The sequence below is a fragment of the Streptomyces sp. NBC_01803 genome, assembly GCF_035917415.1.
Taxonomy (GTDB): domain Bacteria; phylum Actinomycetota; class Actinomycetes; order Streptomycetales; family Streptomycetaceae; genus Streptomyces.
In genome coordinates this window covers 1,595,001-1,709,113 of sequence record NZ_CP109073.1, presented here as the reverse complement: position 1 = coordinate 1,709,113, position 114,113 = coordinate 1,595,001, and the positions used below count along the sequence as shown (strand labels likewise).

The 114,113-nt window shown below is 73.3% G+C and carries 102 protein-coding genes and 3 pseudogenes (1 of these 105 only partly in view); 81 read left to right on the top strand and 24 right to left on the bottom strand.

The genetic code is table 11. The features are described 5' to 3' along the window. The 8 genes from OIE51_RS07160 to mutM form a co-directional block, all read left to right on the top strand. On the top strand, positions 1–256 hold the 3' portion of the coding sequence (locus OIE51_RS07160; protein WP_326596337.1) for a DUF6227 family protein. The gene continues 170 nt to the left of window position 1, outside the view; only the last 256 of its 426 coding nucleotides appear in the window; the start codon falls outside the window, past its left edge; it ends in the stop codon at positions 254–256. Positions 257–367: 111 nt separating this feature from the next. Continuing rightward, positions 368–955 carry a 16S rRNA (guanine(966)-N(2))-methyltransferase RsmD gene (gene rsmD / locus OIE51_RS07155; RefSeq protein WP_326596336.1) on the top strand — a complete coding sequence of 196 codons (588 nt, stop codon included), beginning with the start codon at positions 368–370 and terminating at the stop codon, positions 953–955. A gap of 26 nt (positions 956–981) precedes the next feature. Then, positions 982–1,461: a pantetheine-phosphate adenylyltransferase gene (gene coaD, locus OIE51_RS07150; protein WP_326596334.1), complete on the top strand. Its 480-nt coding sequence runs from the start codon at positions 982–984 to the stop codon at positions 1,459–1,461. 59 nt (positions 1,462–1,520) lie between these two features. Then, positions 1,521–2,591 (top strand): ATP synthase F0 subunit B, encoded by a 1,071-nt coding sequence (locus OIE51_RS07145; protein WP_326596332.1) that lies wholly within the window; start codon positions 1,521–1,523, stop codon positions 2,589–2,591. Between the two features lie 143 nt (positions 2,592–2,734). Next, on the top strand, positions 2,735–3,403 hold the full coding sequence (locus OIE51_RS07140) for a YceD family protein (RefSeq protein ID WP_326596330.1): 669 nt from the start codon (positions 2,735–2,737) through the stop codon (positions 3,401–3,403). 2 nt (positions 3,404–3,405) lie between these two features. Beyond that, complete coding sequence (gene rpmF, locus OIE51_RS07135; protein ID WP_326596328.1) at positions 3,406–3,579, top strand: 50S ribosomal protein L32; 174 nt, start codon at positions 3,406–3,408, stop codon at positions 3,577–3,579. 19 nt (positions 3,580–3,598) lie between these two features. Continuing rightward, entirely contained in the window at positions 3,599–4,372 is a 774-nt protein-coding gene (gene rnc / locus OIE51_RS07130; RefSeq protein ID WP_326596326.1) for a ribonuclease III, read from the top strand. Then, the gene (mutM, locus tag OIE51_RS07125; protein ID WP_326596324.1) at positions 4,365–5,216 is read left to right on the top strand and encodes a bifunctional DNA-formamidopyrimidine glycosylase/DNA-(apurinic or apyrimidinic site) lyase; all 852 of its coding nucleotides are present in this window, start codon (positions 4,365–4,367) and stop codon (positions 5,214–5,216) included. The genes rnc and mutM overlap by 8 nt, the downstream gene beginning before the upstream one ends. 40 nt (positions 5,217–5,256) lie before the next feature. On the opposite strand, the gene OIE51_RS07120 is transcribed toward mutM, so the two are convergent. Next, positions 5,257–6,078 (bottom strand): CAP domain-containing protein, encoded by an 822-nt coding sequence (locus tag OIE51_RS07120; protein ID WP_326596322.1) that lies wholly within the window; start codon positions 6,076–6,078, stop codon positions 5,257–5,259. 131 nt (positions 6,079–6,209) lie between these two features. Here OIE51_RS07120 and OIE51_RS07115 point away from each other — a divergent pair, with 131 nt between their 5' ends. The 5 genes from OIE51_RS07115 to ftsY all read left to right on the top strand — a co-directional run bounded on the left by OIE51_RS07115 (position 6,210) and on the right by ftsY (position 13,799). Beyond that, on the top strand, positions 6,210–6,521 hold the full coding sequence (locus OIE51_RS07115; RefSeq protein ID WP_326596320.1) for an acylphosphatase: 312 nt from the start codon (positions 6,210–6,212) through the stop codon (positions 6,519–6,521). Positions 6,522–6,854: 333 nt separating this feature from the next. Next, positions 6,855–7,061 (top strand): hypothetical protein, encoded by a 207-nt coding sequence (locus tag OIE51_RS07110; RefSeq protein ID WP_326596319.1) that lies wholly within the window; start codon positions 6,855–6,857, stop codon positions 7,059–7,061. A gap of 187 nt (positions 7,062–7,248) precedes the next feature. Then, entirely contained in the window at positions 7,249–10,839 is a 3,591-nt protein-coding gene (gene smc / locus OIE51_RS07105; RefSeq protein WP_326596317.1) for a chromosome segregation protein SMC, read from the top strand. Positions 10,840–11,029: 190 nt separating this feature from the next. Continuing rightward, positions 11,030–12,454, top strand: coding sequence for a sugar porter family MFS transporter (locus OIE51_RS07100; RefSeq protein WP_326596316.1), 1,425 nt, complete (start codon positions 11,030–11,032; stop codon positions 12,452–12,454). 133 nt (positions 12,455–12,587) lie between these two features. Continuing rightward, positions 12,588–13,799 carry a signal recognition particle-docking protein FtsY gene (ftsY, locus tag OIE51_RS07095; RefSeq protein WP_326596314.1) on the top strand — a complete coding sequence of 404 codons (1,212 nt, stop codon included), beginning with the start codon at positions 12,588–12,590 and terminating at the stop codon, positions 13,797–13,799. Here ftsY and OIE51_RS07090 read toward each other — a convergent pair. Further along, positions 13,792–14,439: a bifunctional DNA primase/polymerase gene (locus tag OIE51_RS07090; RefSeq protein ID WP_326596312.1), complete on the bottom strand. Its 648-nt coding sequence runs from the start codon at positions 14,437–14,439 to the stop codon at positions 13,792–13,794. The two genes, ftsY and OIE51_RS07090, sit on opposite strands and share 8 nt — an antisense overlap. Before the next feature lie 313 nt (positions 14,440–14,752). Between OIE51_RS07090 and nsdA the strand changes: the two genes are divergently transcribed. The 18 genes from nsdA (at position 14,753) to OIE51_RS07000 (ending at position 32,046) form a co-directional block, all read left to right on the top strand. Further along, a complete protein-coding gene (gene nsdA / locus OIE51_RS07085; protein WP_326596311.1) occupies positions 14,753–16,264 on the top strand; it encodes a transcriptional repressor NsdA in 1,512 nt (503 codons plus the stop codon). 391 nt (positions 16,265–16,655) lie between these two features. After that, positions 16,656–17,915, top strand: coding sequence for an ammonium transporter (locus OIE51_RS07080; protein WP_442811875.1), 1,260 nt, complete (start codon positions 16,656–16,658; stop codon positions 17,913–17,915). Then, positions 17,912–18,250, top strand: a complete 339-nt coding sequence (locus tag OIE51_RS07075) for a P-II family nitrogen regulator (protein ID WP_059011713.1) — start codon at positions 17,912–17,914, stop codon at positions 18,248–18,250. Before OIE51_RS07080 ends, OIE51_RS07075 begins: the two co-directional genes overlap by 4 nt. A gap of 25 nt (positions 18,251–18,275) precedes the next feature. Continuing rightward, the gene (locus OIE51_RS07070; protein WP_326596309.1) at positions 18,276–20,756 is read left to right on the top strand and encodes a [protein-PII] uridylyltransferase; all 2,481 of its coding nucleotides are present in this window, start codon (positions 18,276–18,278) and stop codon (positions 20,754–20,756) included. Between the two features lie 95 nt (positions 20,757–20,851). Then, positions 20,852–22,369, top strand: a complete 1,518-nt coding sequence (ffh, locus tag OIE51_RS07065) for a signal recognition particle protein (RefSeq protein WP_326596308.1) — start codon at positions 20,852–20,854, stop codon at positions 22,367–22,369. 42 nt (positions 22,370–22,411) lie between these two features. Further along, a complete protein-coding gene (gene proS / locus OIE51_RS07060) occupies positions 22,412–23,827 on the top strand; it encodes a proline--tRNA ligase (RefSeq protein ID WP_326596306.1) in 1,416 nt (471 codons plus the stop codon). Positions 23,828–23,959: 132 nt separating this feature from the next. After that, on the top strand, positions 23,960–24,559 hold the full coding sequence (locus OIE51_RS07055) for a hypothetical protein (protein WP_326596304.1): 600 nt from the start codon (positions 23,960–23,962) through the stop codon (positions 24,557–24,559). 149 nt (positions 24,560–24,708) lie between these two features. Next, positions 24,709–25,149 (top strand): 30S ribosomal protein S16, encoded by a 441-nt coding sequence (gene rpsP / locus OIE51_RS07050; protein ID WP_326596303.1) that lies wholly within the window; start codon positions 24,709–24,711, stop codon positions 25,147–25,149. Between the two features lie 2 nt (positions 25,150–25,151). After that, a complete protein-coding gene (locus OIE51_RS07045) occupies positions 25,152–25,391 on the top strand; it encodes an RNA-binding protein (protein ID WP_326596301.1) in 240 nt (79 codons plus the stop codon). 97 nt (positions 25,392–25,488) lie between these two features. After that, positions 25,489–26,049 carry a ribosome maturation factor RimM gene (rimM, locus tag OIE51_RS07040; RefSeq protein ID WP_326596299.1) on the top strand — a complete coding sequence of 187 codons (561 nt, stop codon included), beginning with the start codon at positions 25,489–25,491 and terminating at the stop codon, positions 26,047–26,049. Then, complete coding sequence (trmD, locus tag OIE51_RS07035; protein WP_326596297.1) at positions 26,046–26,864, top strand: tRNA (guanosine(37)-N1)-methyltransferase TrmD; 819 nt, start codon at positions 26,046–26,048, stop codon at positions 26,862–26,864. The genes rimM and trmD overlap by 4 nt, the downstream gene beginning before the upstream one ends. A gap of 136 nt (positions 26,865–27,000) precedes the next feature. Beyond that, positions 27,001–27,348, top strand: a complete 348-nt coding sequence (gene rplS / locus OIE51_RS07030) for a 50S ribosomal protein L19 (protein ID WP_059011696.1) — start codon at positions 27,001–27,003, stop codon at positions 27,346–27,348. Positions 27,349–27,377: 29 nt separating this feature from the next. Continuing rightward, on the top strand, positions 27,378–28,079 hold the full coding sequence (gene lepB, locus OIE51_RS07025) for a signal peptidase I (RefSeq protein ID WP_326596295.1): 702 nt from the start codon (positions 27,378–27,380) through the stop codon (positions 28,077–28,079). 34 nt (positions 28,080–28,113) lie between these two features. Beyond that, positions 28,114–29,238: a signal peptidase I gene (lepB, locus tag OIE51_RS07020; protein ID WP_326596294.1), complete on the top strand. Its 1,125-nt coding sequence runs from the start codon at positions 28,114–28,116 to the stop codon at positions 29,236–29,238. Continuing rightward, a complete protein-coding gene (gene lepB / locus OIE51_RS07015; RefSeq protein WP_326596293.1) occupies positions 29,147–30,181 on the top strand; it encodes a signal peptidase I in 1,035 nt (344 codons plus the stop codon). Before lepB (OIE51_RS07020) ends, lepB (OIE51_RS07015) begins: the two co-directional genes overlap by 92 nt. A gap of 58 nt (positions 30,182–30,239) precedes the next feature. Next, positions 30,240–31,004, top strand: coding sequence for a signal peptidase I (gene lepB / locus OIE51_RS07010; RefSeq protein WP_326596292.1), 765 nt, complete (start codon positions 30,240–30,242; stop codon positions 31,002–31,004). 13 nt (positions 31,005–31,017) lie between these two features. Further along, the gene (locus tag OIE51_RS07005; RefSeq protein ID WP_326596291.1) at positions 31,018–31,353 is read left to right on the top strand and encodes a DUF2469 domain-containing protein; all 336 of its coding nucleotides are present in this window, start codon (positions 31,018–31,020) and stop codon (positions 31,351–31,353) included. Between the two features lie 108 nt (positions 31,354–31,461). Beyond that, complete coding sequence (locus OIE51_RS07000) at positions 31,462–32,046, top strand: M23 family metallopeptidase (protein ID WP_326596290.1); 585 nt, start codon at positions 31,462–31,464, stop codon at positions 32,044–32,046. Here OIE51_RS07000 and whiG read toward each other — a convergent pair. The 4 genes from whiG to OIE51_RS06980 all read right to left on the bottom strand — a co-directional run bounded on the left by whiG (position 32,036) and on the right by OIE51_RS06980 (position 36,202). Beyond that, positions 32,036–32,881 (bottom strand): RNA polymerase sigma factor WhiG, encoded by an 846-nt coding sequence (gene whiG / locus OIE51_RS06995; protein WP_326596289.1) that lies wholly within the window; start codon positions 32,879–32,881, stop codon positions 32,036–32,038. The genes OIE51_RS07000 and whiG overlap by 11 nt on opposite strands. A gap of 152 nt (positions 32,882–33,033) precedes the next feature. Continuing rightward, a complete protein-coding gene (gene dprA / locus OIE51_RS06990; RefSeq protein WP_326596288.1) occupies positions 33,034–34,209 on the bottom strand; it encodes a DNA-processing protein DprA in 1,176 nt (391 codons plus the stop codon). Continuing rightward, positions 34,206–35,816 carry a YifB family Mg chelatase-like AAA ATPase gene (locus tag OIE51_RS06985; RefSeq protein WP_326596286.1) on the bottom strand — a complete coding sequence of 537 codons (1,611 nt, stop codon included), beginning with the start codon at positions 35,814–35,816 and terminating at the stop codon, positions 34,206–34,208. Before OIE51_RS06985 ends, dprA begins: the two co-directional genes overlap by 4 nt. Further along, the gene (locus tag OIE51_RS06980) at positions 35,816–36,202 is read right to left on the bottom strand and encodes a YraN family protein (protein ID WP_326596284.1); all 387 of its coding nucleotides are present in this window, start codon (positions 36,200–36,202) and stop codon (positions 35,816–35,818) included. The genes OIE51_RS06985 and OIE51_RS06980 overlap by 1 nt, the downstream gene beginning before the upstream one ends. A 394-nt stretch (positions 36,203–36,596) precedes the next feature. Here OIE51_RS06980 and rpsB point away from each other — a divergent pair, with 394 nt between their 5' ends. From rpsB to OIE51_RS06930, 10 genes are all read left to right on the top strand, one after another. Further along, positions 36,597–37,463 (top strand): 30S ribosomal protein S2, encoded by an 867-nt coding sequence (gene rpsB, locus OIE51_RS06975; RefSeq protein ID WP_326596282.1) that lies wholly within the window; start codon positions 36,597–36,599, stop codon positions 37,461–37,463. A 122-nt stretch (positions 37,464–37,585) separates the two neighbouring features. Next, entirely contained in the window at positions 37,586–38,422 is an 837-nt protein-coding gene (gene tsf / locus OIE51_RS06970; protein WP_326596281.1) for a translation elongation factor Ts, read from the top strand. Positions 38,423–38,591: 169 nt separating this feature from the next. After that, on the top strand, positions 38,592–39,329 hold the full coding sequence (pyrH, locus tag OIE51_RS06965) for a UMP kinase (protein WP_326596280.1): 738 nt from the start codon (positions 38,592–38,594) through the stop codon (positions 39,327–39,329). Positions 39,330–39,378: 49 nt separating this feature from the next. Beyond that, the gene (gene frr, locus OIE51_RS06960) at positions 39,379–39,936 is read left to right on the top strand and encodes a ribosome recycling factor (protein ID WP_326596278.1); all 558 of its coding nucleotides are present in this window, start codon (positions 39,379–39,381) and stop codon (positions 39,934–39,936) included. Positions 39,937–40,024: 88 nt separating this feature from the next. Further along, complete coding sequence (locus OIE51_RS06955; RefSeq protein ID WP_326596276.1) at positions 40,025–41,035, top strand: phosphatidate cytidylyltransferase; 1,011 nt, start codon at positions 40,025–40,027, stop codon at positions 41,033–41,035. 78 nt (positions 41,036–41,113) lie between these two features. Beyond that, entirely contained in the window at positions 41,114–42,220 is a 1,107-nt protein-coding gene (gene rlmN / locus OIE51_RS06950) for a 23S rRNA (adenine(2503)-C(2))-methyltransferase RlmN (protein ID WP_326596275.1), read from the top strand. Positions 42,221–42,398: 178 nt separating this feature from the next. Continuing rightward, positions 42,399–43,475 (top strand): thiamine ABC transporter substrate-binding protein, encoded by a 1,077-nt coding sequence (locus OIE51_RS06945; protein WP_326596274.1) that lies wholly within the window; start codon positions 42,399–42,401, stop codon positions 43,473–43,475. After that, the gene (locus OIE51_RS06940; RefSeq protein WP_326596273.1) at positions 43,472–45,115 is read left to right on the top strand and encodes an ABC transporter permease; all 1,644 of its coding nucleotides are present in this window, start codon (positions 43,472–43,474) and stop codon (positions 45,113–45,115) included. Before OIE51_RS06945 ends, OIE51_RS06940 begins: the two co-directional genes overlap by 4 nt. A 2-nt stretch (positions 45,116–45,117) precedes the next feature. Beyond that, entirely contained in the window at positions 45,118–46,185 is a 1,068-nt protein-coding gene (locus OIE51_RS06935; protein WP_326596272.1) for an ABC transporter ATP-binding protein, read from the top strand. Between the two features lie 290 nt (positions 46,186–46,475). After that, positions 46,476–46,751, top strand: a complete 276-nt coding sequence (locus OIE51_RS06930) for a hypothetical protein (RefSeq protein ID WP_326600821.1) — start codon at positions 46,476–46,478, stop codon at positions 46,749–46,751. Between the two features lie 155 nt (positions 46,752–46,906). Here the strand turns inward: OIE51_RS06930 and OIE51_RS06925 are convergent. Next, positions 46,907–47,264, bottom strand: a pseudogene (locus tag OIE51_RS06925) (aminotransferase class III-fold pyridoxal phosphate-dependent enzyme); the annotation flags it as partial. A 10-nt stretch (positions 47,265–47,274) separates the two neighbouring features. Between OIE51_RS06925 and OIE51_RS06920 the strand changes: the two are divergent. Together OIE51_RS06920 and OIE51_RS06915 are read left to right on the top strand one after the other, a co-directional pair. Next, entirely contained in the window at positions 47,275–47,559 is a 285-nt protein-coding gene (locus tag OIE51_RS06920) for a hypothetical protein (RefSeq protein WP_326596271.1), read from the top strand. Next, positions 47,520–47,642 (top strand): annotated as a pseudogene (locus OIE51_RS06915) (ABC transporter permease); the annotation flags it as partial. The gene OIE51_RS06920 and the pseudogene OIE51_RS06915, both read left to right, overlap by 40 nt. A gap of 31 nt (positions 47,643–47,673) precedes the next feature. On the opposite strand, the gene OIE51_RS06910 reads toward OIE51_RS06915, so the two are convergent. Both OIE51_RS06910 and OIE51_RS06905 read right to left on the bottom strand, forming a co-directional pair. Then, complete coding sequence (locus tag OIE51_RS06910) at positions 47,674–48,879, bottom strand: hypothetical protein (protein WP_326596270.1); 1,206 nt, start codon at positions 48,877–48,879, stop codon at positions 47,674–47,676. Next, positions 48,861–49,487: pseudogene (locus OIE51_RS06905) on the bottom strand (ABC transporter ATP-binding protein); the annotation flags it as partial. The gene OIE51_RS06910 and the pseudogene OIE51_RS06905, both read right to left, overlap by 19 nt. A 415-nt stretch (positions 49,488–49,902) precedes the next feature. Here OIE51_RS06905 and OIE51_RS06900 point away from each other — a divergent pair. Next, complete coding sequence (locus OIE51_RS06900; protein WP_326596268.1) at positions 49,903–51,336, top strand: gamma-aminobutyraldehyde dehydrogenase; 1,434 nt, start codon at positions 49,903–49,905, stop codon at positions 51,334–51,336. A 64-nt stretch (positions 51,337–51,400) separates the two neighbouring features. Here the strand turns inward: OIE51_RS06900 and OIE51_RS06895 are convergent, their stop codons facing one another. Continuing rightward, complete coding sequence (locus OIE51_RS06895; protein WP_326596267.1) at positions 51,401–52,090, bottom strand: glycerophosphodiester phosphodiesterase; 690 nt, start codon at positions 52,088–52,090, stop codon at positions 51,401–51,403. Then, on the bottom strand, positions 52,078–53,100 hold the full coding sequence (locus OIE51_RS06890; RefSeq protein ID WP_326596266.1) for an adenosine deaminase: 1,023 nt from the start codon (positions 53,098–53,100) through the stop codon (positions 52,078–52,080). Before OIE51_RS06890 ends, OIE51_RS06895 begins: the two co-directional genes overlap by 13 nt. A gap of 97 nt (positions 53,101–53,197) precedes the next feature. Here OIE51_RS06890 and OIE51_RS06885 point away from each other — a divergent pair, with 97 nt between their 5' ends. Next, complete coding sequence (locus tag OIE51_RS06885; RefSeq protein WP_326596265.1) at positions 53,198–54,082, top strand: DUF4190 domain-containing protein; 885 nt, start codon at positions 53,198–53,200, stop codon at positions 54,080–54,082. A gap of 117 nt (positions 54,083–54,199) precedes the next feature. Next, the gene (locus OIE51_RS06880) at positions 54,200–54,661 is read left to right on the top strand and encodes a hypothetical protein (protein ID WP_326596264.1); all 462 of its coding nucleotides are present in this window, start codon (positions 54,200–54,202) and stop codon (positions 54,659–54,661) included. A 242-nt stretch (positions 54,662–54,903) separates the two neighbouring features. Here the strand turns inward: OIE51_RS06880 and gabT are convergent, their stop codons facing one another. Further along, complete coding sequence (gene gabT, locus OIE51_RS06875; protein ID WP_326596263.1) at positions 54,904–56,262, bottom strand: 4-aminobutyrate--2-oxoglutarate transaminase; 1,359 nt, start codon at positions 56,260–56,262, stop codon at positions 54,904–54,906. A 244-nt stretch (positions 56,263–56,506) separates the two neighbouring features. Here gabT and OIE51_RS06870 point away from each other — a divergent pair, with 244 nt between their 5' ends. The 3 genes from OIE51_RS06870 to OIE51_RS06860 all read left to right on the top strand — a co-directional run bounded on the left by OIE51_RS06870 (position 56,507) and on the right by OIE51_RS06860 (position 62,330). Continuing rightward, complete coding sequence (locus tag OIE51_RS06870) at positions 56,507–57,424, top strand: S1 family peptidase (protein WP_326596262.1); 918 nt, start codon at positions 56,507–56,509, stop codon at positions 57,422–57,424. Between the two features lie 870 nt (positions 57,425–58,294). Further along, entirely contained in the window at positions 58,295–60,652 is a 2,358-nt protein-coding gene (locus OIE51_RS06865; protein WP_326596261.1) for an ATP-binding protein, read from the top strand. A 118-nt stretch (positions 60,653–60,770) separates the two neighbouring features. Then, complete coding sequence (locus OIE51_RS06860) at positions 60,771–62,330, top strand: PucR family transcriptional regulator ligand-binding domain-containing protein (RefSeq protein ID WP_326596260.1); 1,560 nt, start codon at positions 60,771–60,773, stop codon at positions 62,328–62,330. 157 nt (positions 62,331–62,487) lie between these two features. Here the strand turns inward: OIE51_RS06860 and OIE51_RS06855 are convergent, their stop codons facing one another. After that, the gene (locus tag OIE51_RS06855; RefSeq protein ID WP_326596259.1) at positions 62,488–63,780 is read right to left on the bottom strand and encodes a M14 family metallopeptidase; all 1,293 of its coding nucleotides are present in this window, start codon (positions 63,778–63,780) and stop codon (positions 62,488–62,490) included. 223 nt (positions 63,781–64,003) lie between these two features. Here OIE51_RS06855 and OIE51_RS06850 point away from each other — a divergent pair, with 223 nt between their 5' ends. The 7 genes from OIE51_RS06850 (at position 64,004) to OIE51_RS06820 (ending at position 72,923) form a co-directional block, all read left to right on the top strand. Then, the gene (locus OIE51_RS06850; RefSeq protein ID WP_326596258.1) at positions 64,004–65,455 is read left to right on the top strand and encodes an aldehyde dehydrogenase family protein; all 1,452 of its coding nucleotides are present in this window, start codon (positions 64,004–64,006) and stop codon (positions 65,453–65,455) included. Between the two features lie 180 nt (positions 65,456–65,635). Continuing rightward, the gene (locus OIE51_RS06845) at positions 65,636–67,537 is read left to right on the top strand and encodes an acyl-CoA dehydrogenase family protein (RefSeq protein ID WP_326596257.1); all 1,902 of its coding nucleotides are present in this window, start codon (positions 65,636–65,638) and stop codon (positions 67,535–67,537) included. 41 nt (positions 67,538–67,578) lie between these two features. Next, the gene (gene dxr, locus OIE51_RS06840) at positions 67,579–68,850 is read left to right on the top strand and encodes a 1-deoxy-D-xylulose-5-phosphate reductoisomerase (RefSeq protein WP_326596256.1); all 1,272 of its coding nucleotides are present in this window, start codon (positions 67,579–67,581) and stop codon (positions 68,848–68,850) included. Continuing rightward, a complete protein-coding gene (locus OIE51_RS06835; protein WP_326596255.1) occupies positions 68,847–70,151 on the top strand; it encodes a M50 family metallopeptidase in 1,305 nt (434 codons plus the stop codon). The genes dxr and OIE51_RS06835 overlap by 4 nt, the downstream gene beginning before the upstream one ends. A gap of 73 nt (positions 70,152–70,224) precedes the next feature. After that, positions 70,225–71,379 carry a flavodoxin-dependent (E)-4-hydroxy-3-methylbut-2-enyl-diphosphate synthase gene (gene ispG / locus OIE51_RS06830; protein WP_326600529.1) on the top strand — a complete coding sequence of 385 codons (1,155 nt, stop codon included), beginning with the start codon at positions 70,225–70,227 and terminating at the stop codon, positions 71,377–71,379. A gap of 64 nt (positions 71,380–71,443) precedes the next feature. Next, positions 71,444–72,292 carry a GNAT family N-acetyltransferase gene (locus OIE51_RS06825; protein ID WP_326596254.1) on the top strand — a complete coding sequence of 283 codons (849 nt, stop codon included), beginning with the start codon at positions 71,444–71,446 and terminating at the stop codon, positions 72,290–72,292. 64 nt (positions 72,293–72,356) lie between these two features. Further along, positions 72,357–72,923, top strand: a complete 567-nt coding sequence (locus OIE51_RS06820) for a GNAT family N-acetyltransferase (protein WP_326596253.1) — start codon at positions 72,357–72,359, stop codon at positions 72,921–72,923. A 113-nt stretch (positions 72,924–73,036) separates the two neighbouring features. Here OIE51_RS06820 and OIE51_RS06815 read toward each other — a convergent pair whose 3' ends face one another. The 3 genes from OIE51_RS06815 to OIE51_RS06805 are packed head-to-tail and all read right to left on the bottom strand — an operon-like array spanning position 73,037 to position 74,888. After that, positions 73,037–73,939, bottom strand: a complete 903-nt coding sequence (locus tag OIE51_RS06815) for an aminoglycoside phosphotransferase family protein (protein WP_326596252.1) — start codon at positions 73,937–73,939, stop codon at positions 73,037–73,039. Next, entirely contained in the window at positions 73,936–74,409 is a 474-nt protein-coding gene (locus tag OIE51_RS06810; protein ID WP_326596251.1) for a ferritin-like domain-containing protein, read from the bottom strand. The genes OIE51_RS06815 and OIE51_RS06810 overlap by 4 nt, the downstream gene beginning before the upstream one ends. After that, positions 74,406–74,888, bottom strand: a complete 483-nt coding sequence (locus tag OIE51_RS06805; RefSeq protein WP_326596250.1) for a hypothetical protein — start codon at positions 74,886–74,888, stop codon at positions 74,406–74,408. Before OIE51_RS06805 ends, OIE51_RS06810 begins: the two co-directional genes overlap by 4 nt. A gap of 259 nt (positions 74,889–75,147) precedes the next feature. Here OIE51_RS06805 and rimP point away from each other — a divergent pair, with 259 nt between their 5' ends. From rimP to OIE51_RS06760, 9 genes are all read left to right on the top strand, one after another. Next, a complete protein-coding gene (gene rimP, locus OIE51_RS06800) occupies positions 75,148–75,654 on the top strand; it encodes a ribosome maturation factor RimP (protein ID WP_326596249.1) in 507 nt (168 codons plus the stop codon). A gap of 2 nt (positions 75,655–75,656) precedes the next feature. Further along, entirely contained in the window at positions 75,657–76,679 is a 1,023-nt protein-coding gene (gene nusA / locus OIE51_RS06795; RefSeq protein WP_326596248.1) for a transcription termination factor NusA, read from the top strand. Between the two features lie 113 nt (positions 76,680–76,792). After that, the gene (locus OIE51_RS06790; protein WP_326596247.1) at positions 76,793–77,080 is read left to right on the top strand and encodes a YlxR family protein; all 288 of its coding nucleotides are present in this window, start codon (positions 76,793–76,795) and stop codon (positions 77,078–77,080) included. Between the two features lie 165 nt (positions 77,081–77,245). Continuing rightward, entirely contained in the window at positions 77,246–80,317 is a 3,072-nt protein-coding gene (gene infB / locus OIE51_RS06785; RefSeq protein ID WP_326596246.1) for a translation initiation factor IF-2, read from the top strand. Between the two features lie 75 nt (positions 80,318–80,392). Continuing rightward, positions 80,393–80,689 (top strand): DUF503 domain-containing protein, encoded by a 297-nt coding sequence (locus OIE51_RS06780; RefSeq protein WP_326596245.1) that lies wholly within the window; start codon positions 80,393–80,395, stop codon positions 80,687–80,689. A gap of 48 nt (positions 80,690–80,737) precedes the next feature. Continuing rightward, a complete protein-coding gene (gene rbfA, locus OIE51_RS06775; protein ID WP_326596244.1) occupies positions 80,738–81,277 on the top strand; it encodes a 30S ribosome-binding factor RbfA in 540 nt (179 codons plus the stop codon). Positions 81,278–81,284: 7 nt separating this feature from the next. Beyond that, positions 81,285–82,199, top strand: coding sequence for a tRNA pseudouridine(55) synthase TruB (gene truB, locus OIE51_RS06770; protein ID WP_326596243.1), 915 nt, complete (start codon positions 81,285–81,287; stop codon positions 82,197–82,199). Positions 82,200–82,290: 91 nt separating this feature from the next. Further along, entirely contained in the window at positions 82,291–84,393 is a 2,103-nt protein-coding gene (locus OIE51_RS06765; protein WP_326596242.1) for a hypothetical protein, read from the top strand. Positions 84,394–84,432: 39 nt separating this feature from the next. Then, the gene (locus tag OIE51_RS06760; RefSeq protein WP_326596241.1) at positions 84,433–85,380 is read left to right on the top strand and encodes a bifunctional riboflavin kinase/FAD synthetase; all 948 of its coding nucleotides are present in this window, start codon (positions 84,433–84,435) and stop codon (positions 85,378–85,380) included. Between the two features lie 31 nt (positions 85,381–85,411). Here the strand turns inward: OIE51_RS06760 and OIE51_RS06755 are convergent, their stop codons facing one another. From OIE51_RS06755 to eccE, 3 genes are all read right to left on the bottom strand, one after another. Then, positions 85,412–87,994: an SCO5717 family growth-regulating ATPase gene (locus OIE51_RS06755; RefSeq protein ID WP_326596240.1), complete on the bottom strand. Its 2,583-nt coding sequence runs from the start codon at positions 87,992–87,994 to the stop codon at positions 85,412–85,414. A gap of 252 nt (positions 87,995–88,246) precedes the next feature. Then, positions 88,247–88,927, bottom strand: coding sequence for a hypothetical protein (locus OIE51_RS06750; protein ID WP_326596239.1), 681 nt, complete (start codon positions 88,925–88,927; stop codon positions 88,247–88,249). Continuing rightward, positions 88,927–90,216 (bottom strand): type VII secretion protein EccE, encoded by a 1,290-nt coding sequence (gene eccE / locus OIE51_RS06745; RefSeq protein WP_326596238.1) that lies wholly within the window; start codon positions 90,214–90,216, stop codon positions 88,927–88,929. The genes OIE51_RS06750 and eccE overlap by 1 nt, the downstream gene beginning before the upstream one ends. Before the next feature lie 97 nt (positions 90,217–90,313). Between eccE and eccB the strand changes: the two genes are divergently transcribed. Both eccB and mycP read left to right on the top strand, forming a co-directional pair. Beyond that, on the top strand, positions 90,314–91,783 hold the full coding sequence (eccB, locus tag OIE51_RS06740; RefSeq protein WP_326596237.1) for a type VII secretion protein EccB: 1,470 nt from the start codon (positions 90,314–90,316) through the stop codon (positions 91,781–91,783). Between the two features lie 5 nt (positions 91,784–91,788). Further along, positions 91,789–92,970 carry a type VII secretion-associated serine protease mycosin gene (gene mycP / locus OIE51_RS06735; protein WP_326596235.1) on the top strand — a complete coding sequence of 394 codons (1,182 nt, stop codon included), beginning with the start codon at positions 91,789–91,791 and terminating at the stop codon, positions 92,968–92,970. Between the two features lie 250 nt (positions 92,971–93,220). Here mycP and OIE51_RS06730 read toward each other — a convergent pair whose 3' ends face one another. Together OIE51_RS06730 and OIE51_RS06725 are read right to left on the bottom strand one after the other, a co-directional pair. Then, the gene (locus OIE51_RS06730; RefSeq protein WP_326596233.1) at positions 93,221–93,490 is read right to left on the bottom strand and encodes a DUF397 domain-containing protein; all 270 of its coding nucleotides are present in this window, start codon (positions 93,488–93,490) and stop codon (positions 93,221–93,223) included. Positions 93,491–93,583: 93 nt separating this feature from the next. Next, positions 93,584–93,859 (bottom strand): hypothetical protein, encoded by a 276-nt coding sequence (locus OIE51_RS06725; protein ID WP_326596231.1) that lies wholly within the window; start codon positions 93,857–93,859, stop codon positions 93,584–93,586. A gap of 194 nt (positions 93,860–94,053) precedes the next feature. Between OIE51_RS06725 and OIE51_RS06720 the strand changes: the two genes are divergently transcribed. From OIE51_RS06720 to OIE51_RS06700, 5 genes are read left to right on the top strand one after another with little or no spacing between them, the layout of a single operon-like run. Then, positions 94,054–94,497 carry a hypothetical protein gene (locus OIE51_RS06720; protein ID WP_326596230.1) on the top strand — a complete coding sequence of 148 codons (444 nt, stop codon included), beginning with the start codon at positions 94,054–94,056 and terminating at the stop codon, positions 94,495–94,497. Between the two features lie 33 nt (positions 94,498–94,530). Then, positions 94,531–95,883, top strand: coding sequence for a hypothetical protein (locus OIE51_RS06715; protein WP_326596229.1), 1,353 nt, complete (start codon positions 94,531–94,533; stop codon positions 95,881–95,883). A gap of 4 nt (positions 95,884–95,887) precedes the next feature. Beyond that, complete coding sequence (locus OIE51_RS06710) at positions 95,888–97,141, top strand: S8 family serine peptidase (protein WP_326596228.1); 1,254 nt, start codon at positions 95,888–95,890, stop codon at positions 97,139–97,141. Between the two features lie 43 nt (positions 97,142–97,184). Further along, the gene (locus OIE51_RS06705) at positions 97,185–97,544 is read left to right on the top strand and encodes a WXG100 family type VII secretion target (protein ID WP_326596227.1); all 360 of its coding nucleotides are present in this window, start codon (positions 97,185–97,187) and stop codon (positions 97,542–97,544) included. Positions 97,545–97,557: 13 nt separating this feature from the next. Next, entirely contained in the window at positions 97,558–97,854 is a 297-nt protein-coding gene (locus OIE51_RS06700; protein WP_326596226.1) for a WXG100 family type VII secretion target, read from the top strand. Between the two features lie 311 nt (positions 97,855–98,165). Here the strand turns inward: OIE51_RS06700 and eccCa are convergent, their stop codons facing one another. Then, positions 98,166–102,152 carry a type VII secretion protein EccCa gene (gene eccCa, locus OIE51_RS06695; protein ID WP_326596225.1) on the bottom strand — a complete coding sequence of 1,329 codons (3,987 nt, stop codon included), beginning with the start codon at positions 102,150–102,152 and terminating at the stop codon, positions 98,166–98,168. A gap of 116 nt (positions 102,153–102,268) precedes the next feature. On the opposite strand from eccCa, the gene eccD reads away from it, so the two are divergent. The 6 genes from eccD (at position 102,269) to OIE51_RS06665 (ending at position 109,383) form a co-directional block, all read left to right on the top strand. Beyond that, on the top strand, positions 102,269–103,708 hold the full coding sequence (gene eccD, locus OIE51_RS06690) for a type VII secretion integral membrane protein EccD (protein ID WP_326596224.1): 1,440 nt from the start codon (positions 102,269–102,271) through the stop codon (positions 103,706–103,708). 183 nt (positions 103,709–103,891) lie between these two features. After that, positions 103,892–104,182 (top strand): 30S ribosomal protein S15, encoded by a 291-nt coding sequence (gene rpsO / locus OIE51_RS06685; RefSeq protein ID WP_326596223.1) that lies wholly within the window; start codon positions 103,892–103,894, stop codon positions 104,180–104,182. A 296-nt stretch (positions 104,183–104,478) separates the two neighbouring features. Continuing rightward, positions 104,479–106,716, top strand: a complete 2,238-nt coding sequence (locus tag OIE51_RS06680; protein ID WP_326596222.1) for a polyribonucleotide nucleotidyltransferase — start codon at positions 104,479–104,481, stop codon at positions 106,714–106,716. Further along, positions 106,716–108,095, top strand: coding sequence for a M16 family metallopeptidase (locus tag OIE51_RS06675; protein WP_442812041.1), 1,380 nt, complete (start codon positions 106,716–106,718; stop codon positions 108,093–108,095). Before OIE51_RS06680 ends, OIE51_RS06675 begins: the two co-directional genes overlap by 1 nt. A 71-nt stretch (positions 108,096–108,166) precedes the next feature. Next, complete coding sequence (gene dapB / locus OIE51_RS06670; RefSeq protein ID WP_326596220.1) at positions 108,167–108,922, top strand: 4-hydroxy-tetrahydrodipicolinate reductase; 756 nt, start codon at positions 108,167–108,169, stop codon at positions 108,920–108,922. 2 nt (positions 108,923–108,924) lie between these two features. Then, positions 108,925–109,383: a hypothetical protein gene (locus OIE51_RS06665; protein WP_326596219.1), complete on the top strand. Its 459-nt coding sequence runs from the start codon at positions 108,925–108,927 to the stop codon at positions 109,381–109,383. Positions 109,384–109,420: 37 nt separating this feature from the next. On the opposite strand, the gene OIE51_RS06660 is transcribed toward OIE51_RS06665, so the two are convergent. Together OIE51_RS06660 and OIE51_RS06655 are read right to left on the bottom strand one after the other, a co-directional pair. Next, entirely contained in the window at positions 109,421–109,966 is a 546-nt protein-coding gene (locus OIE51_RS06660) for a hypothetical protein (RefSeq protein ID WP_326596218.1), read from the bottom strand. Between the two features lie 71 nt (positions 109,967–110,037). After that, a complete protein-coding gene (locus OIE51_RS06655; protein WP_326596217.1) occupies positions 110,038–110,235 on the bottom strand; it encodes a hypothetical protein in 198 nt (65 codons plus the stop codon). A gap of 154 nt (positions 110,236–110,389) precedes the next feature. Between OIE51_RS06655 and thyX the strand changes: the two genes are divergently transcribed. The 3 genes from thyX to OIE51_RS06640 all read left to right on the top strand — a co-directional run bounded on the left by thyX (position 110,390) and on the right by OIE51_RS06640 (position 114,006). After that, positions 110,390–111,112, top strand: coding sequence for an FAD-dependent thymidylate synthase (thyX, locus tag OIE51_RS06650; RefSeq protein ID WP_326596216.1), 723 nt, complete (start codon positions 110,390–110,392; stop codon positions 111,110–111,112). Between the two features lie 182 nt (positions 111,113–111,294). Beyond that, positions 111,295–112,194, top strand: coding sequence for a 4-hydroxy-tetrahydrodipicolinate synthase (gene dapA, locus OIE51_RS06645; protein ID WP_326596215.1), 900 nt, complete (start codon positions 111,295–111,297; stop codon positions 112,192–112,194). A gap of 126 nt (positions 112,195–112,320) precedes the next feature. Continuing rightward, complete coding sequence (locus OIE51_RS06640; protein WP_326596214.1) at positions 112,321–114,006, top strand: ribonuclease J; 1,686 nt, start codon at positions 112,321–112,323, stop codon at positions 114,004–114,006. Positions 114,007–114,113 lie beyond the last annotated feature (107 nt).

The following is a 114,113-nucleotide window of genomic DNA, read 5'->3' as shown; positions in this document are numbered from 1 at the left end:
ACTCCGCCTGCTGTCGGCCGCCCGCGGGTATGGCATCGAGCGGCTGCCCGAGCCCCGCGGCCACGCCGGCGGCGGGCACTGGTGCTCCCTCTACGAGCACGCCTTCCTGCTCGATGACGACAGCGAGCTGTGTCTGTACGAGCTGGAACACGACCGCACGGTGGACGGCGGGCTTGTCTGCGAGGTCTACCCGGATGTGCTGAGCGCGGGACGCGCCGCCCAGCGGCACGTTCGCGTCCGGGGAGGTGACGCCTGACGCTCCTCTCCGGAGCGTCCTCCGGGCCCCTCGCCGTGCTCCTGGGCGAGGGGCCCGTATAGCGTGGTGTCCGACGGCTGACGGACGAGAGCTGTGAGGACGAGGACGCCCATGACCCGCGTGATCGCCGGTATCGCCGGCGGGCGGCGGCTGGCCGTGCCGCCGGGCGGCGGCACCCGCCCGACGTCCGACCGGGCGCGCGAGGGTCTGTTCTCCACCTGGACCGCGCTGCGGGGCTCGCTGGACGGAGCCCGGGTGCTCGACCTCTACGGCGGCTCGGGTGCCGTCGGCCTGGAGGCGCTCTCCCGGGGCGCCGCCCACACCCTGCTCGCCGAGACCGACGCGCGAGCCGCCAGGACCATCAGGGACAACATCCGCTCCCTCGGACTGCCCGGCGCCGAGCTGCGCTCCGCGCGGGCCGAGCAGCTCGCGGCGGCGCCGCCCGACGGCGCCTCCTATGACCTGGTTTTCCTGGATCCGCCCTACGCCGTGGGCGATGACGATCTTCGCGAGATTCTGCTCACACTCGTGACAAATGGCTGGCTAGCGGCCGATGCCGTCGTCACGGTGGAGCGCAGCACCCGGGGCGGTGCCTTCGACTGGCCGGACGGATTCCAGGGGCTGCGTTCACGCCGCTACGGCGAGGGAACTCTCTGGTATGGCCGGCCCGCCGCCCACCACGTAAGCGACCGGCCATGAGGGGCCGGGAGAGCGAGGAGGAACCGTTGCGCCGCGCAGTCTGTCCGGGGTCCTTCGATCCCATCACCAATGGCCACCTCGACATCGTCGCCCGCGCCTCGAAGCTCTACGACGTCGTCCACGTTGCCGTCATGATCAACAAGTCCAAGCAGGGGCTGTTCAGCATCGAGGAGCGCATAGCCCTGATCGAGGAGTGCGCCGGCGGCTATGGCAACGTCGTGGTCGAGGCGTTCCACGGCCTCCTCGTCGACTACTGCAAGCAGCGCGACATCCCCGCCATCGTCAAGGGCCTGCGGGCGGTCAGCGACTTCGACTACGAGCTCCAGATGGCCCAGATGAACAACGGCCTCTCCGGCGTCGAGACCATGTTCATTCCCACCAATCCGGTCTACAGCTTCCTCTCCTCCAGCCTGGTCAAGGAGGTCGCCACCTGGGGCGGCGACGTCTCCCACCTGGTCCCCGAGCCCGTGCTGCGCGTGCTCGGTGAGAGACTCGCCCGTCGCTAGCCCGCACCCGCCTCGCCAACCGGTGCCCGCCCGTCGCCGGTTGGCCGTACAGTCGTTTCGTGGACGTACAGCAGAAACTCGACGAGATCGTCAGGGCGGTCCGGAGCGCCAAGGGCATGCCCATGTCGGCATCCTGCGTCATCAACCGCTCCGAGCTGCTCTCGCGGCTCGACGAGGTCCGCCAGGCGCTGCCCGGCTCGCTGGCCGAGGCCAGGGAAGTGCTCGGCGACCGTGAGCAGGTCGTCGCCGAGGCCCAGCAGGAGGCCCGCCGTATCGTCGAGGCGGCGCACGCGGAGCGCGGTTCCCTCGTCGGGACCACCGAGATCGTGCGGCAGGCTCAGGACGAGGCGGCCCGCATCCTCGCCGAGGCCCGCCGGGAGGCCGACGAGGTGCGCGCGGAGGCCGACGACTATGTGGACAGCAAGCTGGCCAACTTCGAGGTGGTCCTGGGCAAGACCATCGGCTCGGTCGACCGGGGCCGGGCCAAGCTCCTCGGCCCGGACCGCGGCGACCCGCAGGAGCTGCTCGCGCGGGCCGACGCCTATGTGGACGCCCAGTTCGGCGCCATCGAGGCGGTGCTGCGCAAGACTCTGGAGGCGGTCGGCCGCGGTCGGCAGAAGCTGACCGGCCACCGCCCGAGCGACGAGCTGGCCGAGCACGTGGCCGCGCAGGAGGCGAGGGAGGCCGGCGAGGGCGGGCAGCCCGGCGACGCCTACTTCGACCGGAGCGGCGACCAGGACACCTACGACTACCTCGGCATGCCGCAGCCCGAGCCGGCCGCCCCGGCGCCCGCGCCCGTCCCGGCGCCCGCCGCCCCCGTCGGCGGCGGTTACGAGGCGCCGGATCCGTACGCGCTCCAGCCCGTCGCGCGGGCCGACGGCTACGGCACCGCCCAGGACGGCTACGGCGGCGGGTCCTACGCCCAGGACGGGACCTACGTGCCCGAGCCCTACGGAGACGACGGCTATGCCGCCGGCGGGTATGCCCAGGAGGATCCCTATGCCCAGCAGCCGGCTCAGCCGCCTTCGTACGGCTACCAGGCCCCGGCGGTGCTGGACGAGACCAGCCTCTTCGACACCGGCATGATCGACGCGGAGCAGCTCCGCCGCTACCAGCAGGGGCACCCCTGACCGCCGCCGATTGGGTGCCCGGCGGCCCGTGAAGTATGCTGGCCCTTCGGCCGTGGCACCTGTCTCCAGACGTGTGATCCCGGCCGCCCGCCCGGCCCCTCTCCGAGGGGCCGACGTGCGCGGCTTCCACCACAGGCAGCACCGTGAGAAAGCAGAACGCCCTGAACGCCCCGCTGGACCACCGAGCCCCTCTCGTGTTCGACACACGCGAGCTTGGGCGGCGTCCCGGTGCGCTCAAGCGGATCTCCCGCACGGTCGAAGCCCCGGCCGACCTCGGCACCGAGGTCATCGGGGTGCCGGCGGGAGCGCCGCTGGAGGTGGAGCTCCGTATGGAGTCGGTGATGGAGGGTGTGCTGGTCACCGGCATCGTCCGGGCGCCGTTGGCGGGGGAGTGCGTAAGGTGTCTGGAGCCGCTGGCCCGGGAGGGCGAGGCGGAGTTCCAGGAGATGTTCTCGTATCCCGAGACCGATGGGCACGGCCGCCGTCAGGCGGACGCCGTCGAGGACGAGGGGGACGAGGAGACGTTGTTCCTCCAGGGCGACCTGTTCGACCTGGAGCCCGTGCTGCGGGACGCGGTGGTGCTGTCACTGCCGCTGCAGCCGGTGTGCCGGGAGGACTGCCCGGGCCTGTGCCCCGAATGCGGGGCGCTGCTCGCGGAGGACCCCGACCACCGTCATGACGACGCCGTCGACATCCGTTGGGCCGCATTGCGGGAGTTCGCCGGGACCTCGGGTCCCGGGGAGTCCTCCGGCAGGCAGGACATGCAAGACAAGGCACCCCGCGGTCGCGGGGACGATCCACAGGAGAAGTAGCCGTGGCTGTTCCGAAGCGGAAGATGTCGCGCAGCAACACGCGCCACCGCCGGTCGCAGTGGAAGGCTGTGGCCCCGAGCCTGGTGCGTTGCGAGCGCTGCCAGGAGCCGAGGCTGCAGCACACCGCGTGCGGCAACTGCGGCACGTACAACCGCCGTCAGGTCCTCGAGGTCTGATCGGCAGGTGACAGGCTCCATGCCACACGCCAGGAGGTCGCAACCCCAGGCGTCGGAGGACACAGCCTCGTCCCTCGCGATTCTGGAAGGGCGGCTCGGCTACCGGCTCGAGCCCGCCCTTCTGGTGCGTGCGCTGACCCACCGCAGCTTCGCATACGAAAACGGCGGACTGCCCACCAACGAGCGGCTGGAGTTCCTCGGGGACTCCGTGCTCGGCCTGGTGGTCACCGACACCTTGTATCGCAGGCATCCGGACCTGGCCGAGGGCCAGCTCGCCAAGTTGCGGGCGGCGGTCGTCCAGGCCAGGGCGCTGGCCGAGGTGGCCCGCGAGCTCGATCTGGGCGCCTTCGTCCGGCTCGGGCGGGGCGAGGAGGGCACCGGCGGCCGGAACAAGGCATCCATTCTCGCGGACACCCTGGAAGCCGTGATCGGCGCCGTCTACCTCGATCAGGGGCTGGACGCGGCGGACGAGCTCGTGCACCGGCTCTTCGACCCGGTGATCGAGCGTTCCTCGAATCTGGGCGCCGGTCTCGACTGGAAGACCAGCCTTCAGGAGCTGAGCGCGGCCGAGGGCCTCGGCGTGCCCGAGTACGTGATCGCGGAGAGCGGTCCGGACCACGAGAAGACCTTCACCGCTGCCGCCCGTGTCGGTGGTGAGACCTACGGCACCGGCACCGGCCGCAGCAAGAAGGAAGCCGAGCAGCAGGCGGCGGAGACGGCCTGGCGGGCCATCCGGGCCGCCATCGACGGCCGGAACGGCACCACGACGGCCGGCGGAGCGCCCGTTGCCTGAGCTGCCGGAGGTGGAGGTCGTCCGGCGCGGCCTCGACCGCTGGATCAGCGGCCGGACGATCACCACGGCCGAAGTGCTGCACCCGCGCGCCATCCGCCGCCACCTGGCGGGCGCCGAGGACTTCGCCGACCGGCTCCGGGGCGTCGGCGTGACCGACGTCCGCCGCCGGGGCAAGTATCTGTGGCTGCCGCTGGGGAACGAGCACGCCCTGCTCGCGCACCTGGGCATGAGCGGACAGCTCCGCGTCCAGCCGGACCGCGCCCCCGACGAGAAGCACCTGCGTGTCCGCGTCACGTTCACCGACCCGGCGGGCGGCGAGCTGCGTTTCGTGGACCAGCGGACCTTCGGCGGGCTCTCCCTCCACCCGGTCACGGCGGACGGGGTGCCGGACGTGATAGGGCACATCGCCCGGGACCCGATGGATCCGGAGTTCGACGAGGACGCCTTCCACGCGGCGCTGCGCCGCCGCCGGACGACCATCAAACGGGCCCTGCTCGACCAGTCGCTCATCAGCGGTGTCGGGAACATCTACGCCGACGAGGCGCTGTGGCGCACCGGGCTGCACTACGACCGCCCGACCGCCGGCCTCACCCGGCCGAGGACCGCCGAGCTGGTGACCCACATCCGCGAGGTGATGGCGGCGGCCCTGGCAGTCGGCGGCACGAGCTTCGACAGTCTGTACGTCAACGTCAACGGCCAGTCCGGCTACTTCGACCGCTCGCTCGACGTGTACGGCCGCGAGGGACACCCCTGCCGCCGCTGCGCGACGCCGGTCCGCAGACGTCCCTGGATGAACCGCTCCAGCTACTTCTGCCCCCGCTGCCAGCGCCTGCCCCGGGCCTGACGCGGCGGGCGGCGGCGGGCGGCGCCGTCCCGGGTCGGGGTCAGAAGCCGAACTCCTGCGTCCACCAGGGGCCGCCCTCGTCGATGTGCACGCCGATGCCCAGGGTGGTGAACGAGCAGTTCAGGATGTTGGCCCGGTGGCCCTCGCTGGTCATCCAGGCGTCCATCACCGCCTCGGGGTTCGGCTGGCCCCAGGCTATGTTCTCGCCGCCCAGGTTGGTCACGTCCGAGGCCGCCGCGCGGTCCCACGGGTCGCGTCCGTCGGGGTCGACGTGGGAGAAGAAGTCGCGTTCGGCCATGTCCAGGCTGAAGCCGGCGGCCAGCCCGGACAGCGCCGGGTCCAGCGTGAGTGCCTGGCAGCCAGCCGCCGTCCGCTCCTCGTTGACCAGGGCCAGCACCGCTTCGGCCGCGGCCTGCTCCGGGTCCGTGCTCGGGGCCGGGGCGTCGTCGGGCGACGGGCTCGCCGGCTCCGGTGCCGCTTCCCGCTCCGGCTCGGGGGCCTCGCTGGTCGGCTCCGGGGCGGGGGCGGGCGCGGTCTCGTCGGGCTCGGGTTCCTCGGGTGAGGGCTTCTCCCGGGTGGGCGTGGGGGTGGGCGTCGGCGTCGCGGCGGGCGACGTCTCCCTCTCGCCCGGCTCCGTCGTCCCGCCGGCCGGCGCCGGAGCGCTCTCGCGCTCCGGCGTGGACGAGGACGTGGCGGCACTCCGCTCGGCGGCCCGGTGCCCGGCGGAGTCGCTGGGCGTGAGGCCGTCCCCGAGGCCGGGCAGCAGGCCCGAGGTCACGGCCACCGCACCCACGGCAAGCGCCGCGGAGGCACTGATCAGCCCGGTCCGCGCATGCCCCTTGCGGCGGCGATGGCGTCCCATCCGAAGCACCTTCCTCGTCAACTTGAAGATCACAAATCACCCAAACGGGGGATTCTTTACCGCGTGACTGTACGCGATGTCGACAAAGACGCCAGTGCCTCACTGCGGATCGAGGGGATAGCGTGCGTCACATGGACCGACCGACTCCGCCGCCCGGCGAGGCATCCGAATCCGTCCGGCTGACCGCCTGGGTCCGTGGCCGGGTGCAGGGCGTGGGCTTCCGCTGGCACACGCGGGCCCGCGCGCTGACCATCGGTGAGCTGCGGGGATTCGCCCTCAATCTGGCGGACGGCCGGGTCCAGGTCGTCGTGGAGGGCGACCGGGAGCGCTGCCGGCTGCTGCTGGAGTGGCTGCGGGGCGAGGACACGCCCGGGCGGGTGACCGGCGTCACCGAGATATGGGACACACCGCGCGGGGGCTACGACGGCTTCGCGGTCCGCTGAGGGCCGGTCCGCCGACCCGGGGAAAATCCGGAATCTGCTTGCCAACCCCACTCCCACGTGCAAGGCTGCCGCCACCACCGCCGCCCGGCGGAGCTGCCCGACCCGCTGGCGAGTGATTCTTTATCTCCTCGCGCGGGCCTTCCGAGGCCGTGGCACACGGGCGATACGCGGTGTGATCGTGTTGACCGTCCCACTTTTTGGTGAGACGCTGAAAGTCCCGCGCACCTCAGCTTTGTGACCCTGGAACACAACGCGGAGCCCTGGCGCGGATTCATTCACCCCACGACCCACCAACGGCTTCGGTCGGTCACTCAGTGTGGAGGACCATCCATCATGGCAAAGGCGCTTCTTGGACACGTCGGCGGCTTCGACCCCCGAGTGCTCGCCGAGATGCGACGGCTTCAGCAGCGCGTACAGGACCTGGAGACTCAGCTCCTCCGGGTCCAGGCGGAAAACGACGCGCTCGCCGCCGCCGCTCGGCACGGCAGCTCGGTGCTCGACAGCATCGACGTGCACAAGGCGGAGCCCGCCCTGACCTGACCTCAATGACGAGGCGAGTCGCTAGGGCTTTCGCTTGCGGAAGTAGTTAATGCGAGGGACGCTTCGGCGTCCCTTCGTCATGTGCGGGTCCCCTGGCACCGCTTGCTTCGTTCATTGACTGATGTGCCCTGCATTCTCCGCGTCGAAACGGCGAATGCCAGAAGAGCGACAGGTAAAGTCGCACGGCGTGCACCTCAAGAGCCTGACCCTGCGCGGGTTCAAGTCCTTCGCCTCGGCCACCACGCTCCGCTTCGAGCCCGGTATCACGTGTGTGGTCGGCCCCAACGGGTCCGGCAAGTCCAATGTGGTGGACGCCCTTTCGTGGGTCATGGGGGAGCAGGGCGCCAAGTCGCTGCGCGGCGGCAAGATGGAGGACGTCATCTTCGCGGGCACCACCGGCCGCCCGCCGCTCGGACGGGCCGAGGTGTCCCTCACCATCGACAACTCCGACGGTGCCCTCCCGATCGACTACACCGAGGTCACTGTCACGCGGACCATGTTCCGCAACGGCGGCAGCGAGTACCAGATCAACGGCGACACCTGCCGCCTCCTCGACGTCCAGGACCTGCTGTCGGACTCCGGCATCGGCCGCGAGATGCACGTCATCGTCGGGCAGGGCCAGCTCGACTCGGTGCTGCACGCCGACCCCACCGGCCGCCGCGCCTTCATCGAGGAGGCCGCCGGGGTGCTCAAGCACCGCAAGCGCAAGGAGAAGGCGCTGCGGAAGCTCGACGCCATGCAGGTCAACCTGGCCCGGGTCCAGGATCTCACCGACGAGCTGCGCCGCCAACTCAAGCCGCTGGGGCGGCAGGCGGCGGTCGCCCGGCGGGCCGCCGTCATCCAGGCCGACCTGCGCGACGCCAGGCTCCGGCTGCTCGCCGACGACCTGGTCACGTTGCGGGCCGCGCTGCGCGCCGAGATCGCGGACGAGGCCGCGCTGAAGGAGCGCAAGGACGCGGCCGAGTGCCGCCTGCGGGAGGCCCTGCGCCGGGAGTCGGAGCTCGAACACGAGGCGCGGACGCTCACGCCCCGCGTGCGGCGGGCGCAGACGACCTGGTATGAGCTGTCGCAGTTGGCCGAGCGGGTGCGCGGCACCGTCAGCCTCGCCGATGCCCGGGTCACCAGCGCCCGTGCCCAGGTCCCCGAGGAGCGGCGCGGGCGCGACCCGGAGGACCTGGAACGGGAGGCCGCCCGGGTCCGCGAGCAGGAGGCGGAGCTGACCGCCGCCCTGGAGGCGGCCGGCCGGGCGCTGGAGGACACGGTCGAGCACCGGGCCGCGCTCGAACGCGGGCTGGCCGACGAGGAACGGCGGCTGAAGGACGTGGCCCGGGCCATCGCGGACCGCCGCGAGGGCCTGGCGCGGCTGTCCGGCCAGGCCAACGCGGCCCGCAGCCGCGCGGCGGCGGGCCAGTCCCAGATCGACCGGCTGGCCACCACCCGCGACGAGGCGCGCGAGCGGGCCGCCGCCGCGCGGCGGGAGTACGAGACGCTGCGCGCGGAGGTCGACGGGCTCGACGCGGGCGACACCGAGCTGGCCGGGGAACACGAGGCGGCCAGGGCCGCCCTCGCCGCCGCCGAGACCGCGCTGACCTCGGCCCGGGAGGCCGCCACCGCCGCCGAACGGGAGCGGGCCGCCGTCTCCGCCCGGCACGACGCGCTCGCTCTCGGCCTGCGTCGCAAGGACGGCACCGGCGCGCTGCTCGCCGCCGCCGACCGGCTCGCCGGAGTGCTCGGCCCGGCCGCCGAGCTGCTGACCGTCACTCCCGGTTTCGAGGTCCCGGTGGCCGCCGCCCTGGGGGCCGCCGCCGACGCGGTCGCGGTCGACGGGCCCGCCGCCGCGGCGGCGGCGCTGCGCCTGCTGCGCAAGAACGACGCGGGCCGCGCCGCCCTGCTGCTCGGCGGCCCCGCCCCGGAGTCCGGGGACGGCGTGCCCGCCGACCCGGCCGCCGCCGCGTCCGGTCCCGGCGCCGGGCCGGTCCCGGCGGTCGGCCTCGTGCGCGGGCCGGAGACCCTGCTGCCGGCCGTGCTCCGCCTGCTGCGCGACGTCGTGGTGGTCGGCACGCTCGACGACGCCCAAGAGCTGCTGGCCCACCGGCCGGAGCTGACCGCCGTCACGGCCGAGGGCGACCTGCTCTCCCGGCATCTGGCCCAGGGCGGCTCGGCCGGCGCGCCCAGCCTGCTGGAGGTCCAGGCGTCCGTGGATGAGGCGGCGGCGGCGCTGCGCCGCCTGACCGGGTGCTGCGCGGAGCTGGCCGCCGCGCAGGAGGAGGCGGCCGAGCGGCGGCGGGTGTGCGCGGCCGAGGTGGAGGAGCTGGCCCGGCGGCGCAGCGCGGCCGAGCGCGAGAAGTCGAAGGTGGCGCAGGACCTGGGCCGGCTGGCCGGTCAGGCGCGCGGCGCGGGTGGCGAGGCGGAGCGGGCGGAAGCCGCGGTGGCGCGGGCCAGGGAGGAGCTGGCCCGGGCCGTCGAGCAGGCCGAGGAACTGGCCGAGCGGCTGGCGGTCGCGGAGGAGGCGGCGGACGGCGAGGAGGAGCCGGACACCACGGTGCGCGACCGGCTCGCCGCCGACGGCGCCAACGCCCGGCAGACGGAGATGGAGGCCAGGCTCCAGGTCCGCACCCATGAGGAGCGGGTCAGGGGGCTGGCCGGCCGGGCGGACTCCCTGGACCGCGCGGCGCGTGCGGAGCGGGAGGCGCGGGCGCGCGCCGAGCAGCGGCGCGCCCGGATGCGGCACGAGGCCGGGGTCGCCGCCGCCGTCGCCGCGGGCGCCCGGCAGCTCCTGGCACATGTCGAGGTCTCGCTGGCCCGCGCCCTCCAGGAGCGGGAGGCCGCCGAGCGGGCCAAGGCGGAACGGGAGCAGGCGCTCGTCGTCGAGCGGAACGCGGGCCGCGAGCTGAAGGAGGAGCTGGACAAGCTCACCGACTCGGTGCACCGGGGTGAGGTGCTCGGCGCGGAGAAGCGGCTGCGCATCGAACAGCTGGAGGGCCGGGCGCTGGAGGAGCTGGGCGTCGAGCCGGAGGTCCTGGTGCGCGAGTACGGCCCGGACCAGCCGGTGCCGCCCGCGTCGCCGGACGAGGGCGAGGAGCTCCCGGCGGACCCGGACGATCCGCGTCATCAGCCGCGCCCGTATGTCCGGACCGAGCAGGAGAAGCGGCTGCGGGCCGCCGAGCGGGCGTACAAGCAGCTCGGGAAGGTCAACCCGCTGGCGCTGGAGGAGTTCGCGGCCCTGGAGGAACGCCACAAGTTCCTCAGCGAGCAGCTCGAAGACCTCAAGAAGACGCGCGCCGACCTGCTTCAGGTCGTGAAGGACGTCGACGAGCGGGTGGAGCAGGTCTTCACGGCCGCCTACCACGACACGGCCCGGGAGTTCGAGGGCGTCTTCTCCCGGCTCTTCCCGGGCGGCGAGGGCCGGCTGCTGCTGACGGACCCCTCGAACATGCTCACCACGGGCGTCGACGTGGAGGCGAGACCGCCGGGCAAGAAGGTCAAGCGGCTGTCGCTGCTCTCCGGCGGCGAGCGCTCGCTGACCGCGGTGGCGCTGCTGGTGTCGATCTTCAAGGCGCGGCCCAGCCCGTTCTACGTCATGGACGAGGTCGAGGCGGCGCTCGACGACACCAACCTCCAGCGGCTGATCCGGATCATGGAGGAGCTCAAGGGCAGCTCCCAGCTCATCGTGATCACGCACCAGAAGCGGACCATGGAGGTCGCGGACGCCCTCTATGGCGTTTCCATGCAGGGGGACGGGGTATCCAAGGTGATCAGTCAGCGTCTCTCTTCATAACCTGAAATTCCCTCAGCGTGATGCGCGCCGAATCACGCCCTTCGCTTCGGGGCTTGACTTAGAAGCTTGAAGTCATAGCCTTTGCGAGGCCGCCTTTCCGTTCAACTTATAGCCCTCGCGCGGAAGTGCTCCACTGGACCGTGCGAGCTCAGTACGGCCGGCAGTGCCGCCGGACACCCAGGAGTGCACCGTGACCTCAACCGCGAAAGCCGAGCCGGTGGCGCACGACAGACGCCCGCCGCATCTCACCTATGTGATCTTCATCGCCGCCACCGCGGCGCTCGGCGGCTTCCTCTTCGGCTACGACAGCGCCGTGATCAACGGGGCCGTGGAGGGCATCCGGGGGAGGTTCGACATCTCCTCGGGCCGACTCGGCACCGTGGTGGCCATCGCGCTGCTCGGCGCCGCGCTCGGCGCCATCGTGGCCGGCCGGCTCGCCGACCGCCTCGGGCGCATCCGCGTCATGCAGATCGCCGCGGCGATCTTCGTCATCGGCAGCGTCGGCTCGGCGCTGCCGTTCTCGGTGTGGGACCTCGCGTTCTGGCGCACCCTGAGCGGCGTCGCCATCGGCATGGCCTCGGTCATCGCGCCCGCCTACATCGCGGAGGTCTCCCCGCCCGCGTACCGGGGCCGACTCGCCTCGTTCCAGCAGGCCGCCATCGTGCTCGGCATCGCCGTCTCCCAACTCGTCAACTACGGCCTGGTCAACCTCGCCGACGACGACCAGCGCGGCTCGCTCCTCGGCCTGGAGGCGTGGCAGGTCATGCTCGGCGTCGCGGCGCTCCCAGCCCTGTTCTACGGCCTGATGACGCTGCGTATCCCCGAGTCGCCGCGCTTCCTGATCAGCACCGGCCGGCTCGACGACGCCCGGCGCGTGCTCGCCGACGTGGAGGCCGAGGGCACCGACCTGGATGCCAGGGTCGCCGAGATCGAGCACAACATCCGCACCGAGCACAGGTCCACCTGGCGCGACCTGATCGGCGGGCGGGCCGGGCTGCTCCCCATCGTCTGGATCGGCATCGGCCTCTCGGTCTTCCAGCAGCTCGTCGGCATCAATGTGATCTTCTACTACTCCAACTCGCTGTGGCAGTCGGTCGGCGTCGACCCCGAGGGCTCGTTCTTCTACTCGTTCACCACGTCGATCATCAACATCATCGGCACGATCATCGCGATGCTCCTCGTGGACCGCATCGGCCGCAAGCCGCTGGCCCTCATCGGCTCGGTCGGCATGGCCCTCTCGCTGGGCCTGACCGCCTGGGCGTTCTCCTTCAAGGAGGGGACCGGCGACGACATCCGGCTGCCCGACACCCAGGGCATGGTGGCCCTGACCGGCGCGCACGGCTTCGTGCTGTTCTTCGGGCTTTCCTGGGGCGTGGTGGTCTGGGTGCTGCTCGGGGAGATGTTCCCCAACCGGATCCGCGCCGCCGCGCTCGGTGTCGCCGCCTCCGCCCAGTGGATCGCCAACTGGGCCATCAGCCAGAGCTTCCCGACCCTCTCGGACTGGAACCTCTCCGGCGCCTATGTGATGTACACCTGCTTCGCCCTGCTCTCGATTCCGTTCATCCTCCTGTGGGTGCCGGAGACGAAGGGCAAGGCGTTGGAGGAGATGGGCTAGCCCCCCCGCCGCCCGTCTCCTCGCCCACCATCGCTGCCCTCGCCCGCCGCTCGCGGGCGGGGGCAGCGGTCATCGGGGCCGGCTTCGGTACGTTAGGACCGTTGCCCCACCGCCAGGCCGCTCAAGGGAACCGATGGACATCCTCATCCTCGTCATCATCATCGCCGTGGTCGCCGTCGCCGCGATCAGCGGGCTCGTCGTCAGCCGTCGCCGGGGGAGGCAGGCGCCACCGCCGCGCGACCAGCGGGCCGCGCCCACGGCGCCCACGGCGCCGCCCGAGCCCCGGGTCGGCGACGAGGCCGCCACGCCTGTCGACGAGGAACGCCGCACCATCGAGGACGTCACGCTGCCCGGCGGCGCGGCGGCCCCGGCGCCCGAGGCGCCCCCGGCCCCCGGCATCGAGGTGCCCGAGCCCGCCGCGGGCCGGATGGTCCGGCTGCGCGCCCGGCTCGCCCGGTCGCAGAACACGCTGGGCCGTGGGCTGCTCACCCTGCTCGCCCGCGAGCACCTCGACGAGGAGACCTGGCAGGAGATCGAGGACACCCTGCTGACCGCCGACATCGGCGTCGGCCCCACCCAGGAGCTGGTGGAGCGGTTGCGCGAGCGGGTCCTGGTGCTGGGCACCCGCACCCCCGACGACCTGCGCACCCTGCTGCGCGAGGAGTTGCTGGCCCAGATCGGTACGGACCTGGACCGCGTCGTGCACACCGAGGGCGGGGTGTCGACCGAGGGCGAGGAGCGCCCGGCCGTGATCCTGGTGGTCGGTGTCAACGGCACGGGCAAGACCACCACCACCGGAAAGCTCGCGCGCGTGCTGGTCGCGGACGGCAGGTCCGTGGTCCTCGGCGCCGCCGACACCTTCCGTGCCGCCGCCGCCGATCAGCTCCAGACCTGGGGCGAGCGGGTGGGCGCCCGTACGGTGCGGGGACCCGAGGGCGGCGATCCGGCCTCGGTGGCGTTCGACGCGGTCAAGGAGGGCATCGCGGAGGGCGCCGACGTGGTGCTGGTCGACACCGCCGGGCGGCTGCACACCAAGACCGGCCTCATGGACGAGCTGGGCAAGGTCAAGCGGGTCATCGAGAAGCACGGCCCGGTCAACGAGGTGCTGCTCGTGCTGGACGCGACCACCGGGCAGAACGGGCTCGTTCAGGCGCGGGTCTTCGCGGAGGTCGTGGACGTCACCGGAATCGCCCTGACCAAGCTCGACGGCACCGCCAAGGGCGGGATCGTGGTCGCCGTCCAGCGCGAGCTCGGCGTGCCCGTGAAGCTGGTGGGTCTCGGCGAGGGGCCGGACGACCTGGCCCCGTTCGAGCCCGAGGCGTTCGTGGACGCGCTGCTCAGCTAGGCCCGGCCCGGCGGCAGGCGTATGCCAGGACGCCCAGCAGCAGCCGGGCGCGCGGCGGCCTCGCGGCCGTCTCCAGGCCGGGCGGGCGCAGCCAGCGGACCGGGCCGAGGCCGCCGTGGTCCGAGGGTGGCGCGGTGACATGCCGACCGGGGCCCAGGCCCCGCAGGTCCAGTGGGGCGTCGTCCCAGCCGACCCGGTAGAGCAGCCTGGGCAGATCCGCCGCCGCGCCCGGCGCGACGAAGAACCAGGCCCGGCCGTGCGGCGCCAGGGCGACCGGGCCCAGCGGCAGGCCCATGCGCTCCAGCGGCGGCAGGGCGCGCAGCCCGGCGGGCGCGGGCACGTCGATCACGTCGAAGTCCCGGCCGGTGGGCAGCAGCACGGACGCGCCCGGTGTGCGCGCCCAGGCGCGCGTCGCCTCGTCCAGCGTCGTGCCGGCGGGAATGAGGAGCGTGGGATCGAGCGGATGCGCCCCCGGGGCCGGGCAGTCCGCCCCGCCGCACGAGCAGCCCGGGCGGCCGTCGGGGCCGAGCCCCGCACGCGCCCCCGGCAGCACGTCCCACCCCCACAGACCCGTGTACTCCGCGACCGCCGTGGTGAGGGAGACCGGGTCGGCTCGCCGCCCGCCGATCGTGAAGCCCATGCCCCCTCCAACGGGTCCGTCCGGCCGATGGTTACGGACCGGCACCCCGCAGCTGACGCGGGAGTGCGCGACGGATCGCGCGCCCCCGGTGTGCTTCGCGTCGACCCCTGCGGGAACGCCGCCCGGACAAGTCAAGCGCGCCGCGCGGGCATTAGGTTCTGGCAATGGGGTGGCGAATGGTGGCGATTGCGAGCCGCCCCTCGTCGCGCCGGAGACCTCGGGATTGCTTTCGACGCATCTCCGGGCGTGACGTCCGCACGTCATCCGTCATTTCGCGCATCGCACACACACTCCCCGGATTGGGGGCGACACCGTGTCCGGCAACGGCAGCGGCATCTCCGCGAAGCGGCCGAACGAACGGCTGGGCTCGTGGTTCCAGCGCAGCGGCTGGTCGAAGGGCGAGCTGGCCCGGCAGGTCAACCGGCGCGCCCGCCAGCTCGGCGCGCACCACATCAGCACGGACACCTCCCGGGTGCGCCGCTGGCTCGACGGCGAGCAGCCGCGCGAGCCGATCCCGCGCATCCTCTCCGAGCTGTTCTCCGAGCGCTTCGGCAGCGTCGTCGGCATCGAGGACCTCGGGCTGCGCTCGGCGCCGCAGTCCGCCGCGGTGTCCGGCATCGACCTGCCCTGGGCGGGGCCGCAGACGGTCGCGCTGATCAACGAGTTCTCCCGCAGCGACCTGATGCTCGGCCGCCGTGGCTTCCTCGGCACCTCCCTCGTCATGTCGGCCGGGCCCGGCCTGATAGAGCCCATGCAGCGCTGGCTGGTGCCCTCGTCCGGCGCCGAGGCGCAGGCCGACGCCCGGCTGACCGTGCCGTCCCAGGCCCGGGGCGAGTCGCGCCGCCTGACCGGCCTGTCGGGCCCGGAGCTGGCGCAGCTGGAGGAGTCGACGGCCCAGTTCCGGCGCTGGGACGCGGTCAGCGGCGGCGGCCTGCGGCGCAAGGCGGTCGTCGGCCAGCTTCACGAGGTCACCGACCTGCTCCAGGAGTCGCACCCGGAGGAGGTGCGCGGGCGGCTGTTCCGGATCACGGCGGAGTTGTCGGAGCTGGCGGGCTGGATGAGCTACGACATCGGGCTCCAGCCGACCGCCCAGAAGTACTTCGTGTTGGCCCTGCACGCCGCCAAGGAGGCCGGGGACCGGCCGCTCGGCGCCTATGTCCTGTCCAAGATGAGCCGGCAGATGATCCATCTCGGGCGGGCCGAGGACGCGCTGGAGCTCATCCACCTCGCGCAGTACGGCAGCCGGGGGCGGGCCACCGCCCGTACCCAGTCCATGCTGTACGCGCTGGAGGGCCGGGCCTACGCCACGCTGGGCCAGGTGCCTCGGTGCCACCGCGCGGTGCGGATGGCCCAGGAGGCGTTCGCCGACATCGCGCCGGGCGAGGAGGAGCCGGACTGGATCCGGTTCTTCTCGGAGGCCGAGCTCAACGCCGAGAACGCCCACTCCTACCGCGATCTGGCCTATGTGGCGGGCCGCAGCCCGGCCTATCTCTCCCGCGCCAGGCCCCTGATGGAACGGGCGGTCGAACTCTTCGCGCGCGAGTGCGCGGAGAACGCGAGCGGCGGGCATCAGCGTTCGTATGCACTCAACCTCATCGGCATGGCCACCGTGCACCTGCTGGAGCGGGAGCCGGAGGCGTGCGCGGCGCAGACGACCGAGGCGATCAACCTGGCCCGGCGGCTCCGCTCCGAGCGGGTGAACAACAGGTTGCGGAAGACCTGGGCCACCGCGCGGCGGGACTACGGCGAGGTCCCCGAGATCGTCGCGCTCACCGAGCGTCTCACCACGGAACTCCCGGAAAGCGAGGTCGGCCGGTCGGTCTGAGGCGCCGCCCCGCCCCCGGCGCCGTCCGCTCCGGACCCCGGGACCGGGCTCCCCCAGGCCGGGGCACGCCCGGCGGGCCGCCGCGGCCGGGTCCGTGTCCGGCACGGGTCGCGGCGGGTCGCGGCGGGGCGCGGCGGGTCGCGGGCGACGGTGCGGCACACAGTAACCTCGCCCCGCCGAGCGTCTAACCCACTTCATCGGGGTGTAACGCGCGCGGCGCCATCGTCACATCCAGGAAACATAGGGGGCCATCGGCGGAAACGGCCCTCAGAGAGCCTGTGGCGAATCCTGACCCGACCAAGATCCTGCCCGCACGGGTCGTAATTCCGAGGAGACGTCCACTTTGAGCCCTGAAGACACCGGTTTTGTACTGATCTGTTCTGCTTTGGTGATGCTCATGACTCCGGGGCTCGCCTTCTTCTACGGCGGCATGGTCCGGGTCAAGAGCGCCCTCAACATGCTGATGATGTCCTTCATCTCCCTGGGTATCGTCAGCGTGTTGTGGGTGCTGTACGGCTTCAGCCTCACCTTCGGTTCCAACTACTCCGCGAGCACCGACGACGGCGGCATCATCGGCAACCTGGACTTCATCGGATTCCAGGACACGATCGCGCTGTCGCCGGACGGCATCACGCCGGACAGCACCGGCCTGCTGACCTTCGCCCTCTTCCAGCTCATGTTCGCCATCATCACCCCCGCGCTGATGAGCGGTGCGCTGGCCGACCGCGTGAAGTTCAGCAGCTGGGCCGTGTTCGTGGCGCTGTGGGTCACCGTCGTCTACTTCCCGGTCGCCCACTGGGTCTGGGCCGCCGACGGCTGGCTCTTCGGCGAGGAGGTCATCGACTTCGCCGGCGGCACCGCCGTCCACATCAACGCGGGTGCCGGCGCGCTGGCCGCCGCGCTGGTGATCGGCAAGCGTAAGGGCTTCAAGAAGGAGCCGATGCGTCCGCACAACCTGCCGATGGTGCTGCTCGGCGCGGCCCTGCTGTGGTTCGGCTGGTTCGGCTTCAACGCCGGCTCCGCCCTGTCGCCGACGGGCACCGCCGCCGTGATGGCCCTCAACACCCAGCTCGCCACCGCCGCCGCCATGATCGGCTGGCTCATCTACGAGCGCATCCGCCACGGCGCGTTCACCACCCTGGGTGCCGCGTCCGGCGCGATCGCGGGTCTGGTCGCCATCACCCCGTCCGGCGCACACGTCAGCCCGATGTCCGCGCTGCTCATCGGCGTGATCGCCGGCGCCGTCTGCGCCTGGGCCGTCAGCCTGAAGTACAAGCTGGGTTACGACGACTCGCTGGACGTCGTGGGCGTCCACCTGGTCGGTGGCCTCATCGGCACCCTGCTGGTGGGCTTCCTGGCCTCCGACAAGGTCAACACCGTCGCCGGCGGATTCGAGCAGTTCGGCAAGCAGGCCCTGGGTGCCTTCGCCGTGCTGGGGTATTCCTTCGTCGTCACCTTCATCCTCGCGACGCTCATCCAGCGCACCATCGGCTTCCGTTCCTCCGAGGACGAGGAAGTCGCGGGCCTGGATCTGGCATACCACGCCGAGACCGGGTACGACTTCACTCAGACCGGCACCGGCTCCGTGCCCGTCAGCAGCGTTCCGGCCACCGCCGATCTGGCGGCCGGTGAGAAGAAGGTGGACGCATGAAGCTCATCACCGCGGTGATCAAGCCGCACCGGCTGGACGAGGTCAAGGACGCCCTCACGGCGTTCGGGGTGCACGGCCTGACCGTGACCGAGGCCAGCGGCTACGGCCGTCAGCGCGGTCACACCGAGGTTTACCGTGGCGCCGAGTACACCGTCGACCTGGTGCCGAAGGTCCGCATCGAGATCCTGGCCGAGGACTCGGACGCGGAAGCGCTCATCGATGTCGTCGTCAAGGCGGCGCGCACCGGCAAGATCGGTGACGGGAAGGTCTGGAGCCTGCCCGTCGACACGGCCATCAGGGTCCGCACCGGCGAGCGTGGTCCGGACGCCCTTTAGCAGAACACCGAGAGTTGGGGACCGCATGACGGCGGAGACGACATCAACGACCGGCGGAGAGACGGGCCCCAGCGGTGGCTACGCGGCGGCCCGGCTGCACCTCCTGACCAAGGAGGAGCAGACCGGGCCGCCGCGCCGCGCGCGGCTGGCGCGGCTCACGGACGACTGGCTCACCGGACTGCTCGGGGACGGACCCCGTCCCGCCCGCGCCGCGCTGGTGGCCGTCGGCGGCTACGGCCGCGGCGAGCTCTCCCCGCGCAGCGATCTCGACCTGCTCCTCCTCCACGACGGCAGCGCCACCCGCGCCGAGCTCGCCGCGCTCGCCGACCGCCTGTGGTATCCCGTCTGGGACCTCGGCATCTCCCTGGACCACTCCGTGCGCACCCTGACCGAGGCGCACGAGACCGCGGCGGACGACCTCAAGGTCCATCTCGGCCTGCTGGACGCCCGCCACGTGGCGGGCGACGCCGCCCTCACCGCCGAGCTGCGCACCGCCCTGCTCGCCCAGTGGCGCGCCCAGGCCCCCGCCCGCCTCCCCGAGCTGCACGAGCTCGGCCGGGAACGCGCCCGCCGCCACGGCGAGCTGCCGTTCCTCCTCGAACCCGACCTCAAGGAGGCCCACGGCGGCCTGCGGGACGCCACCGCCCTGCGCGCGGTCGCCGCCTCCTGGGTGGCCGACGCCCCGCGCCAGGGTCTCGACGCCGCCCGCAACACCCTCCTCGACGTGCGCGACGCCCTGCACCTGACCACCGGCCGCGCCACCGACCGGCTGGCCCTGGAGGACCAGGACCAGGTGGCCGAGGCACTCGGAATGCTCGACGCCGACACCCTGCTGCGGCGTGTGTACGAGGCGGGCCGCACCATCTCGTACGCCTCCGACGTCACCTGGCGCGAGGTCAGCCGTGTGCTGCGGGCCCGCTCCGCCCGGCGCCGGCTGCGCGGCCTGCTGGGCGGCCGTCCCGCCCGCCGTACCCCGGGCGAGGAGCGCACACCGCTGGCCGAGGGCGTCGTCGAACAGGAGGGCGAAGTCGTGCTCGCCCGTGGCGCCCGGCCCGATCGCGACCCGGTGCTGCCGTTGCGGGCCGCAGCGGCGGCGGCCCAGGCCGGCCTGCCCCTCGCGCTGCCCGCCGCGCACGCGCTGGCCGCCGCCGACACCACGCTTCCGGTGCCCTGGCCGGCCGAGGCGCGCGAGCAGTTCATCACCCTGCTCGGCGCCGGCCCGGACACCGTTCCCGTCTGGGAGGCCATGGAGGCCGCCGGGCTGATCACGCGCCTGCTGCCCGACTGGGAGCGCGTCCGCTGCCGCCCGCAGCGCAACGCCGTGCACCGCTGGACCGTCGACCGGCACCTGGTCGAGACCGCCGTGCGCGCCTCCGCGCTCACCCGCCGGGTCGAGCGCCCCGACCTGCTGCTCGTCGCCGCCCTCCTGCACGACATCGGCAAGGGCTGGCCCGGCGACCACAGCGTCGCCGGCGAGACCATCGCCCGCGACATGGCCGCCAGCATCGGCTTCGGCGCGGCCGACACGGAGGTGCTCGCCACCCTCGTGCGCAACCATCTGCTGCTGATCGAGACCGCCACCCGGCGCGACCTGGAGGATCCCGCCACCCTGGCCCACGTCGCCAAGGCCGTCGGTACCCGGTCCACCCTGGAGCTGCTGCACGCCCTCACCGAGGCGGACGCGCTCGCCACCGGCCCCGCCGCCTGGTCCGCCTGGCGGGCCTCGCTCCTGGCCGACCTGGTCAAGCGGGTCTCGGCCGTGCTGGAGGAGGGCGGCGATCCGCCCCGCCCGGCCCCCTCGCAGCCGAGCATCGCGGCGGAGCGGCTGGCCATCGAGGCGTTCCGCACCGGCGCCCCCGTGCTCGCCCTGCACACCCGCCCCGACCGGGCCCCCGCCGCCGAACCGGACCGCGCCGGGGAGGACGCCGAGCCGGAGCCGGTCGGCGTCGAGCTGGTGGTGGCCCTGCCCGAGCAGCCGGGCGTGCTCCCGGCGGTCGCCGGGGTCCTGGCGCTGCACCGGCTGACCGTGCGCTCCGCCGAGCTGCGCGGCGTCGACCCGGCCGGCCAGGGCCAAGTCCTGCTGCTGGACTGGCGGGTGGCCGCCGAGTACGGCTCGCTGCCGCAGGCCGAGCGGCTGCGCGCGGACCTGGTGCGGGCGCTGGAGGGCTCCCTGGACATCGCCACCCGGCTCGCCGAGCGGGAGGCCGCCTACCGGCGCCCGCGCCGCAGGCTCCCGCTGACCCCGCCGCCGAGGGTCACCGTCGCGCCCCTGGGCTCGAAGGTGGCCACGGTGATCGAGGTGCGCGCCCAGGACGCCCCGGGGTTGCTCTACCGGATCGGCCACGCCCTGGACGGCGCGGGCGTCACGGTGCGCAGCGCCCACATCAGCACGCTCGGGGCAAACGCCGTGGACGCCTTCTACGTCACCGGGCCGGACGGCAAGCCGCTCGCCGGGGAAGAGGCGTCGGGGCTCGCCCGCGATCTCGAACGGGCGCTGGCCGGCTGACCCCCGAGCACCGCGGGCTGACCGTACCCGCGCCGGGCGGATACGCTGGAGGACACCGCCGACCGACCGCCGAACCGTAAGGACCCGCCAGCGCCGTGTTCGACACACTCTCCGACCGCCTTGCGGCCACGTTCAAGAACCTCAGGGGCAAGGGCCGCCTGAGCGAGGCGGACATCGACGCCACGGCGCGTGAGATCCGTGTCGCCCTGCTGGAGGCGGACGTCGCCCTGCCGGTCGTCCGCTCGTTCATCCAGCGGGTCAAGGAACGGGCGCTCGGCTCCGAGGTGTCCAAGGCCCTGAACCCCTCGCAGCAGATCGTCAAGATCGTCAACGAGGAGCTCGTCGGCATCCTGGGCGGCGAGACCCGGCGGCTGCGTTTCGCCAAGACCCCGCCGACCGTGGTGATGCTGGCCGGTCTCCAGGGCGCGGGCAAGACCACCCTGGCGGGCAAGCTGGGCCGGTGGCTGAAGAGCCAGGGCCACACCCCGCTGCTGGTCGCCTGCGACCTGCAGCGGCCCAACGCGGTCAACCAGCTGAGCGTCGTCGCCGAGCGGGCCGGCGTCGCGGTGTTCGCGCCCGCGCCGGGGAACGGCGTGGGCGACCCGGTGAAGGTGGCCGAGGACTCCCTCGTCCACGCCAGGGACAAGCAGTACGACGTCGTCATCGTCGACACCGCGGGCCGGCTGGGCATCGACGAGGAGATGATGCGGCAGGCCGCGGACATCCGCGACGCCGTCCGCCCCGACGAGATCCTGTTCGTCGTGGACGCCATGATCGGCCAGGACGCCGTCACCACGGCCGAGGCGTTCCGCGACGGGGTCGGCTTCGACGGGGTCGTCCTCTCCAAGCTCGACGGCGACGCGCGCGGCGGCGCGGCGCTGTCCGTGGCGCAGGTCACCGGCCGCCAGATCATGTTCGCGTCCAATGGCGAGAAGCTGGACGACTTCGACGCCTTCCACCCGGACCGCATGGCGTCCCGCATCCTCGGCATGGGCGACGTGCTCAGCCTCATCGAGCAGGCCGAGCGGACGTTCAGCCAGCAGGAGGCCGAGAAGCTGGCCAGCAAGCTGGCCAAGGGCCCCAAGGAGTTCACCCTCGACGACTTCCTTCAGCAGATGGAGCAGGTCCGCAAGATGGGCTCGATCTCCAAGCTGCTCGGGATGATGCCGGGCATGGGCCAGATGCGCGAGCAGATCAACAACCTGGACGAGCGCGACGTGGACCGCACCGCCGCCATCATCAAGTCCATGACCCCGGCCGAGCGCGCCGACCCGAAGATCATCAACGGCTCGCGCCGCGTCCGCATCGCGCGCGGCTCAGGCGTGGACGTCAGCGCGGTCAAGGGCCTGGTGGAGCGTTTCTTCGAAGCCCGCAAGATGATGTCCCGGATGGCCCAGGGCGGTGGCCTGCCCGGTATGCCCGGCATCCCCGGGATGGGCGGCGCCGGCAAGCGCAAGCCCAAGCAGCAGAAGAAGGCCAAGGGCGCGCGTCGCTCGGGCAATCCGATGAAGCGCCAGGCCGACGAGCAGCGGCAGGGCGAGGGCGGCGGGGCGTTCGAGCCTGAATCCTTCGAACTACCCAAGGAATTCCGGGATATGCTCCCGCCGAAGTAACCGATTCACGCTTCCGGGCGCTTCCCCCGTACCATTCCCGCCATGGCAAAGGCTCCCGTACTCACCCCCCAGGCGGAGGACTTCCCGCGCTGGTACCAGGACGTGATCAACAAGGCCGAGCTCGCCGACAACGGCCCGGTCCGCGGCACCATGGTCATCCGACCGTACGGGTACGGGCTCTGGGAGCGGATGCAGCAGGAGATGGACGCCCGTATCAAGATGACGGGCACCCGCAACGCCTACTTCCCGCTGTTCATCCCCCAGAGCTACCTGGCCAAGGAGGCCGAGCACGTCGAGGGCTTCGCCCCCGAGCTCGCGGTGGTCACGCACGGCGGCGGCAAGCAGCTGGAGGAGCCGGCCGTCGTGCGGCCCACCTCCGAGATGATCATCAACGCCTCCTTCGCGAAGTGGGTGCAGAGCTACCGCGACCTGCCGCTGCTGATCAACCAGTGGGCCAACGTGGTCCGCTGGGAGATGCGCCCCCGGGTATTCCTGCGCACCACCGAGTTCCTCTGGCAGGAGGGCCACACCGCGCACGCCACCTACGAGGAGGCGCGGGACTTCGCCGCCCGCATCCACCGCGACGTCTACGCCGACTTCATGGCGAACGTGCTGGCCATCGACGTCGTCCTGGGCCGCAAGTCTCCCTCCGAGCGCTTCGCCGGCGCCATCAACACCCTCACCCTGGAGGGCATGATGGGCGACGGCAAGGCGCTCCAGATGGGCACCAGCCACGAGCTCGGGCAGAACTTCGCGACGGCGTTCGACACCCGGTTCCTGTCGAAGGACGGCAGCCGCGAGCTGGTCTGGCAGACCTCCTGGGGCACCTCGACCCGCATGGTCGGCGGCCTGATCATGTCCCACGGCGACGACAACGGCCTGCGCATCCCGCCGCGCCTGGCGGCCACGCAGGTCGTGGTGCTGGCCATCAAGGACGACGAGGCGGTGCTGGCCAAGGTCCGCGAGATCGGCGCGGCGCTGACCGCGGCCGGGATCAGGACCGAGGTGGACGACCGCACCGACACCCCCTTCGGCCGGCGCGCGGTGGACTGGGAGCTCAAGGGGGTCCCGGCGCGGATCGAGGTCGGCCCGCGTGATCTGGAGGCCGGTACCGCGATGCTCGCCCGCCGTATCCCCGGCGGCAAGGAGCCGGTCGCCATCGACGCGCTGGCCGCCCGGCTGCCAGGGATCCTGGAGGAGGACCAGGCGCTGCTGCTGCGCCAGTCCCGCGAGCGCCGCGAATCCCGGACGACGGACGTGCGGACGATCGAGGACGCGATCGCGGCGGCCGTCGCGGGCGGCTGGGCGCGCATCCCGTGGGCCGACCTCGGCCCGGAGGGCGAGGCGCGGCTGGCCCAGGACGCGGTCACCGTGCGCTGTCTGGTCGGCGAGGACGGCTCGGTCCCCGAGTCCGACGACGCGCCGGGCGCGCTCGCCATCGTGGGCCGGGCGTACTGATCCGGCCAATTTCCCTTCATCGCGTCGATCCGGGTTTCGCATCCCCATAGACGGCGAACTGACTGGTAAGTGCAAATTCGTGGACTTGGCCCGGAATCGGAACACCCCGGGGGACTCGCTCGTTAGGTAGACGTGAGCACGACACCACCAGTTCTCGCCGCCGAGTTGGCGCACGCGTGGGCCGATATTCAACGGCACCACCCGGAGCTGCCTGACCTGGCCGCGCCCGAATCCTTGATCGGAGAGTCCTCGTCCGCCTGCGGCTCCGAGCTCTCCTTCGAACGGCTGCTGCACGAGGCCGTGCACGGTATCGCCGCCGCCCGGGGGGTCAGGGACACCTCCCGCGCGGGGCGCTATCACAACCGCCGCTTCCTCGCGATCGCGGAGGAGCTCGGCCTCGACCACGCCGACGACCCTCATCCGAGCAGTGGTTTCTCGCTCGTCACCATGAACGCGGAGGCCCGGCGCCGGTATCGGCCGACCGCCGAGCGGCTGGCGCGCGCGCTGAAGGCGCATGTGGCGGCCACCGCGACCGACACCAAGCGCAGCTTCCGCGGGCCGGCCGCCCGGCACGGCTCGTCGGGCGGTGGCGTGCGCGTGAAGGCGGTCTGCGAGTGCGGACGGAACGTGCGGGTCGTTCCGTCAGTGCTGGCGCAGGCGCCGATCATGTGCGGCGCGTGCAAGAAGCCGTTCCAGATCGCCGAGGCCATGACCGTGGCGGCTTCCTCCTGACGGGCTGTGGCAGAATAGGCGGTTGAACTCGGCAGTCGCACAGGACCCTCTCTCCTCCGGCTGGCGCGTCCATCGGACCTCCGGCGCCGCAGCCCCACGCGGTCAGCCGCGGCGGTCCACCACGTCAAGACGCAGGAGACACCACACCCGTGGCAGTCAAGATCAAGCTGAAGCGACTGGGCAAGATCCGGTCGCCGCACTACCGCATCGTCGTCGCCGACTCCCGCACCCGCCGGGACGGCCGCGCCATCGAGGAGCTCGGTCTGTACCACCCGGTGCAGAACCCCTCCCGCATCGAGGTCGACTCGGAGCGCGTGCAGTACTGGCTGGGTGTCGGCGCACAGCCGACCGAGCCCGTCATGGCGATCCTCAAGGTGACCGGCGACTGGCAGAAGTTCAAGGGCCAGCCCGCCCCGCCGCCCATGAAGTTCCCCGAGCCGAAGCCGGACAAGCGCATCCTCTTCGAGGCCGCGGCCAAGGAGACGGGTGGCGAGCCGAGGGGCGAGGCCATCACTCCGAAGGCGAAGAAGGCCGAGAAGAAGGCTGACGCCGAGGCCGCCGAGGCCCCGGCCGAGTCGACCGAGGGCTGAGGATGCTCGAAGAGGCCCTGGAACACTTGGTGAAGGGCATCGTCGATCACCCCGATGAGGTCCAGGTCGCCTCGCGCACGCTGCGCCGCGGGCGGATTCTCGAAGTCCGGGTGCACCCCGATGACCTCGGCAAGGTGATCGGTCGCAACGGCCGCACCGCGCGTTCGCTGCGCACGGTCGTCGGTGCGCTCGGGGGCAAAGGCATCCGCGTCGATCTGGTCGACGTGGACGAGGTCCGCTGAGGGCGCCGTCGATACAGCAATTCGAGGGCCGTGGACGGCGATCGCCGCCCACGGCCCTCGTCGTCCGTCATGGATGCAACGGAAAGCGGAAAGCACAGTGCAACTCGTCGTCGCGCGCATCGGCCGTGCCCATGGCATCAAGGGTGAGGTCTCCGTCGAGGTCCGCACCGACGAACCGGAGGTGCGGCTGGCGCCCGGCGCCATCCTGGCCACGGACCCACCGGAGACCGGCCCGCTCACCGTGGCCGACGGCCGGGTGCACAGCGGTCGGCTGCTGCTGCGCTTCGTCGGCGTGGCCGACCGCACCGCCGCCGAGGCGCTGCGCAACACCCTGCTGATCGCCGAGGTCGATCCGGAGGAACTGCCGGACGACCCCGAGGAGTTCTACGACCACCAACTCGTCGGCCTCGACGTGGTGACCGGGGACGGCGCCCGCGTCGGTTCCGTCGCCGAGATCGCGCACCTGCCCGGCCAGGACCTGCTGATCGTCGAGCGGGAGACCGGGGGCGAGGCGCTGATCCCGTTCGTCACGGAGATCGTTCCCGACATCGACCTCGCCGCGCGCCGGGTGGTCGTCACCCCGCCCCCCGGCCTGCTCGACGGCGATCAGGACGATCGGGACGATCGGGACGATCAAGAGGGGGACGCCGGGGCATGAGGCTGGACGTCGTCACGATCTTCCCCGAGTACCTGGAGCCGCTCAACGTCTCGCTGGTCGGGAAGGCGCGCGCCCGCGGTCGGCTGGACGTGCGGGTGCACGACCTGCGCGGGTGGGCGCGCGACCGGCACCACACCGTCGACGACACCCCCTACGGCGGTGGGCCCGGCATGGTGATGAAGCCCGAGCCGTGGGGCGAGGCGCTGGACGCCGTGCTGGCGTCGGGGGAGCCGGGGGCGGGGGCGCCGGTCGTCATCGTGCCGACGCCCAGCGGGCGGCCGTTCACCCAGGAGCTGGCGGGGGAGCTGTCGGGCGTGCCGTGGCTGATCTTCACCCCCGCCCGGTACGAGGGGATCGACCGCCGGGTCATCGAGGAATACGGCGCCCGGCTCGACGTGCGCGAGGTCTCCATCGGCGACTACGTGCTGGCGGGCGGCGAGGCGCCCGTGCTGGTCATGGTCGAGGCGATCGCCCGGCTGCTGCCCGGCGTGCTGGGCAACGCCGACAGCCACCGCGACGACTCGTTCGCGCCTGGCCCGATGGCAGACCTGCTGGAGGGGCCCGTCTACACCAAACCGCCCGAGTGGCGGGGCCGGGGCGTGCCCGAGGTGCTGATCAGCGGCCACCACGGGCGGATCGCGCGCTGGCGCCGGGACGAGGCGCTGCGCCGCACCAGCGACCACCGGCCGGACCTGATCGAGCGCTGCGACCCCGCGGCGTTCGACCGGCACGACCGGGCGACGCTCGCGGAGCTGGGCTGGCGGCCGGATGCCGGGGGCCGATTTGGGCGCGTGCCGGACGGCGTGGAAGAATAGGCCGCTGGCTCTCGCCAGGCGCGCGACCCCGCCACAGGGGGACCGACGCCCGCCGGGGCGACCGGGCCGCATCCATTCTCATCACCACGATCATTCCGCTGATGACCTGTGGCATCAGCGAGGAGAGCAGCAGGTCATGAACCTTCTGGACAGTGTCGACTCCGCCTCCCTGCGCGACGACATCCCGGCCTTCCGTCCCGGGGACACGGTCAACGTCCACGTTCGCGTCATCGAGGGCAACCGGTCCCGCGTGCAGCAGTTCAAGGGCGTGGTCATCCGCCGCCAGGGCTCCGGTGTGCGCGAGACCTTCACGGTGCGCAAGGTGAGCTTCGGCGTCGGCGTGGAGCGCACTTTCCCGGTGCACACCCCGGTGGTGGAGCGGATCGAGCTCGTGACCCGCGGCGCCGTCCGCCGCGCCAAGCTCTACTACCTGCGGAACCTGCGGGGCAAGGCGGCGAAGATCAAGGAAAAGCGCGACAACTGAGCGGCGCGCCCGCCGGTTACCATCGCGGCGTGACCGATGCCGACGCACCACTCCCGGAGCGCGACCACACCCCCAGCCCCGTCAGGGGCGGGTGGTGGAGGTCGCGCTCGGTGCGTCTGTGGACCACGGCACTGGTGTGCACGGCGCTCCTCACCTCGTGCACCAGTTCGTTCGTGATGCAGCCGTTCCTCATCCCCAGCGGGTCGATGGAGGGCACCCTCCAGGTGGGCGACCGCGTGCTGGTCAACAAGCTGGCGTACCGTTTCGACGGTGAGGTGCGGCGCGGGGACGTCATCGTCTTCGACGGCTCGGGCTCGTTCGTCGCGGAGGGCTCGCAGCCGGGACTGTTCGGCGGGCTGCTGCGGAGTGCGGGCGCGGCGGTCGGTCTCGTCCAGCCGACCGGCACGGACTACGTGAAGCGCGTGATCGGTGTCGGCGGCGACCGCGTGCGCTGCTGCGACGGCCAGGGCAGGATCGAGGTCAACGGCGAGCCGCTGGAGGAGCCCTATCTCTATCCGGGGGACGCTCCTTCGAATGTCAGGTTTGATGTCATAGTCCCGGAGGGACGGTTGTGGGTGATGGGCGATCACCGTTCTGACTCGGCGGATTCCCGGGAGTATCTGGGCTCCCCGGGGGGCGGCACCGTTCCCGAGGACAAGGTGATCGGCCGGGTCGAGCTGATCGGCTGGCCGGCGGATCGCTGGAGCTGGGTGCGGTCGGATCATGGGTGAGCGGGGACGGTCCAGGTTCACGAGCAGCCACGGGGTGCCGGGGGATCAGCGGCAGGGTCGGGCGGACGAGACCGAGGAGCCGCGGGAGCCGCAGGAGCCGCAGGCGTCCGAGCCGCGGCCGACGCTGCGCGGTCCGGGCGAGGGCCGGGCGGCGCGACGGCGCGCGGCCAAGCGGATCAAGCGCCGTAGGCGGCTGCGGGCCACCCGCGAGGTCCCGATCCTCATCGGCACGGCGCTGTTGATCGCGCTGGTGCTCAAGACGTTTCTCGTGCAGGCGTTCGTCATCCCCTCCGGGTCGATGGAGCAGACGATCCGGATCGACGACCGGGTGCTGGTCGACAAATTGACACCCTGGTTCGGCTGGGAGCCCGAGCGCGGCGAGGTCGTCGTCTTCAAGGACCCCGGCGGCTGGCTCCGGACCGAGCAGCCGACCGTCTCCGACGACGACGGTCCGATCGTGATCGAGCAGATCCGGGAAGCGCTGACCTGGATAGGTCTGCTGCCGACCAAGAATGACCAGGATCTGATCAAACGGGTCATCGGGATCGGCGGCGACCGAGTGGTGTGCTGCGACGACGAGGGCCGGATCACGGTCAACGGCGAGCCGCTGGACGATGAGGACTACATCAACCCGGGGGACGTGCCCTCGACGATCCCCTTCGATGTCACGGTGCCCGAGGGCCGGCTCTTCGTCATGGGCGACCACCGGTCCAACTCCTCCGACTCGCGGTTCCACTTGGACGAGGCCGGGCAGGGTACGGTACCCGAGGACCTGGTCGTGGGCCGGGCGGTGGTGATCGCCTGGCCGTTCGGGCACTGGGGCCGGCTGGACGGGACCGGAGCCTTCTCCTCGGTGCCCGACCCCGGCTCGGGCACCGTGGACGCCGCCTCGGCCGCCGATCCGGGCGAATTCGCCCGCCTCCCGATGCCTGCGGAACTTCCGCTCGTTATGGGAGTGGTGGGCCTGTCCCGGGCGTGGAACAGGCCGGAGCGGAGCGTGAGGAGCGAATGTGGGGGATGTAGCGGTGGGTGCGCGGGCCGGCTCGGGCGATCCGGAGGAGCGTCCGGTGCGTCCGGGTGGCGAGGCATCCGGCGAGGAATCCCCCGGTGCGCGGCACGGCTCCGAGGACGCCGGCGGAAGCGGCGGCCCGAGCGGTAGCGATCGCGACCGCGAAGCCCCGGTCGGGGACCCGGGCGAGGCGCGGGGAGCGGACACGGGCGGCGAGCGGGACGAGGAGACCGGGGACGCCGCGGACTCCGGGGAGCGCCGGGAGCGCGAGGACGAGGAGGAACGGCGGCGCGTCCGGGCCGCGCGGCAGCGCTCGTTCTGGAAGGAGCTGCCGATCCTGATCGGCATCGCCGTGGTGCTGGCGCTACTCATCAAGACCTTCCTGCTCCAGGCGTTCTCCATCCCGTCGAACTCGATGCAGGACACCCTGCAGAAGGGCGACCGGGTCCTGGTCGACAAGCTCACCCCTTGGTTCGGCGGTGAGCCGGAGCGCGGTGAGGTCGTCGTCTTCCACGACCCGGGCGGCTGGCTGGCGGAGGCCCCGTCGAGCGGTGGGTTCGGCTCGGCCGTCCAGAGCGCGCTGAGCTTCATCGGGCTGATGCCCTCGGCCGACGAGCAGGACCTGATCAAGCGGGTGATCGCGGTCGGCGGGGACACCGTGGAGTGCCAGGTGAGCGGCCAGGTCATGGTCAACGGCGAGGCCCTGGACGAGAGCGACTACCTGTTCCCGGGGAACACCCCCTGCGGCGACCAGGCGTTCGGGCCCGTCGAGGTCCCCGAGGGACGGCTGTGGGTGATGGGCGACCACCGGCAGGACTCCCTGGACTCGCGCTTCCACCAGAACCTGATCGGCCAGGGCACCGTCTCCGAGGACGACGTGGTGGGCCGGGCCATCGTGATCGCCTGGCCCGTGACTCGCTGGGGCACGCTGCCGGTGCCCGACACGTTCGGGACGCTGGGCTCCGCGGCGGCCGCCGGACCGGCCGCGCTGGGGCTGGCGGGGGCGCTGCCGCTGGTGCTGTGGCGCCGCCGCAGGCTGCTGGACCGGGCCGTCGCGCGGGCCGTGGCGGGCGCGGAGCAGGTCAGGGGCTGACCCGCGGACCGGCGCTGGGTAGGGTCGTCCTCCTGAGCACCCTTCGGGAGGGGACGTGATGGGCGGAGCGCCGCCGCGCCGCGCGGGATGGCTGGGCCGGACGCTGTCCGGTCTCGCCGTGGGCCTGGGATGTGTGCTGCTGCTGGGCGGATTCGTGCTGGCCGCCGTCCTTTACCAGCCCTACACGGTGCCGACCGACTCCATGGCGCCCTCCGTGGCGGCGGGGGACCGGGTGCTCGCGCAGCGGATCGACGGTGACGAGGTGCGCCGGGGAGACGTCGTCGTCTTCGAGGACGACGAGTGGGGTCCCTCGCTGATGCTCAAGCGAGTCGTCGGGATCGGCGGCGACACAGTCGCCTGCTGCGACGACCAGGGTCGGCTCACGGTGAACGGCGACCCGGTGGCCGAGCCGTATGTCGGGGGGGATTCCGGGGCCTCGTCCGTGGGGTTCACGGTCGAGGTGCCGGAGGGCGAGCTGTTCATGCTGGGCGACAACCGGGCGGACTCGCAGGACTCCCGCAGCCTGCTGACGGACACCAACACCGGAAGCGTGCCGCGCGACGCCGTCTCCGGGCGGGTGGAGGCCGTCGTGTGGCCGTTCGGTGAGCTCGGCCTGCTGCCCCGGGCGACGGGGTTCGCGGACCAGCCCGGCGGGGTGTCGGGGGAGGGTCCGCTGCGCCCGCTGTTCTACGCCACGAGCGCGGGGGCGGTGCTGATTTTGGTGGGGGCCGCGTACGGCGGGATGGCGCACCGGGCCTCCCGGCCGGGCCGCCGCGGCGTGCGGACGTCCGGAGTGGCGCACAATGAGGGAACGCGCGGCTGAAGGGGATCACGCCATGAGTGCCGAGGACCTCGAAAAGTACGAGACCGAGATGGAGCTGAAGCTCTACCGGGAGTACCGGGACGTGGTCGGGTTGTTCACTTATGTGATCGAGACCGAGCGGCGTTTCTATCTCACCAACGATTACGAGATGCAGGTGCACTCGGTGCAGGGTGAGGTCTTCTTCGAAGTCTCCATGGCCGATGCCTGGGTGTGGGACATGTACCGGCCGGCCCGCTTCGTCAAGCAGGTGCGGGTGCTGACCTTCAAGGACGTCAACATTGAGGAGCTCAACCGCAGCGAGCTCGATCTGCCGGAGGATTCGGGCTTTGGCGGCGGGCGGAGCTCCTGAGCGAGCTGTTTCACCCGATCGGGGGGCCGCTGTTTCCACCGCTCCCGGGTTGTCCACAGATTTCGCGCCGGCGCGCCACGGCCCGGCCGCGCCCGGCAGGCTGCGGGGATGAGCGTTCTCACCGCCTTGCTGTCCATCCTGCTGCTCGCCGCGCCCGCCGGACCGTCCGAGCCCGGCTCCGCGGCGCCTGCCTTCGGGGCGTGGCCGGTTCCGGGCGCCGCCGGAGCCGCCCGGCCGCTGGTCGCGCGCCTCTGGGATCCGCCCCCGGCCCCCTGGGCGGCCGGACACCGCGGCGTGGACCTGGCCACCGAGGCGGGGGCGCCGGTGGTGGCGCCGGCCGCCGGGCGGGTCAGCTTCGCCGGCGAGGTGGCCGGGCGCGGGGTGGTCACGATCGAGCTCGCGGGTCAGCAGGGTGAGGGAGTGCCGCCGCGCACCACCCTGGAGCCGGTGCGCGCCACCGTGGCCCAGGGGGACGAGGTGGCGGCGGGCGACGTGGTGGGCACGGTGGCGACGGCCGGCCCGTTCCACTGCGCCGGGCCGTGTCTGCACTGGGGGCTGCTGCGTGGCGAGATCTACCTCGATCCGCTCGCGCGGCTGGCACCCGGCCTGCTGAGGTCCGGGCCGTCCCGGCTGCTGCCGACCGAGGGTGTCCCGGTGCCGGAGGGGACCGGATCGGTGCCGGTCAGCCGTTGACGTCGGCGAGCTTCGCACGGAGCTGGAGCACCGACTTGGTGTGGATCTGGCTGACCCGGCTCTCGGTCACCCCGAGCACCTCGCCGATCTCGGCCAGCGTGAGCCCCTCGTAGTAGTAGAGCGTCACCACCGTCTTCTCCCGCTCGGGCAGCGTGTTCACCGCGCGGGCCAGAAGCCGGCGCAGCTCGCGGTCCTCGGCCACCTCCACCGGGTCGTCCGCCGCGGTGTCCTCCAGCGTGTCCATCAGGCTCAGCCGGTCGCCGCCCTCTCCGCCGGCGTGCAGCAGCTCCTCCAGCGCGACCACGTTGGCCAGGGACAGCTGGCTGAAGACCCCGTGCAGCTCCTCCAGGGTGACGCCCAGCTCGGCGGCGACCTCGGGCTCCGACGGCGTGCGGCGAAGCGACGCCTCCAGAGTGGCGTAGGCGCGCTCGATGGCTCGCGCCTTCTGCCGCACCGAGCGGGGGATCCAGTCCAGGGCGCGCAGCTCGTCGATCATCGCGCCCCGGATGCGGGTGATGGCATAGGTCTCGAACTTGATGGACCGCTCGGGATCGAACTTCTCGATCGCGTCGATGAGGCCGAACACCCCGGAGGAGACGAAGTCGGCCTGCTCCACATTGGGCGGCAGCCCGACGCTGACCCGGCCCGCCACATATTTGACCAACGGGGAATAGTGCAGGATGAGCTGCTCCCGCAGCCGCTCGTCACCGGTGGCCTTGTACGAGCGCCACAGCGTGTCGAGCGCGGTGGGCGCGGCCGGGGCCGTGGTGCCGCCCTCCGCCGCGGCCGGCGCTGCCGGAGCCGCGTGCTGAGGCCCGGAGGAGTGCTGTGGCATACGTCGTTGTGAGCCGTTCTGCGGGGAGTGCGTGCGGGGCTGGGAGTTCTGGCGACAGAACCCTGTGAGCGTAGCGTGACAACAGGATCGCGGTGCGCATGTGCGCCACCCTTGGGTATGCGCAGATACGTTCCGCTGCCCGCACGGTGGTGTTACGCGCCGGCGTGCGCCCGGGCATCCGGGCCGTCCGCGTGTCGGGGGCCGACCCGGGACAACTGCCAGCGGTCGCCCACCCGTTCGACGAACCCGAGGGAGCTCAGCTCCCGCAGCCTGGCCAGCGCCGCCGCCGGGCTGGTGCACGCGCCGCGCGCTACCTCCTCCACGGCGATCGCGCCGTCGGCGGGCAGCGCGTCGAGCACCTCGCCCGTCGGCGGGGCCAGCAGATCGCGGGGCACCGCCGGCTCGTCCGGCTCCCGCGCCAGGTCTCCCATGTCCCCGACGAGCTCGATGACGTCCGCCGCGTCCCCGACCAGCGTGGCCTCTTCCCGGATCAGCCGGTGCGTCCCGGCCGACAGCCCGGACGTCACCGGCCCGGGCACGGCCATCAGGTGTCTCCCCAGCCGCCCGGCGTGCCGGGCGGTGATCAGCGAGCCGCTGCGCCGCGCGGCCTCGACCACGACCGTGCCCCGGGTCAGCGCGGCGATCACCCGGTTCCGCTGGACGAACCGGGCGCGCGTCGGGTGGTCGCCCGGTGGCAGCTCGGCGACCAGCAGCCCACTCTCGGCGATGCGGCGCAGCAGGTCCGTATGGGTCGCCGGATAGGAGACATCGACCCCGCAGGCCAGCACCGCGACCGTGGACCCGCCGACCGCGAGGGCCCCCCGGTGGGCCGCGCCGTCGACCCCGTACGCCGCTCCGGAGACCACCGTCCAGCCGCGCTCGGCGAGCGCGGTGCCCAGCTCGGCCGCCACATGCGTCCCGTAGTCGGTGCAGGCGCGCGCCCCCACCAGGGCGACCGAGCGCAGCGACACAAACCGCAGCGAGCAGGCGCCGCGCACCCACAGGCCGACCGGCCGGGCCGCCCCCAGGTCGTCGAGCTGGCTGGGCCACTCCCGGTCGCCCGGACACACGAAGCGCCCGCCCAGCCGGGCGATCCGCTCCAGGTCCCGCTCGGGTGCCGGGGCACGCCGGGCCCGCAGCCGCAGCCCCGCCCACCGGTCGGCCGAGGCGCCCTCCGGCGGTGGACCGTCCTCCCGCAGCGCCCGCCAGGTCGCCACCGGGCCGAGCCGCGCCAGCCACCGCCCCACCAGCGCGTCCCCCGGCTCCACGATCCTGGCCAGCGCCGCCCGCGCCAGCCGGGCCTCCTGACCGCCGTCGTCCCGGCTCACGGCAGGCTCCCGGCGACGCCCGCGCCACGCCGCAGCCCGGTGCGCAGCTCCAGCGCCGCGTCCACGTCCGCGGCGGTGGGCCGGTCGTGCCCGGCCAGATCGGCCACCGACCAGGCCACCCGCAGCACCCGGTCCAGGCCCCGGGCGGTGAGCAGCCCGCGCTCCATGTCCTGCTCGGCCCGCGCCAGCGCGCCCGGCACCGGGCACCACCGGGTGCGCAGCTCGTGCCCCGGCACTTCCGCGTTGGTCCGCCACGGGGTCTGCGCGTACCGGGCGAGGGAGCGCTCGCGGGCGGCGCGCACCCGCTCCGCCACCACGGCGGTCGACTCCCCGCCGCCGCCTCCGGTGATCAGCTCGGCCCGGCTCACCGGCTCCACCGGCACCCGCAGATCGATGCGGTCCAGCAGCGGCCCCGACAGCCTGGCCCGGTACCGCCGGACGGTGCTGGGCAGGCACTCGCAGTCCCCGGCGGGCGAGCCGTGCCGTCCGCAGGGACAGGGGTTCGTCGCGAGGACCAGCAGCACCCGGGCCGGCATCCGCATCACCCCGGCCGCCCGGGCCACCACGACGTGGCCCGACTCCAGCGGCTGCCGCAGCGCGTCCAGCACCTGACCGCTCATCTCGGCCGCTTCGTCCAGGAACAGCACCCCGTGGTGCGCCAGCGACACCGCTCCCGGCCGGGGCAGGCCGGTGCCGCCGCCGACGAGCGACGCCATCGACGCCGAGTGGTGCGGCGCGCAGTACGGCGGGCGGTCGATCAGCGGGCGGCCCGGCGGCAGCGAGCCGCCCACCGAGTGCACGGCCGTGACCTCCAGGGACTCCTGTCTGCTCAGCGGCGGCAGCAGGCCGGGCAGTCGCTCGGCCAGCATCGTCTTTCCCGCGCCGGGAGCGCCCTTCAGAAGCAGGTGGTGCCGTCCGGCGGCGGCCACCTCCAGCGCCCGGCGGGCCACCCGCTGACCCGAGACCTCCGCCAGATCGGGCGGGTGCTCGCCGCCGACCGGGAAGAACAGGCCGGCCGGCTGCGGCAGCCCCCAACCGGGGCCGGGCGCGGCGACCGGGCCGCCCGCCTCGTCCCGCGGCTCCTCGGGCACGGGCTCGTCGGCGAGCACCGCGATCAACTGCCGCAGGCTGCGCACCCCGAGCACGGCCATCTCGGGCACCAGCGCGGCCTCGGCCGCGGCCTGCTCGGGCACCACCACCTGCCGGTACCCCGCGTCGGCCGCCGTGAGCACCGCGGGCAGCACGCCCCGGACCGGCCGGACCCGCCCGTCGAGCCCCAACTCGCCGATCATCATCACGTCCGCGATCACCTGCGGATCGATCCGCTCGGCGGCGGCCAGCACGCTGCACGCCACCGCGAGGTCGAACCCGCTGCCGCACTTGGGGACCGCCGCCGGGCTCAGCCCGACGGTCAGCTTCTTCTGCGGCCACTGGGCCCCGGAGTTGATCACGGCGGCCCTGACCCGGTCCCGGCTCTCGGTCAGCGACTTGTCGGCCAGTCCCACCAGGGAGAAGGCCGCGACCCCCGGCTCCAGATCGGCCTGGACCTCGACCACCACGCCCTCGACCCCGACCAGGGCCACCGCGCAGGTGCGGGCGAAGGCCATCACGCCACCCCCCGCGCGTGCTCGACCAGCGGCGCACCGCGCTCGGGCAGCAGCACCCCGACCAGGTCGATCCGCACGCCGCCGGGCGGCGGCGCCGCGTACACCGCCAGCCAGCGCTCGCTCAGCCACCACTCGGCGAGTCGGCGCAGCCGCTCCACCTTGCGCGGCGTCACCGCCGCCATCGGATGCTGGAACCGGCCGGCCCTGCGCGTCTTCACCTCGCACACCACCAACGTCCGGCCGGCGGCGGCCCGCTCCTGGGCCACGATGTCGATCTCGCCCGCGCGGCATCTCCAGTTCCGCTCCAGGACGGTCAGCCCCGCGTCCCTCAGCCGCCGTACCGCGACGTCCTCGCCGAAGCGGCCGAGCGCACCTCGCTGATTCATGGCACCTCACCTCCGTCACCGACTGTGACGCATCGCCCGGGCCGAAGTGGATCTTGGTGGACAACCCGGGGATTGTGGAAAAATCCGTCACCCGTTCGGGGTGGCACGCCAGGACACGCGGGCGTGTCCACGGAAGGGTCATGCCGCCCGTCGGCTGTCGCCCGGCCCTGTTCCGGTCCCGTACACTTCTGGTGGCGATCCGGGGTCCCGGATCGACCTCGCATGCCCCGCCACCTCGGCGCCCCGGCTCCTGCCTCGGCGCCCCGGTGGCCGCGCACCTCGGTCCACGGAGCGGTCTGCCGCGCAGGCGCTTCCCGGTACAGCGCGCAGGGGCGTCAGGAGCGTCGGCCACCCGGCCGGCGCTGACAACCGAGCGTCAGCAAGGAGAACGGCCATGGCCGTCGTCACGATGCGGGAGCTGCTGGAGAGCGGCGTCCACTTCGGGCATCAGACCCGTCGTTGGAACCCGAAGATGAAGCGCTTCATCTTCACCGAGCGCAACGGCATCTACATCATCGACCTGCTCCAGTCGCTGTCGTACATCGACCGCGCCTACGAGTTCGTCAAGGAGACGGTCGCGCACGGCGGCACCGTCATGTTCGTCGGCACCAAGAAGCAGGCCCAGCAGGCGATCGCCGAGCAGGCGGCCCGGGTCGGCATGCCCTACGTCAACCAGCGCTGGCTGGGCGGCATGCTCACCAACTTCTCGACCGTGCACAAGCGGCTGCAGCGCCTCAAGGAGCTGGAGCAGATCGACTTCGAGGATGTCGCCGCCTCCGGCCTCACCAAGAAGGAGCTGCTCGTCCTCTCCCGCGAGAAGGCGAAGCTGGAGAAGACGCTGGGCGGTATCCGCGACATGCAGAAGGTGCCGAGCGCCGTCTGGATCGTGGACACCAAGAAGGAGCACATCGCCGTCGGCGAGGCCCGCAAGCTCAACATCCCGGTCGTCGCGATCCTCGACACGAACTGCGACCCGGACGAGGTGGACTACAAGATCCCGGGCAACGACGACGCGATCCGTTCGGTCACCCTGCTCACCCGTGTGATCGCCGACGGCGTCGCCGAGGGCCTCATCGCCCGGTCCGGTGCCCCCGAGGCGAAGGACGGCGAGAAGCCGGCCGGCGAGCCGCTGCCCGAGTGGGAGCGCGAGCTCCTGGTGGGCGCGGAAGCCAAGGCCGAGGAGCAGTCGGCCGAGCAGCCGGCCGAGGAGCAGGCCGCTCCCGCCGCCGATGTCGCGGAAGCCCCCGCCGAGCAGGGCTGACGCGGACGACAGGCCCGGCCGGGCCGACGGCGGGTGCGCGGGGCCGATGGCCCGGCGCTCCCGCCGTCCCCGGCGAAGGGCCAAGCGATCCGAACGACTCCCGGGAAGAGAATCACGTAACCATGGCGAACTTCACCGCCGCCGACGTCAAGAAGCTCCGTGAGCTTTCCGGCGCCGGCATGATGGACTGCAAGAAGGCCCTGGACGAGGCCGACGGCGACGTCACGCAGGCCCTCGAAGTCCTGCGTGTCAAGGGTCAGAAGGGCGTGGCCAAGCGCGAGAGCCGCACCGCCGAGAACGGCGCGGTCGTCTCCGTCATCGCCCCGGACCACGGCTCCGGCGTCCTGGTCGAGCTCAAGTGCGAGACCGACTTCGTCGCCAAGGGCGAGAAGTTCCAGGCCGTCGCCGACGCCATCGCGGAGCACGTCTTCGCGACCGCGCCCGCCGACCTGGCGACGCTGCTCGCCTCGGAGATCGAGAGCGGCAAGACGGTCAAGGAGTTCGTCGACGAGGCCAACGCGACGCTGGGCGAGAAGATCGTTCTCGACCGGTACGCGCGCTTCGCCGGCGGCTATGTCGCGACCTACCTGCACCGCACCAGCCCGGACCTCCCGCCGCAGGTGGGCGTCCTGGTCGAGCTGGAGCAGGAGAACGCCGAGGTGGCCAAGGACGTGGCGCAGCACATCGCCGCGTTCTCCCCGCGCTTCCTCACCCGTGACGAGGTGCCCTCCGACGTGGTCGAGAGCGAGCGCCGCATCGCGGAAGCCACCGCGCGCGAGGAGGGCAAGCCCGAGGCCGCCCTGCCGAAGATCGTGGAGGGCCGGGTGAACGGTTTCTTCAAGGAGAGCGTCCTCCTCGACCAGCCCTTCGCCAAGGACAACAAGAAGACCGTGCTGAAGGTCCTCACCGAGGCCGGCGTCACGCTGAAGGGCTTCGCCCGCTTCCGCGTCGGCGCCTGATCCCGGCGGAACGGACGTCACCCGGCTATTGTCGGGCGGAAGGCCGTCCGGCCGCGGGTGGAAACCCGGCCCTACGACCGCAGTCGTGACGAGGAGGCCATTGCCCAGCAGGGGAACCGTATGGATCCACTGGCAGTGGCCTCCTTGGTGTGTGCACGAGGAGAGCTCCATGAACCAGGACGACAAACCCCGGCGTTTCCTCCTGAAGCTGTCGGGAGAAGCCTTCGCGGGCGGCGGAGGGCTCGGCGTGGACCCCGATGTCGTGCACAAGATGGCCCGGGAGATCGCCGCGGTCGTGCGGGGCGGCGCGCAGATCGCCGTCGTGATCGGCGGCGGCAACTTCTTCCGGGGCGCCGAGCTCCAGCAGCGCGGCATGGACCGGGCCCGCTCGGACTACATGGGCATGCTCGGCACCGTGATGAACTGCCTGGCGCTCCAGGACTTCCTGGAGAAGGAGGGCATCGACTCCCGGGTGCAGACCGCCATCACCATGGGCCAGGTCGCCGAGCCCTACATCCCGCTGCGGGCCGTGCGGCACCTGGAGAAGGGCCGTGTCGTCATCTTCGGCGCGGGCATGGGCATGCCCTACTTCTCCACGGACACCACCGCCGCCCAGCGCGCGCTGGAAATCCACGCCGAGGCGCTGCTCATGGGGAAGAACGGGGTCGACGGGGTATATGACTCGGACCCGGCGAAGAACGCCGACGCCGTGAAGTTCGACGCGCTGGACTACGGCGAGGTCATCACCCGGGATCTGAAGGTCGCCGATTCCACCGCCATCACGCTCTGTCGTGACAACAAACTGCCGATTCTGGTCTTCGAACTGCTCGCGGAGGGCAATATCGCCCGTGCGGTAAAGGGTGAGAAGATCGGCACACTCGTCAACAGCCAGGGCCGGCGGGCCTGATGCGGTCCGTCACGTCATACACGTCAACACATCGAACCAGGAGCACGTGGTGATCGAAGAAGCCCTCCTCGAAGCCGAGGAGAAGATGGAGAAGGCGGTCGGAGTCGCCAAGGACGACCTCGCCGCGATCCGTACCGGCCGTGCGCACCCTGCGATGTTCAACAAGATCGTGGCCGAGTACTACGGCACCATGACTCCGATCAATCAGCTCGCCTCGTTCTCGGTCCCCGAGGCGCGCATGGCTGTCGTGACCCCGTTCGACAAGAGCTCGCTGCGCAACATCGAGCAGGCGATCCGCGATTCCGACCTGGGCGTCAACCCGACGAACGACGGTCACCTGATCCGCGTCGTCTTCCCGGAGCTGACGGAGGAGCGGCGGCGCGAGTTCATCAAGGTCGCCCGGACCAAGGGCGAGGACGCGAAGATCTCGATCCGTGGCGTGCGTCGCAAGGCCAAGGAGATCATCGACAAGGCCATCAAGGACGGCGAGGTCGGCGAGGACGAGGGCCGGCGCGGCGAGAAGGAGCTCGACGACACCACGGCGAAGTACGTCACCCAGGTGGACGAGCTGCTCAAGCACAAGGAGAGCGAGCTGCTCGCGGTCTGAGGCCACCGCCGAGGACGCGGGTGCCACCGGCACCACACCCACCGCAGCCACCGCAGACGCCAAGGACCGCTGAAGGACGCTGTCACCTGTGAACGATTCATCCTGGGGGCCGCCCCCGGCCGCCGGGTTCTTCGAGCCGCCCGAGCCTGCCCGCGCCGTACCGGCGGGTCCCCTGCGCGATTCCGGGGAGGCGGCGCAGACTCGCCCTATGTCGATCGTGCCCGAGCCAGGCGGCGGTGTGCCGGAGCAGCGGCCGGACGGCGGCGGGGCGGAGCGGCCCAAGAAGCGGGCGGGCCGGGACCTGCCCGCCGCGATCGGGGTCGGCCTCGCCCTCGGAGCCGTGGTCCTCGCCTCGTTGTTCGTCTACAAGCCGGTCTTCGTCGGCGTGATAGCGGTGGCCGTGGTCGTGGGACTGTGGGAGCTGTCCTCGCGGCTGGCCGAACGCAAGGGGATCAGGGTGCCGCTGCCGCCGCTGGCGGTCGGCGGCGCCGCCATGGTGGTGAGCGGCTATCTGCGCGGTGCCGAGGGCGCCTGGGTGGCGGCGGCGCTGACCGCGCTGGCCGTGCTGGTGTGGCGCATGGCCCGCCCGCCGGAGAACTATCTGCGCGACGTCACGGCCGGTGTGTTCGCCGCCTTCTACGTCCCGTTCCTCGCCACGTTCGTGGCCCTGATGCTGGCCGCGGACGACGGCGTCTGGCGGGTGGCGACGTTCCTCCTGCTCACCGTCGTCAGCGACACCGGCGCCTATGCCGTCGGCTGGCGGCTGGGCCGGCGCAAGCTCGCCCCGCGCATCAGCCCGGGCAAGACCCGCGAAGGGCTCGCCGGTGCCGTCCTGTTCGCGATGGTCGCCGGGGCGCTGTCCGTCCACTTCCTGATCGACGATGGCGTCTGGTGGCAGGGACTCGTGATCGGCTTCGGGGCGGCGATCAGCGCTACCCTGGGCGACTTGGCCGAGTCCATGATCAAACGCGACCTCGGCATCAAGGACATGGGCACGCTGCTGCCCGGCCACGGCGGCATCATGGACCGGCTGGACTCGCTGCTGCCGACGGCCCCGGTGGTCTGGCTGCTGTTCCTGGCCTTCGTCGGAGTGGGCTGACCGGCCGACCGGGCTGACCGGCCGAGTGCGCCGAGCGGGGGCCGGGCCGCCCCGCCGATCTGCGACACTTGGAGCATCATGCCTGTACCAGGAGAGCTCACGTTCGTCGCGCCGCGCCGGGCCGCGAAGCCCCCGCGGCACCTCGCCGATCTCACCCCCGAGGAACGCCGCGAGGCGGTCGCCGCGCTGGGCGAGAAGCCGTTCCGCGCCCGCCAGCTGTCGCGGCACTACTTCGGGCGGTTCGCCGACGACCCGGCCGCCTGGACGGACATCCCGGCGGCGGCCAGGGAGCGGCTGGCCAGTGAGCTGCTGCCGCGGCTGATGACCGTGGTGCGGCATGTGAGCTGTGACGACGGCGCGACCCGCAAGACGCTGTGGCGGCTGCACGACGGGACGCTCGTGGAGTCGGTCCTGATGCGGTATCCGGACCGGGTCACCATGTGCGTCTCCTCACAGGCCGGCTGCGGGATGAACTGCCCGTTCTGCGCCACCGGCCAGGCGGGCCTTGATCGGAACCTGTCGACGGCCGAGATCGCGCACCAGATCGTGGACGGCATGCGCGCCCTGCGCGACGGCGAGGTGCCGGGCGGCCCGGCGCGGCTGTCCAACATCGTCTTCATGGGCATGGGCGAGCCGCTGGCCAACTACCGGCGCGTCACGGGCGCCATCCGCCGACTCACCGACCCCGACCCGGACGGCGTCGGCCTCTCGCAGCGCGGCATCACCGTCTCCACCGTGGGCCTGGTCCCGGCGATGCGGCGGCTGGCCGACGAGGGCTTCTCGTGCCGTCTCGCGGTCTCGCTGCACGCGCCGGACGACGAGCTGCGGGACACGCTGGTGCCCGTCAACACCCGGTGGAAGGTGCGTGAGGTGCTGGACGCGGCCTGGGAGTACGCCGAGAGGTCCGGGCGCCGGATCTCGATCGAGTACGCCCTGATCCGGGACGTCAACGACCAGGCGTGGCGCGCCGATCTGCTGGGTCGGCTGCTCAGGGGCCGGGGCGCGCACGTCAATCTGATCCCGCTCAACCCGACCCCGGGCTCCCAGTGGACCGCGTCACGGCCGGAGGACGAGCGGGCGTTCGTCGCCGGGCTCCAGGCACATGGCGTGCCGGTTACCGTCCGGGACACCAGGGGCCAGGAGATCGACGGCGCCTGCGGCCAGCTGGCGGCGGCCGAACGCTAGCCACGCTGCTGCTATCGTTTGAGCACACAATAATCACACAGTCCGACAGGGGAGCGCTCGCAGCGCTGAGAGTGCGGCACCGGCCGCAGACCCTCGAACCTCGCCCGGGTCATGCTGGGTAGGAAGTTCGGATCGCTCTCGTCCGTGCTGCCCGCGCGCCCCGCGAAGGAAGCGCCAGATGAGACGCACCGCCACGATCGCCCTGGGCATAGGTCTGCTCGTCACCACCGCCACCGCCTGCGGCGACGGTGGTGACGACCCGTCGGGCGGCGGCTCCGACGGGGGCGGGGACGAGGTCACGCTCGTCACGCACGACTCCTTCCTGGTCTCCGACGAGGTGCTCGCGGCGTTCACCGAGGAGACCGGCTACACCGTCCGGGTGCTGCGCGGCGGGGACGCCGGGATCGTGGTCAACCAGGCGGTGCTCTCCAAGGACAACCCGCAGGGCGACGTCCTCTTCGGAGTGGACAACACGCTGCTCTCCCGCGCCCTGGACGCCGGAATCTTCACGCCCTACGAGGCGGCGGGCCTGGAACGGGTGCCCGACGGGGTGCGGCTGGACGGTGACGAGCACCGTGTCACCCCCGTCGACACCGGCGACATCTGCGTCAACTACGACCGCGCCTGGTTCGCGGAGAACGGCCTGACCCCGCCCGAGACCTTCGAGGACCTGGCCGACCCGGCCTACGAGGACCTGCTGGTCGTGGAGAACGCGGCCACCTCCTCGCCCGGCCTCGGCTTCCTCCTCGCCACGGTCGCCGCCTACGGCGAGGACGGCTGGCAGGACTACTGGGAGCGACTCGCGGACAACGGCGTCGAGGTGGTCGACGGCTGGGAGCAGGCGTACAACGAACGCTTCTCCGGCGCCGGGAACGGCGACCGGCCGCTGGTCGTCTCCTACGCCTCCAGCCCGCCCGCCGGGGTCCTCTACGGCGGCGACGACCGGCCCGAGGAGGCGCCCACCGGTGTCTCCACCGGCACCTGCTTCCGGCAGATCGAGTTCGCCGGGCTGCTCGCGGGCGCCGGCAACCCCGAGGGCGGCCGGGCCCTGATCGACTTCCTGATCAGCCGCACGTTCCAGGAGGACATGCCGCTCCAGATGTTCGTCAACCCGGTGCTCCCCGACGCCGAGTTGCCCGATCTCTTCACCCAGTACGGGGAGCGGATCGACGAGCCGCTGACGCTCGCGCCGGAGACCATCGCGGCCAACCGGGAGCAGTGGGTCGACGAGTGGACCTCCCTGGTCGTCAGGTGACGCGCGCGGGCTGGTGGCGGCTCGCGCTCCTCGCGCCGCCGGTGGCGTTCCTCGGCGTCTTCTTCGCCTATCCGGTGGCCGCGATCACCGGGCGCGGGCTGCGCGTGGACGGCGCCTGGGCGTGGGGGCGGGCCGGCGAGGTGCTGACCGACCCCGACACCCTGCACGTGCTGTGGTTCACCGGCTGGCAGGCCGCCGCCTCCACCGCGTTGACGCTGGCCCTGGCACTCCCGGGCGCCTATGTCTTCGCGCGGCTGGTCTTTCCCGGCAAACGGCTGCTGCACGCCGTCGTCACCGTGCCGTTCGTGCTGCCGACCGTCGTGACCGGGGCGGCGTTCCTCGCCCTGCTCGGCCGCGGCGGACTGCTGGACGAGCTGTGGGGGGTGCGGCTGGACACCACCGTGTGGGCGATCCTGCTGGCGCACGCCTTCTTCAACTACGCCATCGTCGTGCGGACCGTCGGCGGTCTGTGGGCGCAGCTCGACCCGCGCCAGGAGGAGGCCGCCCGGGTGCTGGGCGCCGGCCGGTTCGCCGCCTGGCGGCGGGTGACGCTGCCCGCGCTCGTCCCCTCGGTCGCCGCCGCCGCGCTGATGGTCTTCCTGTTCACCTTCACCTCCTTCGGGGTCGTGCAGATCCTCGGCGGACCCCGGTACGCCACGCTGGAGGTGGAGATCTACCGGCAGACCGCGCAGCTCCTCGACCTGCCGACCGCGGCCGTGCTCACCCTCCTCCAGTTCGCCGCCGTCGTCCTGCTGCTGGGCGCGCACGGCCGGATCACGCGCCGCCGGGAGAGCGCCCTGGCGCTCGTGGACCCGCAGCGCGCCGCCCGCCGGCCGCGCGGCGCGGCCCAGTGGGGGCTGCTGGGCGGGACCCTGGCGGTGATCGCGCTGCTGCTCCTGCTGCCGCTCGCGGTCCTGGTCGAACGCTCCCTGTCCGGCCCGGACGGCTACGGACTCGCCCACTACCGGGCGCTCGCCTCCACCGAGGGCGGCACGTTCCTGGTCGCTCCCTGGGAGGCCGTGGGCAACTCGCTGCGCTACGCCGCCGTCGCCACCGCCATCGCGCTGCTGATCGGCGGGCTCGCGGCGGCGGCGTTGACCCGGCGGGCCGGACGGTTCACGCGCGGCTTCGACGCGCTGCTGATGCTGCCGCTGGGCACCTCGGCCGTCACGGTCGGCTTCGGCTTCCTGATCGCCCTGGACGAGCCGCCGTTCGATCTGCGGTCCTCCTGGATCCTGGTCCCGCTCGCCCAGGCGCTGGTCGGGGTGCCGTTCGTGGTGCGGGTGATGCTGCCGGTGCTGCGCGCCGTGGACGACCGGCTGCGGCAGGCGGCGGCCGTGCTCGGCGCCTCTCCGCCGCGCGCCTGGCGGGAGGTCGACCTGCCGCTGATGCGACGGGCCGCGCTGGTGGCGGCCGGCTTCGCGTTCGCGGTCTCGCTCGGGGAGTTCGGCGCCACCGTGTTCATCGCCCGGGCCGACGCCCCCACGCTGCCGGTCGCCGTGGCCCGGCTGCTGGGCCGGGCCGGCGAGCTGAACTACGGGCAGGCGATGGCCCTGAGCACCATCCTGATGCTGCTGTGCGCGCTGACCCTGCTGGCGCTGGAGAGTCTGCGGCCGGCGCGCGCGACGGAGCTGGTGTGAGCATGCCGACGACACCGCCCCTGCTCGAAGCCGACGGCCTGACCGTGCGCTACCCGGGCCGTACCGCCCTGGACGCGGTGGACCTGCGGGTCGCGGAGCACGAGACGGTCTGCGTGCTCGGCCCCAGCGGCAGCGGCAAGTCCACGCTGCTGCGGGCGGTCGCGGGCCTCACGGATGTCGCCGCGGGCACGGTCCGGCTGGCGGGCCGGGACCAGGCCGGGGTGCCCACGCACCGCCGCGGCCTCGGGCTCATGTTCCAGGACCAGCAGCTCTTCCCGCAGCGGGATGTCGGCGGCAATGTCGCGTTCGGCCTGCGGATGCACCGCGTCCCCCGGGTCGAGGCCGGGCGGCGGGTGGCCGAGCTGCTCGACCTGGTGGGGCTGCCGGGCGCCCAGCGCCGCGCCGTGGACGCGCTCTCCGGCGGGGAGCGGCAGCGGGTCGCGCTCGCCCGCGCGCTGGCGCCCCGGCCCCGGCTGCTGATGCTGGACGAGCCGATGGGCCAGCTCGACCGCGATCTGCGGGAGCGGCTGGTCATCGAGCTGCGGCAGCTCTTCCGCCGCCTGGGCACCACCGTCCTGGCCGTCACCCACGACCAGGGGGAGGCGTTCGCGCTGGCCGACCGGGTGGTGGTGATGCGCGAGGGGCGCGTCGCGCAGAGCGGCAGCCCGGTCGAGGTGTGGCTGCGGCCGGCCGACTCGTTCGTCGCCCGGTTCCTCGGTTTCCGCAACCTGGTCGAGGCCACGGTCGGCGCGGACGGGACCGCCGTGACGCCGTGGGGGCCGGTGCCGGTGCCCGGCGGCACGGCGCCGGGGCGCCGCCGGCTCCTGATCCGGCCGTCCGGCGTCCGGCTCACCGCGCCGGACGCGGACCCGCCCGAGGGACCGCGCGCCACGGTCCGGGCGCGCACGTTCCGCGGCGACCACGTGCTGCTGTACCTCGACCCCGAGCGCGGCCCCGGGCTGGAGGCGGCGTGTCCGCTGCGCGACGCCCCGGCGGAGGGCGCGGCGGTCGGCGTCGGCTTCGACCGCGCGGATGTGGTCGTGCTGCCGGAGCGGGTCCACCTTTCCTGAAAGGGTGAAAGTCTTCATCTATGCGGGCTGACCCGGGCGAAGTAAATTGTCCGGGCCGTACCTCAACTGCCCTCAGGGGGAGGCCCGCATGAGACGGATCCCGCGCATCCCGCTCACCTGTCTCAGCCTGCTGACCGGCACCCTCCCCACCGCTGCCACCGCGGCCGGCGACGGCCGGCCGGAGCAGTGGCGGAGTACCGGGTCGACGCCTTCGACCCCGGCGTCTACCCCCTCAGCGGGTCACCGCCCTCATCGACGACGCCCTCGCCGTCCACGCCAACGCGCTCATCGTGCAGACCGCCCGCCGCTACGACTGCTTCTGCACTCGCGCGCTGAACCCGCGCACCGACGCGGCCATCGCCCCCGCGCCGTGCGACCCGCTGGACGAGGTGATCGAGCGGGCGCACGCCGCCGGGCTGGAGGTCCACGCCTGGGTCAACGTCAACCCATGGGGAACAGCGCCACTCCGACCCGCTCCGCCGACCACGTCTTCAACCGGCACGGCCCGGCCGCCCGGGGGGACCGACCGCTGGCTGACCAAGACGGAGCGGCCGGCGCTCCCGTGACCGCGGTCAGGGGGTGGGCGGGAGGGATCGCCGGGGCACGGTTCCCCGGCTTCGTCACCCTCTCTTGAGCCTGTCCCGACCGCCCTCGATCGCGGCCCGACCCTGGTACCGCCTCCCCGGCCAGGGCCGGGCCGCCACCACGGCCACGGCCGTCTGAGCTTGGTCCACGTTTTGGTGAGGACGCCGCGCGGAATCTGTTCGATCTCGTCGAAGAGGGCTGGTCGGCGATGAGGGGCGGGGCGAGCTGGACGACGGGGTCGCCGCGGTCGTCGGCGCGGCAGTAGAGGCCGTCGTCGTACGGGCTCCGGAGAGGAAGCCGTGCAGGACGCGCTCGGACTCCTCGTCGGTGAACGTCTCTTTGGTGGTCTTGTCCTTGACCAGCTCGATCCCGCAGAAGGAGCCGTCGCCGCGCACGTCCCCGACGATCGGCAGGTCGCCGAGCTTGTGGAGGGTGGCGCGGAAGGCGTGCTCGTTGTCCGGGACGCGGCCGGTGAGGTTCTCGCGTTCGAAGATGATCGACGGCATGCCCGAGCCCGTGCGCAGGGCCTGGGAGCGCGGCCTCACCACGGGCCGCGCCGCCCTGACCTGGCGCTGTCCGCTGCGTGCCACCGCGCCGTCCGCAGCCGGTGGCGCCGCCTTGGCCGCCTGCGGCATCCCCGGCACCGACGACGGGGGCGGTGACGCGGCGACGGAGGCCGCCGAGGACCGCTCGGCCGGCGAGAAGGAGCTCGCCCTCAGCAACTGGCCGCTCTCCATCGACGTCGACGAGGCGCCGCCCAGCGCGGCACGCCGGTGCAGGTCAACGTGATCGGCAGCGCCATGTTCGCGCTGGCCGTCGGCGTCGTGCTGGCCGGCCGGCTGTTCGGCGCGGGCCGCCGGAGCACCCGGTGACCCGGCCCGCTCCGCCCCCGCCGCCGGCCGGCTAGGAGCCGGCCGGCAGGGCGATCAGGTAGGCGGCCAGCCAAGTCATGGGGGCCAGCACCGAGACCAGGACCGTGGCCCGCAGCACGGCCGCGCCGCGCAGCACGGCCCGCGGGGCGCCCAGCCGCGCCAGCGCCGCGGTCGCCGTCCGCCGCGCCGCCCGCCCCTCGTCGGCCACGGTCGCCACCGTGCCGAGCACGCAGACCAGCACCACGACGGCGCCCAGGGCGCCCAGTGGGCCGAACTCGCTCAGCCCGTCCAGCTCCCGCGCCGCCAGCAGCGCGGCCGACGCGGCGACCAGCGCGCCCAGCGGCCGGCCGATCCGGCGCGATTCCTCCTGGAGCGCCCGCCCGGCCAGCAGCCGCAGCACGCCCGGCCTGCCGCCGGACAGCAGCCGCCCGCACAGGTGGACCAGGCCCGGCGCGGCCAGCACGATCCCGGTCGCGATCAGCAGCCAGCCGCCGACCACGCCCGCCGACACGTTGCCCAGCGCACCGGGCAGCGGCAGCCAGCCGTCGGGCGCCTCGGTGACGACCGCGGCCTCGTCGCCCGCGTAGGCGCTCAGCGCGATGCCCCCGGTGATCAGGGCGGTGCCCCAGGGCAGCCCGGGTGGCGTGGGCACCGGCGGGTCGTGGCGCGGCGGATCAGTCGGGTCGGCCGGTGGCCGGGCGGGCTCCGGCCGGGGACGTTCGGCCGCGGGCCGGGGCCACATGACGAGCGCGCTCCCGGCCGCCGCCCCGGTGGGGGCGACGGCCAGCAGGGTGAGCGCGGCGCCCAGCGGCAGCGAACGGCCGGCCGCGAGCGTCCCGGCCGCGGCGCCGCCGAACGGCAGCCCGGACAGGTCGCCGCGCAGATGCAGGAAGGCCAGCAGGGCCAGCCCGCTGCCCACCGTCCCGGCCACGGCCGCCGACATCGCGGCGAGCACCGGCAGCCGTGCCGGGCCCATGCCCGCCACATCGAGGCCGGAGGCGGGCCGCGCGGTCGGGTCGGCCCGCGCCACCGCGACGGCGAGCTGCACGGTGGCGGCCAGCGGCACGGCGCACCAGGCCAGGCGCAGTGCCGCTGAGCGCCCCTGCCCGGGGTGGTCGACGGCGTAGGCCAGGGCGCTCAGCAGCAGGAACCCGACGCCGGCCGCCGCGCCGACGAGCAGCACCCGGCGGCTCAGGGCGACCGGGTCCGCGCCGCGGGCTAGGCGGAGAGCGAGCATGTGGCTGTGCTGGCGGCGCCGGACGCGCGGCCGTCGACGATGGTCACCGTGCGGTCGGCCAGGGTGGCGACCTCGGGGTCGTGCGTCGCGAGGACCACGGTGATGCTGTGCGAGCGGCCCGCCGTGGTGAGGGTGCGCAGCACCTGCGCCCGGTCCGCCTGGTGCAGGGGCGCGGTCGGCTCGTCCGCGAACAGCACGTCGGGCTGGTGGACCAGCGCCCGCGCGATCGCGATCCGCTGCCGCTGGGCCTGGAGCAGCGCGGCGGGCCGCTTGCGGGCGCAGTCCCCGACGTCGAGCCGGTCCAGCCATTCCATCGCGGTCCGTCTCGCCTTGCGGTGGCCGGCGCCGGCCAGCAGCAGCGGCAGCGCGGCGTTCTCCCAGGCGGTCAGCTCGGGCAGGAGCTGCGGGCTGTCGCCCACCCAGCCGAAGCGGTCGCGGCGCAGCCGCTCGCGCGAGGTGGGGGTGAGGGTGTGGACCGGCATGCTGTTGAACCAGACCTCGCCCTTGTCGGGCACGTGCTGGCCGGACAGGCAGCCGAGCAGCGTGGTCTTGCCGCAGCCGCGCGGCCCGGTGACGGCGAGGATCTCGCCCTGGCGGACGCCGAGGGAGATTCCCAGCAGCGCGGGCGAGCCATTGTGGGCGTAGTGCACACCGCGCGCCCAGAGGACGTCGTTGTCGGGTGGGGCCATGTCTCCGGCACCTCCGCTCGTAGCGGTCTTAGCTCCCCCGACCGGGTGAACGAGCGGCCGGGGAATCGGTCACGGACTCCTCCGCACGCTGACACAGGCACGCGGGCCGCCGGACGCCGACTCGGCGGGGCGGTCCGCAGAATCCTCCGAACGGTGTACCAGGGGGTGCGGCGGAAGGAAGATTTCTCTTGCCGAGGCCATGTGAAGGCTGTTTCTCCGGTCAGCGCCCGCGTGGCGCGGAAGAATCTGCTGACTGTGGCAGTGTTGTATGACCGGGGTGGGGCATAGGCTATAGGCCCTGACAGTCGTCGGGCCGGGAAGGCAGGAGGGTGCCGTGACCAGCGAGCCGCGCCGTTTGCGCAACTACATCGACGGGGCGTTCCGGGACGCCGCGGACGGGCGGACCACCGATGTGGTGGATCCGACGACCGGGCTGGCGTACGCCACGGCGCCGCTGTCCGGCGCGGCCGACGTGGACGCCGCCATGGCCGCCGCGGCGGCGGCCTTCCCCGCCTGGCGCGACACCACGCCGGCCGTCCGGCAGCTGGCGCTGCTGAGGATCGCGGACGCCTTCGAGAGGCACGCGGACGAGCTGCTGGCCGTCGAGTGCGAGAACACCGGCAAGCCCCTGGAGCTGACCCGGCAGGAGGAGCTGCCGCCGATGCTGGACCAGATCCGCTTCTTCGCCGGCGCCGCGCGGATGCTGGAGGGCAAGTCGGCGGGGGAGTACATGGAGGGGATGACCTCGTTCGTCCGGCGGGAGCCGATCGGCGTCTGCGCGCAGGTCACCCCGTGGAACTACCCGGTGATGATGGCCGTGTGGAAGTTCGCCCCGGCGCTGGCCGCGGGCAACACGGTGGTGCTCAAGCCATCCGACACCACGCCCGCCTCGGCCGTCCTCGTCGCCGGGCTGCTGGGCGAGATCCTGCCGCCCGGGGTCTTCAACGTCGTCTGCGGCGACCGGGACACCGGTCGGCTGATGGTGGAGCACACCACCCCCGCCATGGCCTCGATCACCGGCTCGGTGCGGGCTGGCACGGAGGTGGCGGCGAGCGCCGCGAAGGACCTCAAGCGGGTCCATCTGGAGCTGGGCGGCAAGGCGCCCTGTGTGGTGTTCGAGGACGCCGACATCCCGGCGGCCGTCGAGGGCATCCGCGACGCGGGCTTCTTCAACGCCGGCCAGGACTGCACGGCGGCCACCCGCGTGCTGGTCCACGAGTCGGTGCACGACGACTTCGTGACCGCGCTCACCAAGGCGGCGGCCGAGGTGAGGACCGGTGACGTCACCGATCCGGACTGCTTCTACGGCCCGCTGAACAACCCGGTGCACCTGGCCAAGGTCGCCGCCTTCATCGACCGGCTCCCGGCCCACGCCACGGTCGCCACCGGCGGCCACCGGGTGGGCGACCAGGGGTACTTCTACGCCCCGACCGTGGTCACCGGCTGCCGCCAGGACGACGAGATCATCCAGGGCGAGGTCTTCGGACCGGTGATCACCGTCCAGAAGTTCACGGACGAGGCGCAGGCGGTGACGTACGCCAACGATGTGGAGTACGGCCTGGCGTCGTCGGTGTGGACGAAGGATCACGCGCGGGCGATGCGGATGTCGCGGGCTTTGGAGTTCGGCTGCGTGTGGATCAACACCCACATCCCGCTGGTCGCCGAGATGCCGCACGGCGGCTTCAAGAAGTCCGGCTACGGCAAGGACCTCTCGGCGTACGGGCTGGAGGACTACACGCGGATCAAGCACGTGATGACCGCGCTGTGAGCCATGCCCCCGGCCGGCGCCGCCGATTCGTCACCCGGTCGGCGGGGCCGCCCGAGAGGGTGGCTCAGGCTTCCGTCGTGGTCAGGAGCGCGCGGAGGGCCGAGACCCGGTTCGTGGTGATCGCCGTGACGCCCAGAGCCAGCAGCCGTCGCATCGTGCGGCGGCTGTCCGCCGTCCACGCGGCGATGTGGTAGCCGTCGGCCCGGGCGCGCTCGACCGTGTCGCGGGTGATGAGGCCGAAGCGGTAGTTGAGCCACCGGGGACGCACCTCGGCCAGCAGCGAGTCGCGGGGGCGGGCGGCGCGTTTCCACGTCAGGGCGATCTCCGCCGCCGCGTCGGCCGCCCGGACCGCGCGCAGCGCGGCGGCGTCCCCGCAGTAGTAGACGCGCCCCTCCGCGTCGGCCGCCCGGACCACGGGGAGCGTGGCGAGCGCCGTGGCCGAGCCGCGCTCCGGCAGGTCGATCAGCGTCCGGACCGGGGCCGTCACCGCCAGCGCCTCGGCCAGCGTCGGGACGCCGCCGCCCGTCAGCTCGGCGATCCGCCGGGCCGTCAGCCCGGCCACCGGCAGGTCGTGGCCCCACAGCCGCTTGAGCGTGGCGTCATGCACCACCACCGGCACGCCGTCGGCCGAGAGCCGGACGTCCAGCTCGATCGCGTCGGCCCCGGCCGCGATCGCGGACCGGAACGAGGCGAGGGTGTTCTCCCGGGCCCGGTACGGGTCGCCGCGGTGGGCGACCGCGATCACCCCGGCCACGCGGCGAGGTGGGCGTCGATCTCGGCGGCCAGCCGGGCCTTGGCCGGGGCCGCCATGAACGAGACCTCGACGGCGTTCTTCGCCAGCGCCGCGACTCCGGCCGCGTCCAGGCCGAGCAGGCGCGCGGCGACGGCGTACTCGGTGTTGAGGTCGGTGCTGAACATGGGCGGGTCGTCGCTGTTGATCGTCACCAGTACCCCGGCCTCGACCATCCGCCGTATCGGGTGCTCCTCCAGCGAGGGCACCGCGCCGGTGGCGACGTTGGAGGTGGGGCAGACCTCCAGCGGGATCCGGTGCTCGGCCAGGTACGCCAGCAGCTCCGGGTCCCGCACCGCGCTGGTGCCGTGCCCGATCCGCTCGGCGCGCAGCTCGGTCAGGGCGTCCCAGATCGTCCGCGGTCCCGTCGTCTCGCCGGCGTGCGGCACGCTGTGCAGCCCGGCCGCGATGGCCCGGTCGAACCAGGGCTTGAACTGCGGGCGGGGCCAGCCGATCTCGGGGCCGCCGAGCCCGAACGAGACCAGCCCCTCCGGCCGCAGGTCGCAGGCGAGCCGCGCGGTCTCCTCGGCCGCCGGGAGGCCCAGTTCGCCCGGGATGTCGAAGCACCAGCGCAGCACGACGCCCAAGTCCCGCTCCGCGCCGATCCGGGCGTCCTCGATGGCCTCCATGAAGGCGACGTCGGGGATGCCGCGCTGCACCGAGGAGTGCGGAGTGACGGTCAGCTCGGCGTAGCGAATGTTCTGACGGGCCATGTCCCGGGCGACCTCGTAGGTCAGCAGCCGTACGTCCTCGGCGTCCTGGATGAGCCCGACGACCGAGATGTAGACCTCGATGAAGTGGGCGAAATCCCGGAAGGTGAAGAACTCGGTCAGTGCCTCCGGGTCCTTGGGCACGGGGGAGTCGGGGTGCCGGGCGGCCAGCTCCGCGACGATGCGGGGCGAGGCGGATCCCACGTGGTGGACGTGCAGTTCGGCCTTGGGCAGGCCGGCGATGAAGGCGGTCAGGTCGGACAACGGGCCCTCCGGTGTCGGTGGCGTGCCCGATCATCGTAGGCGGGGGTCTCCGGCGGTGCTGCGGCCCGTAGGGTATGGCGGAGAGTGGGGAGGTCCTGTGGCCGCTGACCAGCCGTTCAACCCGTTCCGCCCGCCGGAGGAGAGCGCTCCGGCCCTCGCGCCCCAGCCGTTTCCGGGGCCCGGGCCCGGGTCAACGGTGCCGCCGCAGCCGTACGGACATCCCGCGTACCCCCACGCGCACCCGTCCCCGTGGCCGGCTCCCTCCCCGGCGCCGCCCCGCGACGGGCCGGGCACCTCGGCGCTGGTCCTCGGGGTCATCGCCGCCACGCTCTGCTGGACCTTCGTGCTGAGCGTCGTCACGCTGATCATCGGCGCCCTCGCGGTGATCTTCGGTGTCATCGGCGTCCGTCGGGCCCGCCGGGGCGCGGCCACCAACCGCGCGGTGGCGCTGGGCGGTCTGTGGACCGGGGTGGGCGCGACCGTCATCTCCGCGGTGCTCACGGTGCTGTTCTTCGTCTGGGTCCTCAGACCGGTCCCCGTCGTGTCGGCCGCCGGGGCGGACTACCTGGCCGGGGCCGGGGACGAGGTGGTCTTCGACGACGGTCTGGTGGTGGTGGCCGAGGAGCCGTGGGAGAACGCCGACGGCGGCTGGTCGGTGCGGATGCGCTTCGCCAACGAGGGCGACGAGGATGTCGAGCTGAACGGCTCCCGCCTGACCGCCGCCTACGACGGCGAGGCGGTCCCGGGGAACGGCGTGGTGCGGGAGCGGCCGGCCTCCGGCGCCCTGCGGCCGGGGGAGACGGCGATGGTCGGCTACCGGATCGAGTGGCCGGGCGAGCGCGTCGACGTCCTCGGCATCGACTTCGTGCCCGGTGACGACTACGAGACGGCGTACTGGGAGCTGGACCTGCCCGGCGGCCAGGCTTCCGGTGACGACGGGAGCGGGGAGGACGGCGGGGGCTCGGACGGCCTCGACGTGTGATGCTCCGTCATGTGTGGACAGCCGGGCGAAGTGGCGTAAGAATGCGCGGAGTCCGTCCTCCTACCTCGTGACCCGTCCGGTCCGGTCGTCGGGCCGGGGGTGCGAGGAGGACGCGGGATGAGTGGCAGTGGCCGGACGAGAACGGCGATGGAGTGGCTGGCGTCGGCGGCGCCGGACCCGGAGGCATGCCGGTGGGAGTGGGAGCGGCACCCGATGGGCGTGGCGCTCCTGCCGGCCGGGCGGTTATGGGACGTGCTGATCCTCGTCGGGGAGCTGGGGCATCCCACCTTCGACGTGCTGTCCCGGGTGATCGACCGGCCGGGGCCGGTGCTGGTGGACCACGGGAGCGCGCGCGTCGGCTTCTTCGTGCCGCCGGGCACGGCCGGGCGCTGGCTCGGGACCGGGGTGCGGGCGGCGGGGCGCGGAAGCTGGATCGTGGTGCCGCACCCGTCGCGCACTGTTTACGGGGTGGGCTGGCTGGTCCCGCCGGACGGCTCGGGAGTGCTCACCGACCCGGCCGTGCTGGAGATGTCCATGCACGAGGCCGCCGCCGTCATCGCGCGGTCGGACGACGGCTGAACGGAACGCGGCGCGGGCGGGCGCGCGACTGCCCCGGAGCAGTGGGGGAGAGCTCCGGGGCAGTCATCGGTCGCCGGCCGGACGGCCGCTCGCCCCGGGGGGTGTAGGGCGGGCGGATCCGGTCCGTTCAGGAGTACGGGAGTCTGGCTGCTCTCGCTTCCGCGTCGACCGTACGGCAGAACCGGGCGGCCCGGCGCGGCCCACCGCGGATCCGCATCACACCCCCGCACCTTCTCCATGGCTCACAGGCCCGTCAGGGCGGCCTCCAGGATGTCCAGCCCCTCCGTGAGCAGCTCCTCGCCGATGACCAGCGGCGGCAGGAAGCGCAGCACGTTGCCGTAGGTGCCGGTCGTCAGCACGATCAGGCCCGCGCGGTGGCAGGCGGCGGCGACGGACGCCGTGGACGCCGCGTCCGGCTCCTTGGTGCCGGGCCTCACCAGCTCGATCGCGAGCATCGCGCCGCGCCCGCGCACGTCGCCGATCAGCGGGTGCTTCTCGGCCAGCGCCAGCAGCCGGGGCTTCATGACCTCCTCGATGCGGCGGGCCCGCGCGGGCAGGTCGAGCTCGCGCATCGTCTCGATCGCGCCCAGGGCGGCGGCGCAGGCCACCGGGTTGCCGCCGTAGGTGCCGCCGAGACCGCCCGCGTGCGCGGCGTCCATGATCTCGGCGCGCCCGGTCACGGCGGCGAGCGGCAGGCCGCCGGCGATGCCCTTCGCGGTGGTGATCAGGTCGGGGACGATCCCCTCGTCCTCACACGCGAACCACTGGCCGGTGCGGCAGAAGCCGGTCTGGATCTCGTCGGCGACGAAGACGATGCCGTGCTCCCGGGCGAACTCGGCCAGGCGCGGCAGGAAGCCGCGCGCGGGCACGATGAACCCGCCCTCGCCCAGCAGTGGTTCGATCACGATCGCCGCCGTGTTCGCCGTGCCGATCTCCTTGGTGATCCGGTCGACGACCATGGCGGCGGCCTCCTCCGCGCAGGCGTCGGGGCCCGTCAGCCAGCGGAACGGATAGGCCATCGGGACCCGGTGGACCTCGGGGGCGAAGGGGCCGAAGCCGTGCTTGTAGGGCATGTTCTTCGCGGTCAGCGCCATGGTGAGGTTGGTCCGGCCGTGGTAGCCGTGCTCGAAGACCACCACCGCCTGCCGCTTGGTGTGGTAACGGGCGATCTTCACCGCGTTCTCGACGGCCTCGGCGCCGGAGTTGACCAGGATCGACTTCTTCGGATGGTCGCCGGGGGTGAGGCGGGCCAGTTCCTCACAGACCTCGACGTAGCCCTCGTAGGGCGTGACCATCGCGCAGGTGTGTGTGAAGAGCGCGAGCTGCTCGGTGGCCCGGCGGACCACGGCCTCGGCGCTGTTGCCCACGCTGGTGACGGCGATGCCGGAGCCGAAGTCGATGAGCGCGTTGCCGTCGACGTCCTCGACGATCCCGCCCCCGGCCCGCCGCGCGAAGACGGGCATCACCGACCCGACCCCGGAGGCGACGGTGGCCAGCTTGCGCGCCATCAGCTCCCGCGACGCCGGGCCGGGGATCCCGGTGACGAGCCGGCGTTCCTGGGGGAGGGTCGGGCCTCCGGAGCGTTCGGTCGTGGTGCTCATGAGGGCACTCCTCGTCGCGAAGGGGCTGATACGGTCACTCACCCGGCAGGCTAGGGCCGCGCCGCGCGGCCTGGCACGCGCCGCCACGGAGTGGTTCGCGCCCGTTTTTGTCCATGCTGGAGTGCGCGGCGCACGCTCTGGCGCCAGGCCGGGGGCTGGCGCCGGCCCTGGCCGCCGCACGCGGCGCCGACCGCCCGCACTCCCTTGGCAGCGCCCTTGTGACTCGCTGGGCGTGGCCACGACGATGCGGAGTGTGAAGAGCCAGCGAACCATTCGCGGGGCCCGTCGTGGCCCGTCGCTCGCCATGGCCTTTGGCCTGGCCGTCGTTCTCGCCCTCACCGCCCACGGGCCGGCGGGCGCGGACACCCCCCACACGTTCACCGCTGAGCAGCTCGCCGTGGCGAGCGAGGTCGTCCTCGCCGCCGATATCGGCGGCACCGCCTGGGCCGTCGACGAGACGGCCAACACCGTGCTCGTCCAGGCCGACTCCACGGTCACCGACGCCGAGCTCGACCGGATGGAACGGGAGGCGGGCACGCTCGCCGACGCCATCCGGGTCGAGCGCGTGCCCGGCACCCTCACCCCGTTGATCGCCGGCGGCGAGGGCATCCGCGCCTCGGCCGGCTGGAGCTGCTCGGTGGGCTTCAACGTCCTCTACGGCACCGCGCGCTACTTCGTGACTGCGGGCCACTGCACCGAGGGATATCCGACCTGGTCCGTCGAGACCACCGGGTCCTCCCTCGGCCCGACCGCCGACTCGTCCTTCCCGGGGAACGACTGGGGCGTCGTCTACTACGACAACCAGGGCTTCCCCGGCCCCGGCGACGTCTATCTGTGGAACGGCACCTTCCGCCGGATCACCGGGGCGGCCGACGCCTCCATCGGACTTCCGGTGGAACGCAGCGGCCGGACCACGGGCCTGCGAGGCGGCACGGTGACCGGGCTGAACTGGACGGTCGACTACGGCGGCGGCGACATCGTCTCCGGCCTGATCCAGACCAACGTCTGCGCCGAGCCCGGCGACAGCGGCGGTCCGCTCTTCTCCGGCAACACGGCCATCGGACTCACCTCGGGCGGCAGCGGCAACTGCTCCACGGGCGGGACCACGTACTACCAGCCGATCACGGAGGTGCTGAACTACTACGGCCTCACCCTCCCCTAGCGACCCGCCGGTCACGCGCCGGCGGCGGTCAGGCGGTCGGCCGGAGGCGGTCGGCCGCCCGCGCGTCCCCGGGCCGCGCGTCCCCGGTGGCCCGACCTGACGGCCTGCCGGGTGCGCCGCCCCGTGCCCGGCGCCTTCCGGCGTGCCGGCGTTGCCGGCGTTCCGGCGAGCGCAGGCGGGCCGGGGCCGGGCTGACGCGGGCGCGGTCGCGGGCGCCGTCGCGGTCGCGGTCGCGGTCGCGGTCAAAGGCATAGAGCTGATCCAGGTCCAGCAGCAGCGGCGGCACCCGTGCGCCGACACGGGGCCGCGCGTCCGCGCCGGCCCGGAGCACCAGCCCGTCGGGGATCCCGGCGGGTCTGGCGCGTGGCGCGGGAGGGCTCTCCAGCGTGGGCCGTCGGCCGCCCGTCGCGTGACGGACCGGCTGAGCAGTCGGCCCGGCGGCCCGGCCGCGCCCGCGCCGGCCCGCCGCGGACAGCACCGGGGGACCGGCGGCCCGGGGGACTCCGGCCCCGCCACGTCCGCCGCCCGCGCCCCGACGCCCACGTGCGCCGGCGACTCGTGCCCCTGGAACCCGACGTGCCGCACCAGGCCGTTGAGCAGCGCCTCGGTGGGACGCGCGTCTGCTGCGGCGGGGCGATCCGGACGGCCTCCGACCGCACGCCCACGGTGATGTCCCGTCCCACCTGGCTCCGCGGCATCTGTGGTCGGCGCTGAGCGGGCCCGGCGGGATCCAGCCGGATGCCGCCGGGCGTGGGGCGTGGGGCGTGGGAGCGTGTCCGCCCGAGCGGCCCCGCGGGCGTGCGCCCTGCACTAGATTTGAACGCCGAGGCTTCAGTCAGCCGATGGCCTGATCAGGGGGCTTGGCACCGAATGAGCACCAACGGCGCGCGGGACGCGCGGGAGACACGCGAAGGCGGCCAGGCCGTCACGCGGCCCACAACCATGCCGCCGGCTCCCCGGCAGCCTCCGGAGGCCGAGGGCCCGCCCCTCGTGCGCTGGCTGCACACGCCACGCCCGGCCGCCGGGCCCGGCGTGTGGCGGGCCGGCCACGTGCCGAAGCCGCCCGAGGATCCGGACCGGCTCAGCGACCGCGAGCTGCACGGCGGCGCGATCCTGGCGCTGCTGGCCGGCTGGCTGGTCTGGTCCCTCTACGCCAACGGCTATATCCGCATGGTCATCTGGCCCCTGGACTGGCTCGGCCTGAAGTCCTGGGGCGCCTCCACCGGCGGCATCAGCGTGCTCTACGTCTACGAGCTGCTGTTCGGCTGCCTGCTGGCCTACCTCTTCGGCCGCGTCGGCAACGGGCCCATGCTGTGGCGGCGCTGGCGGCCGGCCGTGCTGCGCGCGGTGTGCGGGCGCGCCGACATCGAGCCGATGAGCCGCCGCGCGGTCCTCCGGGCCACCGCCGCCCTGGTCGCCGCGTACGCCGCCTGGCGGCTCAGCTTCCGCGGCGTGTGGGAGTTCTGGCTGAGGCCGCTCTACGCCATCGTGCCCGACTCCTGGTGGGAGGACGGCGACACCACCGCGTACACCGTCACCTACAACCTCTACTACCTTCTCTACACCGCCGCGCTGCTCGCCCTCTTCGGCCGGCTCGGCGGCTGGCGGGCCATCGCCCGCCGCTACCCGCTCGCCCCGCCCCACCGCCGCGGCGCGTCCGCGGCGCCGCAGCGGCGCGCCGAGCTGGCCCGGCTCACCGACTTCACCGAGCTGCGCGCGGCCGGCGCCGACGGCGCCGCGGACCGGCTGGCCGACGAGGTGCGCAGCGGGCGCATGGGCGACCTCGACTACGCCCGGATAACGCACGCCTGGCAGTCGGTCAGGGCCCGGCCCACCGCGCTGCCCGCGTTCACCGACGCCGTCCGCGCCCACGGCGCCGCCGCGTTCGTCCACCCGTCCGGCGACCGCGACCTGCCGGTCCGCGCCGCCCAGCACGACCTGCTCACCCGTCAGGTCCGCATTGGCCAGGGCGTGGACGAGGAGCGGAACCCGTACGAGTACCGGGGCGAGGACGTCGCCCTCGACCCCGCCGTGCTCGGCACCTCGCTGCTCACCGTCGGACCGCCCGGCTCCGGCAAGACCGGTCGCGTCATCCGGCCCGTGACCGAGGCGATGTGCCTGCACGCGCTGACCGGCCAGGCGGCCGTCGTCGCCGTCGGCACCGCCAGCAGCGCCCTGGGCCCGGACCACGCCTTCGACATCATCGTCCGCGTCGGCGACCCGGCCGGCACCCATCAACTCGACCTCTACGGCGGCGCCACCGACACCGACGAGGCCGCCACACTGGTGGCCGAGGCGCTGGTCGGCGGCTCGCGCACGGACCCGCGCGAGGCCGCGGCCGTCCTCGTCCAGCTCATCGGTCCCTACCAGGCGGCGTACGGCCGGCTGCCCGGCGTTCCCGAGCTGCGCGCCATGCTCGACGGCGCGCCCGCTCTGCTGGCCACCCTGCGCGAGGACCTGAGTCTGGCGGGCGCCATCGGCCAGGAACGCGAGCTGGACGCCAGGGCACGGCAGGCCCAGCGTCCCGACGACCTCGGCCCGCACCTGGCCGACCGCCTCGCCCTGCTGGACCGCGCCGGGTTCTCGCACACCGCCCGGCCGTTCTCGCTCAACTCCCTGGTCCACCCGCTGCGGGTGCGTGTCGACCTGCCCGCCACCGGGCACGCCGAGGCCGGCCGGATCATCACCCGGCTGCTGCTGGCCCAGTTCACCGCGGCGGTCACCGCGCGTCCGGACCGTTCCCTCTTCGCCTGCCTGGTGCTGGACGACGCCACCGCCGCCATCACCCCCGGCACGGTGCGCGGGCTGACGCACCTGCGCCCGGCCAACGCGGGGGCCGTGCTGTCGCTGCGCACCCTGGACGACGTTCCGGCCGAGCTGCGGGCCGGGCTGCTGGGCGCGGTCGGCTGCCGGATGGCCTTCTCCGGCATCACCACGTGGGACGCCGAGCACTTCGCACGGGCGTGGGGCACGGAGTGGCGGGAGGATCAGGACATCACCCGCACTCCTGACCGAAGTGGTGGTGTGATGAAGCGCACAGTGCGCGGAATCCGGAAGCTGTTCACCGGGCGCGACACGACCACCGAGTCCGTCACCGTGCGCCGGGTCGAACGGGAGCGCTGGTCGGCGTCCGAGCTGGCCCACCGTGTGCCGCCGCGGCACGCGGTGCTCTCCCTCACCAGCGTCTCCGGCGAGCCGGGACCGCCGGTCCTGGTGCGGCTCGGCTGAGGCCGGGACGCGACGACATGGCCGAGACGCACCGCATATGCCACGGGCGCCATCGGCCGCGTGACACCTCCGCTGTACCGTGAGGGGACGTGTCGTTCCGGCTCTTCCAAGGTGACTCATGCAGCCGACTCTCGCGACGCTCGTCCAGCACACAACGCTGAAGCTCGGCGTTCTCGCGGGCGAGGACCGGCTCGACGCCGAGGTGCGCTGGGCGCACGCGAGCGAGCTGGCCGATCCCGTGCCCTGGCTGGACGGCGGTGAGCTGCTGCTGGTCACCGGCCTCCAGCTGCCCGTGCACGACGAGGCGGAGATGCGCGCGTACGTCGCCCGTCTGGCCGCCGCCGGGGTCGTGGGGCTCGGATTCGGCGTCGGGGTGAACCATCCGGAGGTCCCGCCCGCGCTGCTGACCGCCGTCCGCGAGGCCGGGCTGCCGCTGCTCGAGGTGCCGCGCCGTACGCCGTTCATGGCCATCAGCAAGGCGGTCTCGGCCGCGATAGCCGCCGAGCAGTACCGCGCGGTCACGGCCGGGTTCGCGGCCCAGCGGGAGCTGACCTCGGCCGCGCTCTCCGCGGGCGGGCACGACGCCCTGCTGGAGCGGCTGGCGGTCCAGGTGGGCGGGTGGGCCGCGCTGTACGACCTGTCCGGTTCCGTCACCGCCGCCGCCCCCTGCTGGGCCGGACGGCGGGCCGCGAAGCTCGCCGCCGAGGTGCGGCGGCTGGCGGACCGGCCGGCGCCCTCCAGCGCCGTCTGCGCCACCGCCCCCGAGGACGACCGGGTCGAGCTCCAGTCGGTGGGCACCGGCACCCTGCCCCGGGCCGTGCTGGCCATCGGCACGGACGCGGCGCTCGGTACGGCGGAGCGGTACGCCGTGCAGTCCGCCGTCGCCGTCCTCACCCTGCTCACGGAGCGCTCCGGCGCGTACCGGGCGGCGGAGGCCAGGCTCGGCGGCGCGGTGCTGCGGATGCTGGTCAGCGGCGAGCCGGACCACGCCAGGGCCGTGGCCGGCCAGCTCTACGGCGGGCTGCTGGACGCGCCGCTGCGGGTGCTGGTCGCGGCGCCGGGCGGGGACGCCAAGGCGATGGAGACGCTGTCCACGACGGTGGAGGCGGCGGCGGCCCGCGCCGGGGAGTCGGTGCTGACGGCGGTGGACGGCGACGGGCTGGTGCTGGTCGCGGCCGACGGCGGCGCGGCGGTGGCGGCCTGCCTCGCCTACGCGCGGGAGGAGCCGCGCTCCCGGACCGAGGGTGGCCTCGCCCTGGGCATGTCCGCGACGACCGGCCTGTCCTCGGCCGACCGGGCGTACCAGCGGGCCAGGGAGGCCGCGCTGGTGGCGCGCAGGCGCGGGCGGACGCTGGTGGAGAGCGACGACGTGGGAGCCGGGTCGATGGTCACGCTGCTGGCGGACGACGCGGTGCGGGCCTTCGCGGACGGCATGCTGCGCGCGCTGCGCGAGCACGACGAACACGGCCGGGGCGACCTGGTCGCGTCCCTGCGCGCCTGGCTCGCCCGCCACGGCCAGTGGGACGCGGCGGCGGCCGACCTCGGAGTCCACCGCCACACGCTGCGCTACCGGATGCGGCGGGTGGAGGAGATCCTGGACCGCTCACTGGACGACCCGGACGTCCGGATGGAGCTGTGGCTGTCCCTGAAGGCGACCACCCCCGACCGCCCCGAATAGCCCCGCCCTTCGTCGGCCCGCGTGGTGCCGGGCGTGGCGGTGGTGCCGGGCGTGCGGGCCTGTCGGGCGTGCCGGGCCTGGGGCCGGCCCCCTCCCACCGGGGAAAGACCCGCCCACCCTCCCCGTGGGGGGCGGGTGGGCGGGGCGGAGTCAGGGGTCAGGCGCAGTACTGGGACTGTTTGCCGATGATCCGGTACACGCAGTCCGCGTATGCCAGCAGCGTCAGCACCGCCTCGCGGTTGCGGGCGGTCTCCCTGTCGATCACGCTGCCCGGTGGGTAGAAGCCGCCGCCCGAGCTGGAGACCGGGTACATCTCGAATGTGTACGAGAAGATCTTCTGACTGCCCCACATCCAGTCGCCGATCGAGCCGTCCGTGATGTACAGGTCGCTCGCCTGCTGCGGCGTGTACCCGTTCGTGTTCGCCATGGCCGTCCCCAGCGTCCGGAACGTGCTCGCGTCGTCCGCCGTCAGGCCGGTCGCGGTGTCCGCGTAGGTGTAGCCGTACGGCCACAGCACCAGCTCACCGTACGTGTGCCAGTCGATGTGCGCCGTGATCTGCTGCTCGCCGCCGATCACCCGGCCGCGCACGAAGTTGGCCACCACGCGCGTCTCCGGCGCCGATTCCGCCGCGGTGCCGCGGTAGGTGTCGCTGCTCGGCGAGCCGGAGGAGCCGCCGCAGCAGCCCCAGCGGTAGGCCCAGTTCCGGTTGAGGTCGGTGCCGATGTACGCGGAGCCGGTGTTGGGCTGCCGGTTCTTGCGCCAGTTCCGGAAGGCGCCGGACTCCTGGTCGTACACCTTGCCGTCCGGGTTCACCGAGGGGATGATCCAGATCTCCCGCGCGTTGACCAGTGAGGTGACCTCCGGATCGACGCCGTACTGGGTGGTCAGCTCCTCCAGCGTGTACAGCGCCATCTCGACGGTGAGGTGCTCGCGCGCGTGCTGGTTGGAGGTGAAGAGCACCTCGGGCTCGTTCTCGTCCACCGTCACGTTGTCGCTGATCTTCACGGCGACGATGTCGCGGCCCTGGTAGGTGCGGCCGATGACCTGGCTGGTGACCAGTCCCGGGTACTGCGAGCGCGCGGTGGAGACGGCGCTGAGCGTCTGGGCGTACGTGTGGTAGTCCGAGGGGGCCATGGCCCCCACGCCGCCGCGCTCGGCGGGGGCGGACAGCGCGGTGAGGTCGTAGCCCTGGGCGCGCAGGCGCCGGGCGTCCGCCTGGTCCGCGGTGATCACCACGGAGTCGGCGCGGACCTCGTCGATGGCGGTGCCGGTACGGGCCAGGACGGTTCTCTCATCCGCTGTCGAGACCCCGGTGACCTCGTACCGCGTCACGGAGGGGGCGGACGGGGGCGCGGCGGTGGCCTGGGTGTTCAGGGTCAGACCCAGGGCCAGGGTGAGAGTGGCGGCCACGGCGGCGGTAAGCCGTTTGCGGCCTCGGCGTATGCGCATCGCATCTCCTGGGGTGTCCAGTGCGACGGGTGGGGGTGAGCGAACATGCTCGCGAATATGGCATGCCCCGGTCAACACCGCCTCACCGGCCGACCCCGCCGGCCCGACCCCGCCGGAACGGCGCGCCGGGCCGGCCGACTCCGACAGGCCGGACAAGAACCCGCCCGGCCCCGACCGCCTACGGTGGAAGCGGGAAACGACATCTCTGGAAGGCGGCACCGCGATGACCCCAGCGACATCCCACCCGTTCTGGCTGGCCGGCCGGGCGGCGACCGGCGAGCGCGCCCTTGAGGTCACCTCGCCCTGGGGCGGCGGCACCGTCGGCACGGCCGGCGTGCCCACCCCCGCGCAGATCGAGGAGGCGGTCGCCGCGGCGGTGGCCGTGACCGACGAGTTCGCCGCCACCCCGGCGCACGCGCGGGCCGCGGCCCTCGACCACGTGGTGCGGCGCCTCGGGGAGCGCGCCGAGGAGATCGCCCGGCTGATCAGCGCGGAGAACGGAAAGCCCGTCAAATGGGCGCGCCTGGAGGTGTCCCGCTGCGTCTCCGTCTTCCGCTGGGCCGCCGACGAGGCCCGCCGCTTCAACAGCGGCTTGGCCCAGCGCCTGGACGCCGACGCGGGCGGCACCGGCCGGCTGGCGCTCACCCGCCGGTTCCCGTACGGCCCGGTGCTCGGCATCGCGCCGTTCAACTTCCCGCTCAACCTGTGCGCCCACAAGGTCGCCCCCGCCCTCGCGGCCGGCGTCCCGATCCTGCTCAAGCCCGCCCCGGCGACCCCGCTGAGCGCGCTGCTGCTCGGCGAGCTGCTGGCCGAGACCGATCTGCCCGCCGGTTCCTGGAGCGTGCTCCCGGTGCCCAACGACGCCATGCCGGCGCTGGTCCAGGACCCCCGGCTGCCGGTCATCTCGTTCACCGGCTCCGTCCCGGTCGGCTGGTCGATCCGCGAGGCGGTACCGCGCAAGCGCGTCACGCTGGAGCTCGGCGGCAACGGCGCGGCCGTCGTGCTGGCCGACTACGCCTCCGACGCCGACCTCGACCGGGCGGCGGGGCGCATCGCCACCTTCTCCAACTACCAGGGCGGCCAGTCCTGTATCTCCGTGCAGCGCGTCATCGCCGACGCGGCCGTCCACGACCGGCTGCTGCCCCGGATCGTCGCCGCCGTCGAGGCGCTCGTCACCGGCGACCCGTCCGACGACGCCACCGACGTCGGACCGCTGATCAGCGAGGACGCGGCGCGGCGCGTCGAATCCTGGGTGAACGAGGCGACGGCGGCCGGCGCCAAGGTGCTCACCGGCGGCACCCGGGACGGCGCGAGCTTCGCCCCGACGGTGCTGGAGGGCGTCCCGGCCGACGCGAAAGTCTCCTGCGACGAGGTCTTCGGACCGGTCCTGACGGTGACCAGGGTGGACGGCGAGGAGGCCGCGTTCGCCGCGGCCAACGACTCGGTCTTCGGTCTCCAGGCGGGCGTCTTCACGCACGACCTGCGGGCCGCCTTCCGCGCCCACCGGGCCCTGGAGGTCGGCGGCGTGGTGATCGGCGATGTCCCGACGTACCGGGCCGACCACATGCCGTACGGCGGCGTCAAGGACTCCGGCGTCGGGCGCGAGGGCGTGCGCTTCGCCATGGAGGACTACACCTACGAGCGCGTCATGGTGCTGACCGGGCTCGAACTCTGAGCGACCCGGCCGGCGAGGACGGCGCGGCGGATGCGGTATTCCGTCCGGCGCCGTCCCGTCGGCGTCCATACGCGACTCTCTGTGTCCGGGTATGTATCAAAGTGCTTCCGGTTCCGGTTGCCCGCTGCCGAGAATGGGTACATACGCGCCAGTAGTTCTCATCCGGGCGAGGTGAGCGACATGACCGTCTCCGAACGTGACGCCCGCCGGGTCGCCGAGGCCGCCAGGGACCAGGACTGGCACCGGCCGAGCTTCGCCAAGGAGCTCTTCCTCGGTCGCTTCCGGCTCGATCTGATCCATCCCCGGTCAGTCCCCGACGAGGACGCCGCCCGGGTGGGGGAACGATTCCTGGCCCGGCTCCGCGCGTTCTGCGTCACCGCCGTCGACGGCGCCGCCATCGAGCGGAAGGCCCGGGTCCCCGACGCGGTGGTCACCGGCCTGCGCGAGCTGGGCGCGTTCGGCATGAAGATCGCCCCCGAGTACGGCGGCCTCGGCCTGAGCCACGTCTACTACCACCGCGCCCTGGCGCTCGTCGCCTCCGCCAGTCCGGCGGTCGCCGCGATGCTCTCCGCCCACCAGTCCATCGGCGTCCCCCAGCCGGTGAAGCTGTTCGGCACCGACCACCAGAAGCGGACGTTCCTGCCGCGCTGCGCCGCCGGGGCGATCTCCGCGTTCTTGCTCACCGAGCCCGACGTCGGCTCCGACCCGGCCCGCCTGGCCACCACCGCCGTCCCCGACGGCGACGACTATGTGCTGGAGGGCGTGAAGCTCTGGACGACCAATGGCGTGATCGCCGAGCTGCTGGTCGTCATGGCCGACGTGCCGGGCCGCGGCGTCACCGCCTTCGTCGTCGAGGCCGACTCCCCGGGCATCACGGTCGAGCACCGCAACGCCTTCATGGGCCTGCGCGGCATCGAGAACGGCGTCACCCGCCTCCATCAGGTCCGTGTCCCCGCCGCGCACCGGATCGGCGCCGAGGGCGCCGGGCTGAAGATCGCCCTGACCACCCTCAACACCGGCCGTCTGTCCCTTCCCGCGATGTGCGTCGGGGCCGGCAAGTGGTCGCTGCGGATCGCCCGCGAGTGGTCCGAGACGCGCGTCCAGTGGGGCAAGCCCATCGCCGAGCACGAGGCGATCGGCGCCAAGCTCTCGTTCATCGCGGCCACCACGTTCGCCCTCGAAGCGGTGCTGGAGCTCTCCGGCGAGCTGGCCGACGAGGGCCGCCACGACATCCGGATCGAGGCCGCCCTCGCCAAGCTCTACGCCAGCGAGATGGCCTGGCGGATCGCCGACGACCTGGTGCAGATCCGCGGCGGCCGGGGCTTCGAGACCGCCGACTCCCTGGCGGCCCGGGGCGAGCGGGGTGTCCCCGCCGAGCAGCTCCTGCGCGACCTGCGGATCAACCGGGTCTTCGAGGGCTCGACGGAGATCATGCACCTGCTGATCGCCCGTGAGGCCGTCGACACCCATCTGAAGGTCGCCGGGGACCTCATCGACCCGGACGCCAGCTTCACCAGGAAGCGGAAGGCCGTCACCGCGGCTGGCGCGTTCTACCTCCGCTGGCTGCCGTCCCTCGCCACCGGGCGCGGCCATCTCCCGCTGGCCTACGGCGACTTCCACATCTCCCGGCACCCCGATCTCTCCGCCCACCTGCGCTGGGTCGAGCGCGCCTGCCGCCGGCTGGCCCGCGCCACCTTCTACGGGATGTCCCGCTGGCAGGGGCGGCTGGAGACCAGGCAGGTCTTCCTCGGCCGCGTCGTGGACATCGCCGCCGAGCTCTTCGCCATGGCCGCCGCCTGCGTCCACGCCGAGCGCCTGCGCGGCGGGTCGGAGCGCGGCCACGAGGCGTACGAGCTGGCGGACGCCTTCTGCGGCCAGGCCAGGCTGCGCGTGGACGACCTCTTCCACCACCTGTGGCGCAACACGGACGACGCCGACCGCCGGGTCGTCCGGGCCCTGCTGGACGGACGGCACACCTGGCTGGAGGAGGGCGTTCTCGACGCCTCCTCGGAAGGTCCCTGGATCGCCGAAAGCCTCCCCGGAGCCTCCCCGAAGAAGAACGTCCACCGCACGATCCGCTGACCGGTGGCCAAGGGGCCGCGCCGACGGGTCATGATGGGGGGATGACCGAAAGCCCCCTCTGTCTCGCCGACCCGCACCTGCGCTATCCGGCCCAGCCGCCGCCCGACGGGCCGAGGGAGGTGGTGATCCTCGGCTCGACCGGGTCGATCGGCACCCAGGCCGTCGACGTGGTCCTGCGCAATCCGGGGCTGTTCACCGTGACCGGGCTCTCCGCGGGCGGCGGGCGGGTCGATCTGCTGGCCGAGCAGGCGCACCGGCTCGGGGCGCGGACCGTGGCCGTCGCCCGGCCGGACCGGGCCGCCGCGCTGCGCGAGGCGCTGCGGGAGCGGTGCGGGGCCGGTGAGCCGCTGCCCGAGATCCTGGCCGGCCCCGACGCCGCCGCCGGGCTGGCGGCGAGCCCGTGCCACACCGTGCTCAACGGGATCACCGGCTCGATCGGCCTCGCCCCGACCCTGGCCGCCCTGGAGGCCGGCCGGGTGCTCGCACTGGCGAACAAGGAATCCCTGATCGTGGGCGGCCCGCTGGTCACCGGGCTCGCCAAGCCGGGCCAGATCATCCCGGTCGACTCCGAGCACTCCGCGCTCTTCCAGGCGCTCCTGGGCGGCACCCGCGCCGAGGTCGCCCGGCTGATCGTCACGGCGAGCGGCGGCCCGTTCCGGGGCAGGACCCGCGCCGAGCTGGCGGGCGTCACGCCCCGCGACGCGCTGGCCCACCCGACCTGGGACATGGGCCCGGTGATCACGATCAACTCCGCGACCCTGGTCAACAAGGGCCTGGAGGTCATCGAGGCGCACCTGCTGTACGGGATCCCGTTCGACCGCATCGAGGTCGTCGTCCACCCCCAGTCCTATGTGCACTCGATGGTCGAGTTCACCGACGGCTCGACCCTCGCCCAGGCGAGCCCGCCCGACATGCGCATGCCGATCGCGCTCGGCCTCGGCTGGCCGGAGCGGGTGCCCGCCGCGGCGGCGCCCGTGGACTGGTCGCGCGCGCACACGTGGGAATTCCTCCCGCTGGACACCGATGCCTTCCCCTCGGTGCCGCTCGCCCGGAAGGTGGGTAGCCTCGGCGGTACCGCGCCCGCGGTGTTCAACGCGGCCAACGAGGAGTGCGTGGACGCCTTCCTCGCCGGGCTGCTGCCGTTCACCGGGATCGTGGACACCGTCGCCCAGGTCGTCGAGGAGCGGGGCACCGCCCGCTCCGGAACCTCTCTGACCCTCTCGGACGTCCTGGAAGCGGAGGCCGGGGCGCGCAGGCGCGCCCGGGAGCTGGCCGGGACGGCCGGCGGAGCGAACCAGGAGATGACCGCATGACCGCCCTGATGTTCATCCTCGGCATACTCGTCTTCGCTCTCGGGCTCCTGTTCTCCATCGCCTGGCACGAGCTCGGACACTTCACGACCGCCCGCATGTTCGGCGTCCGTGTGCCGCAGTTCATGGTCGGCTTCGGCCCCACCGTCTGGTCGCGGAAGCGCGGCGAGACGGAGTTCGGCGTCAAGGCGGTGCCGCTCGGCGGCTACATCCGCATGATCGGGATGTTCCCGCCCGGCGACGACGGCAAGATCCGCAAGCGCTCCACCTCGCCGTTCCGCGGCCTGATCGAGGACGCCCGCGCCGCCGCCTACGAGGAGCTGCGGCCCGGGGACGAGAAGCGCCTGTTCTACACGCGCAAGCCGTGGCAGCGGATCATCGTCATGTTCGCCGGCCCCTTCCAGAACCTCATCCTCGCCGTGCTGATCTTCTTCGGCGTGCTGATGGGCTTCGGCATCAGCACCCAGACCACCACCGTCGCCACCGTCTCCGAGTGCGTCATCGCCCAGGACGAGGAGCCGCGCGACTGCCGGGACGGCGACACCCCCGCCCCCGCCGCGGCGGCCGGCCTGCTCCCGGGCGACACCATCGTGGCCTTCGGCGGTGAGCCGATCGACGAGTGGAGCACCCTCCAAAAGCGCATCCGCGAGACCACCGGCGAGGCCGTGATCACCGTCGAGCGCGAGGGCCGCACGCTGGACCTGCGCGCCGACCTCATCGAGAACCAGGTGGCCAAGACCGACGGCGACGGCGGCTATGTCGAGGGCGAGTACGTCACCGCCGGCTTCCTCGGCTTCTCGCCGGCCAGCGGCGTCGTCAAGCAGGACTTCCCGGAGGCCGTCGCCCGAATGGGTGACATCATGGCCGGCGGCGTCGAGGCGCTGGTGAACATCCCGTCCGAGATCCCCGGTCTGTGGGACGCCGCCCTCGGCAACGGCGAGCGCGAGCAGGACTCCCCGATGGGCGTGGTGGGCGCGGCCCGCGTCGGCGGCGAGATCTTCACCCTCGACATCCCGGCCAGCCAGCAGCTCGCCACCGCGCTCTTCCTGGTCGCGGGCTTCAACCTCTCGCTCTTCCTCTTCAACATGCTGCCGCTGCTCCCGCTGGACGGCGGGCACATCGCGGGCGCGGTCTGGGAGTCCCTCCGGCGCACCTACGCCAAGGTCACCAGGCGGCCCGACCCGGGCCCCTTCGACGTGGCCCAGCTCATGCCGGTGGCCTACGTCGTCGCCAGCGTCTTCGTCTGTTTCACTCTGTTGGTCCTCGCGGCGGACATTGTCAACCCGGTACGGCTGACGGGTTGAGGTGCCGTAGGCTCGGCCTGGGAAGCCCGCCCATTCCGGGCCCATGATCAGCACCGTGGGGTTGCACGCAGTCATGACAGCCATCTCGCTGGGAATTCCGTCCGTACCGGTCAAGCTGGCCGAGCGCCGAGCCAGCCGCCGGATCCAGGTCGGGTCCGTGCCCGTGGGCGGCGACGCCCCCGTCTCCGTGCAGTCGATGACGACCACCCGCACCTCGGACATCGGGGCCACGCTCCAGCAGATCGCGGAGCTGACCGCCTCCGGCTGTCAGATCGTGCGGGTGGCCGTCCCGACGCAGGACGACGCCGACGCGCTGCCGGTGATCGCGCGCAAGTCGCAGATCCCGGTCATCGCGGACATCCATTTCCAGCCGAAGTACGTTTTCGCGGCGATCGACGCCGGCTGCGCGGCTGTCCGCGTCAACCCGGGGAACATCAAGCAGTTCGACGACAAGGTCAAGGAGATCGCCGACGCGGCGGGCCGGGCGGGCACCCCGATCCGCATCGGCGTCAACGCCGGCTCCCTCGACAAGCGGCTGCTCGTCAAGTACGGCAAGGCCACCCCCGAGGCGCTGGTCGAGTCGGCGCTGTGGGAGTGCTCCCTGTTCGAGGAGCACGGTTTCCGCGACATCAAGATCTCGGTGAAGCACAACGACCCGGTCGTCATGGTCAACGCCTACCGCCTGCTGGCCGCCCGTTGCGACTACCCGCTGCACCTCGGCGTCACCGAGGCCGGCCCGGCCTTCCAGGGCACCATCAAGTCGGCCGTCGCCTTCGGCGCCCTGCTCAGCGAGGGCATCGGCGACACGATCCGGGTCTCGCTCTCCGCCCCGCCGGTGGAGGAGGTCAAGGTCGGCAACCAGATCCTGGAGTCCCTCGGCCTGCGCGAGCGCGGCCTGGAGATCGTCTCCTGCCCCTCCTGCGGCCGGGCCCAGGTCGACGTCTACAAGCTGGCCGAAGAGGTCACCGCCGGGCTCACCGGCATGGACGTGCCGCTGCGCGTCGCCGTGATGGGCTGCGTCGTCAACGGCCCGGGGGAGGCCCGCGAGGCCGACCTCGGCGTCGCCTCCGGCAACGGCAAGGGTCAGATCTTCGTCAAGGGCGAGGTCATCAAGACCGTCCCCGAGTCGAAGATCGTGGAGACCCTGATCGAGGAGGCCATGAAGCTGGCCGAGGGCATGGAGAAGGACGGCGTCGCCTCGGGCCGGCCCGAGGTCTCCGTGGGCTGAGCGGCCGGGCACGGTATCGTGCGGACACCCGTTCCGTACGTCCCCGATCGCAAGGTCTTGTGCCGTGCTGACCACGTCCACCACCCGGGTGCTCGGTCCCGCCGATCTCCGTGACGCCCTCGCCCTGCTCGGCGAGGACCCCGTGGCCAACGCCTTCGTCACCGCCCGGGTCCTCGCGTCCGGGCTCAGGCCCCCCTATCTGGGCGGCGAGATGTGGGGCTACTACCGCCGGGGACGCCTGACCTCGCTCGCCTACGCCGGGGCCAACCTGGTGCCGGTGCGCGCCGGACCCGCCGCCGTCCGCGCGTTCGCCGACCGCGCGCTGCGCGAGGGCCGCCGCTGCTCCTCCCTGGTCGGCCCCGCCGAGTCGACCGCCCGGCTCTGGGCCCATCTGGAGCCGCGCTGGGGCCCGGCCCGTCAGCTCCGCCCCTGCCAGCCGCTGCTGGCCACCCGCGCGATGCCGCCCGGCGTCACCCCCGACCCCCGGGTGCGCCGGGTCCGCAAGGACGAGATGGACCTGGTGCTGCCCGCGTCCGTCGCGATGTTCACCGAAGAGGTCGGCATCTCGCCCCTCGACGCCGAGGACGGCGGGTTGACGTACCAGGCGCGGGTCGCCGAGACCGTCGGCACCGGCCGCTGCTTCGCCCGCGTGGAGGACGGCCGGGTCGTCTTCAAGGCCGAGATCGGCGCGGTCACCCCGGACGCCTGCCAGCTCCAGGGCGTCTGGACCGCCCCGGACCTTCGCGGCCGGGGCCTGGCCACCGCGGGCCTGGCCACCGTCCTCAGGCACGCCCTGGCCGAGGCCGCGCCCGTCGTCAGTCTCTACGTCAACGACTTCAACGCGCCGGCCCTCACCGTCTACCGGCGCCTCGGCTTCACCAGGGTCGGGACCCTGATGAGCGTCCTCTTCTGATGCGCGGGTGATCATTCGCGGCACCGGGCGCGACTTCACCCGCCCGGCGCGTTAGCCTCCCGGCATGACACCATCCGCCGGCGGAGCCGCCCCGGACGCACGGGACATCGTCATCGCCCCTCTCGACCTCGCGACCTGGGTGGACGAGGCGCTGGCCGTGCAGGCGCAGGCATTCGGACTCGGTCCCGAGGAGGTCGCGGTCCGCCGCCACATCGTGCTGCGGCACCTCGCCAGTCCGGGGGCCCGCGCCCTCGGCGCCACCGACGGCACCGGACGGCTGGTGGGCTTCGTCTACGGCATGCCCAACGACCGCGCGCAGTGGTGGTCCACGGTCGTGGAGCCCTATCTGCGCCGCGCCGGGAACGAGTCCTGGCTGGACGACTCGTTCACCGTCACCGAGCTCCACGTGCTCCCGGCCTACCAGCACCGCGGCATAGGGCGCCGGCTCATCACCACCCTCGCCGACGGCGCCACCGAGCCTCGCTCGATCCTGTCGGCCATCGACACGGAGAGCCCCGCCCGCGCCCTGTACCGCAAGCTCGGCTACCAGGACCTGGCCCGCCGGGTCCTCTTCCCTTCCGCGCCGTCCCCGTACGCCGTGATGGGAGCGCCGCTGCCGCTGCGCCGCTGACCGCGCCGAGGGCTGGTCGTTCACGCGGGCTGGTCGTTCACGCGGGCTGGTCGTTCACGCGGGCTGGCCGTTCAGGTGGTCAGGTCGTGCAGGTGGTCAGGTCGTGCACGGGATCAGAGCCAGGAGGCGAACTCCAGCAGCGCCTCGCCGTCCTCGCGGCGGCCCGCGGCCAGGTCCTGCACGCCCGACGCCACGGCCCGGAACAGGGACCAGGCGCGCAGCCGCTCCGGGTCGACGTCCACCGATTCGGCCAGGCGCGTCACCCGCCGCCGGGTGAGCGCCGCCGCGCCGGGCGAGGCCACCAGGTCGTGCAGCCGGTCCGGGACCAGCCGCGCCAGGTCGTACGCCCGCTCGCCCACCAGCGGCTCCGGCCCCACCGCGAGCCACGGCGACCGCTCGGCGTCGGACGCCAGCACCGCGCCCTGCCGGAAGTCGCCGTGCAGGAGGAGCTCCTCCCTGGTGCCGGCCAGCAGCTCCGTCCGCAGCCGCAGCGCCTCCCCGGTCAGCGCGCGGGCCTCCGCCGGGCCGCCGGTCCGCAGCTTCGCCGCCCGCTCTCCGGTCCGCTCCGCGACCGAGGGGAACGGATGCCCCGCGCCCGGCTCCACCCACAGCCGCCGCACCGCCGAGACCGCCTCCAGCATCGCCTTGGCGTCCGGCAGCGCCCGCAGCGACGTCTCGCCGTGCACGCGCTCCAGCAGCAGCGCGCCGTCCTCCGGCGCCGCGCGCAGCAGCCGCACCGCGCCGTGGCCGTCCCAGTGGCGCAGCGCCGCCTCCTCCAGGGCGGCCGGCGCGGTGGGCGCGCAGATCTTCAGCGCCGCCGGGGCGCCGTCGGCGCGGCGCACCAGCACGGTCATGCTGGTCCTGCCACCGGGCGCGGCGACCCGTTCGGCGGTCAGCTCCCAGCGGCGCAACAGCCCGCCGACGAGGGCGGGCAGCGCGGCCAGCCAGCCGGCGGCTTCGGGCGGCTGCGCCCGGGTCAGCCGCCCGGGGGCCTCCAGGCTGATGGCGGAGGTCATTCGTCCGTGCCGCCTTCCTCCGCCCGGCCGCCACCGCCGGGGGCGTACTCGGCGAGCCCCGGGAACGGGTCAGGGAGCGCGCCGCGCCAGCGGGCCGCCCGGACCACCGTGTCGCGCATCGCCGCCGCGGCGTCGCGCCGCCGCTCGCCCCGCGCGGCCAGGACCAGGTCGGCGTAGGCGCCGGCCAGCCGCGTCTCCAGCTCGGCGGCCAGCTCCGCGGCGCCCGCGCTGTCCCCGACCTCGAACGGCAGCGCGTACGCCACATCGGCGGCCACCGGGGTGCCGCCCAGATCCCGCACGGTCCGGTGCAGCAGGTCGCGCCGCGCGCGGTGCGCGTCGTACGCCTCGGTGGCCTCGCCGCCGCGCTCGTCGCCGATCCGGGCTCCGACCACCCCGTAGCCGTAGACCGCGGCGTGCTCGGCGGCCAGCGCGGCCTGGGCGGCGTCCAGCTCTCCGGTGCTCTCCGTCATGGGCGCGCCTCGCTCAGCAGATAGGACTGGGCCGCTCCGGCCGCGGCGAGTGAGGCCAGCAGCCGGGCGAACTCCGGTGGGGCCTCGGCCAGATCGCGCAGCCGTTCGTCGGCGGTGTGCCGTTCGGCGTCGGCCAGCGCGGTGAGGGCCCGGTCCGGCTCCGCGGGCACCTCCGGCGTGGTTCCGGCCGCGCCGGGCGCGGCCGTCTCCGACTCGTTGAGCGTGGTGACGTGGGCGGCCACCGTGTCCCGGAACGCGGTCAGCGTGCCGGCCAGCGCGGGATGGGCCGAGACCGTCGCGTCGTAGCGCGCGAGCAGCGCCGTGCTGTCCCGGGCGGCCCGGCGGCGCAGCCCCTGGGGGGTGGCCGCGGCGGCTTGTCCGCCCTGGCCGGTGCCGTCGTCCCCGGACGTGCATCCGGCCGACGCGCCGAGGATGGCGCAGCAGGCCAGCAGAGAGCGTCTGGGTACACCGGAGGACATGGCTTCCCGCACTTCCCGTTCTCCCGGGGGACTGGCGCAGCGGACCGTTGGGCTGCGGGCGACTCCCGGCCGTGCCGGGGAGATCACCGCCCCGTGAGCGTACCCGTGCGGCGCGTCGATACCGGCCCCGCCCCGCCACCGGCGTGCCCGTCCGCGCCACCGGACCGGTCGGCGTACGGTGCCACAGGCATTAGGCTGTTGCGCGAGCGCCCGAACGCGCCGTCCCCACAACAGCAGACGCGGCCGAGGAGTCACCCGGATGAGCACCACCCAGATCGACAGGCTGCGGCAGTTGCTGGAGCCGCTCGCCGGGAAGCGGGGGATGGACCTGGAGGACGTGCGCGTCACCCCGGCCGGCCGCCGGCGGGTGCTCCAGGTGGTGGTGGACGCGGACGGCGGCGTGGGGCTGGACGCCTGCGCCGAGCTGAGCCGGGCGGCTTCCGAGGTGCTCGACGAGACGAACGTGATGGGCGCCGCCCCGTACGTGCTTGAGGTGACCTCGCCCGGCGCGGAGCGTCCGCTGACCGAGCCGCGGCACTACCGCCGGTCGGTGGGCCGCCTGGCCCGGATCCGGCTGGCGGAGGGCGGTGAGCTGACCGCCCGGATCATCGCGGTGGACGACGAGGGGCTTGATCTGGAGGTTCCGGGGGAGAAGGGCCGCAAGCCCACGGCCCGCCGGGTTGATTTCGCCGGGATCGCGGCCGCCCGGGTGGAAATCGAGTTCAGCCGCAAGCCCGCCGACGACGAGAGCCCGAAGGAGGCGTAGCCGTGGACATCGACATGGGGGCACTGAAGGGCCTCGTCCGGGAGAAGGAGATCTCCTTCGACGTACTGGTGGAGGCCATCGAGTCGGCCCTGCTGATCGCCTATCACCGCACCGAGGGCAGCCGCCGGCGGGCCCGGGTCGTGCTGGACCGCGCGAGCGGTCATGTGACGGTGTGGGCCAAGGAGGACCCGGAGGATCTCGCCGACGCCGAAGAGGCCGCCGAGCCACGGGAGTTCGACGACACCCCGCAGGGCTTCGGCCGGATCGCGGCGACCACGGCCAAGCAGGTCATCCTGCAGCGGCTGCGGGACGCCGAGGAGGACATCACCTTCGGCGAGTACGCGGGCCGCGAGGGCGACGTGGTGGCCGGCGTCGTGCAGCAGGGCCGGGACCCCAAGAGCGTGCTGGTGGACATCGGCAGGCTGGAGGCGATCCTGCCGCCGCAGGAGCAGGTGCCCGGCGAGGTGTACTCGCACGGATCGCGGCTGCGCTCGTACGTCGTGCGTGTGGTGAAGGGCCCGCGCGGCCCGTCCGTCACCCTGTCGCGGACCCACCCGAACCTGGTGCGGAAGCTGTTCGAGCTGGAGGTCCCCGAGATCGCCGACGGTTCGGTGGAGATCGCGGCGATCGCCCGGGAGGCCGGCCACCGCACCAAGATCGCGGTGCGTTCGCTGCGCCCGGGGCTGAACGCGAAGGGCGCCTGCATCGGCCCGATGGGCGGCCGGGTCCGCAGCGTGATGGCCGAGCTGCACGGCGAGAAGATCGACATCGTCGACTGGTCGGACGACCCGGCCGAGTTGGTGGCGAACGCGCTCAGCCCGGCCCGGGTCAACAAGGTGGACGTGGTCGACCAGGCGGCCAGGTCCGCCCGGGTGACCGTGCCGGACTATCAGCTGTCGCTGGCGATCGGCAAGGAAGGCCAGAACGCGCGGCTCGCGGCCCGGCTGACCGGCTGGCGGATCGATATCCGGCCGGACACCGAGCCGAGCGAGCGGCCCGGGGAGAGCGCGCCCCGCGGCGAATGATCTGATAGTGCCGTGGCACCACCGGGAATACCGGTGGTGGCCGCGCCGTTACCAGTTGCGTCGGTAGGGGGCCCGCCCCCTGGGGCCGCGCGCACGGGGAGGTAGAATCGTCAGTGTCTAGCCGGACGCGGGCTTCTGTCTGCCCGGAGCGCACCTGTGTGGGTTGCCGGCAGCGCTCAGCCCGAGACGGACTGCTGCGTGTGGCGCTGGTCGAGGGTCGCTGTGTCCCCGACCTTCGCGGTACGCTGCCCGGTCGGGGTGCGTATGTGCATCCCACGCCGGCCTGTCTGGAGCTGGCGGTGCGCCGTCGGGCGTTTCCCAGGGCCCTCAGGGTCCAGGGACCGCTCGACACCGGCGGGCTGCGGCGGGCGGTCGGCCAGGACGCAGCGCAAGAACCGTAAGAAACCGTAAGAAACGTCGTGCGGAAGGTCTCCGCGCGGTCAGGTACCTCGCGAGTCGGAAGTAGGTCGAGATTGCGATGAGCACTCGATGAGTACGCGATGAGTACGCCCATGAAGTAGCGAAGGTCCGGCGGACGACCGACCCCGGACCGTTAAAGGAGCGAAGTGGCTAAGGTCCGGGTATACGAGCTCGCCAAGGAGCTTGGAGTGGAGAGCAAGGTCGTCATGGCCAAGCTCCAAGAACTTGGTGAATTCGTCCGTTCGGCGTCCTCGACGATCGAGGCGCCAGTAGTGCGAAAGCTGACCGACGCGTTCAGCGGCAACGGCGGCAGGAAGGCCGCCAAGCCGGGTGTTCCCGGTGGCGCGCCCAGGCCGGGTGCCCCCAGGCCGGGCGCCATGTCCCCCCGGCCGCCCGCGCCCAAGCCGGGCGTAGCGGCCCCCAAGCCGAGTGGTGCGGCTCCCAAGCCGGCCACCCCCGGTGTCACGCCGAAGCCGGCCGTCAGGCCGGGTCCCGCGGCACCCGAGTTCACCCAGCCGACCAGTGCCGGCACCGGCACCGGCGAGACCGCGCCGCCGCGTTCGGGCGCGCCCAGGCCGGCCACCGGCGGCGGCCCGTCCGCCCCGGGCCCGCGTCCGGGCGCCAGGCCCGCGCCGGCCAAGCCGGCCGCCGCGGCGCCGAAGCCCGCGCCGGCCAAGCCCGCCGGATCCAAGCCGGCCGGCCGTCCGGCCGGTCCGCGTCCCGGCAACAACCCCTTCACGACCAGCGGTTCCACCGGCATGGCGCGCCCGCAGGCGGCGCCCCGTCCCGGCCCCGCGCCGCGTCCGGCCGGCGGCCCCGGCCAAGGCGGTCCGCGTCCCGGCGGGCAGGACCGTCCCGGTCCGCGCCCGCAGGCGCCCGGTGGCGGCCGTGCCGCCACCCCGGGCAACATGCCGCGTCCGCAGGGCGCGGCCCCCGGCGGTGCGCGTCCGGGCCCGGGCGGTAGCCGTCCGAACCCGGGCATGATGCCGCAGCGGCCCTCCGCGGCCGGCCGTCCCGGTGGCGGTCCCGGTGGCCCCGGCGCCCGTCCGGGTGGCGGTGGCGGCGGTGCGCGTCCGGGTGGCGGTGGCGGCGGCTTCGCCGGCCGCGGCCCGCGTCCCGGTGGCGGCGGTGGCGGCGGCGGCTTCGCCGGCGGCGGTGGCCGTCCCGGCACCGGCACCCGTCCGGGTGGCGGCGGCTTCGGCGGCGGCGGTGGCCGTCCCGGTGGTGGCGGCGGCTTCGGCGGCGGCCCGGGCGGCGGTGGCCGTCCCGGCGGTCCCGGTGGCCGTGGCGGTACGCAGGGCGCGTTCGGCCGTCCCGGCGGTCCGGCCCGGCGTGGCCGGAAGTCGAAGCGGCAGCGGCGCCAGGAGTACGAGGCCATGCAGGCCCCGTCCATCGGCGGTGTGATGCTGCCGCGCGGCAAGGGCGAGACGATCCGTCTCTCCCGTGGCGCCTCCCTGACCGACTTCGCGGAGAAGATCAACGCCAACCCCGCGTCCCTGGTCCAGGTCATGTTCAACCTGGGCGAGATGGTCACCGCGACCCAGTCGGTCTCGGACGAGACGCTGCAGCTCCTCGCCGACGAGATGAACTACACCATTCAGATCGTCAGCCCGGAGGAGGAGGACCGCGAGCTGCTCGAGTCCTTCGACATCGAGTTCGGCGAGGACGAGGGCGGCGAGGAGGCCCTGGTCTCCAGGCCGCCGGTCGTCACCGTCATGGGCCACGTCGACCACGGCAAGACCCGCCTGCTGGACGCGATCCGCAAGACCAACGTCATCGAGGGCGAGGCCGGCGGCATCACCCAGCACATCGGTGCCTACCAGGTCTCGACCGAGGTCAACGGCGAGGACCGGGCGATCACGTTCATCGACACCCCGGGCCACGAGGCGTTCACCGCCATGCGTGCCCGCGGTGCCAAGTCGACGGACATCGCGATCCTCGTGGTCGCGGCCAACGACGGCGTGATGCCGCAGACGGTCGAGGCGCTCAACCACGCCAAGGCCGCCGACGTGCCGATCGTCGTCGCCGTCAACAAGATCGACGTCGAGGGCGCCGACCCGGTCAAGGTGCGCGGCCAGCTCACCGAGTTCGGGCTGGTGGCGGAGGAGTACGGCGGCGACACCATGTTCGTCGACATCTCCGCGCGCCAGGGGACGAACATCGACGGGCTGCTGGAAGCCGTCATCCTGACCGCCGACGCCTCGCTCGACCTGCGGGCCAACCCGAAGCAGGACGCCCAGGGCATCGCGATCGAGGCACACCTCGACCGGGGCCGGGGCGCCGTGGCCACCGTGCTCGTCCAGCGCGGCACACTGCGGGTCGGCGACACGATGGTGGTGGGCGACGCCCACGGCCGCGTCCGGGCGATGCTCGACGACGCGGGCCGGAGCCTCGCCGAGGCCGGGCCGTCGACGCCCGTCCTGGTGCAGGGTCTGACCAACGTGCCGGGTGCCGGGGACAACTTCCTGGTGGTCGGTGAGGACCGCACCGCGCGGCAGATCGCAGAGAAGCGTGCCGCCCGCGAGCGGAACGCGGCGTTCGCCAAGCGCACCCGCAGGGTCTCTCTGGAGGACCTGGACAAGGTGCTCAAGGCGGGCGAGATCCAGCAGCTCAACCTCATCATCAAGGGCGACGCCTCCGGTTCGGTCGAGGCCCTGGAGTCCTCGCTGCTCCAGCTCGACGTCGGCGAGGGTGTGGACCTGCGGGTCCTGCACCGGGGTGTCGGCGCGGTCACCGAGACCGACATCGACCTCGCGGCCGGCTCCAACGCCATCGTCATGGGCTTCAACGTGCGCGCCGAGGGGCGTGCCACGCAGGCGGCCGAACGCGAGGGTGTGGACGTCCGGTACTACTCGGTCATCTACCAGGCGATCGAGGAGATCGAGGCGGCCCTGAAGGGCCTGCTGAAGCCGGAGTACGAGGAGGTCGAGCTCGGCACGGCGGAGATTCGCGAGGTCTTCCGCTCGTCCAAGCTGGGCAACATCGCGGGTGTCCTCATCCGCTCGGGCGAGGTCAGGCGGAACAGCAAGGCCCGCCTGGTCCGCGACGGCAAGGTCGTCGCGGAGAACCTCAACATCGAGGGTCTGCGCCGCTTCAAGGACGACGTCACCGAGATCAGGGAAGGGTTCGAGGGCGGTATCAACCTCGGGAACTTCAACGACATCAAGGTCGACGACGTCATCGCGACGTACGAGATGCGGGAGAAGCCCCGCGCGTGACACAGCCGGCCGGGGCCGGTCGGCCGGAGGATTCTCCGTCGATCGGCCCCGGCCGTTCCCGTTACGATCACCGCCATGTATACCGGGACGTTGTCCTTCGACCTGCTGCTCGGCGATGTTCACTCGCTGAAGCAGAAGCGCTCCGTGGTACGGCCGATCGTGGCGGAACTGCGCCGCGCTTACGCGGTGAGCGCCGCCGAGGTGGGCGACCAGGATCTCCACCGCCGGGCTGAGATCGGTCTGGCCGTGGTCTCCGGGGACGCCGCGCATCTCACCGACGTTCTCGACAGGTGTGAGCGGTGGGTGGCCGCCCGCCCCGAGGTTGAGCTGCTGTCGGTGCGGCGGCGGATCCACGGTGACGACGACGAGTAGCAGTCGAGTAGCACCACCAAGAGCACCACAGAGCAAGGAGACGGACCAGTGGCCGACAAGGCGCGGGCCAAGAGGCTGGCGGACCTCATCCGTGAGGTGGTGGCCGAGAAGCTGCACCGGGACATCAAGGACCCGAGGCTGGGCACGAGGGTCACCATCACCGACACCCGGGTCACCGGGGATCTGCGGGAGGCGACCGTCTTCTACACGGTGTACGGCGACGAGGCCGACCGCGAGGAGGTGGCCGCCGGGCTGCGCAGCGCCAAGGGCGTGCTGCGCTCGGCGGTCGGCGCGGCGGCGGGCGTGAAGCACACGCCCAGCCTTGAGTTCGTCCCGGACGCGCTGCCCGAGACCACGCGCAACCTGGACGATCTGTTCGTGCGGGCGAGGGAGCGTGACGAGCAGGTGCGGCGGGCCTCGGCGGGCGCCGAGTACGCGGCCGGCGCCGATCCGTACGTCAAGGACGACGAGGATGCCGGGGATGCCGGGGACGCCGGGGATGACGAGGAGGGCGAGGCCGCCGACAGGGCCGGGGGAGCCGTCGCCGCCCCCGACGGCACGCTGGGCGACGCGGCGGACGAGGACTGACCTTCTGATGAGCCGTAGCACCGCCGAGCGCCGCGCGGACGGTCCGGACGGGCTGGTCGTGGTCGACAAGCCCGCCGGGTTCACCTCGCACGACGTGGTCGCCGTCATGCGGGGCATCGCCCGCACCCGCCGGGTCGGGCACGCCGGGACGCTGGACCCGATGGCCACCGGCGTTCTCCTGCTCGGCCTGGGCAAGGCCACCCGGCTGCTGGGCCACCTGGCGCTGACGGAGAAGGAGTACACCGGAACCATCCGGCTCGGCCAGGCCACCGTGACCGATGACGCCGAGGGCGAGGTCACCGCGCGCGCCGGGGCCGCGGGCGTGGACCGAGTCGCCCTCGACGCCGGGGTGGCCGCGCTGACCGGTGACATCCTGCAGATCCCGGCCAAGGTCAGCGCGGTGAAGATCGACGGCGAGCGCTCTTACCGGCGGGTGCTGGCGGGCGAGGACGTGGAGCTCCCGGCCCGGCCGGTCACCGTCCGCTCGTTCACCGCGCACGAGGTCACCGAGCTGATCGCCGGGGACGGCACCGTCGTCACCGACCTGGCGGTGTCCGTCGTCTGCTCGTCCGGCACCTATATCCGGGCCCTGGCCCGCGATCTGGGCGCCGCGCTGGGCACCGGCGGGCATCTGACGGCGCTGCGCCGCACCCGCGTCGGCCCGTACCTGCTCGACGCCGCCCGCACCCTGGACGAGCTGCGGGCGGAGCCGTCCGTGCTGCCCCTCGGCGCGGCGGCGGCAGCGGCGTTCCCCCGCTGGGACGTGGACGGCCGGCAGGCCGAGCTGCTCGGCAACGGCGCCCGGATCACCACCCCCGAGCTGCCCGCCGGACCGGTCGCCGTCTTCGGGCCCGAAGACCGTTTCATCGCACTGATCGAGGCGTCGGGAGAGCGCTCGAAGAGCCTCGCCGTCTTCACCTGAACGAGTGGCCAACGGGCATTCCCGCTGAATCCGGCCGCTTCCGGGGCAGAACCCTGTTCCACGCCGGAGGCTTCGGGAGGTTGGTTCGGCGATGACGGTGGACGCGCGGCCCGCTCTGGTCCGTATCTGCGATCCGGCCGGGCGCCCGCGCGGCAGCGGCTTCCTGGCCGACCGGGAGGGGACCGTGGTCGCCAGCCACGCCGCGATCGACGGCCTGGCCCGCCTGGTCCTGGTCACCCCCTCGGGCGAAAGCCGCTTGGTGCGGGCCGACGCGGTGACCGCGCTGCCGGACTGCGACCTGGCGCTGATCCACGCTCCCGGGCTGCCGTTGACGCCCCTGGTCATGGGCCACGACCGGACGGCGGCTCCCGGCGTGGCGGTCCGGGCGCACCTCGGCGCCTGGTCGGACCGCACGGTCGACGCCGTCATCGGCGGCGCCGCGGGCGCGGCCCCGGCCGACGGCGCCGGGTCGCCGGCCGTGCCGCTGGCCCTGTCCAGGCCCCTGACCGCGGCGCACTCGGGCAGCCCCGTGCTGCACGCCGCCACCGGAGCCGTGGTCGCCGTTCTCGTCGCGTCGCGCCACGACGCCGTCGCCGACGCGATCCCGCCGCGCGCCGCCGCGGCCCTGGCCCCGGACGGGCCGCTGGCCCGGCTGCTGCGCCGCAACGACGCCACCGTGCCCGGCTACGGCCAGGACCTCAACCTCGCCGGAGCCCTGACTCTCACCGCCGCCGCGCTCCCGGCTCCCGACGTCCGGCTGGAGCGGCCCGACGTGGCCGCCGCGCTCGCGGAGTTCGACACCGGCCGGGTCAGCGTGCTGAGCGTCGTCGGTGCCCCGGGCACCGGCCGGACCACCGCCCTGGCCGCGCACGCCGGGCGCCGCCGGCGCGCCGCCGACCCCGCGCCCACCCTCTGGCTGCGCGGAGCCGACCTGCACCAGCCCGACCACGGCCTGCGCGACGCGGTCGCCCGCGCGCTGATCGCCGCCGGCCGAGAGCTGGCCGCCGGGCCGACCGCCACCTGCGGCGACCCGGCGCACGTCAACGCCGACGTGGTGGCCCGGCTGGCCCGGGACCAGGGCCTGCCGTTGCTCGTGGTGCTCGACGGTCCCGAGGAGATGCCGGAGGCACTGGCCGGGCGGCTGCCCGAGTGGAGCGCGGCGACCGCCGACTGGCTGCGGACCGTCGGCGCCCGGCTCGCCCTCGCCTGCCGACCCGAGTTCTGGGAGCGTGCCCGGACGCTGTTCCCGCCCGGCATGCTCGACAGCCTTCCGCTGGGGGACCTCACCGCGGCCGAGGCGAGGCGGGCCCGTGAGGCGTTCGGCCTCGGCGACGCGGGGATGGCGCCGGGCGAGGACCGGCATCCGCTGTCCCTACGGATGCTGTCGCGGGTCCGCGCCGCGCAGCGGACCGACGCGGGCGGCAGACCCGACCGGCACGACATCTTCGCCGCGCATCTCGACCTCTCCGCGCTGCGGATCGCCGTGGCCCTCGCGGCCGGCGGCCGGGCCGCGTCGACCGTGGGCGCCCAGCGCCGCCTGGCCGCGCACGTCGCGGCGCGGCTGCACGAGGCCGCCCGCCGTTCCGTGGCCACCGGCGCCTTGGGCGCGCGGGTCTTCGAGACGCTGTTCCCGGGCCGCCTCGGCTGGGCCCGGGCCGTGCTGGACGAGGGTGTCCTGCGGCCCGCCGGACCCGGATACCGGTTCGCCGACGAGGAGTTCGGCGACTGGCTGCACGGCAGGCACCTCGATCTCGACGCCACCCTGGCCACGGTCGCGCGCGCCGCCGTGCCGCACCACCGGATCGGGCCGGTGACCTGGGCGATGCTGCACCTGTGGCGCGACCGCGGGCCGGGACCGTTGCGGCGCCGGTTGCGCTCCCTGGTCGATGACCTGACTGGCCGTCATGGCGAGGACCGGTGGGCGGACGGCGGCTGGTGGGCCCGGCGGCTCCTGCGCGACGTGCCGCTCGCGCTGCCCGACGCCGGCGCGCTGCTGCCCGAGCTGCGCCTGCTCGCCGACCGGATCGCGGCGGGCGCGATCGACGCCGGGCCGTTCGGGCCGTCGTTCTGGGACGGGTTGCGGCTGTCGGCGGCCGATCCGCTCGACCTGCCGCACCGGCTGCGCCCGGCGGGAGCGGCGCCCCGGCTCGGCGAGGCAGGCATCCCCCGTGGGAGTGAAGCCGGGTACCTTTGACCGGCAGGCCCACCCGGAGAGCAGCGAGGAGCGAGAACGGTGCAGCGCTGGCGTGACATGGCGGACATCCCCGACGACTGGGGACGCAGCGTCGTCACCATCGGTTCGTACGACGGGGTGCACCGAGGACATCAGCTCATCATCGGCCGGGCCGTGGCGTTCGGGCGGGAGTTCGGCGTGCCCACCGTGGTGGTGACCTTCGATCCGCACCCGAAGGAGGTGACCCGGCCGGGCACTCATCCGCCGCTGCTCGCCACGCACGACAGGCGGGCCGAGCTGATGGCCGGGCTCGGGGTGGACGCCGTGCTGGTGCTGCCGTTCACCCAGGGGTTCTCGCAGCTCTCGCCGTCGGAGTTCGTGGTCAAGCTGCTCGTGGAGCGGCTGCACGCGCGCGCCGTGGTCGAGGGCCCCAACTTCCGCTTCGGGCACCGGGCGGCGGGCACGGTGGAGACCCTGGCCGAGCTCGGCAAGACCTATGACTTCGACGTGCACGTCATCGACCTGTTCGCGCCCGGCGGCGCGGCGGACGGGGAGCCGCTCTCCTCGTCGCTGGCCAGACGGCAGATCCTGGAGGGCGACGTGGCGGGCGCCTCCCGGGTCCTCGGCCGCCCGCACCGCGTCGAGGGCACCGTGGTCCACGGAGCCCACCGCGGGCGGGAGTTGGGTATCCCCACGGCGAACCTCGACACCGTGCGGTACGCAGCGGTCCCGGCGGACGGCGTGTACGCGGGATGGCTTCTCACCGAGGCGGGGGAGCGGCTGCCCGCCGCCGTCTCGGTCGGCACCAACCCGCACTTCCACGGCACGCGGCGGACGGTCGAGGCATACGCGCTGGACCGGACCGACCTCGACCTCTACGACCAGTGGGCCGCCATCGAGTTCCAGTCGTTCGTGCGCGGCCAGGAGTCGTTCGACTCGCTCGACGCGCTGATGGAGCGGATCGCGGAGGACATCCGTCAGGTGCGCGGGCTGACGCGCGAGGGCTGACCCGGCCGGGCCCGCCCTCGCGTCGTCGGGCTCAGTGCGGCGGGGCCTGCGGCGGCTGCTGCGGCCAGGGGCCCGGCTGCTGGGGATACCCGTACGGGGGCTGCTGCTGGGGCTGCTGGGGTGGCTGCTGCTGCGGATAGCCGTACCCGGGCGGCTGCGCCGGGGGCTGGGCGTGCTGTGGGTAGCCGTAGCCCTGAGGGCCCTGTCCCTGTCCCTGTCCCTGTCCCTGTCCGGGCAGCGGGGGCGCCATGTGTGGCGGCATGCCGCCGTCCGGCGTCCACAGCCCCTGCTCCTGCTGCACGCGCGCGAAGTCCTCGGCGATGAGCGCGGCGAGATCGAAGTACGCCTGCCGGGTCTTGGGCCGCATCAGGTCCAGATCCAGCTCGGCGCCGGCCGCCAGGTGCTCGTCGAAGGGCGCCACCACCACGCCGCGGCAGCGGGTGCGGAAGTGGGCCACGATGTCGTCGACCTTGACCAGCCTGCCGGTCTCCCGGACACCGGAGATCACGGTCACGCTGCGCCGGACGAGATCGCCGTACCCGTGCGCCGACAGCCAGTCCAGGGTGGTGCTGGCGCTGCTCGCGCCGTCCACCGAGGGCGTGGAGACGATGATGAGCTGGTGCGCGAGGTCGAGCACCCCGCGCATCGCGCTGTACAGCAGCCCGGTGCCGGAGTCGGTGAGGATGATCGGGTACTGCTTGCCCAGGACGTCGATGACGCGCCGGTAGTCCTCGTCGTTGAACGTGGTGGAGATCGCCGGGTCCACGTCGTTCGCCAGGATCTCCAGGCCCGACGGCGCCTGCGAGGTGAACCGGCGGATATCCATGTAGCTGTTGAGATAGGGGATCGCGCCGACCAGGTCCCGGATGGTGGCGCCGGTCTCGCGGCGCACCCGGCGGCCGAGTGTGCCGGCGTCGGGGTTGGCGTCGATCGCGATGACCTTGTCCTGGCGCTCGCTCGCGAGGGTGGCGCCCAGCGCCGTGGTCGTCGTGGTCTTGCCCACGCCGCCCTTGAGGCTGATCACCGCGATGCGGTAGCACGACAGGACCGGGGTGCGGATGATGTCCAGCTTGCGCTGGCGGTCGGCGTCGGCCGTCTTGCCGCCGATCCGGAAGCGGGACGCGGGCTTGCTCGCGGGCTGCGAACGCGGCCTGTTCCGCCGCTTGTCCTGCAACAGGCGGTCGGAGGAAAGCTCGACGGAGGCCGTGTAGCCCAGCGCGCCCGGCTGCATCTGGCCCGAGTACTGCTGTGGGTCCGGCCAGCCCGTGGTGTCCCGTTGGTCCTGCGGGGCGGCGGGCGGCAGCGCGGGCCGGCCGGACCGCGGCGCGGGGGGCTGCGGGAGCTGCTGCGGCGGGGGCTGCGCGGCGGCCGGGTCCGGCTGATACGCCTGCGCCTGCTGCTGCGGGAACTGCGGCGGCGCGGGCGGGCCGGACTGCTGGGGGAACTGCGGCGGCGCGGGCGGGCCGGACTGCTGGGGGAACTGCGGCGGCGCGGGCGGGCCGGCGGTCGGCTCCGGCTGCTGCCCGAACGGCTGCGGTGCGGGCGGCTGGGGAAGCGCGGGCTGTCCGGCGGCCGGGTCGGGCCACTGCCCGAACTGCTCCGGCACGGCGGCCGACTGGGGGAGCTGCGGCAGCGACGGCTGTCCGGGGGCCGGCTCCGGCTGCCACGGCGCGGGCGGGCCGGGTCGCGGTGGGGACTGCGGCGGCTGCGGCGGCTGCGGTGCCGCGGGCCGCTCCTCCGCGGGCACGGACTGGCGCGGGAACGGCTGGGCGGGAGGGAACGGCTGTCCCGCCGGGGCGGGCGTGCCCAGCGCGCTCCTCGGGTCGGTCCCGCCCGCCGGCGGCGGGGCCGGCGTCTGGGGCGCCGCCATGCCGGGCGGCATGGGGAGGCCCAGCGGCGGGGCCATGAGGCCCGGCTGCGACGCTTCCGCGTCCAGCGGCTCCGGCCCCTGCTCGTCCTCGGGCTCCGCGTCGAGCGCGGGCTCGGGCATGGTGGCCGGGCGCGCGAACTCGACCTCGATGCCGCGCTCCTCGGGCTCCTCCGGCCGGTCGGCGCGCACCGGGGCGAAGACCACGGCGTGGTCCGACAGCACGGGCTCGGCGCCGGCCACCTCGCCGGTCGGCGTCTCCGCAGCCGGCTCCGGCTCCGGTGCGGGCGCGGGCGCCGGGAAGGCCGGCGGCGGGGCGGGTGGTGCCGTCGGCGGCCTGAGCTGGAAGTCCGGCGGCAGCGGCGGCAGTCCGCCCGGCGGGCTGGGCGGCGGCGGGGGTGTCGGCGTGGCCCGCGGAGCGTCGGCCGGCGCTGCCGGAGCGGCCGGAGCGGCCGGACCGGCCTGCGGCGGCCCGGAGAACTTCATCGTCTCCCCGCTCACCACGTCACCTGGCCCCGCCGGGGGCGGACCCGCGCTGGGCGGCTCCGGGGCGGCGGCGGGCTGGGGCGCGGGGGCGGCGGTGTCGTCACCCGTGGCGGCACCCCCGCCCGAATACCAGGCGGGCGGTGTGTAGTCGATGGTGAACTGCCCCGTGCTCTCCGAGTCCTCCTCAAGGAGCTCGTCATCGGGGCGTTCGTCGGCGGAGGTCTCCTCCGCGGTGCGAACCCTGTCCCGGTCGCTGTTCACGACGCCTCCCGCTCCTGATATTGCTTTCCGCTCCGCGCGCCGTGGGGTCGCTGTGCGCAAGACGGGCCGGACCCCCGGGCGGTTCCCTCGACGTGGGCTCAGGTCATTGCCTCTACGACACTGGTGCCGCGCCCACCCTCACCCTAATCGCCCCCCGCGAACTCCCCTATACCTCCCCTCGCGGCGAGGGCCACCCCGCCGTGCGTACCGGGGCAAAGGGGGCGTCCGGCCGGGCGGAACGGACGAGTCGCTTCAGGCGACCGGGTCGAGGCGGCTGGGATTCCCCAGCAGCCCCGTCTCGCTGTCCGTCGGCACCATTCTGACCATCCGCCGGGAGGTCCGCGTGCACCACAGCGTCACATTCTCCGCGAACGTCGACAGGGCCTCCACCTGCGCCTCGGGCAGGGCCATGACGCGGCCTATCAGCCGGGCCTCCTCGGGGGAGACCTGCTGCACCCCCACCAGCGCGGCCCGCTCGATCAACCGGGGGGTCACCGGGCCCACATAGGGCAGCAGCGTCAGCACCGGCTGCCAGGGCGCGGACGCCACCCGCCCGCGCGGCGGCCGGATTCCGCAGTCCCGGATCACCAGCACCGGACTGCCCAGCGTGGCCCCGAGCGGCGGCACTTTGCCGACCTCGTGCAGCGTCATGCACTCCAGGCCGCCGTTCGCCGCCTGGGCCAGCCGCGTCCACAGCTGCGGGCGGCCCGTCTCCACGGCCACCCGCACGCCGGTGGCGACCGCGCGCAGCGCCAGCACGTTCGCCGTCCAGACGCCGCCGATCAGCACCATGTCGAACGGCACGGGATGGTGGATGCCCAGCACCGCCGGCCGGGCCCGGCCGTCGACGCCCACGATGATGCCGTCGTCGCCCACCGGCAGCGAGAGCGCCGCCAGCTCCCCCGCGGAGAGCACGTGCCCCGCGCGGCCCATCAGCGCACCCCGCCCAGCGGCAACGTCGCCTGGACGCCCGGCAACTGCTGCCGGTCCATCCGCGCCAGCCCCACCCGGGCGGCCCGCGCGGCCCGCAGCAACTGACCGCCGGCCACCCGCAGCTCCTCCTCACCCCGCCCGGTGATCCGCACATGGCCGCTCAACTCGACCGCGCCGCGCCCCCGTCGCCGCAGGGTCAGCGCGAACGTCGTGGCGAAGGCGGGCAACGACGTCAGCAGCGCCACCAGCCCCGGCAGCGGCGTCGCGTCGGGACCGAGCACCGGCCAGCGCGCCACCCGGAACGTCGAGTGCCACCGGTCGTCGCACCGCCAGACCCGCGGTCCCTCGGCCGTCCGCCGTCGCCGCGGCCCGTCGCCGCGGCCTATCAGCGTCGTCGCCGCCGGGTCCGAGCTGGTGCACGCGGCCACCGCCGACAGCAGCTCGGCCTGCGTCAGCACCGTCGCCGTGAAGCCCGCACCGGTCAGCCTGCTCGCCAACTGGTCGGCGGCGCGCGCCAGACAGCGCTGCGCGCCCACCAGGCCGCCACCGCGCTCCGCGACCGCGCGTGGGCACAGCTCGGGATCCAGCCGCAGCGCCACCCAGGTCAGCCGCAGCGCGGGCGCGGCGGCCCCTCGCTCCTGGAGCAGCGCGTAACTCGTCCCGGCCACCGAGCGCTCCGGCAGCGTCGGCGCCGGGGCGGGCTGCGTGTACTGCACCGACTGCACGGACTCCAGACTGATGCCGTCGGTCTCCAGCGCGTCGTGGAGCAGCGACAGCGGCAGCGGCCTGACCGCGTGGCCCGGCTGGAGCGGCGCCGGCGCCGCCTCCACCCGCAGCACCACCGTCAGCGTCCCGCCATCCCCGGCCATGCCGACCTCGCGCCGCTCCCGGCCGCCGCGCCCGCCGCGCGCCGCGAACGGATAACCCCGCAGCCCCGGGCGGCACTCGGCGGCCAGCGAGAACAACGGGTCCTCGCCCGCGGGCAACGGCACCGCCGCCGCCCGCCGCCTGCGCCGCAGCGCCAGCGCCGAGCCGATCCACACCGGCAGCGGCTCCCCCTGCCGCCAGGCGACGAGCACCAGCGCCAGCAACGCCACGGGCACCACGGCCAGCGCGCCGAGCAGCGGGCTGTCCGCCGCCACCGCGCCCAGCACCAGCCCGCCCGCGGTTTGGAGACACAGCAGCGGCCACAGCGGAAGCAGCCCGCCGGGCCCGGGCAGCGCCCGCGGCGCCACTCCCCGGGCCGACCGGTCCGCCCCCGCCCTCGCGGCCGTCGCGGCAGTCGCCATCCTGGGCCCCCCTCCTGACAGTGAGCGCTCCGTCACCCGGCATAGTAGATCCCCGGACTGACAGCCCGTTCACGGGCACGGGGAGGAGCGGTCACCCATGGCGTCGCGCAAGGACGAGCTGAACGCCTACACGTTCGCGAAACGGCGCACTGTCGCGGCGTTCCTGCGGCCCGCGTCGACCGTCACCGAGGAGGGCGCGCCGCGCCCGCTGCGCGCCGTCCTGCCGGGGATGATTGTCGGCGCGCTGATCCTGGCAGGCTTCGGCGCGTGGGGCATGTTCCGGCCCGCCGTCCCCGAGGGGTGGGACGAGCCGGGCGAGAACGTCATCATCGGCAGCGACTCCACCACCCGCTACGTGGTGCTGGAGACCGGCGACCGTGCCCAGCTGCACCCCGTGCTCAACCTGTCGTCCGCGCGGCTCCTGCTCGACAACCCCGGCGATCTCAGCATCGTCAGTGTGGACGAGGAGGAGCTCGACAGCGGGACGATCCCGCGCGGGCCCACCCTTGGCATCCCCTACGCGCCCGACCGCCTGCCCTCGGCCGAGGAGGCCGGGGAGGCCAAGCGCTGGGCCGTCTGCCAGCAGCCGGGCGGCGGCGAGGGCGGCGTGCAGCAGGCCGTGTTCATCCTCGCGGATCGGGACGCCGCGCGCGTCGGGGGCCGCGAGCGGCTGACCGGCGGCGACGTGCTGTTCGTCCGCTCGACCGAGGACGACGGCGCGCTGTACCTGGTGGACCCGGCGGGCACCAAGTACCGCCTGGACGAGCGGGGCGACGAGCTGGATCTCCTGCTCCTGCTGCTCACCCGGGGGGAGCCGCAGCCGGTCGGCCAGGAGTGGCTGGAGACCTTCCACGACGGCACGCCCATCGCCTTCCCCGACCTGCCCGGCCGCCCCGGGGACCCGGCCGGCGTCCCGGGACTCGCCGCCGAGGCGAACCTCGTGGGCATGGTCCTGCGCGCCCCCACCGGCGGCGGGCCGCAGCAGTACGTCGTCCTGCCGGAACAGGTCGTCCCCGTCTCCGACTTCACCGCGCGGCTGCTGCTCGGCAGCCGGGCCCTGGACTTCCTCGGGCAGGCCGGCGAGCCCCTCGACGTCGGCGCGGCGAGCTTCGTTCCCAGCTCGGCCGAGGCCGCGCCCGACCACGGCCTGGACTGGCCCGCCGAGCCGGTCACCCAGGTCAACGTCGGCGCGCGCGACACCATCTGCTCCGTCCTGCTCTCCGTCGACGGCGACGGCGGCACCGAGCAGGCCACCTGGGCCGGCGACGCCTACCCGGCGACCATCGCCTCCGGCGCCACCAGCGCGTACGTCACCCCCGGCACCGGCCTGCTCTACCGGCAGGTGGTCGGTGAACAGGCCGAGGCGGGCGGCGTCTTCCTCGCCACCGACACCGGGCTGCGCTACGCCGTCCAGGCCACCGCCACCGGCGAGGAGGCCGATCAGGCCCAGCTCAGGCTTGGCTACGGCGACATCAGCCCGGTCCCGGTGCCCGCGAGTTGGTCCACCCTGCTGCCGACCGGACCGCGCCTGGACACCGACAGCGCCAAGCAGCCCCAGGGATCGTGAGCACCATGTCCCTTCCCCGCACGGCCCGCACGGCGGCGGCCCTGGGCCTGACCGCCGCCCTCGGCGCCACCGGCGCGCCCACCGCCGGGGCGGCCGGCGCCGAGTGCGCGTTCCCCGCCGAGCCCATTGAGGAACGCCCCTGGCCGCTCCAGCGCCTGCTGTTCGACGAGCTCTGGGAGACGACCCGGGGCGAGAACGTGCGCGTGGCCGTCATCGACTCGGGCGTCGACACCGGCAATCGGCAGCTCACCGAGGCCGTCGACGCCCGCTCCGGCGCCGATCTCACCGGCGGGGAGGGCGGCCCCACCACCGACACCGTGGGCCACGGCACCAAGGTGGCCGGCATCATCGCCGCCCGCCCGCACGAGGACACCGGCTTCGTCGGTCTGGCGCCCGGGGCCATGATCATCCCGATCCGGCAGAACGACGCCCGGGGGAACGGCACCGTCCGGACCCTGGCCGACGGCATCGACCACGCCGTCGCGTCGGGCGCCGACATCATCAACATCTCCCAGGACAGTGAAGGCGTACCCAGCGACGAATCCGTGCTGAAGCAGGCCGTCGACCGGGCGTTGGCGGCGGACATCGTCGTCATCGCCTCGGTCGGCAACGACGGCGCCGACGGCCGCCTCCGCGAGACGTACCCCGCCGCCTACGACGGGGTCCTCGCCGTGGCCGCCTCCGACCGCAACAACGAGCGGGCGCCGTTCTCCCAGTCCGGCGACTTCGTCGGCATCGCGGCCCCCGGCGTGGACATCGTCTCCACCGTGCCGGGCGGCGGCCAGTGCGTGGACAACGGCACCAGCTTCGCCGCCCCCTTCGTCGCGGGCGTCGCCGCCCTGTTGCGCGCCGATCACCCCGACTGGACCGCGCCGGAGATCGTCACCCATCTCCAGCAGACGGCCGAACGCGCCATCCCCGGCCCGGACCCGTACATCGGCTGGGGCGTCGTGGACCCGGTCCGCGCTCTCACCGAGGACGACACCCGGCCCGCCGAGGCGCCCGTCCCCGACGAGGGGGTCGCCGCGGCCCCGGCCCCCGAGGTGCCGGACGTCGTGCTCGGTGAGACGCACGCCGAACGGGCCGAGCGCCTCGGCACGTTCGCCGTGCTGGCCGTCGCCGTCCTGGTCGCCGTCCTGGCGGGCGCGGCCCTTGTCCACCGCGACCGGCGGTGGCGCGCCCGCTGAGGACCGGCGGCGGGCGCGTCCCCCGCCGTGGCCGGGGCGGCACAGGTCCGGGCCCTGGACGGTCGACGAACCGGCCCACGCCGACCCCGACTACGCGGAAGGCGTCCGCACCGAGCACAGCACCTACCGCTGGCTCCGGGAACCGATGCCGGCGACCCGTCGGCTCCGAGATCGTCTCGGCGGATTTCCGGGAGCGGCCCTCGGGGCCCACACCCGCGTCAGACGCTGACCGCGCCGGGGCGGCCCGCCCTCACCCGGCGTCGACGTCGAACTCGCCGTCCCGCGCGCCCAGCACGAACGCCTCCCACTCGGCCGCGGTGAACCGCAGCACGGTGGCGGGATCCTTCGAGTTCCGCATGCCGACGCCGCCACCCGGCAGGTACGCGATCTCGACCTTCTCGTCCTCCGGGCCCCCGGGGGCGCTCAGCCACTCCACGCCGGAGATGTCCAGGGCGTACAGCTCGTTCTTCTCGCGCTCCTTGCGCGCGGCGATCTCTTCCGGAGTCTCGGTCGCGGCCATCGGCGCACTTTCCCTTCGCTCAGCGGGACATGGGGCGGGCGGAACGCCCGAACGTGATCGTAGCGCGGCTCACTGTCACCGCCCCACGCGCGGCTAGAAGCTCCGCAACCACCAGTCGGCGCCGAGCAGAAGCACGAACCCGGTGACGAGCACGGCCATCCCCAGCCGGGTCCGGCCGCGTCGGCTCATCTCGATCACGGCGCCGGAGAGGACGAACGCGGCGCCGTACAGACCTATGGACCGCAGGGACGAGCCGTCACCGAGCTGTATGACGAGCACGACAGCCATCGCGACCATCGCCGCGGCGGCGATGCCCATCCGCAGCCGGCGGGCCTGGCGCGGGGTGAGTCCCTGCTGAGTCGATGTCACGGGAGCAGCATAAGCGTTCGGTCTCGCCCGCCCCTCGCCCATCCGGCGCATTCGGCGGATGATCCGACCTTTGTGGCAACTGCGTTTTCTTTGACGGGTGTTCACATATCCGCCTTGCGTCGCCCTCGGCGTCACCGCTTAGGATGGGTGGCCCACGGTGACTGAGGGGGCACGACCTGTGGAGGAGGGGTGGGGTGAGCGATCCGTACCAGTCGACGGGTCAGCCTGATCTGTATCTCGCGGACGGAGAGCTCGGAAGCTTCGTCGGGTGGCTCGACGAGTGCCTGGCGTCGCTGCGCGGCTCGGCACTGAGTCCCGATCAGATCGGTCGGCTCGACACGGCCGCCCATCAGTTCGGCGACCTGCCCGCGGCCGACGAGATCCACGCGCGGTACGAGGGGGTCCGCGCCCGTTTGGAGCGCTTCGTGCGCGCTCAGCAGGAGGCGATCGAGCTGCTGGGCATCACGACCCAGCTGGTTCAGCGCGATCTGGTGGCCACGGACGCCGACCAGGTGGACCGGCTGCGGCAGATCATGGCCGGCTTCGCATCGCTGTACGCCGACGACGGTGGTTCCACCACGCCGGCCGGTGCCTCACCGCCCGGTGGTGGGGGCGGCGCGCCGCCCATGGCGCGGTGACAGGGGAACGGGTGACAGGGGAGGGGAAGGGGCATGAGCGAGTTCGACCATCAGTCGCACGAGCTGCTGGCGGCGATGATCGCCGAGGGGAACCCCGGGGCACTGACGGATCGCGGTCACTTCCTGCACGAAGTCGCCCCCCACTTCGCCGAGGTGGGCGAGCTGATCGCGACCCGGATGGCCAACCTGGAGTGGCGGGGCGAGACGGCCGACGCGATCCGGGCCTGGGGAGAGCACTTCCGCCGTGAGTCCATGGCCCTGGCCAAGTACGCCATGGTGATCAGCAAGAGCATGGTGGAGGCCGGTCAGGCCCTGGCCGAGGCGCGGTCCTCCATGCCTCCCGCCGGCCCCCTCTCGCCCCTCGCTCCCACGACCGGGGAGCCGAGCCTCCTGGAGCAGATCGCCGCCGAGCCGGAGCGGCAGGAGGCCATCGGTGTGATGGAGCGCCTGGCGTCCCGTTACCGGGCCGCCAACAGCTTGCTGGCGTCGGCCGACGAGCCGCGGTTCCAGCCGCTGGAGATCAGACCCGAGCACGTCCGGCTGCCGTCGGGTGCGGAGAACGGTCCGTCCTCATCCGGCGGCGGGCCCTACGCGGCTCCGGTCGCCTCGGAAGCGGGTCCGCCGCCGGGCGGGGACGCGGCACCGGCGGGGGGCGGCCGGGCCACCCCGTACGCGCCCGCGCCGTACGCCCCGGACGGGCCCGGCCGGGGCGGCTTCGGGGCGGCCTCGACGCCGGGCGTCGTGTGGCCGGCGGACAGTGGGATCGGGACCTCGCTGGACTCCGTGGGTCCCGTTCCCGAGGTGGCGCCGCCGGTGCCGACGGTGAGTCCCGTCCCGTCGGCCGGTCCTCATCCGGACGGCCAGGTCGGCCTGGCGACGCCGCCCGTTCCGCCGCCCACGGGGGCCGGGGGCGGGCGCGTTCCCCCGGGGCCCGGCGGGACCGCCCGGGCCGTCGGCCGTCCCGCCGTTTTCGGCACGGGCACCGGCACCTCGGGCACGGACCCCCACGCGGCGGGCCGCCCGGCACCCGCGGTCGTCGGCACCGGCGGGCAGGCGCCCACGGGGCGGCCTCCCGTGGTCGGCATGCCGACCACGGGAGGAGCCGTGCCGCTCGTGCCGGGCCACCAAGGCGTCGTCGGGGGCATCCCGCGCCCGGCGGAGCGGCTGATCCGGGGCGTACCGCGGGGCGGGGTCGTCGGTCCCGGGGCCGTGCCCGCGGTCAGGGATCCGGCGACCGGGGCCGTGCGCGGCACCGGAGGCGGACTGGTCGGCAGGCCGGCCGGACGCGCCGGCGAGACCGGGACGGCGGGCCTCCGGGCCACCGGGGGCACGGCCCGCCGCCGGAGCAGGCGGGAAGACGACGACCGACCGGGGAAGGACATCTGAGCACATGCCACACCCACCAACCGCCCGCTCGCGCGGCCGCCGGACCGTCGCGACCGCGCTGGCCGCGACGGTGCTGGGAGTTCTGGCGCTGGCCCCCCAGGCGGCGGCCGACGGACCGGCCGACCCCTGGTACATGGACACCTGGCGCGTCGAGGAGATCTGGGAGCGGACGCGGGGCGAGGGCGTCACCGTGGCGGTCATCGACAGCGGCGTCGACGACTCGGTGACGCCGGAGCTGGCCGGGCAGGTGCTGGAGGGGACCGACCTGACCTACCAGCAGGACGGCGCGCATTACGACTCGCATGGCCACGGCACCCTCATGGCGTCGCTCATCGCGGGCACCGGGGCCGACGCAGGGCTCCGCGGCCTCGCTCCCGGGGCCGAGATCCTTCCCGTCCGCGTGACGGTCGGCGGCTCGTTGCTCGACTTCGGCGAGGAAGGGCGGATGGCGCGCGGGATCGAGTACGCCGTCGAGGCCGGCGCGCAGGTCATCAGCATCTCCCTGGCGGGTGACGAGATCGGCGACGACGAGGAGATCGTGCGGGCGGCGCTCGCCGAGGCCGCCCGTCAGGATGTGCTGATCTTCGCGGGCGCGGGGAACGACGCGGAGGGTGAGAACGGCCCGCTGTTCCCGGCCAACCGCGAGGGCGTCGTCGGAGTGGGAGCGGTCGACCGGAACGGTGACCACACCCGCTACTCGAACTATGGGCCCCAGGTCGCGATGGTGGCACCCGGTGACGATGTCCCGGCGTACTGCCCGGAGCGCCACGGCGACCCGTGTCTGGTGGAGGAGGGCGGGACCAGCATCTCCACCGCGCTGGCGTCCGCCTCCGCCGCCCTGATCCGCTCGGCGTACCCGGACTGGACGAAGAACCAGGTGCTCCGCGCCATGATGGAGACGGCCGACGCCCCCGAAAGCGGCGAGCGCGACGACTACGTCGGCTACGGCATGGTCCGTCCCGACCGCGTCATCCTCGACGGCGGCATCGACCCGGGAGACCCGGACACCAACCCGCTCTTCCCGACGTACGAGGCGCTGCTCGACCCGCCCGTGTCCCCCGAGCCGGAGCCGGACCCCGAGCCTTCGGAGCCCGCGACCGAGCCCCGGCGGGACGTCCCGGACGCCGCCGGGAGCCAGGCGGCCGGCGACGGTGACGGCGACGGTGACGGCCCCTGGCTTCTCATCGGTGCCGGGGCCGTCGTCCTCGTCGGCGGTGTGCTGACGGCCGTGATCCTCGGCCGCCGTCGCCGCGCCTGAAGCGTTCCATCCATACCGAACAGACACACAGAAGGGAGCGAACATGTCGACTCCGATGCCCGGCGGCAACAGCGATCTGCGGCAAGAGGGCGAGGCCATCGACAGGGTGCTCGCCGCGCTGGAGCGCGAGGCGGGCGTCCTGGACGCGAACCGGCGAGAGCTGTCGTCGGTCTCCGACGAGTTGGCGGCCCAGTGGGGCGGTGGCGCGGCGGGACAGTTCAACGCCGGGCAGAACCAGTTCGGCCTCGACCTCGACAGGCTGATCAAGGCCATGGGCAACCTGCACGAGCTGGTCCGGCTCAGCAGGGACGGCTTCCAGGCCGAGGAGGCCGAGCAGGTCGCCGCCCTCAGGACCGTCAACGCCGGCCTCGGTGGGCCGGGCAACCCGAACCTGAACTTCTGAGGAGAGGAACGCCATGACCGACTTCAACCTCAGCGTCAACTACGCGGCCCTCGGCGCCGGCTCGGAAGGCATGTCGCGCACCGAGCGCGAGCTGCTCAACCGCATGGAGGAGCTCCAGGCCAGCCTGCGGCAGGTCGCGGCCGGCTGGGAGGGCGAGGCGATGCGGGCCTTCGACGCGAACATGCGCGTGCTCAACGAGGAGCTGGACAAGCTGCGGATGGTGCTGGCCCAGACCGGCAACCAGCTCAGCAACGCGATCGGCGACTACCAGCGCACGGACCGCGCGGGCGCCCGCCTGCTGGGAGGCTGAGCCACCCCGCACTTCTTCGGGGGCGGCGCCGGACCGCCATCGGCGCCGCCCCCGCCGCATCTCGTTCGACGAGGAATGCGCGCGGCTCCGGGAGGCGTTCCTCACCGCGTACGGCGACGTCCTCGTCGCCTACGACCGGCTCGCGCCGTCGTCCGCGTGGACCACCGAGCAGGGCCACCTCACCCGAGTTCCTGACGGAGAACGACCACAGCCGTCCCGGTGACCGGCTTCCTCGACGCCTTCTCCCACCACCCGGGGGCGGCGTCGCCTTCTGCGCCGCCCCGCCCGAGCCCGTCCCCGCCGGCTGAGCGCTACTCCTCCGGTGACCAGCCGAGCTGGATCAGCGAGTTGCCCCGCCGTCGCGTGGCGAACACGGCGCGGCCCGGGGGCAGCGGCCGGGGCCGGACCGAGGGCAGGACCTCGCCCTCCTTCGGGTCGCCGGACAGGATGATGCCCTGCGCCCCGAGGTCGCGCATCCGCTGCAGGAACGGGTCGAAGATGGCCCGCGAGATGCCCGCCGACGTGCGGGCGATGACGAAGCCGATCCCCGCGTCCCTGGCGTACGGCAGGTGCTCCGTCAGGTGGTTCAGCGGGTTCTTCGGGGTGGCGCCCACCAGGTCGTGGTCGTCGACGATGACGAACAGCCGGGGCCCCTGCCACCAACTGCCCGCCCGCAGCTCCTGGATGCTGATGTCGTCGCTCGGCTTGCGCTTCTCGAACAGGCCGTTGAGCGAGACCACGTCCGGGACCAGCTTGGCCTCCGTCGTCGTGTAGCTCGCGACGTGCTCCTCCGGCGCCGCCGCCATCAGGGCCCGCCGGTAGTCCGCGAGGATGAAGCGGGCCTCGTCCCGGGTGTACCGCTCGGCCAGCTTCCGCATGATCAGCCGCAGCGCGGACGTCTTGCCGGACTCGCTCTCGCCGATGACGAAGAGGAACGGGTCCCGCTCGAAGTCGACGAACACCGGCTCCAGATCGGTCTCGCCGACGCCGATCGCGATGCCCTGGTCCGGGCGTTCGAACCCCTTCGGCAGGTCGTGGGCGGCCAGCACCCTCGGCAGCATCCGCACCCGCGGCGCCGCCGCGCCGGTCCACGCCCCCCGGACCGCCTCGACCAGGGCGGCGGTGCCCCGCGCCAGGTCGTCGGAGCGGCTTTCCCCGTCGAGCCGGGGCAGCGCGGACAACCAGTGCAGTTTGTCGGGCGTCTGGCCGCGGCCGGGCACGTCGGCCGGGACGGCGCCGGCCACCTGGCGGTCGAACTCCGAGTCCAGCCGGTCCCCGAGCCGCAGCTCCAGCCGGTTGGTCAGCTGGTCCTTCAGCGCGGGCCGGATCTCCATGTACCGCGCGGCCGTGACGACCAGGTGGATGCCGTAGCCCAGGCCGCGCGCCGCCAGGTCGTGGATCACCGGCTCCAGCGTCATGTCGTAGTCCTGCCGGAACGCCGCCCAGCCGTCGATCAGCAGGAAGACGTCGCCCCACGGCTGGTCGGGCAGCTGCCCGGCGGCGCGCGTCCGCCGGTAGGTGACCACCGAGTCGATGCCCTCGCGCCGGAAGAACTCCTCGCGCCGCGCCAGCACCCCCGCCACCTCGGACACCGTGCGGCGCACCCGGTCCGGGTCCAGCCGGGACGCGATGCCGCCGACGTGCGGCAGGCCGTCCACCGCGGACAGCCCGCCGCCGCCGAAGTCCAGCCCGTAGAACTGGACCTCGCGCGGCGTGTGGGTGAGGGCGAATGACGCGACCAGCGTGCGCAGGAAGGTGGACTTGCCGGACTGCGGGCCGCCGACGATCAGCATGTGCCCGCCCGAGCCGGAGAAGTCGCGGGTGAGGATCTCCCGGCGCTGCTCGAACGGCTTGTCCACGACGCCGAGCGGCACCGAGAGCCCACCCGTCGCCCCGGGCGCCTGCAGGCCCCGGGCCGCCACCACGCCCACGCCCGGCAGCAGCTCGTCCAGCGTCGGCGCGTCGTCCAGCGGCGGCAGCCACACTTGATGGGCGGCCGGACCCTGCCCCTCCAGCCGCCGGACGATCACGTCCAGGACCGAGTCCGCCAGCGGATCGTCGGCGGTCCCGCCGGCACCGGCGGTCCCGCCGGCACCGGCGGTCCCGGCGGGCTCCGGGCGCGGCTCGGGCTCCGCGTAGGTGACCGGCACCGGCGCCGCCGTGAAAAGCGCCGGCCGCCGCCGCATCGGACGCGGCCCGGCCGTCTCCGGCTCGGCCGACGGCTCCCGGTACGCGCCGGAGACGTACGCCGCCTTGAAGCGCGTCATCTGGTCCGTGCCGGCCTTCAGCAGGCCGGAACCCGGCACCTGCGGCAGGTGGTAGGCGTCCGGGACGCCGATCGCCGTCCGCGACTCGGCCGCCGAGAATGTCCGCAGGCCGATCCGGTACGACAGGTACGTGTCCAGCCCCTTCAGCCGGCCCTCCTCCAGCCGCTGCGAGGCGAGCAGCAGATGCACGCCCAGCGATCGGCCGATGCGGCCGATCTGGATGAACATGTCGATGAAATCGGGCTTCGCCGTCAGCAGCTCGCTGAACTCGTCGATGACCAGGACCAGCGAGGCCAGCGGCTCCAGCGGCGCGCCCGCCGCCCGCGCCCGCTCGTAGTCGTGGAGATTCGCGTAGTTGCCCGCGGCCCGCAGCAACTCCTGCCGTCGCTGGAGCTCGCCGCGGATCGAGTCGCCCATGCGGTCGACCAGTGACAGGTCGTCCGACAGGTTGGTGATGACCGCCGACACGTGCGGCAGCCCGGCCATCCCGGTGAACGTGGCGCCGCCCTTGAAGTCCGCCAGCACGAAGTTCAGCGTCTGTGACGTGTGGGTGACGGCCAGGCCCAGCACCAGGGTCCGCAGCAGCTCCGACTTCCCGGACCCCGTGGCCCCCACACACAGCCCGTGCGGACCCATGCCCTCCTGTGCGGCCTCCTTCAGGTCCAGCATCACCGGCCGGCCCTCCTCGTCCACGCCGATCGGCACCCGCAGTCGCTCGCCCGCCGACCTCGGCCGCCAGGTCCGCGCCACGTCGACCGACGCCGGATCGCCCAGGCCCAGCAGCTCCGCGAAGTCAAGATTCGCCAGCAGCGGCTCGTCCTCGTCCACGGCCGTGCTCAGCCGCAGCGGCGCCAGCTGCCGCGCCAGCGCCTCGGCCGCCGCCGACGGCAGCGCGTCCGGCTCGCCCTCGAACACCGAGCCGTCCGGCGCCTCCAGCCGCAGCAGCCCAGGAGCGCAGAATACCGACAGACCGCCGCGCGCCGGGCCCGCCTCACCCGGCGCGATCTCCACGATGGTGACGCCCTGCAGCCCCTCCGCGCCGGCGAACGCCGAGTGCGGCGGAATCCGCGCGCCGTCCAGCAGCAGTACCACGTGCGGCTGGTCGGGCACCGGCTTGCCCTGGGGCGCGAACCGCCCCCGCCCCTCCAACCGCCGCGTCAGCTCCTGTTCGACCTCCGGGACGGTGCCGCCGATCAGCCGCCGCGTGCCCGCCCCGTCCAGCGCCGTCGACTGGGTGTGCGGCAGCCACTTCGTCCACTCCCAGCGGTCCGCCGCCTCCCCGCCGCCCGCCACCACCGCCAGCGTCACGTCCTCCGGCGAGTGCAGCGCCGTCAGCGCGGCCACCAGCGAACGCGCCACGCCGTACACCGGCTCCGCGTCACCCGCCAGCGTCAGCCGGTAGAAACCGCGCAGCGACACCGCCATCGGCAGGTCCCGCACGGTGCTGTGCGTGGTCAGGAACCGCCGCATCGCCCCCGCCGTCAGCGGCTCCAGCTCATCCACCGGCGCGGTCCGCGGCGCCATCAGCGGCGTCGCGAGCTGGTGCTCGCCCAGGCCCAACCGCACCTGCCCGAAGTCCGCGTCGCCGGCCCGCCGTTCCCACACCCGGCCGCCCTCGGCGACCAGCGCCCACAACTGCTCGGGTGCCGGGTGCAGGTACCACTGCGTGTCCCGCTGCTCCCGCGCCGTCGCCCGCACCTCCTGCCGGGTGCGTGCGAGGTACTTCAGATAATCCCGCCGCACCTGCGCCATCTGCCCCTGGGTGCCCCGCCGGGCGCGCACGATCATCGCGATGAGCATGCCGCCCGTGGAGATCATCATCAGCATCCCCATGACGCGCATGAACGGATGCGCGCCCGGCATGAAGAAGAACACCACCGACGAGCCCATGCCGAGCATCGGCACGATCTGCATCAGCACGCCCTCCTGCTGCCCTTTGGGCAGCTCGGGCGGCGGCAGCAGCGGAACGGCCTCGTCCGGCAGCTTCCTCGGCAACGCCCGCGGCGGGCGCTTCACAACGATCTGGCTCATCAAACCCCCCGCGCCAACGGCTGGATGGTCGCGTCGTGACTGATCCTAGTTGGCGCACGGTAGGGTGTTCGACGCAGTCTGTGCACAAGGAGCCGCCAGGGGAGGGGAGTTATTCCGTGAGCACGACCGCAGCCACCGGCTTCTGCCGGATCACCGTCGCCGCGCCCACCAGCCGGACCGACATGGCGTTGCCCGAGGACATCCCGCTCGCCGACCTCTACCCCGAGATCTTCCGGCTGACCGGCCTGACACCCGATCAGGAGGCCCCGGTCGGCCACCACCTGGTGCGCCGCGACGGCTCCGTGCTGGACGGCTCCCGCACCCTGGGCGCCCAGCGGGTCCTGGACGGCGACGTGCTGGCCCTGCGCCCCTTCGCCGACTCGCTCCCGCCGCCCGTCCACGACGATGTGACGGACGCCGTCGCCGACGCGGTGGGCGGTGACCGGCGGCTGTGGCAGGACCGGATGCTGCGGCCGGCCGGCCTGACGGCCGTCGCCGTCCTCGGCGCGCTGACCGCCGCCGTGCTCTGGTACGGCGAGCCGGACCGCCACGAGATGCACGGGCTGCCCGGCGTTCTCGCGGGCGTCCTGGCGATCCTCCTCCTCTCCTTCGCCGCCGTCCGCGCCCGGGTGTACGACGACGGCCACGCCGCCGTCGCGTCCGGCCTGGCAGCCCTGCCGCACGCCTTCGTCGGCGGCACCGGCATGCTGCCCCTCGACGACGGCCACGGCGTCGGCCGTCTGGAGCTGCTGCTAGGCTGCGCCGCCGTCCTCGTCGTCTCCGTCATCCTGATCGCCGTCATGCCGGAGGCCGCCGCCTGGTTCGTGGCCACCGCGTGCGCCGCGACGCTCGGTACCGTCGCCGCGTTCCTCGCCACCGTCACCGAGGCCGAGCCGGCCGAGACCGCCGCCGTCTGCGCGCCCGTCGCGCTCGGCGCGCTGGCCTTCCTCCCGGCCCTCGCCGCGAGCCTCGTCCGGCTGCCCATCGGCTACACCGCTCCCCGCCCCGGCTACGAGACGGTGGCGCCCGAGCCGCGGCAGCCGACCGACGGGCCGGTCGACACCGAGCGTGTCGCCGCCCAGGCCCGCCGCGGCCATCAGCTTCTGCTCGGCCTCACCGGCGGCTGCGCCGTGCTCGCCACCACCGCCGTCGGCGTCCTCGGTTTCTCCGACAGCGGCTGGGGACAGCTGCTCGCCCTGGCCACCGGTCTCGCGCTGCTGACCCGCGCCCGGCTGTTCCGTTACGCCGTCCAGGTGACGGTGCTGCTGACCGCCGGACTCGGCTCCCTGGCGCTGCTCGTCCTCGGCTTCGCCGGCGACACGTCCACCGCGGGCGGCGGCGACCCGGACCCGCGCACCCTCTGGCTGGCCGCCGCACTCACCGCCGCCACCGGTATGCTCGCGGCGATCGCGCTGATCGTGCCGCGCGCCGGGCTCACCCCGTTCTGGGGCAGGGCCCTCGATCTCACCGAGAGCGCCGTGCTGCTGTCGCTGATCCCGCTGTGTCTCGCGGTGCTCGGTGTATACGGTGAGGCCCGGGGGCTGACCAGCGGCTGAGCAGGCCGGATGTGCCAGCGGGGTCATCCTGTTGTAGCCTGCTTACCGGCCGTTTGCGTACGCGCCCCCGGAGTCTTCTGGAGGAAGCGCTCAGCGGACCCCGCCTCCCGAGTTCCGGAAGCTCCCCTGTGGATAAGCCCAGGGGCACTCGGTGGCCAGATCAGACAACGTCAAGGAGTCCGTGTGTCGTCGCTCGACGCCGCCACGAAGCAGAAGATCATCGCCGAGTTCGCCACCGCAGAGGGCGACACCGGCTCCCCCGAGGTCCAGGTGGCTCTGCTGTCCCGCCGCATCTCGGACCTGACCGAGCACCTGAAGATCCACAAGCACGACCACCACTCCCGCCGGGGCCTGCTGCTCCTGGTCGGCCAGCGCCGGCGCCTGCTGCAGTACCTGGCGCGCAAGGACATCCAGCGCTTCCGCACCCTGGTGGAGCGGCTGGGCATCCGCCGCGGCGCGGCGGGCGCCAGGTAACACGCGCGAGAGGGAGCGGCCACCCGCAGGCGGGGCCGCTCCCTTCGCCGTATCCGGTCCGTCACGGACGGAAACCGAGCCGGGAACCGTATGCCTTTGTAGGCTGGTTCCAACGGCACGACCGAGAAAACGACGAAACGCACGGGGCGGGGCCCCTTCGCACGTCGCCGGTCCTCGGTAGTGGCTTCCGGGCGTTCAGACCCCGGGGGCTTCGATCGATGGCCGGCCAGTCCGGAGGCGCTCCACCTCATCGCCCCGCCGAGGTCGGCGGGGCACAGAAGAGGAGATTTTCCAAGGTGGAGAACGAGACCCACTACGCCGAGGCCGTCATCGACAACGGTTCCTTCGGTTCCCGCACCATCCGCTTCGAGACGGGGAGGCTCGCCAGGCAGGCGGCCGGCTCCGCCGTGGCGTATCTGGACGACGACACCATGGTGCTGTCGGCCACCACCGCGTCGAAGAACCCCAAGGATCAGCTCGACTTCTTCCCGCTCACCGTCGATGTCGAGGAGCGGATGTACGCGGCCGGGAAGATTCCCGGTTCCTTCTTCCGGCGCGAGGGGCGTCCGTCCGAGGACGCGATCCTCACCTGCCGCCTCATCGACCGTCCGCTGCGCCCCTCGTTCAAGAAGGGCCTGCGCAACGAGATCCAGATCGTCGAGACGATCATGGCGCTCAACCCCGACCACCTGTACGACGTGGTCGCCATTAACGCCGCCTCCTGTTCCACGCAGCTCGCCGGGCTGCCGTTCTCCGGCCCCATCGGCGGCACCCGCGTCGCCCTGATCCGTGGCCAGTGGGTGGCCTTCCCGACCCACACGGAGCTGGCGGAGGCCGTCTTCGACATGGTCGTCGCCGGCCGCGTGCTGCCGGACGGCGATGTCGCGATCATGATGGTCGAGGCCGAGGCCACCGACAAGACGATCGAGCTGGTCAAGGGCGGTGCGCAGGCCCCGACCGAGGAGGTCGTCGCGGCCGGCCTGGACGCCGCCAAGCCGTTCATCAAGGTGCTGTGCAAGGCGCAGGCCGACCTCGCGGCCAAGGCCGCCAAGCCCACCGGCGAGTTCCCGGTCTTCCTGGACTACCAGAACGACGTGTACGAGGCGCTGTCGGCGGCCGTCCGCGACGAGCTGGCCCAGGCGCTGACCATCGCCGGCAAGCAGGAGCGCGAGGGCGAGCTGGACCGCGTCAAGACGGTCGCCGCGGAGAAGCTGCTGCCGCAGTTCGAGGGCCGCGAGAAGGAGATCTCCGCCGCCTACCGGTCGCTGACCAAGGAGCTGGTCCGCGAGCGCGTCATCCGCGACAAGGTCCGCATCGACGGCCGGGGCGTCACCGACATCCGTACGCTGGCCGCCGAGGTCGAGGCGATCCCGCGGGTGCACGGCTCGGCGCTGTTCGAGCGCGGTGAGACGCAGATCCTCGGTGTCACCACGCTGAACATGCTCCGCATGGAGCAGCAGCTCGACACGCTCTCCCCGGTGACCCGCAAGCGGTACATGCACAACTACAACTTCCCGCCCTACTCCACCGGTGAGACCGGCCGCGTCGGCTCCCCCAAGCGCCGCGAGATCGGCCACGGCGCGCTCGCCGAGCGGGCCCTGCTGCCGGTGCTGCCCAGCCGCGAGGAGTTCCCGTACGCCATCCGCCAGGTCTCCGAGGCGCTCGGCTCCAACGGCTCCACCTCGATGGGCTCGGTCTGCGCCTCCACCATGTCGCTGCTGAACGCCGGTGTGCCGCTGAAGGCGCCGGTGGCCGGCATCGCCATGGGCCTGATCTCCCAGGAGATCGAGGGCGAGACGCACTACGTCACCCTCACCGACATCCTCGGCGCCGAGGACGCGTACGGCGACATGGACTTCAAGGTCGCCGGCACCCGGCAGTTCGTCACGGCGCTCCAGCTCGACACCAAGCTGGACGGCATCCCGGCCTCCGTGCTGGCCGCCGCCCTGAAGCAGGCTCGTGACGCCCGCCTGCACATCCTCGACGTGATGAGCGAGGCCATCGACGTCCCCGACGAGATGTCCCCGAACGCGCCGCGGATCATCACCGTCAAGATCCCGGTGGACAAGATCGGCGAGGTCATCGGCCCGAAGGGCAAGATGATCAACCAGATCCAGGAGGACACCGGCGCCGACATCACCATCGAGGACGACGGCACGATCTACATCGGTGCCGCCGACGGTCCCTCCGCCGAGGCCGCGCGCGCCACGATCAACGGCATCGCCAACCCGACGATGCCCGAGGTCGGCGAACGGTACCTGGGCACGGTCGTGAAGACGACCACCTTCGGCGCCTTCGTCTCCCTGCTGCCCGGCAAGGACGGTCTGCTGCACATCTCGCAGATCCGCAAGCTGGCCGGCGGCAAGCGCGTGGAGAACGTGGACGACGTGCTCGGCGTCGGCCAGAAGGTCCAGGTCGAGATCGCCGAGATCGACCAGCGCGGCAAGCTCTCCCTGATCCCCGTCCTGGACGAGGCCGCCGAGAGCGCCTCCGCCGAGGCCGAGGACGCCGAGAAGGCCGCTGCCGACCAGTGATCCGTCCCTCTCGTACGGCATCGCGTGCGACGGCCCGCCCCACCGCTGAGGTGGGGCGGGCCGTGCCCCGTCCGCGCGGCGCGGAGAACGGCCCCGGCGCTGTCGCCAGGACCGTGCTCCCCGGCGGACTGCGCGTCCTCACCGAGACCGTGCCCTCGGTCCGCTCCGCGACGTTCGGCATCTGGGCCCGGGTCGGCTCGCGCGACGAGACCCCGGCGCTCAACGGCGCCACCCACTACCTGGAACACCTGCTGTTCAAGGGCACCGAGCGGCGCACCGCCCTGGACATCTCCTCCGCCATCGACGCGGTCGGCGGCGAGATGAACGCCTTCACCACGAAGGAGTTCACCTGCTACTACGCCCGCGTCCTCGACAATGACCTGCCGCTGGCCATCGACATCGTCTGCGACATGCTCACCGGCTCCTTGATCGCTGCCCAGGACGTGGACGCCGAGCGCGGCGTCATCCTCGAAGAGATCGCGATGACGGAGGACGACCCGAGCGACGGCGTCCACGACCTCTTCGCGCACACCCTGCTCGGCGACAGCCCGCTGGGCCGCCCGGTGCTCGGCACCGAGGACACGGTCAACGCGCTGACCCGCGACAAGATCGCCCGGTTCTACCGGCGGCACTACGACCCCACCCGCCTCGTCGTCACCGCCGCGGGCAACGTGGACCACGCCGCCGTCGTGGAGCGCGTGGCCGCCGCGTTCGAAGGGGCGGGCGCGCTCGCCCGCGCGGACGCCGAGCCCGTCGGGCCGCGTTCCGGCCGGCGCGCCATCAAGACGACCGGGCGTCTCGACGTGATCGAGCGCCCCACCGAGCAGGCGCACGTCGTGCTCGGCATGCCGGGCGTCTCCCGCCACGACGAGCGCCGCTGGGCGCTCAACGTGCTGTCCACCGCGCTCGGCGGCGGCATGAGCTCGCGCCTCTTCCAGGAGGTCCGCGAGAAGCGCGGTCTGGCCTACAACATCTACACGCACACCTCCGGTTACGCCGACTGCGGTCTGTTCGGCGTCTACGCCGGCTGCCGCCCCGACCGGCTGGACGACGTGCTGAAGATCTGCCGCGACCAGCTCGCCGACGTCGCCGAACACGGCCTCGGTGACGACGAGACGCGCCGCGCGATCGGCCAGCTCGCCGGCTCCACCGTGCTCGGTCTGGAGGACACCGGCTCCCTGATGCACCGGCTCGGCAAGAGCGAGGTGTGCTGGGGCAGGCAGCTTTCGGTGGATGAGATGCTGGAGCGGATCACCGCGGTCACCCCGGACGACGTCCGGCAGGTCGCCCGCGAGCTGCTCGGGCACCGGCCCTCGCTGTCCGTCATCGGTCCGCTCAACGACCGGCAGACCGCGCGCCTGTCCGGCGCCGTCGGCTGAGGCGGGACCGGGCGACGGGCCGACGGGGCGACGAGGGACGGCACGACCGGGAGAGCTGAAGAAGGAGTGGGATGAGCAAGCTGCGCGTAGCCGTGATCGGCGCTCGCGGGCGCATGGGCTCCGAGGCCGTCCGGGCCGTGACGGACGCGCCGGACATGGAGCTCGTCGCCGCGCTGGGCCGTGGCGACAAGCTGGAGACGCTGATCGAGGCCGGCGCCCAGGTGGCCGTCGAGCTGACGCGGCCCGAGTCGGTGATGGACAATCTGGAGTTCTGCGTCCGCAACGGCGTCCACGGCGTCGTCGGGACCACGGGCTGGACGGAGGACCGGTTGGCCACCCTCCGGGGGTGGTTGGCCGGCTCCCCGGCCACCGGTGTGCTGATCGCTCCGAACTTCGGTATCGGCGCGGTGCTCACCATGCGGTTCGCGCGGCAGGCCGCGCGTTTCTTCGAGTCGGTCGAGATCGTCGAGCTGCACCACCCGAACAAGGCCGATGCCCCCAGCGGCACCGCCGTGCGCACCGCCCAGCTCGTCGCCGAGGCCCGCCACGCCGCGGGGCTCGGTGCCCAGCCGGACGCCACCAGCACGGCCCTGGAGGGCGCCCGGGGCGCCGACGTGGACGGGGTGCCGGTGCACGCCGTCCGGCTGCGCGGGCTGGTCGCCCACCAGGAGGTCCTCTTCGGTGACGAGGGCGAGGTCTTCACCATCCGCCACGACTCGATGAACCGCGGCTCCTTCATGCCGGGCGTGCTGCTCGGCGTGCGGCGGATTCCCGGCGCGCCCGGGCTGACGTTCGGCCTGGAGCACTTCATGGAGCTGGACGGCTAGCCGTGCGCGCCAAGATCGGTTACTTGGTGCTGTGCGCCGCGATGCTGGTGTACGCGGCGCTGATCGGCCATCGCGGGGTGCTGCTCGTCCTGGAGGGCACATGGGTGACCGTGCCGCTGGGCGCGGCCGTGCTGGTCCTGCCGCTGCTCGGCGGCTGGTTCCTCTGGCGCAGTCTGCGGTTCGTCCTGGACGCCAACCGGCTGGCCAGGGAGCTGGATGCCGAGGGCGGGCTCCCGGTGGACGAGCTCGCGCGCACGCCCAGCGGGCGCGTCGACCGGGCCGCCGCCGACGAGGTGTTCGCGCGGCGGCGGGCGGAGGCCGAGGCGACTCCGGGGGACTGGCGGTGCTGGTTCCGGCTGGCCGTCGCCTATCACGACGCGCGGGACACACCCCGGGCCAGAAGGGCGATGCAGCACGCGATCGCCCTGCGCGCGGGCCGCCGCTCCCGTGCCGGGGCCTAGCGCGGTCCGCCGCGGCCCCCGCCTGTCCCAGCCCCGCTCAGCGGTTCTCGGCCGCCCACGCCTCCAGTACGTCCGCCGCGCGGTCGAACGCCTCGGGCCGGGACAGGAAGTCCGCGTTGTGGTCGGTGAGCAGCGTACGCAGCGACTCGCCGCGGCGCCGCTCGATCTGCAGGGCCTGGCCCTGGACGCCGCGCGGCAGGCCGAGCCACTTCACCGGCTGCTGGACCGTGGAGACGCGGGTGATGTCGCGCCACCGCAGCGTCGTGGTGCTCAGCAGGCCGACGCGGCGCAGGCCACGTGGGCTGACCCAGATGCCGACGCGCAGCAGGCGCAGCGCGAAGGCGATGGTCAGCGCGGCGGCGAGACCGGTGGCGGTGGCGCCGGTCGGAGAGCCCGCCATGGTGATGATCATGGCGCAGAGCAGCATGTACGCGGCGATCAGCAGAGTCAGCGCGGCGACGGCCACGCGCCAGGGGCCCGGCCGGTAGGGGCGGCGCCAATAGTCCCGGTTCGCGTGCGGCAGTGGCTCGTCCGGCACGGAGGTGGCGGAGTCGTGGTCGGCCGCGAGGAAGGTCAGGGGCACGGCTGGTCCTCGTTCGAATTCACAGAGACATCACGTGGGGGTGGTGCTGTGAACGGTGAGGCTACCGCGCTTCAGCGGCCTTCGGCCGCCTCGGGCGCATCAGGAACAGACTGACGGTCGACATCGAGGGCGGGGCGCGCCAGCAGCAGGGCCCCTATGAGGCCGCATATCAGGACAAGAGCGATAAGAGTGCCGCCGAGAATCGAGCCGGCGGTCGGACGGTGGTGCGGCGGAGTGACGTCGTCGTGGAAACCGTCGTCGTACGCCATGCGAGTGTTCCTCCCCCTGAGTGACCTCATACAAATCTATCAGGGGAAGAATCCGACTCCGGGCGTGAGGCCCCTTTTGCCCGACCCGGGGCGTGGGCCGTTGTCAGTGGCTGCCCTTAGGGTGAGTCGCGTTCCGCACGGAAGGATTTCGAAGGTGACCGAGACCCCCAGTTTCCGCAGTGACGTGACCGTAGAGCTGGTCAAGCACAGTGCCTCCGACACCGACGTGCTCTGGGCGGCCCGCGTGTCCACGGCGGGGGAGCAGTCCCTTGAGGAGATCGGCCGGGACCCGGAGCGTTCGAAGGGTTTGATCAACTATCTGCTGCGCGACCGGCACGGCAGCCCGTTCGAGCACAACTCGATGACCTTCCTGGTCAGCGCCCCGATCTTCGTCTTCCGCGAGTTCCACCGGCACCGCGTCGGCTGGTCGTACAACGAGGAGAGCGGGCGGTATCGGGAGCTCGGCCCGGTGTTCTACGTGCCGGCGGAGGACCGCAGGCTCGTCCAGCGCGGACGTCCCGGGCAGTATGACTTCGTTCCGGGCACCCCCGAGCAGCACGCGCTGGTGGGGAAGGTCATGGAGGAGTCCTACCGGCAGGCGTACGCGGCCTATCAGGAGATGCTCGCCGCGGGTGTGGCCAGGGAGGTGGCCCGGGCGGTGCTGCCGGTCGGCCTGTTCTCCTCGATGTACGCCACGTGCAACGCCCGCTCGCTGATGCATTTCCTCGGGCTGCGCACGCAGGACGAGCGGGCCCGGGTGCCCTCGTTCCCGCAGCGCGAGATCGAGATGGTGGCCGAGCGGATGGAGGCCGAGTGGGCCCGTCTGATGCCTCTGACGCACGCGGCGTTCAACGCGCATGGCCGCGTGGCGCCCTAGCCGGCGGGCGCATTCTCCGGAGAGCCGCTCGAAGTGTCCGTATTGCACCATTTCGCGAAGTTCATTTAGGGTGAATGAACGGACCCGGCACTGTCTGAACCCCCGAGCAGGCAGTGCCGGGATCCACGGGATGCCCGCCCCGATGGCCCCGGACCCGCTGAGCTGCGAGTAGCGTGGAACCTATGGCTCCGACCTCCACACCGCAGACCCCCTTCGGGAGGGTCCTCACCGCCATGGTCACGCCATTCACGGCGGACGGATCACTCGACCTCGACGGCGCGCGGCGGCTCGCCGCGCACCTGGTGGACGCCGGAAACGACGGCCTGATCGTCAACGGCACCACCGGTGAGTCCCCGACGACGAGCGATGCGGAGAAATCCCGGCTGATCAGCGCCGTGGTGGAGGCGGTCGGCGACCGGGCCCACGTCGTGGCGGGCGTCGGCACCAACGACACCAGGCACAGCGTCGAGCTGGCCCGCGCCGCCCAGGCGGCCGGCGCCCACGGACTGCTGACCGTCACGCCGTACTACAGCAAGCCGCCGCAGGAGGGCCTGTACCGGCACTTCACCGCCATCGCGGACGCCTGCGACCTCCCGGTGATGCTGTACGACATCCCGGGCCGCAGCGGAGTGCCGATCAACACGGAGACCATGGTCCGCCTGGCCGCCCACCCGCGCATCGTCGCCAACAAGGACGCCAAGGGCGACCTGGGCCGGGCGAGCTGGGCCATCGCCACCACCGGCCTCGCGTGGTACTCGGGGGACGACATGCTGAACCTCCCCCTGCTGTCCGTGGGCGCGGTGGGCTTCGTCTCCGTCGTGGGCCACATCGTCACCCCCGAGCTGCGCGCGCTCGTCGACGCCCACACCAGCGGCGACGTGGCGAAGGCCACCGAGATCCACCAGAAGCTGCTCCCGGTCTTCACCGGCATGTTCCGCTCCCAGGGCGTGATCACCTCCAAGGCCGCCCTCGGCTTCCTGGGCCTGCCCGGCGGCCCCCTCCGGCTTCCTCTGATCGGCCTCAAGGAGGAGGAGACCGAACAGCTCAAGCGGGATCTCACCGCCGGTGGGGTACAGATCTGACAACACAGACGTTGCCCGGGACGCGGATCGCCGCGCCCAGGGTGATAACTGAATACCGACCAGTGCATACAGTCACGCGCGCCGTGCCCCTCGCGGGCGTGTGGCGCGCGTGGTCAGGAGAGTCTCTTGAGTCATCCGCACCCAGAACTCGGCCCGCCGCCGAAGCTTCCTGAGGGTGGCCTACGCGTTACCCCGCTCGGCGGGCTCGGCGAGATCGGCCGCAACATGACCGTCTTCGAATACGGCGGTCGGCTGCTCATCGTCGACTGCGGCGTGCTCTTCCCCGAGGAGGAGCAGCCCGGAATCGACCTCATCCTGCCGGACTTCAGCTCCATCAGGAACCGCCTCGACGACATCGACGGCATCGTGCTGACGCACGGACACGAGGATCACATCGGCGGGGTGCCCTTCCTGCTGCGCGAGAAGCCGGACATCCCCCTGATCGGCTCCAAGCTCACGCTCGCGCTGCTGGAGGCCAAGCTCCAGGAGCATCGCATCCGCCCCTACACCCTGGAGGTCAAGGAGGGACACCGCGAGCGGATCGGCCCGTTCGACTGCGAGTTCGTCGCGGTCAACCACTCCATCCCCGACGCCCTCGCGGTCGCCATCCGCACCCCGGCCGGCATGGCCGTCCACACCGGCGACTTCAAGATGGACCAGCTCCCGCTCGACGGCCGCCTCACCGACCTGCGGGCGTTCGCCCGGCTCGGCGAGGAGGGCATCGACCTGCTGCTGGCCGACTCCACCAACGCCGAGGTGCCCGGATTCGTCTCCCCGGAGCGGGAGATCTCCGGAGTGCTGCGTCAGGTCTTCGCCCGCGCGGAGAAGCGCATCATCGTGGCCAGCTTCGCCAGCCACGTGCACCGCATCCAGCAGATCGTCGACGCGGCCTACGAACACGGCCGCAGGATCGCGTTCGTAGGCCGCTCGATGGTGCGGAACATGGGCATCGCCAGGGACCTCGGCTATCTGCGGGTGCCCGCCGGACTGGTGGTCGACGTGAAGACACTCGACGACCTGGCCGACAACGAGGTGGTCCTCATCTGCACCGGCTCCCAGGGCGAGCCCATGGCGGCGCTGTCCAGGATGGCCAACCGCGACCACCAGATCCGGATCGTGGAGGGGGACACGGTGATCCTGGCCTCGTCCCTGATCCCCGGCAACGAGAACGCGGTGTACCGCGTGATCAACGGCCTGACCCGCTGGGGCGCCAACGTCATCCACAAGGGCAACGCGCGGGTCCACGTCTCGGGCCACGCCTCGGCCGGCGAGCTGCTGTACTTCTACAACATCTGCCAGCCGAAGAACCTGATGCCGGTCCACGGCGAGTGGCGCCATCTGCGCGCCAACGCGGAGCTGGGCGCGGCGACCGGGGTGCCCGCGGAGCGCATCGTCATCGCGGAGGACGGGGTCGTGGTCGACCTCATCGACGGCAAGGCGAAGATCACCGGCAAGGTGCAGGCCGGGTACGTGTATGTCGACGGACTGTCGGTCGGCGACATCACCGAGTCCAGCCTGAAGGACCGTCGGATCCTGGGCGACGAGGGGTTCATCACCATCTTCGTGGTGGTGGACAGCAGCACGGGCAAGATCGTCAGCGGCCCGAGCATCCACTCGCGCGGCTCCGGCATCGACGACTCCGACTTCGCCGCGGTCCTCCCGAAGATCGACGAGGTCCTCGCGCGATCGGCCCAGGACGGCGTGGTCGAGCCGCGCCAACTCCAGCAGCTGGTACGCCGGACGGTGGGCAAGTGGGTGGCCGACACCTACCGCCGACGCCCGATGATCATGCCCGTGGTCGTGGACGTCTGACCGTCAGCAGGCGGCGGGGCGCCAGGATTTGCATCCAGGCGCCCCGCTCCAGTACGTTTACGCCACCACCGAGACGGGAAACCGGAGCACCTCGGAGGTACGACGGC

Excerpts from the sequence above, each read along its gene's own strand:
- truB (WP_326596243.1), top strand. The coding sequence starts at position 81,285 with ATGAGCCGTAGCACCGCCGAGCGCCGCGCGGACGGTCCGGACGGGCTG.
- proS (WP_326596306.1), top strand. The coding sequence starts at position 22,412 with ATGGCAAAGGCTCCCGTACTCACCCCCCAGGCGGAGGACTTCCCGCGC.
- whiG (WP_326596289.1), bottom strand. The coding sequence starts at position 32,881 with ATGCCACAGCACTCCTCCGGGCCTCAGCACGCGGCTCCGGCAGCGCCG.
- eccCa (WP_326596225.1), bottom strand. The coding sequence starts at position 102,152 with ATGAGCCAGATCGTTGTGAAGCGCCCGCCGCGGGCGTTGCCGAGGAAG.
- dxr (WP_326596256.1), top strand. The coding sequence starts at position 67,579 with ATGACCGAAAGCCCCCTCTGTCTCGCCGACCCGCACCTGCGCTATCCG.
- OIE51_RS06985 (WP_326596286.1), bottom strand. The coding sequence starts at position 35,816 with ATGGCCTTCGCCCGCACCTGCGCGGTGGCCCTGGTCGGGGTCGAGGGC.
- OIE51_RS06730 (WP_326596233.1), bottom strand. The coding sequence starts at position 93,490 with ATGGCCGCGACCGAGACTCCGGAAGAGATCGCCGCGCGCAAGGAGCGC.
- OIE51_RS06805 (WP_326596250.1), bottom strand. The coding sequence starts at position 74,888 with ATGTCCTCCGGTGTACCCAGACGCTCTCTGCTGGCCTGCTGCGCCATC.
- OIE51_RS06945 (WP_326596274.1), top strand. The coding sequence starts at position 42,399 with ATGAGACGCACCGCCACGATCGCCCTGGGCATAGGTCTGCTCGTCACC.
- OIE51_RS06810 (WP_326596251.1), bottom strand. The coding sequence starts at position 74,409 with ATGACGGAGAGCACCGGAGAGCTGGACGCCGCCCAGGCCGCGCTGGCC.
- eccE (WP_326596238.1), bottom strand. The coding sequence starts at position 90,216 with ATGGCGACTGCCGCGACGGCCGCGAGGGCGGGGGCGGACCGGTCGGCC.
- OIE51_RS07075 (WP_059011713.1), top strand. The coding sequence starts at position 17,912 with ATGAAGCTCATCACCGCGGTGATCAAGCCGCACCGGCTGGACGAGGTC.
- OIE51_RS07120 (WP_326596322.1), bottom strand. The coding sequence starts at position 6,078 with ATGGGACGCCATCGCCGCCGCAAGGGGCATGCGCGGACCGGGCTGATC.
- OIE51_RS06920 (WP_326596271.1), top strand. The coding sequence starts at position 47,275 with ATGCCCGAGCCCGTGCGCAGGGCCTGGGAGCGCGGCCTCACCACGGGC.
- eccB (WP_326596237.1), top strand. The coding sequence starts at position 90,314 with ATGGCGTCGCGCAAGGACGAGCTGAACGCCTACACGTTCGCGAAACGG.
- OIE51_RS06820 (WP_326596253.1), top strand. The coding sequence starts at position 72,357 with ATGACACCATCCGCCGGCGGAGCCGCCCCGGACGCACGGGACATCGTC.
- OIE51_RS06705 (WP_326596227.1), top strand. The coding sequence starts at position 97,185 with ATGTCGACTCCGATGCCCGGCGGCAACAGCGATCTGCGGCAAGAGGGC.
- OIE51_RS06655 (WP_326596217.1), bottom strand. The coding sequence starts at position 110,235 with ATGGCGTACGACGACGGTTTCCACGACGACGTCACTCCGCCGCACCAC.
- ftsY (WP_326596314.1), top strand. The coding sequence starts at position 12,588 with ATGGACATCCTCATCCTCGTCATCATCATCGCCGTGGTCGCCGTCGCC.
- OIE51_RS07080 (WP_442811875.1), top strand. The coding sequence starts at position 16,656 with ATGCTCATGACTCCGGGGCTCGCCTTCTTCTACGGCGGCATGGTCCGG.
- OIE51_RS06780 (WP_326596245.1), top strand. The coding sequence starts at position 80,393 with ATGTATACCGGGACGTTGTCCTTCGACCTGCTGCTCGGCGATGTTCAC.
- trmD (WP_326596297.1), top strand. The coding sequence starts at position 26,046 with ATGAGGCTGGACGTCGTCACGATCTTCCCCGAGTACCTGGAGCCGCTC.
- lepB (WP_326596292.1), top strand. The coding sequence starts at position 30,240 with ATGGGCGGAGCGCCGCCGCGCCGCGCGGGATGGCTGGGCCGGACGCTG.
- OIE51_RS06765 (WP_326596242.1), top strand. The coding sequence starts at position 82,291 with ATGACGGTGGACGCGCGGCCCGCTCTGGTCCGTATCTGCGATCCGGCC.
- OIE51_RS06835 (WP_326596255.1), top strand. The coding sequence starts at position 68,847 with ATGACCGCCCTGATGTTCATCCTCGGCATACTCGTCTTCGCTCTCGGG.
- OIE51_RS06715 (WP_326596229.1), top strand. The coding sequence starts at position 94,531 with ATGAGCGAGTTCGACCATCAGTCGCACGAGCTGCTGGCGGCGATGATC.
- OIE51_RS06860 (WP_326596260.1), top strand. The coding sequence starts at position 60,771 with ATGCAGCCGACTCTCGCGACGCTCGTCCAGCACACAACGCTGAAGCTC.
- OIE51_RS06910 (WP_326596270.1), bottom strand. The coding sequence starts at position 48,879 with ATGCTCGCTCTCCGCCTAGCCCGCGGCGCGGACCCGGTCGCCCTGAGC.
- gabT (WP_326596263.1), bottom strand. The coding sequence starts at position 56,262 with ATGAGCACCACGACCGAACGCTCCGGAGGCCCGACCCTCCCCCAGGAA.
- OIE51_RS06845 (WP_326596257.1), top strand. The coding sequence starts at position 65,636 with ATGACCGTCTCCGAACGTGACGCCCGCCGGGTCGCCGAGGCCGCCAGG.
- OIE51_RS07115 (WP_326596320.1), top strand. The coding sequence starts at position 6,210 with ATGGACCGACCGACTCCGCCGCCCGGCGAGGCATCCGAATCCGTCCGG.
- OIE51_RS06880 (WP_326596264.1), top strand. The coding sequence starts at position 54,200 with ATGAGTGGCAGTGGCCGGACGAGAACGGCGATGGAGTGGCTGGCGTCG.
- OIE51_RS06850 (WP_326596258.1), top strand. The coding sequence starts at position 64,004 with ATGACCCCAGCGACATCCCACCCGTTCTGGCTGGCCGGCCGGGCGGCG.
- OIE51_RS06700 (WP_326596226.1), top strand. The coding sequence starts at position 97,558 with ATGACCGACTTCAACCTCAGCGTCAACTACGCGGCCCTCGGCGCCGGC.
- rnc (WP_326596326.1), top strand. The coding sequence starts at position 3,599 with ATGCCACACGCCAGGAGGTCGCAACCCCAGGCGTCGGAGGACACAGCC.
- OIE51_RS06935 (WP_326596272.1), top strand. The coding sequence starts at position 45,118 with ATGCCGACGACACCGCCCCTGCTCGAAGCCGACGGCCTGACCGTGCGC.
- OIE51_RS07090 (WP_326596312.1), bottom strand. The coding sequence starts at position 14,439 with ATGGGCTTCACGATCGGCGGGCGGCGAGCCGACCCGGTCTCCCTCACC.
- OIE51_RS06855 (WP_326596259.1), bottom strand. The coding sequence starts at position 63,780 with ATGCGCATACGCCGAGGCCGCAAACGGCTTACCGCCGCCGTGGCCGCC.
- OIE51_RS06750 (WP_326596239.1), bottom strand. The coding sequence starts at position 88,927 with ATGGGCCGCGCGGGGCACGTGCTCTCCGCGGGGGAGCTGGCGGCGCTC.
- tsf (WP_326596281.1), top strand. The coding sequence starts at position 37,586 with ATGGCGAACTTCACCGCCGCCGACGTCAAGAAGCTCCGTGAGCTTTCC.
- OIE51_RS06870 (WP_326596262.1), top strand. The coding sequence starts at position 56,507 with ATGCGGAGTGTGAAGAGCCAGCGAACCATTCGCGGGGCCCGTCGTGGC.
- rpsB (WP_326596282.1), top strand. The coding sequence starts at position 36,597 with ATGGCCGTCGTCACGATGCGGGAGCTGCTGGAGAGCGGCGTCCACTTC.
- OIE51_RS06865 (WP_326596261.1), top strand. The coding sequence starts at position 58,295 with ATGAGCACCAACGGCGCGCGGGACGCGCGGGAGACACGCGAAGGCGGC.
- rlmN (WP_326596275.1), top strand. The coding sequence starts at position 41,114 with ATGCCTGTACCAGGAGAGCTCACGTTCGTCGCGCCGCGCCGGGCCGCG.
- OIE51_RS07005 (WP_326596291.1), top strand. The coding sequence starts at position 31,018 with ATGAGTGCCGAGGACCTCGAAAAGTACGAGACCGAGATGGAGCTGAAG.
- OIE51_RS06815 (WP_326596252.1), bottom strand. The coding sequence starts at position 73,939 with ATGACCTCCGCCATCAGCCTGGAGGCCCCCGGGCGGCTGACCCGGGCG.
- OIE51_RS07110 (WP_326596319.1), top strand. The coding sequence starts at position 6,855 with ATGGCAAAGGCGCTTCTTGGACACGTCGGCGGCTTCGACCCCCGAGTG.
- ispG (WP_326600529.1), top strand. The coding sequence starts at position 70,225 with ATGACAGCCATCTCGCTGGGAATTCCGTCCGTACCGGTCAAGCTGGCC.
- OIE51_RS06980 (WP_326596284.1), bottom strand. The coding sequence starts at position 36,202 with ATGAATCAGCGAGGTGCGCTCGGCCGCTTCGGCGAGGACGTCGCGGTA.
- dapB (WP_326596220.1), top strand. The coding sequence starts at position 108,167 with ATGAGCAAGCTGCGCGTAGCCGTGATCGGCGCTCGCGGGCGCATGGGC.
- rimP (WP_326596249.1), top strand. The coding sequence starts at position 75,148 with ATGAGCACCACCCAGATCGACAGGCTGCGGCAGTTGCTGGAGCCGCTC.
- OIE51_RS07070 (WP_326596309.1), top strand. The coding sequence starts at position 18,276 with ATGACGGCGGAGACGACATCAACGACCGGCGGAGAGACGGGCCCCAGC.
- pyrH (WP_326596280.1), top strand. The coding sequence starts at position 38,592 with ATGAACCAGGACGACAAACCCCGGCGTTTCCTCCTGAAGCTGTCGGGA.
- OIE51_RS07045 (WP_326596301.1), top strand. The coding sequence starts at position 25,152 with ATGCTCGAAGAGGCCCTGGAACACTTGGTGAAGGGCATCGTCGATCAC.
- rsmD (WP_326596336.1), top strand. The coding sequence starts at position 368 with ATGACCCGCGTGATCGCCGGTATCGCCGGCGGGCGGCGGCTGGCCGTG.
- OIE51_RS06710 (WP_326596228.1), top strand. The coding sequence starts at position 95,888 with ATGCCACACCCACCAACCGCCCGCTCGCGCGGCCGCCGGACCGTCGCG.
- OIE51_RS07000 (WP_326596290.1), top strand. The coding sequence starts at position 31,462 with ATGAGCGTTCTCACCGCCTTGCTGTCCATCCTGCTGCTCGCCGCGCCC.
- rplS (WP_059011696.1), top strand. The coding sequence starts at position 27,001 with ATGAACCTTCTGGACAGTGTCGACTCCGCCTCCCTGCGCGACGACATC.
- mycP (WP_326596235.1), top strand. The coding sequence starts at position 91,789 with ATGTCCCTTCCCCGCACGGCCCGCACGGCGGCGGCCCTGGGCCTGACC.
- dapA (WP_326596215.1), top strand. The coding sequence starts at position 111,295 with ATGGCTCCGACCTCCACACCGCAGACCCCCTTCGGGAGGGTCCTCACC.